Below are 114,625 nucleotides of genomic sequence, written 5' to 3' on the forward strand. Positions count from 1 at the left end.
GCCTGCATGCGGATACTACTGATCAGACTAAATGCCATGCTGCGAGACGGTACAGAATGGCGCTGACGGACGGTAGGTTAAGACAGTTGCTCCCACATTTGACCGAGTTTTACCTTTGAAATGGCGCCAAATGTGGGAGCGGGCTTGCTCGCGAATGCAGGCGCCTCGGTCTACCGCTGCAACACCAGAATCCTTGAGAGCAACTCATCCCGATCAATGTAACAACCCTGAAAATGCCGCGCCCCCGAAGCCGGGTCAAACGCATTGCGCGCATGCAAGGTGCGGCGGTTATCAAAACACCACAACTCACCAGGATTCAGGCGTTTGACCAGCCGGAAACGATCCTCGCGCGTCATCGCAATAAAACGCCGATACGCCCGGTACAACAACGGCATCTGCGCCACGCTGGCCTCAAACGGCCCACGCAAAAAGTTGGCCATGCGAATCTCTGCCACATCGCCCAGGGCGTCCAGCGCAATGATCGGGGCCAGGCGGCGATAGTCGCTGTGCCGGTCTTTATTGCGAAACTCCACCGGGATTTCACACAGTGCGCGAAACGCCTCCGGGTCTTCCGTGCGCAGCGCCTGGGCGATGGCAAACCCATCGACAAAAATGCTCTCGCCACCGTCGGCGTCGTTCACCAGGCAATGCAAAAATTGCAGCCCAGGTTGCAGCTCCCGCGTCGGCAAGTCGCTGTGCAGCGGCAGGTTGAAAGCGGTGTAGGCGTTACTGTCGGCATCGGCCTTGGATTGCACGTTGAACAGCACGCCGAAGTTGCTTTCGCGAATAAATGAAATACGCTTGGCGATCAGTGCAAGCGAGCCTGGCTCGGTGGGCACGCCACGGATTTGCGTAAGGCCGCCGTCACGCAAGGCCAGCAACCATTGCAGCAGGGCTTTGGGGTCTTCCATCACCGTCACATAGTCGAAGACGGGCAGCTCGAAGGTGCTGTGCCACAGTTGCGACTGGGGTTTGGCCGCACGGCGTTCGGCGCGTGATTGATCGTCATAGGCGTGGGCGCGCAACCAGCCTGGGTCGTACTGGCTGCGATGGCCGCCGGACCATTCCACGCACAGAAAACCTTGATCGATGTGCGCGCTGACTGGGCGCAGATGCTCGTCCACATCGACAATTTCCAGCACCTGCTCACGGGTGACGCTGTACACGCATTCGCTGCAAGGGCAGTTGTCCCGCAGCCACTGATGATGGAACGGGCTGACCCGCCCATCGGCCCACTGCACGCGAATTTGATCATCCAGCACCTGCGCCCCGGCAAGGTCGCAGATCTTCGGGTAAGTACGGAAATCGGCAACAGCGGCGGCGGTTTGCATGGCGGCTCCTTATTGTTTTTTGGGGGGTAATCCAATCACTCGGCCCAGCAAGGCAGGGCGCGGCAGGTCGGCCTGTTCGGCGCTGATGCCCGCGAGCTTTTCCAGGGTGGCCTCGGTAAACGGCGCCGAATGCGGCCCGGCCAGATCGACGTGCAGCAGCATCTGTTCGTTGCCGGCCAATTCCTTCGCATCGCCCACAAGGTGCAGGCTGTGATAGAGGTGCAGGCGCTTGGCGTCGTGGGCGATCAGTTGGGTGTGCACCTCTACGTCTGCGCCAAGTTTCACTTCGTGCAGGTAGTTCAGGTGCAGTTCCAGGGTGAACAGCGAGTGGCCGTTGGCTTCGCGGTTTTCGCTGTCCAGCCCGAGGGTGTCCATCAGCGCGTCGGTGGCGTAGCTGAAGATCAGCAGGTAGAACGCGTCGCGCAGGTGGCCGTTGTAGTCGACCCAGTCGGGCTGGATGTGGGTGGTGTAGGTGGTCAGTGCAGGCATCACATATATTCCAGAATGTATGCAGTCAAAATGTGGGAGCTGGCTTGCCTGCGATGGCGATGGTGAATTTTGCATCGCTATCGCAGGCAAGCCAGCTCCCACACAGATCAACAGCGGTTATTCAGCGAAGCTCATGCCGTGTTTGGCTTTGGTGGTTTTCACCGCTTCCAATACCGCCAGCAAGCAATCATCACGATAGCGCTCCAGCGCCGAAATGCTGTGTTTACCCAACTGATCGCTGGTGCCGTCGACCACATCATCAATCAACTTGTCGGTCAGCTCCGGCGCCGGCAAATACGTCCACGGCAACTGCAGTGCCGGGCCGAACTGGGCCATGAAGTGGCGCATTCCGGCATCACCGCCCGCGAGGGTGTAAGTCAGGAATGTGCCCATGAACGACCAGCGCAAACCGGCGCCAAAACGAATCGCGTCATCGATCTCGCCCGTGGTTGCCACGCCATCATTGACCAGGTGCAACGCCTCACGCCACAGCGCTTCAAGCAAACGGTCGGCGATAAACCCTGGCACTTCCTTGCGCACATGCAGCGGGCGCATGCCGAGGGATTCATACACCTTGATCGCCGCTTGAATCGCCTCCGGCGCGGTGTGCTTGCCGCCCACCACTTCCACCAGCGGCAGCAGGTAAACCGGGTTGAACGGGTGGCCGACCACGCAGCGTTCCGGGTGGGTCGAACCCTCGTAGAACTCACTCGGCAACAGGCCCGAGGTGCTGGAGCCAATCAGTGCGTTCGGCTTGGCGGCGGCGCTGATTTTGCTGTGCAGTTCGAGTTTCAGCTCCAGGCGTTCCGGGGCGCTTTCCTGGATGAAGTCGGCGTCTTTTACGCATTCTTCAATGGTGGTGACAAAGCGCAGGCGATCCTGAGAGGCTCCCGGCGCCAGGCCTTGTTTCTCCAGCGCACCCCAGGCGTTGGCGACACGTTTGCGCAATGCGGCTTCAGCGCCGGGCGCCGGGTCCCAGGCGACCACATCCAGGCCGTGGGCCAGGGCGCGGGACACCCAGCCGCTGCCGATAACGCCGCTGCCGAGGGCGGCGAAGGTTTTGATTTCGGTGATAAAGCTCATGTCGACGTTCCTGAATAATGTGATGTACCCATGTGGGAGCGGGCTTGCTCGCGAATGCGGTGTGTCAGTTGATGCATTCGGTGCAGGTGTACCGCTATCGCGGGCAAGCCCGGCTCCCACAGGGTTTTGTGGTGTCTGAGTTAACCGCGCTTGGTCAGGCCCATCTTGATTCGGCCTTCCGCCGGGGTCATGACCCGAGCACCCAGGCGGCTGAGGATTTCACTCGCGCGCTCCACCAGTTGGCCGTTAGTGGCGAGCACGCCCTTGTCCAGCCACAGGTTGTCTTCCAGGCCGACCCGCACGTTGCCGCCCAGCAGCACCGCTTGCGCCGCCATGGGCATTTGCATGCGGCCGATGCCGAAGCCAGCCCACACGGCGTCGGCAGGCAGGTTGTCGACCATGGCTTTCATGGTGGTGGTGTCGGCCGGCGCGCCCCATGGGATGCCCAGGCACAGCTGGAACAGCGGGTTATCGAGCAAGCCTTCCTTGATCATCTGCTTGGCGAACCACAGGTGGCCGGTGTCGAAAATTTCCAGCTCGGCCTTAACGCCCAGCTCTTGAATACGCTTGGCGCCCGCCCGCAGCTGCGCCGGGGTAGAAACGTAAATGGTGTCGCCATCGCCGAAGTTGAGTGTGCCGCAGTCCAGGGTGCAGATCTCCGGCAGCAGCTCTTCCACGTGGGCCAGGCGCGTCAGCGGGCCGACCAGGTCGGTGTTGGGGCCGAACTCCATCGGGTTCTCGCCACCGCCGATTTCCAGGTCGCCGCCCATGCCGGCGGTGAGGTTGACGATGATGTCGATGTCGGCCTCGCGAATGCGCTCCATCACTTCGCGGTACAGCGCCACGTCGCGGCTGAACTTGCCGGTTTGCGGGTCACGCACATGGCAGTGCACCACGGTGGCGCCGGCTTTGGCGGCTTCCACGGCGGCGGCGGCGATTTGTTTGGGAGTGACCGGCACGTGCGGGCTGCGGCTGGTCGTGTCGCCAGCACCGGTGAGTGCGCAGGTGATGATGACGTCGTGGTTCATGAGGCGGTTCCTTACAGGCGGGCGTAGTGATGCCGTTCGCAGCCAACAGCGGCTGCGATACGGTGATGCGAATCAGGTTATTTGCTGGTCAGTTGCAGGTTGGCTGCGGCTGGTTTGCCGTCGAAGGTGGTCACGCCTTCGAGCCAGCGCTGCTGGTCTTGCGGGTGGTCCTTGAGCCACTGCCTGGCAGACTCGAGGGCGTCTTTGTGATCCAGCAACGGCTGCATCATTCGGCTCTCGTCGGCGGCGGTGAAAGTCAGGTTGGTCAGTAGCTTGTGCACATTGGGGCACTGCTCGGCGTAGGTCGGCGAAGTCACGCTCCACACCGTGGCCATGCCTTCGTTCGGGCCAAGGGCGTCATCGCTGCCGGTGAGGTAAGTCATCGCGACGTTGACGTTCATCGGGTGCGGCGCCCAGCCAAAGAACACCACGGCCTCTTTGCGGCGCACGGCGCGGTCGACGGCGGCGAGCATCCCGGCTTCGCTGGACTCCACCAACTGGAACTTGCCGAGGCCGAACTGGTTCTTGGCGATCATCGCCTTGATCTGGGTATTGGCGCCCGAGCCTGGCTCGATGCCGTAGATCTTGCCGCCCAGTTCTTTTTCAAACTTGGCGATGTCGGCGAAGGTTTTCAGACCTTTGTCCGCCAGGTAAGTCGGCACGGCGAGGGTGGCGCGCGCATCTTCCAGGCTCGGTTTGTCGAGGACTTTGACTTGCTTGGCGTCGACAAACGGCGTGATGGTCTGGGTCATCAGCGGGTTCCAGTAGCCCAGGAACATGTCCAGGCGCTGGTCGCGGATACCGGCGAAGATGATTTGCTGGGAGGCGCTGGTTTGTTTGGTCTTGTAGCCGAGGCCGTCGAGCAGTACTTGGGTCATGGCGCTGGTGGCGATTACGTCGGTCCAGTTCACCACGCCCATGCGCACGTTTTGGCAAGAAGCGGCATCCGCTGCCAGTACATTAGTGCTCAAGATGGCGCTGGCGCTGAGTGCAAGCACGCAGCGGCTGATCAGTCGGTTCATGGTGGATCCCTCGGCAGGTCGTTATTGTGGGGGCCGGCGTCTTTGTGCGCCGTGGGATCACGTTACGCAGCTTGAGGGGAGGCAAAGCGCACGGCGGCGACCAGCTCTTGCACTGCAGCGACCTGTGCTCTTGAATGGCCGGTTGAACTGGCGTATCACAGTGAGCACGCTGCCCGTCCAACGAGAGCGCCACCATGTCCCAGGATTTCTACTTTCTGCTGATGCCGGGTTTCTCGGCCATCGGCTTTATTTCCGCGCTGGAACCGCTGCGCGTGGCCAACCGCTTTCGCGGCGAGTTGTATCGCTGGCACGTGTTAAGTGCCGATGGCGGCGCGGTGTTGGCGAGCAATGGCATGTCGGTGAACGCCGACGCCGCGCTGGAGCCGCTGAAAAAAGGCGCGACGCTGATGGTGGTCGCAGGCTTCGAACCCTTGAAGTTCACCACCCCCGCGCTGGAGCACTGGTTGCGTCGCCTTGACCACGAGGGCGTGACCCTCGGCGCCATCGACACCGGCGCCTGTGTGCTCGCAGAAGCCGGTTTGCTCGACGGCCACCGCCTGACCCTGCACTGGGAAGCCATCGACGCGTTCAAGGAATCCTATCCACAGCTCACGGTGACCCAGGAGCTGTTCGAGATTGACCGCCGGCGCATCACCTGCGCCGGTGGCACCGCCTCCATCGACCTGATGCTCGACCTGATCGCCCAGGCCCACGGCCCGGACCTGGCGATCCAGGTGTCCGAGCAATTCGTGCTCGGGCGCATCCGCCCGCGCAAAGACCACCAGCGCATGCAGATCGCCACGCGCTACGGCATCAACAACAAGAAGCTGGTGCAGGTGATCGGCGAGATGGAGCAACACAGCGAACCGCCGCTGAGCACATTGGCGTTGGCCGAGGCCATTAAGGTCACGCGGCGCCAGCTGGAGCGCCTGTTCCGTCTGCACCTGAACGACACACCGAGCAACTTCTACCTCGGCCTGCGCCTGGAAAAAGCCCGGCAGCTATTGCGCCAAAGCGACATGAGCGTGCTGGAAGTGAGCATTGCGTGCGGGTTTGAGTCGCCGTCGTACTTCACCCGCAGCTACAGGGCGCGGTTTGCCAAGTGCCCGAGAGAGGATCGGCGACGGGAAGTGGTTTGACGGGCAATTATAGTCAATTATACTCGCGACTATAATTTATAGCTGTTCCAATAATTGAGTATAAAACCATGTCCAAGCACAGCGGCTTTGTGTTTCGCCGCCCGACGCTGGCTCGCAGCATTGCTGATGGCTTGGTCGGCGCCGGGATTCAGGATTTCACTTCAGGCCTGTTCCTCGCAGCACCTCGACGCACCGGCAAAAGCACCTTTTTGCGCGAAGACCTGATCCCGGAGTGTCAACTGCGGGGTTGGCTGGCGGTTTACGTGGATCTCTGGGCTGACAAAGAGAAAGATCCGGCGGAGTTGATCGCCAGCGCTATCGCCGCGGCTCTGGTGCCCTATGAAAAGGGTATTCGCAAGCTGGCCAAGAACATTGGAATCGAGAAGCTAAGCTTCCTGCGTACCCTTTCCTGGGACTTCAGCACGCCACAATTGCCGGTTGGCGCGACGCTGACTCAAGCGTTGGAGTTGCTCCACAGCGCTGCCGAAAAGCCCGTCGTGCTGGTGATTGATGAAGCGCAGCACGCACTGACCACCGAGTCCGGCATCAACGCGATGTTCGCGTTGAAAGCTGCCCGAGATCAGCTCAACCAAGGCCGTGACGAGGAGGGCAGTGGCTTGCGCCTGGTGTTCACCGGCTCCAATCGCGACAAGCTCGCGCATTTGGTCCTCGGTAAAAGCCAGCCATTCTTCGGCTCCAGCATCACCCCCTTTCCCTTGCTCGGCAAAGAGTTCACTCAGGCCTACACCCTGCACCTCAACGCGCATTTGGCCAGCACCAATCAGTTCAACGCTGCGGATATCGACGAAGCCTTCGAACTGGTCGGCCGTCGCCCGGAGATGCTGCGTACCATCATCGGCGAAGTGGCGCTGGAGTTGGGCGAAGCGAGCAACCTGGGCCAGCTGCTGCACAGCCGCGCCGAACTGTTGCGTGCCGGCGTGTGGACCGAATTTGAAAGCGCGTGGAACAACCTCACCGTTCCCCAGCGTGCTGTGTTGGAGGTGATGGTGGAGCGCTCGCAGAACAACGAGCCTTTTGCGCCGTTTACCGATAGCACACTCACGGCGGTCAGCAAGGCACTGGAGGACATGGGCAGCGACGTGGTGCCGGGCACCCAGACCATTCAGGCCTGTATCGATGCCTTGCGTGACAAAGAATTGGTGTGGAAGTCGAGTCGCGGGGGGTATGCCCTTGAGGACAAATCCTTTGGCGATTGGCTGCTGCACAAGCGCTGTACACCGAACTCAAAGACACCATAAATCAACTGTGGGAGCTGGCTTGCCTGCGATAGCGGTAGATCAGGCAGTGCAGCGTTGTCTGGCAGACCGCCATCGCAGGCAAGCCAGCTCCCACAGGGGTTTTTGGGTGTGGCTTATTTTTTTACCAGCGCCGAACACGCCGCCTTGAAGGCCTCATGCTGATACTTGTTCAGCGAAGCCGGCAGGGCAAAGTCGTGCTTCTTGTTCTGCGCATTGATGGTCTGCGGCGACAGCAATGTCACCTCAACCCCGTCCAGCAACTGAAACACCCCTTCAATCTTGAACGTGGTCGGGCCACCGGCGAATTCGCCTTTCTTGCTGCGCTTCTTGATCGCGATGCGGGTGATGGCGTTTTCTTGCACAAAGGCCTTCACCTGGGCGGCGAAGGCCTTGACGTTGGCTGCCTCATCGTCGTCATCGAGGGCGATTTTCTTGGTGGCCAGGGCCACATGGGTCAGCGCCTGGTTGTCCAGGGAAGCGACGGCGATGATGGCTTCGCTGCCTTTGATTTCGATGCCGCAGATAGTCATGAATAGCCTTGTTTCAGAGAGGAAGTGACGGGATTGTCGCTTATTCCTGCCCAATCGACTCCAAAAACTCCGACCGCTCATCACTCATCCGCGCCAGGCAGTCATTCTGTTGAATCGCGTAGTCCTTGCTGCCATTCACCGCCGGGAAGGTGTCCACCGCGCAGTCGGCATCGCGAAGTTTTTCCCACTTCTGCTGGGCATCCTTCAGACGAGCGGTAATGTCGGCCAGTTGCGATTTGTTGCTGCCATAGGTTGAACCCATGCGTTCGAGCAAGCCCTGATAGTTATCCTTGAGCAATTGCTCGGCGGTGGTTTTGTTATAGGTGGCGCATTCCAGGGTTTGTTTGTCGTTTTCGATGCCATCGCAAGGCGTGTTGTCGGTGTCTTCGGCGGCGTGGACGCCGGTTGCGATGAGTGCCAAAGCCAGGAAAATCGATTTCATTGCGCCGTCTCATATCAGGTGATGAGCAAATTCTGGCTCAAGCGTGGGACAAAGAACAGCCACCCGTCAGCGATGTCATGTAGGCCTTTGTCGCTGATTGACGCTTTCGGCAATTCCCCTGTCGTTTTTGCACCCGGCTCAGGTTGCCCCTGGGCATATGCTGGCCCCAAAGCGCCGGCAGACGATTCGGCGCATGAATCGCCAATAAGGGGACGCCTGATGAGCCCAGCCGAGTTGCACGCCGACAGCATCGTTATCGACGGTCTGATTATTGCCAAGTGGAACCGCGACCTGTTCGAAGACATGCGCAAAGGTGGCCTCACCGCCGCCAACTGCACGGTGTCGGTGTGGGAAGGCTTCCAGGCCACGATCAACAACATCGTTGCCAGCCAGACCCTGATCCGTGAAAACAGCGACCTGGTGATCCCGGTGAAAACCACCGCCGACATTCGCCGTGCAAAAGAGCAGGGCAAGACCGGCATCATCTTCGGCTTCCAGAACGCCCATGCGTTTGAGGACCAACTCGGCTACGTCGAGATCTTCAAGCAGCTCGGCGTGGGTGTGGTGCAGATGTGCTACAACACCCAGAACCTGGTTGGCACCGGTTGCTACGAGCGCGATGGCGGCCTGTCGGGCTTTGGTCGTGAGATCGTCGGCGAGATGAACCGTGTCGGCATCATGTGCGACCTGTCCCACGTCGGTTCCAAAACCAGCGAAGAAGTCATCCTCGAATCGAAAAAGCCGGTGTGCTACTCCCACTGCCTGCCGTCGGGCCTTAAAGAGCATCCGCGCAACAAGTCCGATGAAGAACTCAAGTTCATCGCCGACCATGGCGGTTTTGTCGGCGTGACCATGTTCGCGCCGTTCCTGGCCAAGGGCATCGATTCGACTATCGACGACTACGCCGAAGCCATCGAATACACCATGAACATCGTCGGCGAAGACGCGATCGGCATCGGCACCGACTTCACCCAGGGCCATGGCCAGGATTTCTTCGAGATGCTGACCCATGACAAGGGTTACGCCCGCCGCTTGACCAGCTTCGGCAAGATCATCAACCCGCTGGGCATCCGCACCGTGGGCGAGTTCCCCAACCTCACCGAGACCCTGCTCAAACGCGGCCACAGCGAGCGCGTGGTGCGCAAGATCATGGGCGAGAACTGGGTCAATGTCTTGAAAGACGTCTGGGGCGAATAAGCCACCGCATTTCTCCCCGACCGTTCGCGTCGGGGCATACCTGAGAATTTTCTGGAGTTAAGTTTCCATGGCCAAAATCGCCCCGCAATTGCCTATCGAAGTCGACAGCGAAACCGGTGTCTGGACCTCCGACGCCCTGCCGATGCTGTATGTGCCAAGGCATTTCTTCGTCAACAACCACATGGGCATCGAAGAAGTGCTGGGCGCCGACGCCTACGCCGAGATCCTCTACAAGGCCGGCTACAAATCTGCCTGGCACTGGTGCGAAAAAGAAGCTGAATGCCATGGCCTGGAAGGCGTTGCAGTGTTCGAGCATTACATGAAGCGCCTGTCGCAACGCGGCTGGGGCCTGTTCAAGATCCAGGACATCGACCTCGACAAAGGCACTGCCAGCGTCAAGCTCGAACACTCGGCCTTTGTCTATGTGTACGGCAAGGTCGGGCGCAAAGTGGACTACATGTTCACCGGCTGGTTTGCCGGTGCCATGGACCAGATTCTGCAGGCGCGCGGCAGCAAGATTCGCACCGTAGCCGAGCAAGTTTACGGAGGCTCCGAAGAGGGCCATGACGACGGCCTGTTCACCGTCAAGCCGTTGTAAGTCGAGGAACCGTGCCATGGCTTTCGAAGCAATGTTTGCGCCGATCCAGATCGGCAAACTGACTATCCGCAACCGCGTGCTCAGTACCGCCCACGCCGAGGTGTATGCCACCGACGGCGGCATGACCACCGACCGCTATGTGAAGTACTACGAAGAGAAAGCCAAGGGCGGTATCGGCCTGGCGATCTGTGGCGGCTCCTCGGTGGTGGCCATCGACAGCCCGCAGGAGTGGTGGAGCTCGGTGAACCTGTCCACCGACCGCATCATCCCGCACTTCCAGAACCTGGCCGACGCCATGCACAAGCATGGCGCCAAGATCATGATCCAGATTACCCACATGGGCCGTCGCTCGCGCTGGGACGGCTTTAACTGGCCAACCCTGATGTCGCCGTCCGGCGTGCGTGAGCCGGTGCACCGCGCTACCTGCAAGACCATCGAGCCGGAAGAAATCTGGCGCGTAATCGGCAACTACGCCAGCGCCGCCAAGCGCGCCAAGGCCGGTGGCCTGGACGGTGTGGAACTGTCCGCGGTGCACCAGCACATGATCGACCAGTTCTGGAGCCCGCGGGTCAACAAGCGTACCGACGAATGGGGCGGCACTTTCGAGGGCCGCATGAAGTTCGGCCTGGAAGTACTCAAAGCCGTGCGCGCCGAAGTCGGTGACGACTTTTGCGTGGGCATGCGCCTGTGTGGTGACGAGTTCCACCCGGACGGCCTGTCCCACGAGGACATGAAGCAGATCGCCAAGTATTACGACGACACCGGCATGCTCGACTTTATCGGCGTGGTGGGTTCGGGTTGCGACACCCACAACACCCTGGCCAACGTTATCCCCAACATGAGCTACCCGCCGGAGCCGTTCCTGCATCTGGCGGCCGGTATCAAGGAAGTGGTCAAGGTTCCAGTGCTGCACGCGCAGAACATCAAGGACCCGAATCAGGCCACACGCATTTTGGAAGGCGGCTATGTGGACATGGTCGGCATGACCCGTGCGCACATCGCCGACCCGCACCTGATCGCCAAGATCAAGATGGGCCAGATCGACCAGATCAAACAATGCGTCGGTGCCAACTACTGCATCGACCGCCAATACCAGGGCCTGGATGTGTTGTGCATCCAGAACGCCGCGACCTCCCGTGAATACATGGGCGTGCCGCACATCATCGAGAAATCCACCGGGGTCAAACGCAAAGTCGTGGTGGTGGGTGCTGGCCCGGCCGGCATGGAAGCGGCGCGGGTCGCGGCCGAACGTGGCCACGATGTGACCCTGTTCGAGAAGAAAGAATTTATCGGCGGGCAGATCACTACAGCCTCCAAAGCTCCGCAGCGTGACCAGATCGCCGGCATCACCCGCTGGTTCCAACTGGAGCTGGCGCGCTTGAAGGTCGACCTGCGCCTGGGCGTGGCGGCGGATGTCGAGACCATCCTCGACCTGCGCCCTGACATCGTGGTGCTGGCCGTCGGCGGGCATCCGTTTATCGAGCAGAACGAACACTGGGGCGCCGCTGAAGGCCTGGTGGTCAGCAGCTGGGACGTACTCGACGGCAAAGTCGCGCCGGGCAAGAACGTGCTGGTGTACGACACCATCTGCGAGTTCACCGGCATGTCGGTGGCCGACTTCCTGGCCGACAAAGGCTGCCAGGTGGAAATCGTCACCGACGACATCAAACCAGGCGTGGCGATTGGCGGTACGTCGTTCCCGACTTACTACCGCAGCATGTACCCCAAAGAAGTGATCATGACCGGCGACATGATGCTGGAAAAGGTCTACCGCGAGGGCGACAAGCTGGTGGCGGTGCTGGAGAACGAATACACCGGCGCCAAGGAAGAACGCGTGGTTGACCAGGTGGTGGTCGAGAACGGTGTGCGCCCGGACGAGGCCATTTACTACGGGCTCAAGGAAGGCTCGCGCAACAAGGGCCAGATCGACGTCGAAGCCTTGTTCGCGATCAAGCCGCAGCCGTGCTTGAGCGAGGCGGGTGACGGCTACTTGCTGTTCCGCATCGGTGACTGTGTGGCGCAGCGTAATACCCACGCCGCGATCTATGACGCCCTGCGCTTGTGCAAGGATTTCTGACGCACCTGATCGTTCCCACGCTCTGCGTGGGAATGCTGCCCTGGACGCTCCGCGTCCGCTCTTAAGGTCGTGACGCAGAGCGTCACAGGATGCATCCCCACGCAGAGCGTGGGGACGATCATTGTGGGAGCTTCACCATGTTGAACACCTTGCTTCCTATTCTTTTGTTTGCAGCCATCGGCCTCGCCGCCCTCGGCGCCCTGCGCCGGGTCAACATGTGGCGCCGTGGGCGTGCTTCCAGGGTCGACTTGCTCGGCGGCCTGTTGGCCATGCCCAAGCGCTACATGGTCGACTTGCACCACGTGGTGGCCCGCGACAAATACATCGCCAACACCCACGTCGCTACCGCCCTGGGCTTTGTGCTGTCGGCGCTGCTGGCTATTTTGGTACATGGTTTTGGCCTGCATAACCGTGTCCTCGGCTATGCGTTGCTGCTGGCCTCGGTGCTGATGTTCGTCGGCGCCACCTTCGTCTACCTGCGTCGGCGCAACCCACCCGCGCGTCTGTCGAAAGGCCCGTGGATGCGCCTGCCGAAAAGCCTCATGGCGTTCTCGGTGAGCTTCTTTCTGGTGACCTTGCCGGTGGCGGGGATTCTGCCCGCCGACTTCGGTGGCTGGCTGCTCGCCGCGCTATTGAGCCTGGGCGTGCTGTGGGGCGTGAGCGAAATGTTCTTCGGCATGACCTGGGGCGGGCCGATGAAACACGCCTTTGCCGGTGCCCTGCACCTGGCCTGGCACCGCCGCGCCGAGCGTTTTGGTGGTGGCCGTTCTACAGGTTTGAAGCCGCTCGACCTCAGCGATAAAACCGCGCCATTGGGCGTGGAAAAACCCAAGGATTTCACCTGGAACCAACTGCTCGGTTTCGACGCCTGCGTGCAGTGCGGCAAGTGCGAAGCCGCGTGCCCGGCGTTCGCCGCCGGCCAGCCGCTGAACCCGAAAAAACTCATTCAGGACATGGTCGTTGGCCTGGCCGGTGGCACCGATGCCAAGTTCGCCGGCAGCCCGTATCCAGGCAAGCCGGTGGGCGAACACAGCGGCAACCCGCACCAGCCCATCGTCAATGGCCTGGTCGACGCCGAAACCCTGTGGTCGTGCACCACCTGCCGCGCCTGCGTGGAAGAGTGCCCGATGATGATCGAGCACGTCGACGCCATCGTCGACATGCGCCGCTACCTCACCCTGGAAAAAGGCGCCACGCCGAACAAGGGCGCCGAAGTCCTGGAAAACCTGATTGCCACCGATAACCCCGGCGGTTTCGCACCGGGCGGTCGCCTCAACTGGGCAGCGGACCTGAACCTGCCGTTGCTCAGCGAAAAAGCCAGCTGCGACGTGCTGTTCTGGGTCGGTGACGGCGCGTTCGACATGCGCAACCAGCGCACCTTGCGCGCCTTCGTCAAAGTGCTCAAAGCGGCCAAAGTCGACTTTGCCGTGCTCGGCCTGGAAGAACGCGACAGCGGTGATGTGGCGCGGCGTCTGGGCGATGAAGCCACTTTCCAACTGCTGGCCACGCGCAATATCCGCACACTGGAAAAGTACAGCTTCAAGCGCATCGTCACCTGCGACCCGCACAGCTTCCACGTGCTGAAGAACGAATACGGCGCCTTCAACGGTAACTATGTTGTGCAGCACCACAGCACCTTCATGGCCGAACTGATCGGCGAGGGCGCGCTGAACCTGGGCCAGCACAAGGGCAACAGCGTGACCTACCACGACCCTTGTTACCTGGGCCGCTACAACGGCGAATACGAGGCGCCGCGCCAAGTGCTGCGGGCGTTGGGCATCGAGGTGAAGGAGATGCAACGCTCGGGCTTCCGTTCGCGCTGCTGCGGCGGCGGTGGCGGCGCGCCGATCACCGATATCCCTGGCAAGCAGCGCATCCCGGATATGCGCATGGATGACATCCGCGAAACCGGCGCCGAGCTGGTGGCTGTAGGTTGTCCACAATGCACGGCGATGCTTGAGGGCGTGGTTGAGCCACGGCCACTGATCAAGGACATCGCTGAACTGGTGGCCGACGCGTTACTTGAAGACGCCGCACCGGCCAAGGCCCCTATCAAGCGTCAACCTGCGGAGGTGCACTGATGAGCGACATTATCCGCCGCGACCCACGGGCCGAATGGATCGCCCGTAACCGCCTGCACCCGTTGCACGCAGCCATGCAGCCGCTGCAACACAGCTGGATGGGGCCGAACGGCGTCATCCGCAAAAATGTACATGGCGTGGGTTTTATCGGCCCCAACGGCATCAAGCGTATCGACCGCAGCGGCGCCCAGCAGGGCGGCGCGGCCAAGCGCACGGCGGCGGTGGAAGTGCAGTTGCCGTTGCACCAGGTAACAGCGCCAGCGTTCTACATCAACGTGGTGCCGGACATGGTTGGTGGCCGCCTGAGCAGCCATGACCGCGACGTGCTCGGCCTGGCCCGGCAACTTGCCGGCAGCGACGGTGCAGTGCTGGCGGTGGTGTTTGGCGAGCACAAAGAAAGTGCTTTTGCCACGGCGGGCGTCGATCGTCTGCTGGTGTTGGAAGGCCACGAATTCGAGGGTTATTCACCGGAGCAACGCATCCAGGGCTTGCGGGCTGTGGATAACCAGTTCAACCCGCGCCATTGGTTGCTGCCCGACAGCCGCAGTGGCGGCGGTGAATTGGGCCGGCGTTTTGCCGCGAGCCTCAAGGAGCGCCCGGCCACACGCGTCTGGCAGATCAAGGGTGAAGAGTGCATCGGCCGCGCCGGTGCGGGCCAGGAGGATTTGGCCCGGCCACTGCCGCGCCTGATTCTGGCAGCGGTGGAATGCGCCGAGCCGGTCAGCGAAACCCGTCACGAAGCCTTGCCCGTGGAGTTATCCACAGCACTGGCGCGCAGCCTGCCGCGCATCGAAGATCTCGGCGCAGTGGCGGTGGACCCTGGGGCGATTCCGATGGCCGAGGCGGAGTTTATTTTCTCTGGCGGCAATGGCGTCAAGGATTGGGCATTGTTCCACCAGACCGCCGCCGCCTTGGGCGCCACCGAAGGCGCGTCACGGGTGGCAGTGGACGATGGCTTTATGGCGCGTGATCGCCAGGTCGGCGCCAGCGGCACCTGGGTCACGGCGCGGGTGTACGTGGCCGTGGGCATTTCCGGGGCGATCCAGCACCTGCAAGGCATCGGTGCCTGCGACAAGGTGGTGGCGATCAACCTCGACCCTGGCTGCGACATGATCAAGCGTGCCGACCTGTCGGTGATCGGCGAAAGCGCCGCGATTCTGCAAGCCTTGATCGCTGCGGTGCAGGTTTACCGCAACGGCGCCAAGCGCGATGCGGCTTAAGGAGATGACCATGACCACGAATGTAATCAGCCTGGTGTCCATCGGCGCCCACCCGACCTCCGGCCGCCCGCGCCGTGCGGAGCAGGATGCTCGCGCCGTCGAGCTGGGCCTGCAGCTGGCCGGGGATAAGTTGCAGGTGTTGCATGCCGGTGACATCCAGGAATCCACTTTACGCAGCTACCTGGGCATGGGCCTGCCGCAATTGCATGTGCTGGAACAACCGGCGGGCAGCGACGCCTTGCCGGTGCTCAGTGATTATCTGCGCGAGGCTGGCGCTCAGGTGGTGCTCACCGGCAGCCAGGCGGAAACCGGCGAAGGCTCGGGCATGTTGCCGTTCCTGTTGGCCGAGCAATTGGGCTGGCCGTTGATTGTCGGGCTGGCGCAGGTCGAGTCTATCGACGGCGGCGTGGCCCATGTGCTGCAAGCCTTGCCGCGCGGTCAGCGGCGCCGCCTGAAGGTGCGCCTGCCGTTCCTGGCGACTGTGGATAACGCCGCGCCCAAGCCACGGCAAAGCGCCTATGGCCCGGCGCAGCGCGGGGAGCTGGCGGCCCATGAAGTCGAAATCGAGGCGGACGAGTTATTCACAGACGCGGTGCTGCAACCGGCCAAGCCCCGGCCCAAGCGCCTCAAGGTGATCAAGGCCAAGAGCGGCGCGGATCGGATGAAGGCGGCGACTGCCAAGGCCAGTGGTGGCGGTGGGCAAGTGCTTAAGGGGCTTAGCCCTGAAGCGGGCGCGGAAGCGATTCTGAAGCTACTCATCGAAGAAGGCGTGGTGCGCTAAAGGATTACCCACAATCCCTGTTGATCCGCCTGTGGATAACCTGTTCGCGGTTGCCCACACCCCCGGCTGATCAAGCCCTGCAGCCCTCTGTACGAAAAACAACCAGGCTAACTGACGGTTTTTGCTTGGGTTTTTTCCTGGGTAAGTTTGAAACCATGCACAAACTTGCCCCCAAAGTCTGTTGGCGCTTCTGTGGATAAGATGTTCGCTCTCGGCTGTGAGCCTTATAGATAAAGGCTTTCAGTGGCCTGATCAAAATATGATCAATTTGCCTTACTGCCTCGCTGAAACCCCTGAATGCCCCGATTTATGAAGGTTTGAGGTGGTTTTCCACAAGCCTGGCGAAGTTGCCCCCAAAGTCTGTTGGTGCTTCTGTGGATAAGGTGTTCGCGTACTGCTGTAGGCCACGTATTCAGGGGCTTTCAAGGGTTTGATCAATAAGTGATCAGGTGTGGCTAAAACCCTACGACTTGAATAAGTCACGGATTTTCTTCAGTTAATTTCGGGGGTTGAGCGCACTTGCCCACAATTGCTGTGGGTGGCTTTGTGGATAAGTTGTTGGGCGAAGGCTGGAGGGTAGATGGGCAAAGGGCTGTAAGGGGGTTGATCAAATTTTGAACAGTGACCAATTTACATGTGGGAGCTGGCTTGCCTGCGATTGCGATACATCAGCCGATACATTCCTCGACTGTTACTCCGCTATCGCAGGCAAGCCAGCTCCCACAGTTTGATCTTGGGTGTGTCAGTTACTCGTGCGCCGCCACACCCTTGAGATACGGCGCTGGCGCCGCGCCCAGGTTGTTCAGCAGCCGCTCGCTGTACCAATCGACAAAGTTCACCACACCAAACTCATAGGTCTTGGAGTACGGGCCCGGCTGGTACGCGGTGGAGTTGATCCCGCGCTGGTTCTCTTCGGCGAGGCGACGGTCCTGATCGTTGGTGGCGTCCCAGACCTGGCGCATACGCTCCACGTCGTAGTCCACACCTTCCACAGCGTCCTTGTGCACGATCCACTTGGTGGTGACCATGGTTTCCTGGGCGCTGATCGGCCACACGGTGAACACAATGATGTGGTCGCCCATGCAGTGGTTCCACGAATGCGGCAGGTGCAGGATGCGCATCGAGCCCAGGTCCGGGTTCTTGATGCGGCCCATCAGCTTGGCGCAGCCTTGTTTGCCGTCCAGGGTCATCGACACGGTGCCTTTGAGCAGCGGCATGCGCACGATGCGGTTGCGCAGGCCGAAGCTGGCGTGGGCGTAAGGGATCTTTTCGGCGTCCCACGCGGCGGCGGAGGCGGCGACGTGATCTTTAAACGCCTGGTCGGCGCGCGGGTCGGTGACGTCGTCCCATTCCAGCAGGGTTTTCAGCAGTTCCGGGTGCGATGCGTTGCAGTGGTAGCACTCGCGGTTGTTTTCCAGCACCAGCTTCCAGTTGGCCTTTTCGAACAAGGTGGTTTGAATCGCCACCTTGGTGTTCTCCATGTCGTAGGGTTCCATGTAGTGGTTCAGCGTCGACAGGAAATCATCGATGGCCGGCGGGGTTTCGGCCAGGCTGATGAAGATGTAGCCACCAGCCGTTTTTACGTTCACAGGCTTCAGGCCGTACTGCTTCATGTCGAAGTCGGCGCCCATCTCGGTGCCGGCGAACAGCAGGCGGCCGTCCAGCTCGTAGGTCCACTGGTGGTAGTGGCAAACGAGCTTGGCAACCTTGCCCTTGTCGCTGGTGCACAGGCGCGAGCCCCGGTGGCGGCACACGTTATGAAAGGCATGCACCACGCCGTCGGCGCCACGGATCACGATGATCGGGTTCTTGCCAATTTGCAGGGTGATGTAGTTGCCCTTGGCGGGGATCTCGCAAGTCATGCCGGCGATCAACCACTCTTTCTGGAAGATCTCCTGCATGTCGATATCAAACAACCGCTCATCAGAGTAGAACGGCTGCGGCAGCGAATAAGTGCGCTCGCGCTCTTGCAGCATTTGCGCGGTGGCCTTGCGTGCGGGTTCCAGCGGATCGCCCAAGCTTAAGGTTGCGGTGACGTCCATCGTGTGTGTCCTCATGGCCATTCTGTGTGGCCGGCGAAAGTGGCTGATCAGGTTTTGCAGCAAGGCGTAAAGAAAGCGTCGTTGTTGGAAGCGAGTGTGGGGCCGCCGATGCACCGAACCTTGTCCATTAGCGACATGGCCCACTCTGATCCCGACGCGCAAGCCCCGTGGTATGGGGGCTGGTCGCGATAAGTATGTGAATGTCGCAGATAGGTAAATGGGCGGTTCCGGCGTTACGCAGAATCGCCACCATAAAGCCGAGCATCGGCAGTGGAGAGCAAGCATGTCCAACAACTTCCTGAACCCGGTAACCACCCAGACCTGGGCCAATGGTCGGCACATCGTCCGTTGCGTCAAAGTCATCCAGGAAACCTGGGACGTGCGCACCTTTTGCTTCATGGCCGACCAGCCGATTTTGTTCTTTTTCAAGCCAGGGCAGTTCGTCACCCTGGAGCTGGAGATCGAAGGCCAGCCGATCATGCGCTCGTACACCATCTCCAGTTCGCCGTCGGTGCCCTACAGCTTCTCGGTGACCATCAAGCGCGTGCCGGGCGGGCGGGTTTCCAACTGGCTGCACGACACCCTGCATGAAGGCCAGGAGTTGGCGGTGCACGGGCCGGTCGGGCTGTTCAATGCCATCGACTTCCCAAGCCCGAAAGTGCTGTACCTCAGCGGCGGCGTCGGCATCACGCCGGTGATGTCCATGGCGCGCTGGTTCTACGACACCAACGCGAATGTCGACATGACGTTTGTCCACAGCGCCCGCTCGCCCAAAGACATCATTTACCATCGCGAGCTGGAGCACATGGCGTCGCGGATCGATAACTTCAGCCTGCACCTGATCTGTGAAAAACACGGGTTGGGCGAGCCCTGGGCGGGGTATCGCGGTTACCTGAACCACAAGATGCTGGAATTGATGGTGCCGGACTTCCTGGAGCGCGAAGTGTTCTGCTGCGGCCCTACGCCGTACATGAGCGCGGTAAAGCGCCTGCTGGAAGCCGCCGGCTTCGACATGACGCGCTACCACGAGGAATCCTTCGGCGCCACGCCGCCGGAAGCCCGCGCCGATGCGGTGGAGCAAGCCGAGCAAGCCGCGGACGCGCCAGAGGTCGACCTGGCAGACCTGCATCAAGTGGAATTCATCGCCTCCGGCAAAAGCATTCGTGTGGCACCGGGCGAAACCGTACACGCGGCCGCGGCCAAGCTTGGCCTGCTGATCCCCAAAGCGTGCGGCATGGGCATTTGTGGGACATGCAAGGTCATGAAGCTGGGCGGGGAGGTCGAGATGGACCACAACGGCGGGATCACCGAGGAAGACGAAGCCGAAGGCTACATCCTGTCGTGCTGCAGCGTGCCGAAGGGCGACGTGCGTATTGAGTTCTAAACGATCGTTCCCACGCTCCCCGTGGGAATGCAGCCCGTGACGCTCCGCGTCACAAAGTGCCCGGTATTCAAGCCATGCCCACAGGCCGGGACGCGGAGCGCCCCAGGAGGCATTACCACGCAGAGCGTGGGAACGAGCGAGTTGAGTGAGCCACCGATGATCGTTCCCACGCTCCGCGTGGGAATGCAGCCCGTGACGCTCCACGTCACAAAGTGCCCGGTATTCAAGCCATGCCCACAGGCCGGGACGCGGAGCGCCCCAGGAGGCATTCCCACGTAGAGCGTGGGAACGAGCGAGTTGAGTGAGCCACCGATGATCGTTCCCACGCTCCGCGTGGGAATGCAGCCCTTGACGCTCCGCGTCACAAAGTGCCCGGTATTCAGGCTATGCCCACAGGCCGGGACGCGTAGCGCCCCAGGAGGCATTCCCACGCAGAGCGTGGGAACGAGCGAGTTGAGTGAGCCACCGATGATCGTTCCCACGCTCCGCGTGGGAATGCAGCCCGTGACGCTCCGCGTCACAAAGTGCTCGGTATTCAGGCCATGCCCACAGGCCGGGACGCGGAGCGTGTGGGAGCGAGCATTAGTGCCAGCGTTGAATATCGATGAGTCCTTCTTGTCCTGCGTAATTGCGCGCACTGGAATACCGCCAGTGTTCGGCTAAGTCCACATATCCTCGTTTCACCGGGTTGTGGTGAATGTAATCAAGCTTTTGGTGCATCACCCGCTCGCTGTACACCAACTCAGCGTGTGAGCCTTCCTGCCAAAGTTGATAAACCCGGTCTATCTTGTGCGCCCGTTTGCTGAACCGCAGGCGTTGTAATAAACGCTCTGCGCCTCGGCGCTGCAAATCGTCAATGATGGTACGGGCGGTAAAGGATTTGAATTGGCTCACGCATTTGCCAAGGTCGGGCGCTTGAGCGACGAAGTGCAAGTGGTTTTCGAGAACGACGTAGCCGAAGAGATTCAAGGCATCGTGGCTTTGTTGATATCGCCAGCAGTCCAGAAGATGACCAACGATGTAGTCACGGGTGAACAGCGGCAGCCATTCCATGACGGTACAGGTGAGGAAGTGCGGCTTTTCAGGTTCGGTGATGACGTAGCGGCTTGTGCCCATGGATTCGTCCTTGAATCTGCGTGCGGGTTGGACGCGGAGCGTCCGGGGAGGCATTCCCACGCAGAGCGTGGGAACGATCACCTGTGGGAGCGGGCAAGCCCGCTCCCACAGGTGTTAACGGTTACTGCGCGTAGACATGGACGACAAAATGCTGGCCTGATGCTGTCAATTCATAGGCTTTGTCGTAGATCCTCAACGTCCTTGATGGCTCGCGGATGGTGTCGCCGACGTTGGCGATCCTCCGGAATTCATCCCAGTCGATGACGGTAGTGCTGGTAGCGCCGTCGATTCTCAGGGTGTTGCCTTCACATTGATATTCCATAAGTTTAGCTCTCTGCTGGATTTCCGTTTCCGGCCGATTATTCGGCAGGCAGTGGTTCCCGAAAGGTGGCCGCTGCAGCGGCGTTTTCCTTTCGGGTTCCAAGAGGCTAGTCGATGAAATTGGACTGTGATGCTGTCAGAAACACCAAATAACAGACTCGGCAATGCGCCAGTATTCGAGAGGCTTACGCGTTCATCACTTCCCTGATGTCTGCGGCTAATTCTCTTACACGTTCTTCCTCGGTATCCCACGCGCACATGAACCGTGCGCCACCTTTGCCAATGAAGGTGTAGAAGCGCCAGCCCTTGGCCGTGAGCGCCGCGATGGCCGGTTCCGAGAGTTGCAGGAACACGCCGTTGGCCTGTACCGGGAACATCAGCTCCACGCCGGGAATGTCCGCCACCAGGCTGCTGAGCAATTGCGCGCAGTGGTTGGCGTGGCGGGCGTGTTTGAGCCAGGCGTCGTTTTCCAGCAGGCCGACCCAGGGGGCGGAGAGGAAACGCATTTTCGAGGCCAACTGGCCAGCCTGTTTGCAGCGGTAGTCGAAGTCTTCAGCCAATTTGCGATTGAAGAACAGGATGGCTTCGCCGACGGCCATGCCGTTTTTGGTGCCGCCGAAACACAATACGTCCACACCGGCTTTCCAGGTCAGGTCGGCCGGCGAGCAGCCGAGGAACGCGCAGGCGTTGGAGAAGCGCGCGCCGTCCATGTGCAGGTTCAGGCCCAGCTCTTTGCAGGTGACGCTGATGGCGCGGATTTCTTCCGGGGTGTACACGCTGCCCACTTCCGTGGCTTGGGTGAGGGTGACCACGCGCGGTTTGGGGTAGTGGATGTCCTGGCGCTTGAGGGCGATCTCGCGGATCGATTCCGGGGTCAGCTTGCCGTTTTCGGTGCGTGCGGTGAGCAGCTTGGAGCCGTTGGAGAAAAACTCCGGCGCGCCGCATTCGTCGGTTTCGACGTGGGCAGTTTCCGAGCAAATCACGCTATGGTAGCTCTGGCACAGCGAAGACAGCGCCAGGGAGTTGGCTGCGGTGCCGTTGAAGGCGAAGAATACTTCGCAGTCGGTTTCGAACAATTTGCGGAAACCGTCGGCGGCACGGTGGGTCCATTCATCATCGCCGTAGGCGCGTTGATGGCCCTGGTTGGCTTGTTCCATGGCGGCCCAGGCTTCCGGGCAGATGCCGGAATAGTTGTCGCTGGCGAATTGTTGGCTCTTGTCAGTCATGGCCCATTCCTGTGGTCGATGTTGGTGCGCACTGTAACCAAGATTGTCGCGGGTGCGCACGCACTGTAAATGCAAAGTCACTGGGGAATTATGCACGGTACACACACGTTGGCTGTCGGACGCGTCCGCGATGGCGCACTGGATCTGCTCAAGTGGCTGGCGTTGCTGAGCATGGTGCTGGACCACTTGCGCTATGTCGGTTTGAGCCTGGATGGCTTGTATGTGCCGGGGCGTCTGGCGTTCCCGTGGTTTTGCCTGGCGATTGCGGCCAATGTGCACCGGGCTGCCAATGCCCCCGTCACCGGCCAGTGGCGCTACCTGGGCTGGCTGTTGCTGTTCAGTGTGATCAGTGAAGTGCCCTATCGGCTGTTTATCGAGGATGTCGATACCTTGAACGTCTTGCCGACGTTGGCGCTGGGGTTGCTGGTTGCACGAGGATGGCAGCAGAAGGCGCTGTTTGATCGAGGATTGGCGCTAATCGCCCTGGTCATCGCGGGACTGTTTTCTGCCCAGCTGATGTTCGGGTTTTTCGGTGTGTTGCTGCCGCTGGCGATGCTGCTGGTATTTATCCGCCCATGGTATTTCAGCCTGTTGCCGGGTTTGGTCTGCCTGGCCGGCAATCAGTGGCAGATCCTGCTCAATAGCGGCACGCCAGTGGCGCATATGGGGTTGGCCGCTTGCCTGATTGCGCCATTGGCGGGTTTGCTCTTGTTACGACATGGTAAAAACGCCTCGCCACCGGCCATGCGCCGCTGGGCGTATGCGCTGTATCCGCTGCATTTTCTGCTGTTGCTACTTGTCCGCCAGGTCATCGCCTAACCCCTTGTGGGAGCTGGCTCCCACAAGGGCTTTGCACAATATTCCGGCAATGTCGTAAACGCACCTTTGCGTGGCGTGCGTAGGCATTTGACCTCTCTGCGCCAGCCCTACCATCGCATCAAAGGGCCCTGCGAGGGCCTCAACAATACGAAAGGCTGGGAGAGACGCGATGTTCAGCAAAAAAGACCAGATTCAAGGGTATGACGACGCATTGCTGGCGGCGATGAATGCCGAGGAGCAGCGTCAGGAAGATCATATCGAGCTGATCGCGTCAGAGAACTACACCAGCAAACGCGTCATGGAAGCCCAGGGCAGTGGCCTGACCAACAAATACGCCGAAGGCTACCCCGGCAAGCGCTATTACGGCGGCTGCGAGCATGTGGACAAGGTTGAAGCCCTGGCCATCGACCGCGCCAAACTACTGTTCGGTGCCGATTACGCCAACGTGCAGCCGCACTCCGGCTCTTCCGCCAACAGCGCGGTGTACCTGGCGCTGATCAATGCCGGTGACACCATCCTCGGCATGAGCCTGGCCCATGGCGGCCACCTGACCCACGGCGCCAAAGTGTCGTCCTCGGGCAAGCTGTACAACGCCGTACAGTACGGCATAAACACCGACACCGGCCTGATCGATTACGACGAAGTCGAGCGCCTGGCCGTCGAGTGCCAGCCGAAAATGATCGTCGCCGGCTTCTCGGCTTACTCCAAGACCCTGGATTTCCCGCGCTTCCGTCAAATCGCCGACAAAGTGGGCGCGCTGCTGTTCGTCGACATGGCCCACGTCGCCGGCCTGGTTGCCGCGGGCCTGTACCCGAACCCGCTGCCTTACGCCGATGTGGTCACCACCACCACCCACAAGACCCTGCGCGGTCCGCGTGGCGGCCTGATCCTGGCCAAGGCCAACGAAGCCATCGAGAAGAAACTCAACGCTGCCGTGTTTCCCGGCGCTCAGGGCGGCCCGCTGATGCACGTGATCGCCGGCAAGGCCGTGTGCTTCAAGGAAGCGCTGGAGCCAGGTTTCAAGGCTTACCAACAACAGGTGATCGACAACGCCCAGGCCATGGCGGACGTGTTTATCAAGCGCGGCTATGACGTGGTGTCCGGCGGCACCGATAACCACCTGTTCCTGGTCAGCCTGATCCGCCAGGGCCTCACCGGTAAAGAGGCGGACGCTGCCCTCGGCCGCGCCCATATCACCGTCAACAAGAACGCCGTGCCGAATGACCCGCAGTCGCCGTTCGTGACCTCGGGCCTGCGCATCGGCACCCCGGCGGTGACCACGCGGGGTTTCAAGGTGCCGCAATGCATCGAACTGGCCGGCTGGATCTGCGACATCCTCGACAACCTCGGCGATGCCGATGTCGAGGCCAACGTGGCCAAGCACGTGTCTGCCCTGTGCGCTGATTTCCCGGTTTATCGCTGAGCGCGGTTTTGGAGTAATGACTATGCAACGCTACTCGGGCTTCGGCCTCTTCAAGCACTCACTCAGCCACCACGAAAACTGGCAGAAGATGTGGCGCACGCCCACACCGAAAAAGGTCTACGACGTGGTTATCGTCGGCGGCGGCGGGCATGGTCTGGCGACGGCTTACTATTTGGCCAAAGAACACGGCATCACCAACGTGGCCGTGGTCGAGAAAGGCTGGCTGGGCGGCGGTAACACCGCGCGCAACACCACCATCGTGCGTTCCAACTACCTGTGGGACGAGTCGGCGCACTTGTACGAACACGCGATGAAACTGTGGGAAGGCCTGTCCCAGGACCTGAACTACAACGTGATGTTCTCCCAGCGCGGCGTCTACAACCTGTGCCACACCCTGCAGGACATCCGTGATTCGGAGCGTCGCGTCAGCGCCAACCGCCTCAACGGCGTGGACGGCGAACTGCTCAACGCCAAACAAGTGGCCGACGAGATTCCGTACCTCGACTGCTCAAAAAATACCCGCTACCCGGTGCTCGGCGCCACCGTGCAACGGCGCGGTGGCGTGGCCCGTCACGATGCCGTGGCCTGGGGCTTTGCCCGTGCGGCTGACGCACTCGGCGTGGACTTGATCCAGCAGACCGAAGTGATCGGCTTTCGCAAGGAAAACGGCGTGTGCATCGGCGTCGAAACCAACAAGGGTTTTATCGGCGCCAAGCGCGTCGGTGTGGTCACCGCCGGTAACTCCGGGCATATGGCCTCGCTTGCCGGCTTCCGCCTGCCAATCGAATCCCACCCGCTGCAAGCGCTGGTGTCCGAGCCGATCAAGCCGATTATCGACAGCGTGATCATGTCCAACGCCGTGCACGGTTACATCAGCCAGTCCGACAAGGGCGACCTGGTGATCGGCGCCGGTATCGACGGCTACAACGGCTATGGCCAGCGCGGCTCGTACCCGGTGATCGAACACACCATCCAGGCCATCGTCGAGATGTTCCCGGTGCTGTCGCGGGTGCGCATGAACCGCCAGTGGGGCGGCATCGTCGACACCACGCCGGACGCCTGCCCGATCATCTCCAAGACGCCGGTACCGAACATGTTCTTCAACTGCGGCTGGGGTACTGGTGGTTTTAAAGCGACTCCAGGCTCAGGCAACGTGTTTGCCGCCAGCCTCGCCAAGGGTGAAATGCACCCATTGGCAGCGCCTTTTTCCATCGACCGTTTCCACAACGGTGCGTTGATCGACGAACACGGCGCTGCGGCCGTCGCCCACTAACAGGAGAAATTCCCTATGTTGCATATCTTCTGTCCTCACTGTGGCGAACTGCGCTCCGAAGAGGAATTCCACGCGTCCGGCCAAGCGCACATCCCGCGCCCGCTGGACCCGAATGCCTGCACCGATGAAGAGTGGGGCGACTACATGTTCTTCCGTGACAACCCTCGCGGGCTGCATCACGAACTGTGGATTCACGCCGCCGGTTGCCGTCAGTACTTCAACGCCACCCGCGACACCCTGACCTACGAAATTCTTGAAACCTACAAGATTGGCAGCAAGCCGCAATTCACCGCCAAGGCTTCTGGAGAGAAGGTATGAGCCAGATCAATCGCCTGTCCAACGGTGGTCGCATCGACCGCAACAAAGCCCTGACGTTTACCTTCAACGGCCAGAGCTACAAAGGCTTTGAGGGCGACACCCTGGCCGCAGCATTGCTGGCCAATGGCGTCGACATCATCGGCCGCAGCTTCAAGTATTCGCGCCCACGCGGCATCTTTGCCGCCGGCGCCGAAGAACCCAACGCAGTGCTGCAGATCGGCGCCACCGAAGCCACCCAGATTCCCAACGTACGTGCCACGCAACAGGCGCTTTACCAGGGTTTGGTCGCCACCAGCACCAACGGCTGGCCGAACGTCAACAATGACGTGATGGGCATTCTCGGCAAGGTCGGCGGCAAGCTGATGCCGCCGGGTTTCTACTACAAAACCTTCATGTACCCGCAATCGTTCTGGATGACCTACGAGAAGTACATTCGTAAGGCTGCGGGCCTTGGCCGCTCGCCAACCGAGAACGACCCGGACACCTACGACAACTTCAACCGTCACTGCGACGTGCTGATTGTGGGCGCCGGCCCTGCTGGCCTGGCGGCTGCACTGGCCGCTGCGCGCAGCGGTGCCCGCGTGATCATTGCTGACGAACAGGAAGAATTCGGCGGCTCCTTGCTGGACTCGCGTGAAAGCCTCGACGGCAAGCCGGCGGCCGAATGGGTTGCCAGCGTGATCGCGGAACTCAAAGCCCTGCCGGACGTGGTGTTGCTGCCGCGTGCCACCGTCAATGGCTACCACGACCACAATTTCCTGACCATCCACGAACGCCTCACCGACCACCTCGGTGACCGTGCGCCGATCGGCCAGGTGCGCCAGCGCATCCACCGTGTGCGTGCCAAGCGTGTGGTGCTGGCGACCGGTGCGTGCGAGCGTCCGCTGGTGTACGGCAACAACGACGTGCCGGGCAATATGCTCGCCGGTGCAGTCTCTACCTACGTGCGCCGCTACGGCGTGGCGCCGGGCAAAAAACTGGTGCTGTCGACCAACAACGACCACGCCTACCGTGTCGCGCTGGACTGGCTCGATGCGGGCCTGCAAGTGGTCGCCGTAGCTGATGTGCGCCACAACCCACGCGGCGCCCTGGTGGAAGAAGCCCGCGCCAAAGGTATTCGTATCCTCACCGGCAGCGCCGTGCTCGAAGCCCGTGGCAGCAAACACGTGACCGCTGCGCGTGTGGCGGCGATTGACGTCAAAGCACACAAAGTCACCAGCCCCGGCGAGTGGCTGGACTGCGACCTGGTGGCCAGCTCCGGCGGCTACAGCCCGGTGGTTCACCTGGCTTCGCACCTGGGCGGCAAGCCGACCTGGCGTGAAGACATCCTCGGGTTTGTACCGGGCGAAGCCCCGCAAAAACGTGTTTGCGTGGGTGGTATCAATGGCGTCTACGGCCTCGGCGATTCCCTGGCCGATGGTTTTGAAGGCGGCGTGCGCGCCGCCAGCGAAGCCGGGTTTGCGCCGGTGGAAGGCACGCTGCCAAAAGCCTTGAGCCGTCTGGAAGAGCCAACCCTGGGTATTTACCAAGTGCCCCATGACAAGCCGACCGCACGGGCGCCGAAGCAATTTGTCGACCTGCAAAACGACGTCACCGCTGCTGCCATTGAGCTGGCGACCCGCGAAGGGTTCGAGTCGGTCGAGCACGTCAAGCGCTACACCGCGCTGGGCTTCGGTACTGATCAGGGCAAGCTCGGCAACGTCAACGGCCTGGCCATTGCGGCCCGCTCGCTGAACGTGACCATCCCGCAGATGGGCACCACCATGTTCCGTCCCAACTACACGCCGGTGACCTTCGGCGCCATTGCGGGCCGTCACTGTGGGCACATTTTCGAGCCGGTGCGCTACACCGCGCTGCAAGCCTGGCACGTTAAGAACGGCGCCGAGTTTGAAGACGTGGGCCAATGGAAACGCCCTTGGTACTTCCCGCGTAACGGTGAAGACCTGCACGCCGCCGTGAAGCGCGAATGCCTGGCCGTGCGCGACAGCGTCGGCCTGCTGGATGCATCCACCCTCGGCAAAATCGACATTCAAGGCCCGGATGCCCGCGAGTTTCTCAACCGCATCTACAGCAACGCCTGGACCAAGCTCGACGTGGGCAAGGCCCGCTACGGCCTGATGTGCAAGGAAGACGGCATGGTCTTCGACGACGGCGTCACCGCCTGCCTGGCCGACAACCACTTCCTGATGACCACCACCACCGGCGGCGCCGCCCGCGTACTCCAGTGGCTGGAAATCTACCAGCAGACCGAGTGGCCAGACCTCAAGGTGTACTTCACTTCGGTCACCGACCACTGGGCGACCATGACCTTGTCCGGCCCCAACAGCCGCAAGCTGCTGGCGGAAGTCACCGACATCGACCTGGACAAGGACGGCTTCCCGTTCATGACCTGGAAAGAAGGCCTGGTTGGCGGCGTACCGGCGCGGGTGTTCCGTATCTCGTTTACCGGCGAGCTGTCGTATGAAGTCAACGTGCAGGCCGACTACGCCATGGGCGTACTCGAACAGATCGTTGCGGCCGGCAAGAAGTACAACCTGACGCCGTACGGCACCGAGACCATGCACGTACTGCGCGCCGAGAAGGGCTTCATCATCGTCGGACAAGACACCGACGGCTCGATGACCCCGGACGACCTGAACATGGGCTGGTGCGTAGGCCGCACCAAACCGTTCTCGTGGATCGGCTGGCGCGGGATGAACCGTGAAGACTGCGTGCGTGAAGAGCGTAAGCAGCTGGTGGGCTTGAAGCCGATTGACCCGAATGTATGGCTGCCGGAAGGCGCGCAATTGGTGTTCGACCCTAAACAGTCGATCCCGATGAAGATGGTCGGCCACGTGACCTCAAGCTATGCGCATAACTCGCTGGGTTATTCGTTTGCGATGGCGGTGGTCAAGGGTGGCTTGAAGCGTATGGGTGAGCGGGTGTTCTCACCGCAGGCGGATGGCAGCGTGATCGAGGCAGAGATTGTGTCCTCGGTGTTCTTTGACCCGAAAGGCGATCGCCAGAACATCTGACACTGATCGTTCCCACGCTCTGCGTGGGAATGCATCCCGGGACGCTCCGCGTCCCAAGAGCGGACGCAGAGCGTCCATGGCGGCATTCCCACGCAGAGCGTGGGAACGATCAACTTAAGAGACAAGGTGCTTTATGACAGCAGCCAATGTTTACCAACAACGCCACACCACCGGCGCCAAGGCCGAGTCGTCGCTGCACCATGCCGACCTCGCCAGCCTGGTCGGCAAGGGCCGCAAGAACGCCGGCGTGACCGTGCGGGAAAAGAAACTCCTCGGCCACCTGACCATCCGTGGCGATGGCCATGACGCCGCGTTCGCCGCCGGTGTGCACAAAGCCCTCGGCATCGAACTGCCCGGCGCACTCCAGGTCATCGTTAAAGGCGAAACCAGCCTGCAATGGCTCGGCCCGGATGAGTGGCTGTTGATCGTGCCAAGCGGTGAAGAGTTTGCCGCCGAACAAAACCTGCGCGCTGCCCTGGGTGAGTTGCATATCCAGATCGTCAACGTCAGCGGCGGCCAGCAGATCCTCGAACTCAGCGGCCCGAATGTGCGCGACGTGCTGATGAAGTCCACCAGCTACGACGTGCACCCCAACAACTTCCCGGTGGGCAAGGCGGTGGGCACCGTGTTCGCCAAGTCGCAGTTGGTGATCCGCCACACGGCTGAAGACACCTGGGAACTGCTGATTCGTCGCAGCTTCTCGGATTACTGGTGGTTGTGGCTGCAGGATGCCTCGGCCGAATTCGGCCTGAATGTCGTTGCATAACGATTGTTCCCACGCTCTGCGTGGGAATGCATCCCGGGACGCTCCGCGGCCCAAGAGCGGACGCAGAGCGTCCATGGCGGCATTCCCACGCAGAGCGTGGGAACGATCAAGGAGTCACGCACAATGAGCCGCGCACCCGATACATGGATTTTGACCGCCGACTGCCCCAGCGTGCTCGGCACGGTGGACGCGGTCACCCGCTACCTGTTCGAGCAGGGCTGCTACGTCACCGAGCACCATTCGTTCGATGACCGCCTCTCGGGTCGGTTTTTTATTCGCGTGGAATTTCGTCAGCCCGAGGGTTTTGACGAGCAGGCGTTCCGCGATGGCCTGGCTACGCGCGGCGAAGCCTTTGGCATGATCTTCGAGCTGACGGCGCCGAACTACCGGCCAAAAGTGGTGATCATGGTCTCCAAGGCCGATCACTGCCTCAACGATTTGCTCTACCGCCAGCGCATCGGCCAACTGTCGATGGACGTGGTCGCGGTGGTGTCCAACCACCCTGATTTGAAACCTTTGGCCGACTGGCACCAGATTCCCTACTACCATTTCCCCCTCGACCCCAACGACAAACCGTCCCAGGAGCGTCAGGTGTGGCAAGTGATTGAAGAGACCGGTGCCGAACTGGTGATTCTTGCGCGCTACATGCAAGTGCTGTCGCCGGAGCTGTGCCGCAAGCTCGATGGCAAGGCCATCAACATTCACCACTCGTTGCTGCCCGGTTTCAAAGGCGCCAAGCCGTATCACCAGGCGTACAACAAGGGCGTGAAACTGGTGGGCGCCACGGCGCATTACATCAACAACGACCTGGATGAAGGCCCGATCATCGCCCAGGGCGTGGAGGTGGTGGACCACAGCCACTATCCCGAGGACTTGATTGCCAAGGGGCGCGATATTGAAGGGCTGACACTGGCCCGGGCCGTTGGGTATCACATTGAGCGGCGGGTGTTTTTGAACGCCAATCGAACGGTGGTGCTCTGACGGGCGCCATCGCAGGCAAGCCAGCTCCCACCTTTGAACGTATTCGCAAGTCAAAATGTGGGAGCTGGCTTGCCTGCGATGAGGCCATCAGCAACAACACAAGGAAACAGCATCTGTACCCGAGCACTTAAACGCGCTGCCTGCCTGGGCGACGCGGTTCCATAAAAACAACAGCGAGGTGAAAGCATGTCTGGTAATCGTGGTGTCGTGTATCTCGGCAACGGCAAGGTCGAAGTACAGAAAATCGACTATCCCAAAATGCAGGACCCCCGTGGCAGGAAGATTGAGCACGGCGTCATCCTGCGCGTGGTCTCCACCAACATCTGCGGCTCCGACCAACACATGGTGCGCGGCCGCACTACTGCCCAAACCGGCCTGGTGCTCGGTCACGAGATCACCGGCGAAGTGATCGAAATGGGCAGCGGCGTCGAAAACCTGAAAATCGGCGACCTGGTATCTGTACCGTTCAACGTCGCCTGCGGCCTTTGCCGCTCCTGCAAAGAACAACACACCGGCGTGTGCCTGAGCGTCAACCCGGCCCGTCCTGGCGGTGCTTATGGCTACGTCGACATGGGCGACTGGACCGGCGGCCAAGCCGAATACGTGCTGGTGCCTTACGCCGACTTCAACCTGCTCAAACTGCCGGACCGCGACAAGGCCATGGAGAAAATCCGTGACCTGACCTGCCTCTCCGACATCCTGCCGACCGGCTACCACGGCGCCGTGACTGCGGGCGTTGGCCCAGGCAGCACCGTGTACATCGCAGGCGCCGGCCCCGTTGGCCTTGCAGCTGCGGCGTCTGCCCGCCTGCTCGGCGCTGCGGTGGTGATCATCGGCGACGTCAACCCGATCCGCCTGGCGCACGCCAAGGCCCAGGGTTTTGAAACTGCCGACCTGTCCAAAGACACCCCACTGCACGAACAGATCGCCGTTCTGCTGGGCGAGCCGGAAGTGGACTGCGCGGTAGACGCCGTAGGCTTCGAAGCCCGTGGCCACGGCCATGAAGGCGTCAAGGCGGAGGCTCCGGCCACCGTGCTCAACTCGCTGATGGGCGTGGTGCGCGTGGCGGGCAAAATTGGTATCCCAGGCCTGTACGTCACCGAAGACCCAGGTGCTGTGGATGCCGCCGCAAAAATGGGCAGCCTGAGCATTCGCTTTGGGCTGGGCTGGGCCAAATCCCACAGCTTCCACACCGGGCAAACGCCGGTGATGAAGTACAACCGTCAGTTGATGCAGGCGATCATGTGGGACCGTATCAACATTGCGGACATTGTCGGTGTGCAGGTGATCAGCCTGGATGATGCGCCACGTGGGTATGGCGAGTTCGATGCGGGCGTGCCGAAGAAGTTTGTGATTGATCCGCATAAGCTGTTTAGTGCGGCGTAAGGCACTAAGCTGCACAAATGGCGACCCTGGAGGTCGCCATTTTTTTGCTCATTTGAGCGTTATCAGCCTCAGGTAGGGATCAGCCACCTCGGTGTTTTTTACAGTCGGAAAGGGCGACAGTGAGTCGCCCTTTTTGCTTCTGCGGTTAAGCCTTCACGCATTGATATTATTTGAAGGTGCAGTCTTGCGAGGTGCAGTATTTGTTCTCAGTACCCGCGGAATTGAGGACGACTTCCTTTTTGCCGTTTTTTTCAATTGTTTCGGGTTCCCAAGTGCCTGCGTCTGCTGTGGGTAAAGTAGAAAACCGTTTGGACAGTCGGACTCGAGCATTTTTTCCGGTGCCTATATAGTCGCATTTAACAAAACTGATGATGTCACCTGCTTTATCTTCTGCGGCTTCGCCTTGTGTGCCGACTTTGCGCTGTGAAATAGTGACTCGGTTGAACTTCAATGTTTCGTTTGCATACGAAGTGTCATCGAAAATTCCACTGTCTTCATTGGTGCCACGCCAGTCACCGGAGGTGTAAACGTAAGTGCCGTTTGATTTCTCACCTTTAATCGATTGCGCGTCGGGGCAGCTTCCCGCAAATGTATAAGCACTCGACAGTAGTGCAGCTAAGGGAAGGGCGGCTTTTAGGCAGCGCATTGTAAGACTGGTGGTTTTTTTAGTGGCTAAAGTTTTCATCCGTGTTAACTCCATTAGTAGAAAGAGCGTCCATTTTCTTTAGCTACTACGTCGTTGCCTACTGTGAGAATTGACAGGGCTTTAGCTTGTTTCTCTATTAAGGTTGCAACCTTTATTACCTAATGCAGTTGTGAAGTGAAAGGCTACTTCAGGTTTAGGAAAGGGCGACATAGTGTCGCCCTTTTGTTTCTGGTGCTTAAGCCTGCAAGCGTCGGCTGATCACATCCAGCAGATCACAGCCATCGCGCAATGGAATGGCGCAGAGCAGGGCAAAGTCCTGGAGCACGAGGTTGTCGGTGTTCAGGCCTTCGCGAAACGCCAGGTTTTCCATGACTTGGGTGACGGCGCGGATGCGGTAGACGGCGGCGTCGTGGAGCACGTCGAGCGGGACTTGGGTGTCGATGAGCAGGGAGGGCGTGGTGGCGTCGTGGCCGGTGAGCGGCATGTATCGGTTCATGTTTTAACCTTTATTTCAGAGAGTGGGGCTACCACTCACACGTCGCCAAACGAATGGGTGGCAGCTGTACGCAGGTTGGCGAACCGGTGAAATAAAGCAAAGGCCGGCAGACCCGAAGGTCTCCCGCGCACAGCCGCCATAAAGCAGCCTTACGCGTGCGAAAGCACCTGCAAAGGAGCAGGTGCTTTTGCATGCATTATTTCAATCGAGTCGCCAAACCCGTGTCGCCATATGGACGACCGCCGAACTATAAGCGCCATCCTCCGCCGGGAGCAAGTCGCTCGGCCAATGTAGCTCAAATGTGGGAGCTGGCTTGCCTGCTCCCACATTGATTGAGTTGTGTCAGCGAGTGGCCAGAGCGCCTTGGTACAGCACCGGTCCGGTGGGTTGTCCGGTGGGTGAGCCGCCTTGTGGCTCCAGGCTGACGGCGAGGGTCGCGGGTGCAGTCAGCAGCGCCTGCTGTTCCTTGCTCAGCTGGATTCGGCCTTTACCCGAGCTCGGCACCAGGCCCAGGGAGACGGGTTTGCCACCGGCCGCAATGACCCACAGTTCCAGGGCACGCGTCGGCTCTACGGCGGCCAATGTGAGCGGCTCGACTTGCAGGTGATCGCCAAACGCCTGCACCTGCAACGCCGGCTGCTGGTTGGCCGCGACCAACGTGGCGTTGTACTCGGCGCCGATGTCCCGCTGATACAGCACGCCCACCAGCACCGCCACGACGATCGCGCAGGCAGCGGCCAGTAGCCGGATATTCATCCAGAACGGTTTCTTCGCCGGCACGTGCAGCACTTGCGGTTCAATTCTGGCCTTGATACCGGCCCACACATGCTCGGGCACTGGCCGTTCGGGCACGGCGCCCGTCAGGCTGGCCAGGGCATCTTGCCAGTGGCCGAGTTCGACGCGCAGCGCGGCATCGTCCAGCAGCAGGCTTTCAAAGCGCCGACGGGCAGTGGCGGGCATCAGCCCGATGGCGTAATCGGCAGCGAGGGCGCGGCGCAGGGCGGTGGTTTGGTAGTTCATGATTCAAGGCACCTGCGCAGGCGCTCCATGCCGCGGCGAATCCAGGATTTGACCGAGCCCAGGGGCGCCGCCAACTGTTCGGCCAGTTCCGAGCACGACAGGCCCTGGAAGTAAGCCACGCTGATCGACTGGCGTTGCATGCCGTCGAGGGTGTCGAGGCAGCGGTTGAGGGCGCGGGCTTCGCGCTCACTGTCGAGCTGTTCGTAGGCGCTGGGGCTGTCGTCGAGCATGGCGTCTTGCTGACCCTCAGCTAATGGCTGTTCACGGTGTTTGCGCAATTGGTCGATGGCCAGGTTGCGGGTGATGTTGACCATCCAGGTCATCGGCGCGGCCAAATGGGCTTCGTAGCGCGAAGCGTTGTACCAGATGCGCACAAAGGCCTCTTGCAACACCTCTTCGGCGAGGTCCGAGCGCCCCATGAAACGAAAGGCAACGCCGTGCAATCGCGGCGACACGCTGCGGTACAGGGTTTCGAACGCCTGGCGGTTGCCCAGGGCGCATTGGGCCAGCAGTGGCCGCAGCGGGTCAGCATCGTGGACGGAAATAGGGCTTCTCCAGGCTCTCGTTCGAGGGCGACGGGACTGCGCACGGTAGGCAGAGGGTAGTCTAGCTTGAGCATTCATTCCATCTGACTCCGGGCGGTGCATGGGGGATATACGCGCGCGAGGAACATTTGGATGCAGATTTTTCTGAACTCATCTGCAGGTGGGAACATTCCTTCGGGGGTGTCAGTCAAACGCGTGCTTTTAGCTCCTACATTCAGAGGTTGTCTTGATGAAGATTTCACGCGGTTTTGCCCTGTCATGCCTGTTGACCGTGGCCGCCAGCCCGGTGTTTGCCGCAGGTTTCAGCCTCGGTGACGTGGCCAATGCCGTCTCCGGTGCCCAGGGCAGCAACAACAAGGCGGCGGCTGCAGCGCCTAGCTCTGAGACCGCCGGCCTGCTGAGCGCCCTGACCTCGCAACTGAATATCACCCCAGAACAAGCCGTGGGCGGGACCGGCGCGATGCTGGGCTTGGCCAAGAACAAACTGAGCGGCACCGACTATTCGCAACTGGGCAAGAGCGTACCGGGCCTGGATCAACTCTCGGGGAGCAACTCCCTGGGCAGCCTCGGCGCCTTGAGCGGGATGCTCGGCCAGAGCGGCGGCAGCAAGACCAGCGGCCTGGATGGCTTGCTGGGTAACGTGAAGAGCACCAACGACTTGAACACCGCCTTTAGCGCGTTGGGCATGGATAACAGCATGATCGGCAAGTTTGCGCCGGTGATCCTGCAATACCTGGGCGGCCAGGGCGCCAACGAGTCGGTGCTGGGCAAGCTGGCCTCGGCGTGGGGCACTGGCAGCTAACGCGACTCTGCGCGCAGTTGTGCGATGCGCGCATCCTTTTCCTTCCAGAGCTGGTTCACCCAGTTCTGGACGGTCTGGCGAAACGCCGGGTCATTCTCGTAATCCCCTTGCCACAACGCCGGGTCCAGCTCACGGGTGCGGATATCAATGATCACCTTGGGCACTGTGCCGCAGATCAAGTCCCAGAACCCCGGGATCTTCTGCTGCGGATAGACCACAGTCACGTCGAGGACCGCGTCCAATTGCTCACCCATGGCCGCCAGCACAAACGCCACGCCACCCGCCTTGGGCTTGAGTAAGCGGGCAAATGGCGAATCCTGCTGCTTGCGCTTGGCCTCGCTGAACCGTGTGCCCTCCAGATAATTGACCACCGTCACCGGTTGGCGCTTGAACAGCTCGCACGCCTGCTTGGTGATCTTCAAATCCTGGCCCGCCAGTTCCGGGTGTTTGGCCAGAAAGGCCTTGGTGTAGCGCTTCATGAACGGGTAATCCAGCGCCCACCAGGCCAGGCCCAGGAAGGGTACCCAGATCAGCTCTTTTTTCAGGAAGAATTTGAAGAACGGCGTACGCCGGTTGAGCGCCTGGATCAGCGCGGGAATGTCGACCCAGGATTGGTGATTGCTGATCACCAGGTAAGACGTATCGCCGCGCAGCTCGTCGCCACCGCGAATATCCCATTGGGTGGGGATGCACAGCGAGAAGATCAGCTTGTCGATCTCGGCCCAGGTCTCGGCGATCCACATCACGGCCCAAGAGGCGTAGTCGCGAAAGCGGCCGGGCGCTACCAGCTTGAGCAGGGCAAATACCATCAACGGGCCGAACAGCACCAGGGTGTTGAGCAATAACAGCAGTGTGACAAAACAGCCGGTGAGCAGGCGGCGCATAAGTAACTCTTGGAATCGGGTGGGCAGGCCATGATAAGCAAGCTGAGTCTAGAGGCCAAATCGCAAATTGCTGCACGAATGTGAGCTGACGCGGAGCGTCCAGAGCTGCATTCCCACGCAGAGCGTGGGAACGATCTAACTAAACAACGCTTTTGCGGTCTAGAATCCGCCTACTTCTTTCCAAGGAAATCACTTCGTGAAACTGCTCCTTGCCTCGCTTGCCCTGGCTGCCGTGCCCGTCATGGCCGCCGAACCGACCCTCTACGGTCGCTACGAATACATCCAACTGCCGGAGATCGGCCAAACCTTCAAGGCCAAGATGGACACCGGCGCGCTCACCGCCTCGCTGTCGGCCCGCAACATCGAAACCTTCCAGCGCGACGGCGACGACTGGGTGCGCTTCCGCCTCGGCGGCAAGGACGCCAGCGACAAGGTCTACGAGCACAAAGTCTCGCGCATCAGCAAAATCAAAAGCCGCGCCGACGAGGACGACGACAAGGACGAAGCCACTGTGGCCAAGCGCCCGGTAATCGACCTGGAAATGTGCCTGGGCAACGTCAAGCGCACCGTGGAGGTCAACCTCACCGACCGCAGCAGCTTCAACTACCCGTTGCTGATCGGCGCCAAGGCCCTGCGTGAGTTCGGCGCGGCGGTGAACCCGGCCCGCCGTTACACGGCCGACAAACCGGACTGCTGATCGAGCCTATGCCGCACATCCTGATTGTCGAAGACGAAGCGGCGATAGCCGATACGCTGATCTTTGCCCTGCAAGGCGAGGGGTTCACCACCACCTGGCTGAGCCTTGGCCAGGAGGCGCTGGCCCATCAACGCCAGACGCCTGCCGACCTGATCATCCTCGACATCGGCCTGCCGGACATCAGCGGCTTTGAGACCTGCAAACAGCTGCGCCGCTTCAGCGAAGTGCCGGTGATGTTTCTCAGTGCGCGCGATGGCGAGATCGACCGCGTGGTGGGCCTGGAGATCGGCGCCGACGATTATGTGGTCAAGCCGTTCAGCCCACGGGAAGTGGCGGCGCGGGTTCGGGCGATTCTCAAGCGCGTCAGCCCAAGCGCCGCGCCGGCCGTGTTCCAGGTCGACCTGGAGCGCATGCAGATCAGTTATCGCGGCCAGGCGTTGAGCCTCACGCGGCATGAATTTCGCCTGCTGCACAGCCTGCTGGAGCAGCCCGAGCGGGTGTTCAGCCGCGAGCAATTGCTCGACGCGGTGGGCGTGCCGGCCGATGCCGGCTACGAGCGTAATATCGACAGCCATATCAAAAGCCTGCGCAGCAAACTGCGGGGCATTGCGGCGGATGCCGAGCCGATCCAGACCCATCGCGGCCTCGGCTACAGCTACAGCCCGAGCCACAGCTGATGCGCCTGGGGCTGCGGATCTTCCTGGTGTATGCGCTGTTTATCGGCCTTACCGGTTACTTTGTGCTCAACACGGTGATGAAGGAAATCCGCCCTGGCGTGCGCCAGTCCACCGAAGAAACCCTGGTGGACACGGCCAACTTGCTGGCCGAGATCCTGAGGTTGGACGTAAAGAACGGCACCCTCGGCCAAAGCCACTGGCCCGAGTTGCTCAAAGCCTATGGCAGTCGCCAGCCTGGCGCGACCATTTGGGGCCTGCCGAAAAATCAGGTTAACCACCGCATTTATGTGACCGACGCCCATGGCATCGTGCTGCTCGACTCCACGGGCGAAGCGGTGGGCCAGGACTATTCCAGGTGGAACGACGTGTATTTGACCCTGCGCGGCGAGTACGGCGCGCGTTCCACGCGCAGTGAACTGGACGATCCCACTTCGTCGGTGATGCACGTGGGCGCGCCGATCCGCGACAACGGGCAAATCATCGGCGTGGTCACGGTGGCCAAGCCCAACAGCTCGTTGCAGCCGTATATTGATCGCACCGAGAACCGCCTGCTGTGGTACGGCGCCGGGTTGGTGGTGTTGGGCCTGCTGCTGGGTGCATTGCTGTCGTGGTGGCTGAGCGTGGCGCTGCATCGGCTTACGGCGTATGCCCAGGCGGTGAGTGAAGGGCGACGTGCCGAGTTGCCGCATTACCGAGGCGGCGAACTCAAGCAGTTGTCCACCGCTGTGGAGCACATGCGCACGCAGCTGGAAGGCAAGGCCTACGTCGAGCATTACGTGCACACCCTGACCCACGAATTGAAAAGCCCGCTGGCGGCTATTCGCGGCGCGGCGGAATTGTTGCAGGGCGACATGAGCCGCGAGCAGCAGCAGCGTTTTGTCGGCAATATCGACAGCGAAAGCGCACGCTTGCAGCAGTTGATCGAGCGGCTGCTCAACCTGGCCCAGGTGGAGCAACGCCAGGGTTTGGAAGAACAGACCCGCATGCCGTTGGCGGCCCTGGTCGACGAAGTGCTCAAGGCGCAATGTGCGCGAATCGAAGGCGCTGGCCTGCAGGTGGAACAGACGATAGCGGCGGATGTGAAGGTGTTCGGTGAGCCTTTCTTGCTGCGCCAGGCGCTGGGCAACCTGCTCGACAACGCCTTGGACTTCACCCCGCCCGGCGGCACGTTGCGATTCAGCGCACAGACGCAGCACAACGACGTGCAGGTCAGTCTGTTCAATCAGGCTGCGCCGATTCCCGACTACGCCTTGCCGCGCTTGAGCGAGCGTTTCTACTCGTTGCCGCGCCCGGTCAGTGGGCGCAAAAGCACCGGCCTGGGCCTCAACTTTGTTGAAGAAGTGATGAAGCTGCACGGCGGCGCATTGCAGATCGGCAATGTGCATGGCGGCGTGCAGGTGGTGCTGCATCTCCACACAGTCTCCACAGTGCCCACATAAATCTCCCACAGGCGCGGTTCACGCTCTGCCCATCCAAACAGGGAGAGCCCCATGAACCGAAGCCTGCTGTTCAAACTTGGCGCCATTGCGCTGCTGATCCTGCTGTTGCTGATTCCGCTGCTGATGATCAACGGCATCATCAGCGACCGCCAGCAACTGCGCGACGGCGTGCTGATGGACATCGCCCGCAGCTCCAGCTACAGCCAACGTATTACTGGGCCAGTGATGGTGGTGCCGTATCGCAAGACCGTGCGCGAGTGGAAACTCAATGAAAAGCTCAACAAACGCTACGAGGAAACCCGTGAAGAGCGCGGCCGTCTGTATTTTCTGCCGGACCGTTTTGAACTCGACGGCAAGGTGCAAACCGAACTGCGCTCGCGCGGCATCTACCAGGCGCGACTGTTCCACGCAGATAACCGCATCAGTGGGCGTTTCGAGTTGCCGGCGCAACTGGGCATTACCGAAAACTTTGCCGATTACCGTTTCGAGCCGGCGTTTCTGGCGGTGGGTATCAGCGATATTCGTGGCATCGAAAACGCCCTGAAGCTTGAGCTGGGCAGCCAACGCCTGGCCTTCTCGCCTGGCTCGCAAGTGGACTGGTTGGGCGAGGGCGTGCATGTGACGCTGCCCACGCAGGACAGCAAACAACCGGGCGTGGTGGACTTCGCTTTTGACCTGCGCCTGCAAGGCACCGAGCAGTTGCAAGTGGTGCCGGTGGGCAAGACCAGCCAGGTGTCACTCGCGTCCAACTGGCCGCACCCAAGCTTTATCGGCAACTTCCTGCCGGCGCAGCGCGAGGTCACCGACAAGGGCTTCAGCGCCAACTGGCAGACCTCGTTTTTCTCCACCAACCTCGAACAGGCCCTGCAAACCTGCCTGGACCGCCAGGGCTGTGAAGACTTCACCCACCGCAGCTTTGGCGTGAACTTCATCGACCCGGTGGACCAGTACCTCAAGAGCGACCGCGCGATCAAATACGCGCTGCTGTTTATCGCCCTGACGTTTGCCGGTTTCTTCCTCTTCGAAGTACTGAAGAACCTCGCGGTACACCCGATTCAGTACGCGTTGGTGGGCTTTGCCTTGGCGTTTTTCTACCTGCTGTTGTTGTCGTTGTCCGAACACCTGGGCTTTGCGTTGGCCTACCTGATCTCGGCGAGTGCCTGTGTGTTGTTGATTGGTTTTTACGTGTGCCACGTGCTGCGCAGTGTCGTGCATGGCCTGGGCTTTTCGGCGGGGTTGGCGGCGTTGTATGGCTTGTTGTACGGGCTGTTGAGCGCCGAGGATTACGCGCTGCTGATGGGCTCGCTGTTGCTGTTTGGTTTGCTGGGTACGGTGATGGTGCTGACGCGCAAGCTGGATTGGTATGGCGTGGGCAAACGCAAGGTACGGGAGGTGGCGCAATGATTGGGTTGCGTGAAGATCAGCAGGTGTGCGCGCAGTTGGTCGGAAAAATCAATGCGTTATTTTATGCGGCAAATGGGCTTTCTGTGGCGAGCGGGCTTGCCCCGCGTTGGGCTGCGCAGCAGCCCCAAAACCTGCCACAGAGAAGTTTCTGGTACACCGCGTTTTGCTTGACTGGGGCCGCTTCGCAGCCCAACGCGGGGCAAGCCCGCTCGCCACAAGGGGCCGTGTTTCACCCCGTTAGAGCGGTGGCTGAGTTTCCAGCATCGAAGGCCGTTGGCTGACCTCGGCATACCAATCGGCAAGCTTGGGGTTGCCGGCACGCCATTGCAGGTCGGGGTGGCGAAAGTCCAGGTAACCCAGGGCGCACGCCACGCCGATGGCGGCGATGTCGAAGTGACTGGCCAGTTCGGCAATCGCATCGCTTTCCAGCTCGGCGAGGGTGCGATAGATCTTGCTGCGCTGCCCTTCCAGCCATTGGTCCCAGTGTTTTTCCAGCGGGCGCATGGCGGTTTCGTAACGCACCAGCACGGCGGCATCCAGGATGCCGTCGGCCATCGAGGCGAGGGTGAGGCGGCGCCAGCGGGCCGGGCCGTCACGCGGGATCAGCGGGTTGCCGACGTGCTGGTGGTCGAAGTAATCGAGGATCACCCGGCTGTCGTGCAGCACCGAACCATCGGCCAGGCGCAGGGCCGGGATCTTGCCCACGGGGTTGTCCTGCACCACCTGTGCATCGGGGTTGACCGGCGTCGGCATGCAGCCATGCAAGGCCACGCGGTCCTGCTGGCCGGTCTCGATCAGCAGCACGCGGACTTTGCGAACAAAGGGTGAAGCGGGGTTGTGAAACAAGGTCATGCTGGGCGCGGACATGGGCATTCCTCGGAAATGGCAGGGGCTAGCCTAGAGGGATTGTGGTTGTTTTTGAAGGCCTCATCGCAGCGGTGCGACGACTCGACAAGCCAGCTCCCACACTTGACTGCGTACACACATCAACCTGTGGGAGCTGGCTTGCCTGCGATGAGGCTTTCAGCCACGCCGCTTAAGCAACGCCCAAGTACCAATGGCAGCCGGAATACCCAACCCCACCCAACTCAACGAATCCCACAGCCCATCCCCCAACAGCGCCGCAAACAACCCCGCCGCGCTGAGCAGGCCAATCCCCAACGGAATGCCGAATACCTTCCAGAAACTCGACTGGCGCGGCTTCATGACTTGGCCGCCTTGCGCCGCACAATCCACAAGTAAACCCCGCTGCCCAACACGATGATGGTCAGCACATCCAGCACCGCCCAGAGGATCTTCATCGGCATGCCGCCGTAGTCGCCAAAGTGCAGCGGCTGGGACATGCCCATGGCGTCCATATACCACGGCCGTTCGGCGATGGCGGTGACGGCCAGGGTGCTGGCGTCGATCAGCACCGGCGTGAGCAGGTGCGAGGTCAGATGTGTGCTGCCCTTCATGAACACCGCGTAGTGGTGCTCGCTGGAAAAGCGCGTGCCGGGGAAGGCGATAAAGTCCGGCTCCATGCCGGGCGCGGCCTTGGCGGCGATGCTCAGCAATTCGGTGGCCGGTGCGCGTTGGGTCAGCGGTGGCGCGTTTTTGTACGGCTCGATCATGGCGCTGAGGCTGTCCTGGCGCCAGGCGGCGATGATCAGGTCGGCGCAGGCGCTGATCACGCCGGTGACACCCACCACCAGCGCCCAGGTCAGCGTGACCACGCCGATCAGGTTGTGCAGGTCGAGCCAGCGCAGACGGGTGGATTTGTCTTTACGCACGGTGGCGAACTTCAACCGGCGCATAAACGGCAGGTACAGCACCGTACCCGAGACAATTGCCACCACAAACAGAATGCCCATGAACGCCAGCAGCAACTTGCCTGGCAGCCCGGCGAACATATCCACGTGCAAGCGCAGCAGGAACAGGGTCAACCCGCCATTGGCCGCCGGGGTTTCCACGGCCTCACCGGTGCGCGCATCCAGCATGAAGGTGTGGGACGAGTTGGGCTCGGTGCCGGCCGTGGCAGCCATGATCGCAATCACACCGTTTTTGTCGTCTTCGTCCCACGCCAGATACTGCATGGCCTCGCCGGGGCGATGAGCCTGGGCTTTGGCCACCAACTGCTCAAGGTTTAGTTGCGGCGTATCGGCGGGCATCTGTACCAGTTCCGGCTCGTTGCCCAGCAGGTGGTCGATCTCGTGGTGAAACACCAACGGCAGGCCGGTGAGGGCGAGCAGCAGCAGGAACACCGTGCAGATCAGGCTGGTCCAGGTGTGGATGAAGGACCAGCGGCGGATGGTTTTGCTTTTCATTTTCTAGCCTTCAGACACACCGAAGCCGCCCACAGGGGCGGCCCGGTTGTTAACTCAGCCGATTACCACTGGTAGGTGGCGCTGGCGACGACGCTGCGTTGGTCGCCGTAGTAGCAATAGAAACCATCGCAGGTTGAAATGTAGTCCTTGTCGAACAGGTTGGTCGCGTTGAGTTTTACCGAGGCACCTTTGAGGCTGTTGTCCAGACGGCCGAGGTCGTAGTGCACGGCCGCATCGAACACGGTGTAGGCGTCGGCCTTGCCCAACCACGTATTGCCTTGGTCGCCATAGGTATTGCCGGTGTAGCGAGCACCCAAGCCAATACCGAAGCCGTCGAGGACACCCGTGTGCCAGGTGTAATCTGTCCACAGGGTTGCTTGCTGGTTTGGCATCAGTTGCAGACGATTACCTTTGTAGTCGCCTTTTTGCACCTCGGATTTGGCCAGGGTATAGGAAGCGATAACTTTGAGGTTGTCGGTCACATCAGACACGGCTTCCAGTTCCAGGCCTTTGACTTTCACTTCACCGGTCTGGTTGGTGACTGGAATGCTGCCGGCGGTAGTGGTGGTTACCAGAACGTTTTTCTGGGTCAGGTCATACACGGCGGCACTGAGCAAAGTGTTCGAGCCCGGTGGCTGGTACTTGATACCCAGTTCCCACTGTTTGCCTTCGGTGGGTTTGTAGGACTCGGTCGCCGAGACGCTGGCATTGCTCGCCGGTTGGAAGGATTCAGCGTAGGAAATATAGGGTACGAAGCCGGAATCAAATACGTAGCTGAGTGCGGCGTTGCCGCTGAAATGTTTGATTCGGTCGGTATTGGTCGCATCTTTCTGGTTGAAGTACGTGGTGCCCTGATGCACCCAGTCTTCGCGGCCGCCCAAGGTCAGGCGCCATTGGTCAAGCGCCATCTGGTCTTGAGCGTAGAGGCCGGTCTGCACGGTTTTCTGGTTGTAGTCGTAATAAGCCCCGGAGCGAGCGGGACGAACGATGGGCTGGCCGTAGATCGGATTGTTAACGTTGGTCTTCAGGCCATCGCCGTAAATCGACAGGTAAGAGGTATCGGTGCGCTGGTGATCCAGGCCGAGTAGCAGGGTGTGGGAGATATCGCCGGTGGCGAAGTCGGCCTGGAAGTTGTTGTCCAGGGCCAATTGGCCGATGTTCTCGTCCACGTTTGTCGAGGTGCGGCCGACGTTGCCGTCTGCGTCAACCATCGTGTAGGGATATGCACCTACGGTGAGTGTCTGAAATGACAGCTCCGACTTGGTGTAGCGCAGGTTCTGCTTGAACTGCCAGGTATCGTTGAAACGATGCTCGAAGGCATAGCCCAATGCGTAGTAGGTGCGGTCGTAGTATTCGTAATCCGGGTCGCCCAGGTTTTTGTGATGGGAAATATCACCCAGTGGTGATTTGATCTTGGTGCCCTGGATGGGCAAAAACTGGCTGGTGGCACCGGTATCGTCACGGGTGAACTGCGACAGAAAAGTCAGCTTGGTATCCGGGTCGATATTCCAGGTCAGGCTGGGCGCAATGTTGTAGCGCTTGTTGTCGATGTGATCGATCTGAGTGCCGGCATCGCGCACCACGCCACTGAGGCCATACAGAAACTGCCCTTCATCATCGATCTTGCCGGTGCTGGCGAAGTTGATCTGGCGGTAGTTGTCACTGCCGTATTGCACCTGGATGGCGCTGCTTTGTTCTTCACTGGGACGGCGGCTGACCATGTCCAGCAGGCCGCCCGGCGGCGTTTGGCCGTAGACCGACGAGGCCGGGCCACGCAGCAGGGCGAGGCGGTCGAGGTTCCAGGTTTCGGCTTTCGGGTTGGCGTACACACCGCGTGGCAGTGGCAGGCCGTCGAGGAATTGCGTGGGTTCGAAGCCGCGTACGCGCATCCAGTCGTAGCGGGTGTCACTGCCGTAGCTGGCGGACACGATGCCGGGCATGTATTTAACCGCGTCATCCAGGTTCTGGACGTTGCGGTCCTGCATCTGCTCGCGGGTGGCGACGGAGATCGAGCGCGGCGCTTCAACCAGCGCGGTGTCGGTCTTGGTGCCGGCGGCAGTGCGTTTGGTCAGGTAGCCGTCGACGGGGCCCCAAGCGCTTTCATCGCTGCCCTGGGCAATGATGCTGGTCTGCGGCAACGCCACGACACCTTCAGGAATGGCCACCAGCGTAAACGTCCCCGCGCTGCTCTGCTCCAACTGCAACCCCGTGCCACGCAACGCCTCACGCAACGCGCCCTGGGCATCGAACTGGCCTTTGACCGGTGCCGAGGTTTTGCCCGCTGCCAGCGAAGGGTTCAGCGTCAGCGCCAGGCCGGCCTGGCTGGCGATCTGGTTCAGGGTGCTGGCCAATGGCGCAGCCGGCAGGTTGTAGGCGCGCACGTTGCTAGCTTGCTCGGCGGCGATCAGCGTGGTGCTCGTCAGCGGGGCGCTGAGAGCAATGGCCACGGCTAACAGGCTGGGGCGCAACAAGGTGTCTAGCGTGCGGGACATGGGGCGGCTCCTGAATGAAAATATTTCTCAATTGCCTAGGTGCCGGACGAGAATCAAAAAGTGATAGGGCTGGGTGAAAATATTTTTTTGAGGTGGCTTAGAGGGCCTCATCGCAGGCAAGCCAGCTCCCACCTTTAACGGTGTTCACACTTCCAAAGGTGGGAGCTGGCTTGCCTGCGAAGGCGATCGCCCAGGCGCTGAAAAACCTAAGGCTTACCCTTCACAGTCACCCACCACGGCGTGTGCTGCTCGATCTGCACCGGCAAGGTCGGCAGCAGGGCGTTCAGCGCCAGCGTGGTGTCGTGCAGCGGGAAGCTGCCGGTGATGCGCAGGTCGGCCACGTTTTTGTCCACGCCCAGGTAGCCGGTGCGATAGCGGCCAAGCTCCGCAACCACATCGCCCAGGCGGGCGTTGTCGACCACCAGCATGCCGCGCGTCCAGGCGTCTGCGGCGGGTGTGACCACCCGCGCAGGGCCGAGGCCGTCGCTGCGCATCAGCACTTGCTGGCCTTCTTTGAAAATCTGTTCCTGATGCAGCGCCTCAGGCTGGGCGGCCACAGCAGATTGCAGCACGCTCAAACGCGTGGCGTCGTCTTCGCGCCTGACGATAAACCGCGTGCCCAGCGCCCGCAGGCTGCCGTCGCGGGTTTGCACGTAGAACGGGCGCGCATCGTTGTGGCCGGTTTCGACCAGGATTTCGCCTTCCTGCAACACGATCAATCGGCGTTTTTCATCAAAGCGCACGTCGATGGCGCTGTGGGTGTTGAGGTTGATCAGCGTGCCGTCGGCCAGCTTCAGCGTGCGTTGTTCGCCGGTAGCGGTGCGTTGGTCGGCCAGCCAATAATGGATCGGCACGTAACGCTCACCGGCAAACAGCGCCAGGCCAATCACCAGCGCAATGCTGGCCAAACCGCTGCCCAGCTTGCGCACGCGCTGGCGAATGCCTTGGCGTGACTGCAACAACGCCGCCCGCGCCGGGCCCGAGGCCATGCTGAAGCGCTGGTCGAGCATGCCCAACTGGCGCCAGGCGCGTGCGTGTTCTTCATCACTGGCCAGCCATTTGGCGAACTCTTCTTGTTCCACAGCGCTGCCGTCGCCCGAGTCCAGCGACAGTTGCCAGGCAATCGCCGCATCCAGCACGCGGGCGGTGACCGGTTTGGACCCGGTCACAGCGGCTCGCCATACAGTGCGATGTAGCACTGGCGAATGCCCTGGGCCAGGTACTGGCGCACACGCGGCACCGACACACCCAGGCGCTGCGCGATTTCGGCGTGGCCCAGGCCGTCGAGGCGATTATAGAGGAAGGCGGCGCGGGCCTTGCTCGACAGCTTGCCGAGCAGGCGGTCGATGGCCTTGAGGTCTTCGAGGATCAGTTGCTGTTGTTCGGGCGAAGGGTGTTCGCTTTCCGGGATCAGCATCAGTTCGGTGAGGTAGGCCTGTTCCAGTGCCGCGCGGCGGAAGTAGTCGAACAGCAACCCTTTGGCGATGGCCACCAGAAACGCGCGGGGCTCGCGGGGTTCGCGCAGATCGTCGCGGCCCAGCAGGCGCATGAACGTGTCCTGGCTCAGGTCTTCGGCGCGGCTCGGGCAGGCCACATTGCGTCGCAGCCACGCCAACAGCCAGCCACGATGGTCGCGATACAACGCGCCAACAAGCTCACTGTGTGGGGTTTGGACCGACGACAAGGCATCACCGAATAAACAAGGGGTTTAAACTAACGAGAATTATTCGCGATTGTGTCAGAGGCAGGGAGTGCGCGCAATTGGCGTCTGTCGGACGATCGTTCCCACGCTCTGCGTGGAAATGCCTCCTGGGACGCTCCGCGTTTCGCTAGAAAGAGGGTGTTTGTTTGCGCCGTGTCCATTGGCTCAAGCGCTCTTGCAGCACCTGTGGGCTGTCGATTCCCTGTTGGCGCGCACGGCTGAACAGGATGAGCATCAGCTCTGCCGTGGCCAATGCATCGGCGCTGGCGTGATGGCGTTCGCCCACGTGCAGCTTGAAGTGGCTGATCCAGTCATCGAGCCCGGCTTCACGGATATTCGCGTCGGGGCACAACAGCGGGGCGATGTCGGCGACATCAAGGAACGGGTGGGCCAACCGATAACCCAGGCTGTCCTTGAGCGCCCGGCACAGCATGTGTTGGTCGAACGGCGCATGGAACGCCAGCAACGGGCTGTCGCCGACAAAGGCCATAAAATCCAGCAAGGCTTCGGCCGGGTCGCTGCCGGCGGCAATCGCACTGGGGCCGAGGCCGTGGATCAACACGCTGGGGCCGACCTTGGTGTTGGCCCGTAGCAGGGTGCGCTCGAACATCTGCGAAAAATCCACCGCGCCATCCTCGATGACCACTGCGCCGATGGACAGCACCTGGTCGCGGTTGAGGTTCAGGCCGCTGGTTTCCAGGTCGACCACCACCCAGCGTTGCCCGCGTAAAGACCCGTCGCCCAAGGCTGCGGGCTTGGGCAAATGCACCAGTCGCTGCTGTTGGGTTGCATCGAGCCCGGGCTTTTTCTTACGCAACCAACCGAACAGGCTCACAGTTGATACCGCAACGTCAGGCTACTTTGCAGGCGTTGGGCCTGGCGCAGGGATTCGCGCAGGATGCGCCGGTCCAGGTGGTTGAGGCTGTCGGGGTCGACACGGTTGGAATACGGCAAGTTCTCGCGGGTTTGCAGCTGATGCTGCTGCATGCGGGTTTGCTGGATAAAGTGATACGCCTCTTCATAGGCGGCACCGTCCAGCGGTTCGATCACCTCTTTGGCCACCAGTTGGCGCAGGCGCTCCAGGGTGTTGTTGGTGTGAATACCATTGGCCAGGGCCAACAGGCGCGCGCCATCCACAAAAGGTGTAAGGCCCTGCACCTTGAGGTCGAGCGTGGCCTTTTCGGTGCCTTTGCGCGTCAGTACAAAGTCGCGGAAACGCCCCACCGGCGGGCGCTGGCGCAAGGCGTTCTCGGCCAGCATGCGTTGGAACAACCGGTTATCGGCCACTTGATCCAGAATGCCCTGGCGCAGTTGCTCACAACCGCGCTCGTCGCCCCACACCACACGCAAATCGAAATAGATGCTTGAGCCCAGCAGGTTCTCCGGCGTGGCTTCGCGGATAAAGGCACCAAAGCGCCGCGCCCATTCAGCCCGCGACAGGCACAGCTCGGGGTTGCCGGCCATGATATTGCCCTTGCACAGGCTGAAGCCGCACAGCGCCAGGCTTTGGTTGATCTGCTGCGCCAGGGGCAGCAGGCGGCCGCGGATCTCGGCGGCTTCGGCGGCGTCCGTGGCCTCGAACAGGATGCCGTTGTCCTGGTCGGTAAACAGGGTTTGTTCGCGGCGCCCTTCGCTGCCGAAACACAGCCAGCTGAAGGGCACGCCAGGGTCGCCTTTGTCGGCCAGGGTCAGTTCGATCACCCGGCACACGGTGTGGTCGTTGAGCAGGGTAATGATGTGGGTGATCTGGGTGGACGACGCCCCATGGGCCAGCATGCGTTCCACCAGTTGGCCGATCTCGCCGCGAATCACCACCAGGTTTTCCACCCGGGGTGCGTTGCGGATGGTGCGGGCCAGGTGCACCAGGTCGACCCGTTGCAGGGAAAACAGGTCGCGCTCGGACACCACGCCACACAGGCGCTGGTCTTTGACCAGACACACATGGGCGATATGCCGCTCGGTCATGGCAATGGCCGCGTCGAAGGCGCTGTGGTCCGGGCTTAAAAAGAACGGCGCCTGGGTCATATGGCCGGCGATGGCTTGATTGAAATCGCTGGTGCCATCGGCGACCACCTGGCGCAGGTCGCGCAAGGTGAAAATCCCCAGCGGCGCCTTGTGCGCATCGACGATCACGATGCTGCCCACTTGTTGCTCATGCATCAGCGTCACTGCCTCGCGCAGCGGCGTGGTCGGGCTGCAGGTGACCGGGTGGCGCATGGCCAATTCACCCAGGCGGGTGTTCAGCGAATACTGGGTGCCCAGGGTTTCCACGGCCTTTTGCTGCACCTGCTGGTTGACCTGATCCAACAGGCTGCTGACACCCCGCAGGGCAAAATCGCGAAACGGGCTGGACAGGGCGAACAGCTTGATAAACGCCGGCTTGTTCAGTTGCAGGCAAAAGGTGTCTTCGGCGGCTTTGTGCTCGGTGCGCGTGGCACGTTCACCCAGCAACGCGGCGAGGGGGAAGCACTCGCCGGTGGTGATTTCGAAGGTGGTTTGCGTCGAATCCGGCCGCTCGCCGACGACGCGGCCCTGCTTGACGATATAGAAGTGCTCCACCGGCCCGCCGGACGGTTTGAGAATGCTGTCGCCGGGGCCGTAGAAGCGCAGTTGGCACTGTTCGACCAAAAACGCCAGGTGGGCGTTTTCCATCTGGTTAAACGGAGGGAAGCGTTGCAGGAATTGCAAAGTGCCGTGGATGTTCTGCAACACGGCGGTTTTTCCCGCCTGCGTGAAAGCATCAGCTTTACTCATAACAGTGACCGCAATTTTTTTGTCGTTATCGTCCTGCATGGTCGACTCCCGCGCGGCGGGTGCCCATTGGACGTAAGTCTAGGTCTCGGTAAAACCCACCACGACTAGGGAAAAACCTTACATGACTATCGTCCAAACCCCGTAGAACGCCCACTAGGCAAACTTTCCGACGAAGTGCACATTGTTCGCCCTTCCGCAGATGTCTGACGAGTGTGCTGGGAGCTTGAATAGAACTGCTGAGAAACGTATGTCCGACCACGATATTTTGAGTGATGCCGAGCGCGAGGCGCTGAGCGCCGTGATGCTGGAGCCCGATCTGCCGCCACAACGGGTGCTGATTGTCGATGACGACAAGGACGCACGTGAATTGCTGGCAGAAATCCTGGGCCTGGACGGCATTCGTTGCATGACCGCCGACAGTGGCGAGACAGCGTGGGATTTGTTGAGCTCCAGCAGTTCCATCGGTTTGCTGATCACCGATTTGCGCATGGCGCCGAGCAACGGCCTGCAATTGATTCGCAAGGTGCGCGATTCAACCCGTGCGGCGTTGCCGATCATCATCATGTCGGGAGACGCGGAAGCCCCGGATGTGATTGATGCGATGCATTTGAGCGTGGTGGATTTTTTGCTCAAGCCGATTGATAGCGTGAAGTTGGCGAAGATGGTCAAGCGGGAATTGGGGATGGCGCAGTAGTTGCCGTTGGTCGGTTTCTTGTAATACCTGTTAACTCTGACAGTAGTTATGTCAATGGAAAGCCTGTGTACTGGGTTTAGGCGCACTGGAGTGAATCAGTGCCTATCACCTGAACAGGAGTTCATCATGGGTAATATCACGGGTGCCGCTGACATCAAGGTTACCATTGACGGTAATATCAGTGTTTTTTCCGCAACGGAATTTTTAGGCTATCTCTCTTCGTCCCGAATAAACGGTCTCGGCAAGGAGAGTATTTATATTTCGTATGGTCACGAAGTGCCGAGCGGCGATGATCAGGAGTTTGATCTTACGGAAAGTGGGGCAACTTATCGTGATGCCAAGGGGGATGATTGGAGCATGCCCACGTCCGGAAAGTTGAAGCTGACCGTAGTGCGTTCGGAGTTTGGTGACTCTTTCCAACACGCAGCCACGTTGGTAGATCTGACTTTTGGTGGGCAGACGCCAGTTGTTGTACTTAACGGTAAGTACACTATTAAGTATAGCGCGCTGGAAAAATGAGGTTGGTAGAGCTGGTACAGCAATAGCTTGGACGTCACGAGTTCGCTAGCGTTCGTTAATTTCTCCGTGAAAGTTGTAATTTCCGACATTGAGTGTGGTTTGAAGAGCACTGATGTAATTGTTGGTGAAGTGATAGTCAATAGTGTTAACTTACTTATTAAAAAGCAGGAGTTAATTATGAGCACCTCTGGAAAAATGGACGCGGAAGTTTTTCGCAATGGTATTTCTGTAAATAAATATTCTTCTACTAAGGTTTCAGGCAGTGATCTCTCCTTTGAGAGTAATCAAGGGTTGGAAGGTATCTCTATGAGGTTTGAACCGGCAGTGATTGATGGTCCAAATACGTATGAATTCAAGGCAAGTGACTATAAGTTTCAGTACAATACTGCTAATGGTACTTTCGATATAACAGGTAAAGTTGAGGTGATGTCTAAAAACTCAACGGATAATATGGAGTTCAAATTTAGCGGGAAATTTATGGATGGAAGGAAGGAGTTGACAATCGAAGGGACGGGTAGTTTGAATTACAAATTCCCATAATGGTTTGTGATTACAGAAACAGTCCCTGATCCTGTGATCAGGGACGTTTTCAGTTGCTAGTTAAATCCCCATCTTGGCCTTGAACTCCCGACGCCGACGATGCAACACCGGCTCCGTATACCCATTCGGCTGCTTGGTCCCTTCAATCACCAACTCCACCGCCGCTTGAAACGCGATGTTGCTGTCGAAATCCGGCGCCAGCGGACGGTACAACGCATCCCCGGCATTCTGACGGTCCACCACCGGCGCCATGCGCTTGAGGCTTTCCATCACCTGGGCTTCGTTGACGATACCGTGGCGCAGCCAGTTGGCGATGTGCTGGCTGGAGATGCGCAGGGTGGCGCGGTCTTCCATCAGGCCCACATCGTTGATGTCCGGCACTTTCGAGCAGCCGACGCCCTGGTCGATCCAGCGGACGACATAGCCGAGGATGCCCTGGGCGTTGTTGTCCAGCTCGTTGCGGATTTCTTCTTCGGACCAATCGGTGTTGCTGGCCAGAGGGATGGTCAGGATGTCGTCCACCGAGGCGCGTTCGCGCTTGGCCAACTCAGCCTGACGGGCGAACACATCAACCTTGTGGTAGTGCAGCGCGTGCAGCGCAGCAGCCGTTGGCGATGGCACCCAGGCGGTGTTGGCGCCAGCCAGTGGGTGGGCGATTTTCTGCTCAAGCATCGCCGCCATCAGGTCGGGCATGGCCCACATGCCTTTACCGATTTGCGCACGGCCTTGCAGGCCGGTGCTCAAGCCGATATCGACGTTCCAGTTTTCGTAGGCGCCGATCCATTTTTCCGCCTTCATGGCGGCCTTGCGCACCATCGCGCCCGCTTCCATGGAGGTGTGGATTTCATCGCCGGTGCGGTCGAGGAAGCCGGTGTTGATAAACACCACACGCTCGCTCGCGGCTTTAATGCAGGCCTTGAGGTTGACCGTGGTGCGGCGCTCCTCGTCCATGATCCCGACTTTCAGCGTATTACGCGGCAGGTTCAGCACGTCTTCGATGCGGCCGAACAGCTCATTGGTAAACGCTGCTTCTTCGGGGCCGTGCATCTTCGGTTTTACGATGTACACGGAGCCGGTGCGGCTGTTCTTGCGGCTGCTGTTGCCGTTGAGGCTGTGGATCGCCGCGAGGCTGGTGAGCAGGCCGTCGAGGATGCCTTCCGGCACTTCGTTGCCGTCTTTATCCAGGATCGCGTCGATGGTCATCAAGTGGCCAACGTTGCGCACGAACAGCAGTGAACGGCCGTGCAGGGTTACGTCCTGGCCATCCACGCCGGTGTAGACGCGGTCGGCGTTCATGGTGCGGGTGAAGGTCTTGCCGCCCTTGGCCACTTCTTCGGCCAGGTCGCCCTTCATCAGGCCGAGCCAGTTGCGGTAGATCACCACTTTGTCATCGGCATCGACGGCGGCGACGGAGTCTTCGCAGTCCATGATAGTGGTCAGCGCGGCTTCCATCAGCACGTCTTTGATGCCAGCGGCGTCGGTCTGGCCGACCGGGGTGCTGGCGTCGATCTGGATTTCGAAGTGCAGGCCGTTGTGTTTAAGCAGGATCGCAATCGGCTCGGCCGCAGGGCCCTGGAAACCGATCAGCTGTGCATCGTCGCGCAGGCCGCTGTTGCTGCCGCCCTTGAGGCTGACGATGAGCTTGCCATCCACCATCTTGTAACCGGTGGAGTCGACGTGGCTGCCGGCGGTGAGCGGCGCGGCTTCGTCGAGGAAAGCACGGGCGAAGGCAATGACCTTGTCGCCACGCACTTTGTTGTAACCCTTGCCCTTCTCGGCGCCGTCGGCTTCGCTGATGGCATCGGTGCCATACAGCGCGTCGTACAGCGAGCCCCAGCGGGCATTGGAGGCGTTGAGGGCAAAGCGGGCATTCATGACCGGTACCACCAGCTGCGGGCCGGCCATACGGGCGATTTCGTCATCGACGTTTTGGGTCGAGGCCTGGAAGTCTGCGGCTTCTGGCAGCAGGTAGCCGATATCTTGCAGGAAGGCTTTGTAGGCCACCGGGTCGTGGGCTTTGCCCGCGTGGGTCTGGTGCCAGGTGTCGATCCGCGCCTGGAAATCATCGCGTTTGGCGAGTAGGGCTTTGTTCTTCGGTGCCAGGTCGTGGATGACCTTGTCGGCGCCGGCCCAGAACTGGTCGGCAGTAATGCCGGTGCCGGGAATGGCTTCGTTGTTCACGAAGTCGAACAGGACTTTGGCGACCTGCAGGCCACCAACTTGAACGTGTTCAGTCATTGCTTGCCTCACTCTGCGGAGCTTATGCGCTGTTTCAGATTTTCATTATGTAGTGCACGGTTTGGCATACTACATGATGACTTGCGGTTGTGAAAATTAGACTAAATACGTCGTTTAGCGACTCATTTTGGTCGTACGGTCACAGCGGAGAATCGGATGTTCTCAAAAAACTATTGGATTGTTCCAGATAAATATAAAAATGGTACACGATTTGTTTCTGGCCGCTTCCGTAGGCATTGGCTTCATGTGGGAGCGGGCTTGCCCGCGATAGCGATAGCTCAGCCAACCGATGTGTAACTGACAGACCCCAACGCGGCATAAATATCGACACAACTTTTGAAGGCAGCCAATTTCTCCTGTGGCGAGCAGGCTTGTCCTGCGTTGGGCTGCGAAGCAGCCCCAAACTCAGACGCTGAGTTCCAACAGGAAAATTGCAGTGCCTTTACTGGGGCCGCTTCGCAGCCCAACGCAGGACAAGCCTGCTCGCCACAACAGCCCACTTGCAACATACGCCCATCGCGGGCAAGCCCGCTCCCACAGGGTGTGTGCCTATAATCGATGATCAACCCACCGAGGGCTTCGCCATGGACCATCTTGTACTCACTATTATCGCCGCCGACAAACCCGGCCTGGTTGAACGCATTGCGCAGAACATTGCCGCCCACGGCGGTAACTGGCTGGAAAGCCGCATGGCGCATATGGCCGGGCAGTTTGCCGGGATCTTGCGGGTCAGTGTGCCGACGGAACAGCGTCAGGCCCTGGTGAGCGCGCTGGAAGACTTATCCACACACGGAATCCGTGTGCTGGTGGGCGAGGGCAGCAGCGGGCAGGCCTCGGCGTCCAAATCGATCATGATGACGCTGGTGGGCAATGACCGTGCGGGCATCATGCGCGAAATCACGGCGCTGCTGAGCAAACAAGGCGTGAACCTGGCCAGCCTGAGCACGGATGTGCGACCGGCGCCCATGAGCGGTGATCCACTGTTCAGCGCCGAAGCGCTGTTGCAAGTGCCGGCCGCGTTGTCCCTGGATACCTTGCAGCTGTCCCTGGAAACCTTGGCCGATGATTTGATGGTGGAACTGCACCACGAGGAATAATCGGTCCACAGGGTTATGCATGGAAATCTTGCATGGGCCTGTGGATAACCTGTAGAGACCCGGCGCCAGGCCACGTCGGCCGGGCTTCTTCGTCGGTTGAGCAAAAAACGAGCAGTTTCAAGGGCTTGTGCACAAATGGCGGGGATCAGGTTGTGGATAACCTTGGGGTGAATGCCTGCAAGCCACGTGCACTGTGGCTTGCAGAGGTTTGTACGTTATTTGATCAGCGTTTGCGCACCGTCAGCCACGCATCCAGGCTGTAGACCACCAGGCCTGCCCAGATAAACGCGAAGGCAATCAGCGTGCTCGTCGCCAGGTGTTCGCCGAACAGCAGCACCGCTTCCAGCAGCACCAGTGTCGGCGCTACGTACTGCAGAAAGCCCAGCGCGGTATAGGGCAGATGCCGTGCGGCAGCGTTGAAACACACCAGCGGGATCAGCGTGACCGGGCCTGCGGCCACCAGCCACCAGGCTTCGGAAGTGCTCCAAAACTCAAGCTGCGCACTATGGGCCGACGGGTTGAACAACAACCAGGCGACGGCGATCGGCACCAGCATCCAGGTTTCCACCACCAGCCCCGGCAGCGCCTTGACCGGCGCCTGTTTGCGGATCAAACCGTAGAAGCCGAAAGTCAGCGCCAGCACCAGCGACACCCACGGCAAACTGCCGACTTGCCACACTTGCTGCGCCACACCCACCGCCGCCAGCCCGACGGCGATCCATTGCAGACGGCGCAGGCGCTCGCCCAGGATCAGCATGCCGAGCAGCACATTCACCAACGGGTTGATGTAGTAACCCAGGCTCGCTTCCAGCATGCGCCCGCTGTTCACCGACCACACATAGGTCAGCCAGTTGGCCGCAATCAACGAGCCACTGAGAGCCAGAATCGCCAGGCGCTTGGGGTTGTCACGCAGTTCGCGGAACCAGCCGGGGTGCTTCCACACCATCAGCAGCAAACCGCCGAACAGCGCCGACCACAACACGCGGTGCACGATGATTTCGGCGGCGGGAACACTGGCGATGGCTTTGAAATAAAGTGGGAACAGACCCCAGATGACATAGGCACTCAGGCCCAGGATGTACCCCTTGCGGGGGTTGGCGGCGTGCATTGCAGAATCCTTGCTCAGGCAGCTTACAAAGCGCGATTGTAAGGATTTTTGTCAGGCAAGGCAGGGGCTTTTCTGTGGGAGCTGGCTTGCCTGCGATGAAATCACCTGGGTGCCACTGATACACCGAGTTGTCTGAATCGCAGGCAAGCCAGCTCCCACACCGGTGGTGTACTGCGCTTTAGAAGAGTTTCAGGGGTTCTTCATTCAGTGCCGACAGTTGCTCGCGCAACGCCAGCACCTGGTCGCCCCAATACCGCTCGCTGCCAAACCACGGGAAGCTGTGGGGGAACGCCGGGTCGTCCCAGCGGCGCGCGAGCCAGGCGCTGTAATGCATCAGGCGCAAGGCGCGCAGGGGTTCGATCAAGGCCAGTTCGCGTGGGTCGAAGTCGTGGAACTCCTGATAGCCGTCCATCAATTCCGACAATTGGCCCAGGCATTCCTGGCGGTCACCGGCGAGCATCATCCACAGGTCCTGCACGGCCGGGCCCATGCGGCAGTCATCCAGGTCGACTATGTGGAACATCTCGTCGCGGCACATCATGTTGCCGGGGTGGCAGTCGCCGTGCATGCGGATGTTTTTGTGTGGCGTGGCCTTGTACACCTCTTCCACGCGCTTGAGCAGGTCGCGTGCTACGGACTCGTAAGCGGGCAGCAGGCTTTTGGGAATGAAATTGCCTTCGAGCAAGGTGTTGAGGGAATCGTGACCGAAGTTCTTCACACCCAAGGCTTCGCGGTGCTCGAACGGGCGGGTAGAACCCACGGCGTGCAAGCGCCCGAGCAATTGCCCAAGGCGATACAGCTGGTCGAGGTTACCCGGCTCCGGCGCCCGGCCGCCACGGCGTGGGAACAGGGTGAAGCGAAAACCCGCATGTTCGAACAGGCTTTCGCCGTTGTGGACCAGCGGCGCAACCACCGGCACTTCGCACTCAGCCAGTTCGAAGGTGAAGCGGTGTTCTTCCAGGATCGCTTCGTTGGTCCAGCGCTGCGGGCGGTAGAACTTGGCGATCAGCGGCTCGGAGTCTTCGATGCCCACCTGATACACACGGTTTTCGTAGCTGTTGAGCGCCAACACGCGCGCGTCGCTGAGAAAGCCGATGCTTTCGACGGCGTCGAGTACTAAATCAGGGGTGAGTGTTTCAAACGGGTGGGCCATGCGAACTCCTGCGCGCAGCAGGGCGCCGCGTCCGGCCGGGTATGGTAACAGCATAGCCAGGTGGTGGCTGTTGTGGCGAGCGGGCTTGCCCCGCGTTGGAGTGCGCAGCGCTCCCGCTGTTTTGGGGCCGCTGCGCAGCCCAACGCGGGGCAAGCCCGCTCGCCACAAGGCCCTGTCAGGCGCCGACTATCCCACCATCATCCCGCCGAATCGCCATCACCGACGAGCGCGGCTTGCCATTGGGCAGATGCTCCGGCCAGGTCGAACCGCCGGTTTCCCCCGGATGCTGAATCCCCACAAACAACGTCTTTTGGTCCGGCGAAAAACTGATGCCCGTGACCTCGCACGCCACCGGCCCAACCATGAAACGACGGATTTCCCCGGTGTTGGGGTCGGCGCACAGCATCTGGTTATTGCCCATGCCGGCGAAGTCGCCCTTGTTGCTGTAGTCGCCGTCGGTGAGGATCCACAAGCGCCCGGCCTTGTCGAAGCCGAGGCCGTCGGGGCTGTTGAACATGTTTTGCGGGTTGATGTTGGACGAGCCGCCTTTTGGCGTACCCGCATGCACACCGGGGTTGCCGGCCACCACAAACAAATCCCAGGTGAAGGTGTTGGCGCCGTGGTTATCCGCGTCGGCTTTCCAGCGCAGAATCTGCCCGTAGACGTTTTTCTCACGCGGGTTCGGCCCGCCCACCGGCTGGCCGTCTTCGCCGCGTTTGGCGTTGTTGGTAAGCGTGCAATACACCTGGCCGTCGGTGGGGCTGACCACGATCCATTCCGGGCGGTCCATGCGTGTGGCTTTCACCACACTGGCGGCCAGGCGGGCGTGGATCAGCACTTCGGCCTGGCTGGCGAAGCCTGAGCTGGCGTCGATGCCGTTTTTGCCATGGGTCAACTCGACCCATTCGCCCTTGCCCTTGGGGTGATCGGCATTGCCGTCGCCGGCATCGAAAATCGCCACGTACAGGGTGCCGTGGTCGAGCAGGTTCTTGTTAGCTTTGGGGTTGTGGTGGTTGATCGGATCGCGGCTGACGAACTTGTAGATGAACTCGCCACGCTCGTCGTCGCCCATGTACACCACGGCGCGGCCATCACGGGTTTCTGCCAGTGCAGCGTTTTCGTGTTTGAAGCGGCCCAGGGCGGTGCGTTTGACCGGAGTGGATTGCGGGTCGAACGGGTCGATTTCAACCACCCAGCCGTGGCGATTGAGTTCGTTAGGGTTCTTGGCCATGTCGAAGCGCGGGTCGTGCAGGTGCCAGTTGATCTCGCGGCTGGCGGCCACCACGCCGTAGCGCTTTTGCCCGGCGTCAAAGCTTTGTTGCGGGTTGCTGCTGCCGAAGCAGTCGGTGAAGTTCTCTTCGCAGGTCAGGTACGTGCCCCATGGCGTCTTGCCGTTGGCGCAGTTCTGGAAGGTGCCGAGGGCTTTTTTGCCGGTTTTGTCGGCGCTGGTTTTCAGCCAGGCATGGCCGGCAGCGGGGCCGCCCAAGTGGATCGGCGTATTGCCGTGGATGCGGCGGTTGTAGCGTGAGTCCTGCACGAACTGCCAGGTGTCGCCCTTGCGCCGCACCTCAATCACCGACACGCCTTCGCTGGCCTGGGCCTTGCGCACGTCTTCAGCCGATTGCGGTGCGCCGCCGTGGGCATAGAGGTAGCGGTAGTTGGTGTATTCGTTGTTGATGGCCATCAGCGCACGGTTGTTGTCGCCGGGGAAGGCGAACAGGCTCATGCCGTCGTTGTTGTCACCGAACTGTTGTTCCTGGGCCTTGGCGGTGCCGTTGCCGGACGGGTCGAAGGCCGGCGCGTTCTTGTGCAGCGGCTGGCCCCAACTGATCAGCACCGAGGCGGAGTAACCTGGCGGCAAGGTGATGGCGTCGCTGGTGGCGGCGGCGATGCTGGTAAAGCCCAGCAAGGGGCTGGCGGTGGCAGCGTTCACCGCCATTGCGCTGCGGGTGAGCAGGTTGCCGCCCAGGAACATCGCGGCACCGCACAGGGCACCGGCGCCGATAAAGCGGCGGCGGGTGAGGCCGACCATCTGTTCAAGGTCGGTGGCTTGGTTTTCTTCTAATAGGCTCATTTCAGGCTCCCTGCGGTTTTTGCAGACACCTTAAGGAGCGCTCGTGACGAATTTGTTGCAGCTTGAAGACGGCGGGCGCCTAGGCCGGTGTGCCGAGCAGCACATTGCTGGGTGAGAACTGCACCTGGACCGCTGCGCCTTCGACCGCATCCAGTGCCTTGAGCGCGGCGGGCTGCGCCAGGGCGCATAAAACCTGGCCGCTGGGCAGGTTGATGCGCACTTCAATGGGGCCGTCATCGGCGTCGAGAATCGTCTCGATCACACCGCTCATGCAATTGTGTCCAAGTGTTGCAGTCTGCCCGATGGCGAGCAATTCCAGCCACCCGGCCTTGATCAAGGCGACCACTTCTACGCCGGTCTCCAGCTCCAGCCGTTGCGTGCTGTCGTGGGTGATCTGCGCACTCAGGCTCAAGCCGCCCGAGAGTTGCAGGCGAATCAGGTCATTGCGGCCCTGATGTTCGATGGCGCTGACCTGGCCGTGCAATTGGTTGCGCGCGCTGGTGCGCAGCATAAGGCGGCCTAGCAGGTTGAGGTCGCTCGCGTCTTCATCCGAACCGAGCACCTCGGCTTGCAACACTTGCAGGCGCTGGTACAGACGCAGCACCCGTTCACCTTCGGCCGTCAGCTTGGCACCGCCGCCGCCTTTGCCGCCGACGCTGCGCTCCACCAGCGGTTTTTGCGAGAGATTGTTCAACTCGTCGATAGCATCCCACGCGGCCTTGTAACTCAGGCCGGCGCTCTTGGCCGCGCGGGTGATCGAACCCTGCTCGGCAATGTGCGCCAGCAAGGCGATGCGCTGGGGACGGCGGATGATGTGTTGGCTGAGGGAGGTCGGCAGAGACATGTGGATACGCTTCGATAAGGTCAGCGGACGTTGCAGGCGCCGCGCACGCGAGTCAAGTCATGTGCCCGGTTTTGGCGTGCGGGCCAGGCAGTACACATCGACCTGACGGGCGCCGGCGTCCATCAACAGCCGGGCCAGGCTGTGGGCGGTGGCGCCGGTGGTGAGTACGTCGTCCACCAGCGCGAAGTGGCGGCCCTGCACCTGGGCGTCGGGCGCCAGCGCAAACGCCGTGAGCAGGTTGCGTAGGCGGGTTTTTGCATCGAGGTCTTGTTGCGCGACGGTTTCATGGGGGCGTAACAACAGGCGTTCATCGTGTGGGAGGTCGAGGTCTGCGCTGAGCCAGCGGGCCAACATCAACGATTGGTTGAAGCCGCGCTCACGCAGGCGCTTGCGCGCCATGGGCACCGGCAGCAGGCAGTCGGGGCGGGCGAGTTCGGTGTTGTCGAAACGGTGTTGCAGATATTGCCCCAGCAAGCGTGCGAGCAGATGGCCCAGCGGCCAGCGCGAGTGGTGTTTGAAGCGGCTGATAAGGGTGTCGACGGGGAAACTGTAGGTCCAGGGTGCGATAACCTGTTTATAGGCAGGCGGTTTTTTTTGGCATGGACCGCAGATCAAGCCCTCCATCGGCAGTGGCAGGGCGCACACCTCGCAGTGCTCCAACAGCCAGGGCAGCTCGATTTCGCAGACGTTGCACAGGTTGTGACTTGAGTTTGTCGCTTCATCGCAGATTAAACAGGTATGGTTGTTTTCTAACCAGATGTAAACCTGATGTTTGTATCCAAGTTGACAGTGCATGAATCTTCCTTAAATATGCCGAGCATCCGTGTCGTGACTGACTGTGGGTATTACGGGTATTGCCGGTATTGCCCTTCCCACAGCGTAAGCCCAAGCATAATCAAGGAATCGCCCATGAGCGCCAGCACCTCTGCCACCCTGCGTCACGATTGGTCTTTAGCCGAAGTCAAAGCGCTGTTTGTGCAACCCTTCAATGACCTGTTGTTCCAGGCGCAGATCGTGCACCGCGCGCATTTCGACGCCAACCGCGTGCAGGTGTCGACCTTGCTGTCGATCAAAACCGGCGCCTGCCCGGAAGATTGCAAATATTGTCCGCAGTCGGGCCACTACAACACTGGCCTGGAAAAAGAAAAGCTGATGGAAGTGCAGAAGGTCCTCGAAGAGGCAGCCCGCGCCAAGGCCATCGGCTCGACGCGCTTCTGCATGGGCGCCGCCTGGAAGCACCCGTCGGCCAAAGACATGCCCTACGTGCTGCAGATGGTCAAAGGCGTGAAGGCCATGGGCCTGGAAACCTGCATGACCCTCGGCCGTCTCGATCAGGACCAGACCGAAGCCCTGGCCCAGGCCGGCCTGGACTACTACAACCACAACCTCGACACCTCGCCGGAGTTCTACGGCAGCATCATCACCACCCGCACCTACGGCGAGCGCCTGCAAACCCTGGCCTACGTGCGTGATTCGGGGATGAAAATCTGCTCGGGCGGCATCCTCGGCATGGGCGAGTCTCTCGACGACCGTGCCAACCTGCTGATCCAACTGGCCAACCTGCCGGAGCATCCGGAGTCGGTGCCGATCAACATGCTGGTGAAGGTTGCCGGTACGCCGCTGGAAAACGCCGAAGACATCGACCCGTTCGACTTTATCCGCATGCTCGCCGTGGCGCGTATCCTGATGCCGCAATCCCATGTGCGCCTGTCGGCCGGTCGTGAGGCGATGAACGAGCAGATGCAGGCTCTGGCGTTTTTTGCCGGTGCCAACTCGATCTTCTACGGCGACAAGTTGCTGACCACCGCCAACCCGCAGGCCGACAAGGACATGCAACTGTTCTCGCGCCTGGGGATCTTGCCGGAAGCCCGTGAAGAGCACGCCGATGAAGTGCATCAGGCGGCGATTGAGCAGGCGTTGGTGGAGCAAAAGAGCAGCGAGCAGTTCTATAACGCGGTGGTTTAACGCCTCTCTCCACATGTGAAACGCAATCCAACTGTGGGAGCTGGCTTGCCTGCGATAGCGGTCTTCCAGGCACATTGATACTGAATGTGCTGCCGTCATCGCAGGCAAGCCAGCTCCCAGATTGGACCGGTTCAACCTGAACTGCCGAGGCCTGCATGTCTTTCGATCTCGCCGCGCGCCTCGCTGCCCGCCGTGCCGAACACCTCTATCGCCAACGCCCTTTGCTTGACAGCCCGCAAGGCCCGCAAGTGGTGGTGGATGGCAAGCCGCTTTTGGCATTCTGCAATAACGACTACCTGGGCCTGGCCAATCACCCGCAAGTGATCGAAGCCTGGCGCGCCGGTGCTTCCCGTTGGGGCGTGGGCGGTGGCGCTTCGCACCTGGTAATCGGCCATGCCACGCCGCACCATGAACTTGAGGAAGCCCTGGCCGACCTCACCGGGCGCCCGCGTGCGCTGCTGTTTACTACCGGCTATATGGCCAACCTGGGCGCGGTCACCGCGTTGGTGGGGCAGGGCGATACGGTGCTGGAGGATCGGCTCAACCACGCCTCGCTGCTGGACGCCGGCCTGCTGTCCGGGGCGCGTTTCAACCGCTATCTGCATAACGACGCCAGCAGCCTGGCCAAGCGCCTGGAGAAGGCTACCGGCAATACGTTGGTGGTCACCGATGGGGTGTTCAGCATGGACGGCAATCTGGCCGACTTGCCTGCGCTGGCCCGTGAGGCCCGCGCCAAAGGCGCCTGGTTGATGGTCGATGACGCCCATGGCTTCGGACCGTTAGGTGCTACGGGCGGTGGCATCGTCGAGCATTTCGGCTTGAGCCAGGAAGACGTGCCGGTATTGGTCGGCACCCTTGGCAAAGCGTTCGGCACCGCCGGGGCGTTTGTGGCGGGCAGTGAGGAGCTGATCGAAAGCCTGATCCAGTTCGCCCGGCCCTACATCTACACCACCAGCCAGCCACCGGCACTGGCCTGCGCCACCTTGAAAAGCCTGGAGCTGCTGCGTACCGAGCATTGGCGACGTGAGCACCTCAATGGCCTGATCCGCCAGTTCCGCCAGGGCGCCGAGCAGCTTGGCCTGCGCTTGATGGACAGCTTCACGCCGATCCAGCCGATCCTGATTGGCGACAGCGCCACCGCCATGCGCCTGTCGCAGATGTTGCGCGAGCGCGGCCTGATGGTGACGGCCATCCGCCCACCGACCGTGCCGGCCGGCAGTGCGCGTTTGCGCGTGACATTGACGGCGGCCCACAGCGCGGCGCAGGTGCAGCTACTGTTAAACGGATTGGATGAGTGTTTCCGGTTGTTAAGTATTACGGAGCCCGACCATGCGTGATCGACTGGTATTGCTGCCCGGCTGGGGGCTCGGCGTGTCACCGCTGGAGCCTTTGGCTGGCGCCTTGCAGGGTTTGGACGAACACCTGCACGTGCATATCGAACCGTTGCCGGTGCTGGCTTCCAGCGATCTGGATGAATGGCTCGACGAACTCGACGCCACGCTGCCTGACAACGCCTGGCTGGGCGGCTGGTCCCTGGGCGGCATGCTCGCCTCCGAGCTGGCGGCGCGGCGCGGCGAGCGTTGCTGCGGGCTGCTGACGTTGGCGAGCAACCCGTGTTTTGTCGCCCATCAAGGCTGGCCCAGTGCGATGCCTGCCGAGACGTTCGATGCGTTCCTCGCGGGTTGCCACGCCGACTCTCAAGTCACCCTTAAACGTTTCGGTTTGTTATGCGCCAAAGGTGCCGAAGACCCGCGCGGGCTGTCGCGCCTGTTGGTCAGCGGGGCGCCGAATACGTCGTCGAGCGTATTGATGGCTGGCCTGGAACTGCTTGCTCAACTGGATACCCGCGCCGCTTTGCAGGCGTATCGCGGCCCGCAACTGCACCTGTTTGCGGGGCTGGACGGGTTGGTGCCCGCCGAAGCTGCGAGTGACCTGTTGGCGCTGCTGCCTGATGTAGAAATCGGCCTGATTGAACAGGCCGGTCACGCTTTTCTTCTGGAAGACCCTCACGGAGTAGCGGGGGCCATCCAGGCTTTTTTGCATGAGTGTGTTGATGACTGATTTATCCCAGCCGCCACTGCCGGGCGGCTTGCCGGACAAGCGCCAGGTGGCGGCCTCGTTCTCCCGCGCCGCTGCCAGCTACGACAGCGTCGCCGAGCTGCAGCGCGCAGTCGGGCATGCGCTGTTGTCGCGCCTGCCCGCTGCCATCGCACCCCGACGCTGGCTGGATGTGGGTTGCGGCACGGGTTATTTCAGCCGTGTGCTGGGCGATTTGTTGCCGGCAAGCCAAGGGGTGGCGCTGGATATCGCCGAAGGCATGCTCAGCCATGCGCGGCCTTTGGGTGGCGCACAGCACTTTATCGCGGGTGATGCAGAACGCTTGCCGCTGGCAACTGAGCGCTTCGACCTGCTGTTCTCCAGCCTCGCGGTGCAGTGGTGCGCGAATTTCGACGCGGTGCTCAGCGAGGCTTATCGCGTGCTGCAACCCGGTGGCGTGCTGGCATTTGCGAGCTTGTGCGTGGGCACTCTGGATGAGTTGCGCCAAAGCTGGCGTGCGGCGGATGGCCTGGTTCACGTCAACCGCTTCCGCACCTTCGAGGCTTACCAACAGCTGTGTGCCGCCAGCGGTTTACGGGTGCTGAGCCTGGAGCGCCAGCCTCACGTGCTGCATTACCCGGATGTGCGCAGCCTGACCCATGAGCTCAAGGCATTGGGCGCGCATAACCTCAACCCCGGTCGGCCGGGAGGGTTGACGGGCCGCGCGCGGATTGTTGCACTGGTGCACGCTTACGAGCAGTTTCGTCAGGCCCAGGGCCTGCCCGCCACGTACCAAGTGGTGTACGCCGTACTGGAGAAACCTTTATGAGCGCCGCTTATTTCATTACCGGCACCGACACCGATGTCGGCAAAACCACCGTCGCCGCCGGGCTGCTGCATGCCGCGCGGCTTGCGGGTAAAAGCACCGCCGCCGGAAAGCCGGTGGCCTCAGGCTGCCAGGTCACCCCAAAAGGCTTGCGCAATGCCGACGCCTTGGCTCTGCTGGCCGAATGTTCGCTGCCGCTGACCTATGCCGAGGTCAACCCGGTGGCCTTCGAGCCCGCGATTGCGCCGCACTTGGCCGCTCGAGAGGCCGGTGTGGCGCTCACGGTGCAATCATTGTTGAAACCGATGCAGCACATACTCGCGCAGGGCGCGGATTTCACCTTGATCGAAGGCGCGGGCGGCTGGCGAGTGCCGTTGGCCGATCAGGACAACCTGTCGGACCTGGCCATTGCGCTCAAGCTGCCGGTGATTCTGGTGGTGGGCGTGCGTCTGGGGTGTATCAGCCATGCGCTGCTGACCGCCGAAGCCATCGCGCGAGACGGTTTGTCGTTGGCGGGTTGGGTGGCGAATATCATCGATCCCAAGACCTCTCGTCTGGAAGAAAACCTCGCCACCCTGGCTGAGCGGTTGCCCGCGCCGTGCCTGGGGCGGGTGCCAAAGCTCAAGCAGGCCAGCGCGAAAGTGGTGGCCGAGTACCTGGAATTGGACCTGCTTGACTGATTTTGGCTATCGATAAGGCATTATGCCATTAGTGTTTTTGACGGGCGTTTTGCCAGGATGTCTGCTTCAATTCAAGTTCACGATTCTCTAAAGGCAGGCTTACGCCATGGAAATCTCTGGAAGCAGCGCGTTTTATTCGGGGCTGAGCACCATTCAGGCCGGGCAGAACCGCGTCGACCAGGCCGCCGGCAAAATCGCCGGCGCCGCGACGACCCAGCCCTCGGATGCACAAAGTGATCGTCTGCAAGCCAACGATCGCGCCCAGCCGTCCAACTCGGCGAGCAACATGGTCGAAATGGCCCAAGGCAAGTTTCAAGTGGAGCTGGGCGCGAAAGTCGCCAAGGCTTCGGATGAAATGCTCGGCACGTTGATCGATACCTACGCTTAATCCCCTCTCTCTGTCTGTATAGGGCTCTACTGTGGGAGCGGGCTTGCTCGCGAATGCGGTGTATCAGTTTCAGATGAGCTGACTGACACACCGCATTCGCGAGCAAGCCCGCTCCCACATTGTGCTGATTCGCCCCTGGGAACTTCTACACTTTCAAATCACGTGGCATCGCGCCGCAGGCCTTGCCGTGCGTGGCATTGATGCGCGTCATGACAAACGGCGTCGGCGCGATGCTTGACAACCCCAGGTCGTAAACGTATGTTTCAAACACCTGTTTGACCGCCATAACAAATCCACGCGGTTGTTCATCCCAGATACATCAGCAGAGGTTTATCGCTATGCCTGACTACAAGGCCCCCTTGCGTGATATTCGCTTCGTTCGTGACGAACTGCTCGGTTATGAAGCGCACTATCAGAGCCTGCCGGCTTGCCAGGACGCTACCCCGGACATGGTTGACGCCATTCTTGAGGAAGGCGCCAAGTTCTGTGAGCAAGTGCTGGCACCTTTGAACCGCGTGGGTGACATCGAAGGGTGCACCTGGAGCGAGTCAGGCGTAAAAACCCCTACTGGTTTCAAAGAAGCCTACAAACAGTTTGTTGAAGGCGGCTGGCCAAGCCTGGCCCACGACGTGGAGCACGGTGGCCAGGGCCTGCCGGAATCCCTGGGCCTGGCCGTGAGCGAAATGGTCGGCGCCGCCAACTGGTCGTGGGGCATGTACCCTGGCCTGTCCCACGGTGCGATGAACACCATCTCCGAGCACGGCACCCCGGAACAGCAAGACGCTTACCTGACCAAGCTGGTTTCGGGTGAGTGGACCGGCACCATGTGCCTGACCGAGCCGCACTGCGGCACCGACCTGGGCATGCTGCGCACCAAGGCCGAGCCTCAGGCCGACGGTTCCTACAAAGTCTCCGGTACCAAGATCTTCATCTCGGCCGGTGAGCACGACATGGCCGACAACATCGTCCATATCGTACTGGCGCGCCTGCCGGACGCACCGGCCGGCACCAAAGGTATTTCGCTGTTCATCGTGCCTAAATTCCTGCCGAACGCAGACGGTTCGATCGGCGAGCGCAACGCGGTGACCTGTGGCTCCCTGGAACACAAAATGGGCATCCACGGTAACGCCACCTGTGTGATGAACTTCGACGCGGCCACCGGTTTCCTGATCGGCCCGGCGAACAAAGGCCTGAACTGCATGTTCACCTTTATGAACACCGCTCGCCTGGGCACCGCGCTGCAAGGCTTGTCCCACGCTGAAATCGGCTTCCAGGGCGGCCTGAAATACGCTCGCGACCGCCTGCAAATGCGCTCCCTGACCGGCCCGAAAGCGCCAGACAAGGCTGCCGACCCGATCATCGTGCACCCTGACGTGCGCCGCATGCTGCTGACCATGAAAGCCTTCGCCGAAGGCAACCGTGCGATGGTGTACTTCACCGCCAAGCAAGTGGACATCGTCAAGTACGGCACCGACGACGAAGCCAAGAAGCAAGCCGACGGCCTGCTGGCGTTCATGACCCCAATCGCCAAGGCGTTCATGACCGAAGTCGGTTTTGAATCCGCCAACCACGGCGTGCAGATCTACGGCGGCCACGGCTTTATCGCCGAGTGGGGCATGGAGCAGAACGTGCGCGACAGCCGCATTTCGATGCTGTACGAAGGCACCACCGGCATCCAGGCACTCGACCTGCTGGGCCGTAAAGTGCTGATGACTCAAGGCGAAGCGCTCAAAGGCTTCACCAAGATCGTGCACAAGTTCTGCCAGGCCAACGAAGGCAACGAAGCCGTCAAGGAGTTCGTTGCACCGCTGGCAGCACTGAACAAAGAGTGGGGCGAGTTGACCATGAAGGTCGGCATGGCCGCGATGAAAGACCGTGAAGAAGTCGGTGCCGCCTCGGTGGACTACCTGATGTACTCCGGCTATGCGTGCCTGGCTTACTTCTGGGCCGACATGGCACGCCTGGCCGCTGAAAAACTGGCTGCCGGCACCACCGAAGAGGCGTTCTACACCGCCAAGCTGCAGACTGCGCGCTTCTACTTCCAGCGCATCCTGCCGCGTACCCAGACCCATAAGGTCACCATGCTGTCGGGCGCCAACAACCTGATGGACATGAAAGAAGAAGACTTCGGCCTGGCTTACTAAGCCCTGTCGGTCTCTTGAAAACCGCCGCTTCTTTTGGATGCGGCGGTTTTTTTATGCGGCGATAAAAAACACAGCACAGCACTCAGGGATTGCGCCTGGCTGCCGTTACAGTGATGGCAATGTGATACAGGTCACATTGAATGTGCTTAACTGTGCTCAGTGAAGGCACTGTGCCATCTTTCTGGGCGGGTCGGAGCTTTACCCTTGTCACGCGTGTCCGCTTTACGTTTCAGTCATTTTCTTCCTTCGTTACTGCTATTGATGGCCGGGCTCTCGGCTGCGTATATCAAAGACCTCAGCGTGTTCTTCACCTCGTTGTTCAATGTGCTGCCGACCCTGGTGCTGTTGCTCGGCGGCGCGTACTGCGCGGTGTATCGGCGCCAGCGTGAGCTGTTCTTGATGATCACGGTGTACGTCGTTTACTTCCTGCTCGACACCCAGACCGACTACTACCGCGACAACGGCCGCGTGCGCGAAGACGCCGCCGTGGTGTTCCATCTGTGTTGCTTGCTGTTGCCCCTGCTGTTCAGCATTTATGCGCTGTGGCAGGAGAAAACCCACCTGTTCCGCGACTTCGTGGCGCGCTGCGCCGTGCTCTTTGCGTTTGTCAGCGTGGCCCTGGCACTTGAACAGAGTTTTCCCCAAGCCTTGCTGAACTGGCTGGCGGAGATTCGCTGGCCGGCGCTGCATGGCAGTTGGATGAGCCTGATCCAGCTGTCGTACCCGATGTTCCTGATAGGTTTTGTCACCCTGGCGGCGCAGTACTGGTATCAGCCGCGGCCCTTGCACGCCGCCCAACTGGTGGGTTTGCTGGGGCTGTTCTGGATGTTGCCGCAAACCTTCATCCTGCCGTTTACCCTGAACATCATGTGCAGCCAGGTAATGCTGATGATTGCCGCGGGCGTGGCGCATGAGGCTTATCAGATGGCCTTTCGCGATGAACTCACCGGCTTGCCGGGGCGGCGCGCGCTCAATGAGCGCATGCAGCGGCTGGGGCGCAATTATGTGTTGGCGATGAGCGACGTCGATCACTTCAAACGCTTTAACGACACCCACGGCCACGATGTCGGTGACCAGGTGTTGCGGCTGGTGGCCAGCAAATTGTCGAAGGTCAATGGCGGTGGGCGCGCCTATCGTTATGGCGGGGAAGAGTTTGCCGTGGTGTTCGCCGGCAAGACGTTGGACGAGTGCATGCCGCATCTGGAAGAGATCCGCGAGATCATCGCCAACTACGACATCAAGCTGCGCAACCCGGACCGCCCTCACGATGACCAACAGGGCCGCCAACGCCGGGCGGGCAGTGGCGCCTCGAGTGTGTCGGTGACGGTCAGCATCGGCGTGGCCGAGCGCCAGGCCGAACAGCGCACGCCCGAAGAAGTGCTCAAGTCCGCCGACCAGGCGCTCTACGCCGCCAAGGGCGCCGGGCGTAACTGCGTGGTCGCCTCCGGCCAGAACCGCCGTGGCGCGGTGCGCATGGAGAGCGCTGCCGGTTGAGTGATGGCGGTGTATTCAGCGGTTCTACAGTGATTGTTCGAGGCGGTGGCCGGCAGTAGGTTGAAGGTATCTGCTGCCGGAGACATTGCCATGCCTGAGTACAAAGCTCCCCTGCGCGACATGCGCTTTCTGATCGACAACGTGTTTGATTTTCACGGCCACTACGCCGCGTTGGGCGCGACCGACGCAAGCCCCGATATGGTCAGCGCGATCCTCGAAGAAGGCGCCAAATTCTGCGAAAACGTGCTGTCGCCGCTCAACCGCAGTGGCGACGAAGAAGGCTGCCACTTCGACAACGGCGTGGTCACCACGCCCAAGGGCTTCAAGGAAGCCTTTGCCCAATACGTAGAAGGCGGCTGGCATGGCGTGGCGGCGGACCCGGCCTACGGTGGTCAGGGCTTGCCGCTGTCCCTGGGGCTGGTGCTCAGCGAGATGATCGGCTCCAGCAACACTTCCTGGGGCATGTACCCGGGTCTTACTCATGGCGCCATGTCGGCGATCCACGCCCACGGCACCGAGGAGCAGAAAGCCACGTTCCTGAGCAAACTCACCGCCGGCGAATGGACCGGCACCATGTGCCTCACCGAAGCCCATTGCGGCACTGACCTGGGTTTGATCAAGACCCGCGCCGTGCCCCAGGCGGATGGCAGTTACGCGGTCACCGGCAGCAAGATCTTTATCTCGGCCGGCGAGCACGACATGAGCGCCAATATCATTCACTTGGTGCTGGCCAAACTGCCGGACGCACCGGCGGGCACCAAGGGCATCTCGCTGTTTATCGTGCCCAAGTTCCACGCTGATTCAGGCGAGCGCAACGCGGTGCACTGCGGTTCCATCGAGCACAAGATGGGCATCAAGGCCTCGGCCACCTGCGTGCTGAACTTTGACGGTGCCAAGGGCTTTTTGATTGGCGAGGCGAACAAGGGCCTCAATTGCATGTTCACCATGATGAACCACGCGCGCCTGGGCACTGGCATGCAGGGTTTGTGCAATGGTGAGGCGAGTTTCCAGGGCGCGATCAAATACGCCAACGACCGCCTGCAAATGCGCTCGCTGACCGGCGCCAAGGCCCCGGATAAAGCCGCCGACCCGATCATCGTGCACGCCGACGTGCGGCGCATGTTGCTGACCATGAAGGCCTTTAATGAAGGCAATCGGGCGCTGACCTACTTCACCGCGCAACTGCTCGACACCGCGCACTTGAACAGTGATGCCGCCCAACGCCAGGAGGCCGAAGACCTGTTGGCGTTCCTCACGCCTATCTGCAAAGCCTTTATGACCGAAACCGGGCTGGAGGTGACCAACCACGGTATGCAGGTGTTCGGCGGCCATGGCTACATTCGCGAATGGGGCATGGAGCAACTGGCGCGCGATGCGCGGATTGCGCCGATCTATGAAGGCACCAATGGCATTCAGGCGCTCGACTTGCTGGGCCGTAAGGTGCTGGGCAGCCAGGGCAAGTTGCTGCGCGGGTTTACCAAACTTGTGCATAAGTTCTGTGCGGCGAATGCCGAGCACCCGCAGCTCAAGGCCCATGTTGAGCAGCTCAACCACCTGAACCAGCAATGGGGCGAGCTGACGATGAAGGTTGGCATGGCCGCCATGAAAAACCCGGATGAAGTGGGCGCGGCGGCGGTGGATTATTTGATGTACAGCGGTTACATCATTCTGGGGTATCTGTGGTTGCGCATGGCCATTGCGGCGCAGTCGCATGACGACGCCGAATTTGCCCAAGCCAAATTGGCCACCTGCGATTTTTACTTCAAGCGCCTGTTGCCGCGCACTGCAACGCACCGCGCCGCCGTGGAGGCGGGCAGTGAGTGCCTGATGAGCTTGCCGGCGCAGTTGTTTGCCTTGTAAAGGCGACTGATTTACCGCGGTCAAAATGTGGGAGCTGGCTTGCCTGTGATGGCATCAACTCGGTGTACCTGATGTACCGAGGTGTCTGCATCGCAGGCAAGCCAGCTCCCACATTAGCTCTTAGTGTGACCCGAAAATACTTGATGGTCACTAACAGACCCTATGTGTCTCAAATGTTGTTCGGGTACACTCGGAGCCTGTAAAACCGATCCTATCGAATCACTTTTCCTGTTCTCACGAGGTTTGCCATGGCTGATTACAAAGCGCCGCTGCGTGATATGCGCTTCGTCCTCAACGAAGTTTTTGAGGTCGCCAACACCTGGGCCCAATTGCCGGCATTGGCAGACACCGTAGATGCCGAAACCGTTGAGGCGATCCTTGAGGAAGCCGGCAAGGTCACGGCCAAATCCATCGCGCCGCTCAGCCGTAATGGCGACGAGCAAGGTTGCCGTTGGGCGGACACTGCCGTCAGCACGCCGGATGGTTTCCCACAGGCTTATAAGACCTACGCCGAAGGTGGCTGGGTGGGCGTAGGCGGCGACCCGATCTTCGGCGGCATGGGCATGCCCAAGGCAGTCTCGGCCCAGGTTGAAGAGATGATCAACTCGTCGAGCCTGGCGTTTGGCCTGTACCCGATGCTCACCTCCGGCGCCTGTGTTTCCATCAACACCCACGCCAGCGAAGAACTCAAGGCCACCTACCTGCCGAAAATGTATTCGGGTGAGTGGGCCGGTTCCATGTGCCTGACCGAAGCGCACGCCGGGACCGACCTGGGCATTATCCGCACCAAGGCTGAACCTCAGGCGGACGGGTCCTACACCATCAGTGGCACCAAGATCTTTATCACCGGCGGCGAGCACGACCTCACCGACAACATCATTCACCTGGTGCTGGCCAAGCTGCCGGATGCGCCGGCCGGGCCAAAGGGGATTTCGCTGTTTCTGGTGCCGAAGTTCATGGTCAATGCCGACGGCAGCCTGGGCGCGCGTAACCCGGTGAGCTGTGGCTCGATTGAACACAAAATGGGCATCCAGGCGTCTGCGACCTGCGTGATGAACTTCGATGAAACCGTGGGTTACCTGGTGGGTGAGCCGAACCGTGGCTTGGCGGCGATGTTCACCATGATGAACTACGAGCGTTTGGGTGTGGGCATCCAAGGCCTGGCGTCGGGCGAGCGCTCCTACCAGAACGCGATTGAATACGCGCGCGACCGTCTGCAAAGCCGCTCGCCGACCGGCGCCCAGGCCAAGGACAAAGTGGCCGACCCGATCATCGTGCACCCGGATGTGCGCCGCATGTTGCTGACCATGAAAGCGTCGAACGAAGGCGGTCGCGCGTTCTCCACCTACGTGGCCACCCAATTGGACATCGCCAAGTTCAGTGAAGATGCCGCCGCCCGCGAACGTGCGGACAACCTGGTGGCGCTGCTGACACCTGTTGCCAAAGCCTTCCTCAGCGACCTTGGCCTGGAAACCACCGTGCTCGGCCAGCAGATCTTTGGCGGCCACGGCTACATCCGCGAGTGGGGCCAGGAGCAGTTGGTGCGTGATGTGCGCATCACCCAGATCTACGAAGGCACCAACGGCATTCAGGCGCTGGACTTGATGGGGCGCAAGATCGTCGGCAGCGGCGGGGCGTTCTACACCTTGTTTGCTGACGAGATCCGCCAGTTCATCGCGGCTTCAGGCGCCGAACTGGGTGAGTTCACCCGACCGCTCAGCGCTGCCGTGGATAATCTGGATGAGTTGACCGCCTGGGTACTGGACCGCGCCAAAACCAACCCGAATGAAATCGGCGCGGCTTCGGTTGAGTACCTGCATGCCTTTGGCTACATGGCCTATGCCTATATGTGGGCACGCATGGCCAAGGCCGCACTGGGCAAAGAAGCGCAAGAAGACTTCTACGCCAGCAAGCTGGGCACCGCGCGCTTCTACTTTGCACGCCTGCTGCCGCGTATTCATTCGCTGAGTGCGTCGGTAAAAGCCGGTAGCGAATCATTGTTTTTGCTGGATGAAGCACTGTTCTAAGGGCTTGGAGGGCGTGTAAGCATTCTCTTACATGACGTGCTGCTATTCGTCCTCTATCGCCAAATTGGATCCACGGATAATCTACTTCACATGGACGTCGCGCAGGAAGCGCAAAGCAACAACACGGACACGTAGGATTCTGCCAGGACGGCGGAGTGAAATGGATGTCAGGGAAACAGTCTGCAAAGCCCCGCTTCGGCGGGGTTTTCTTTTGCCCGTGAAAAAGTCAGGCGTTTGCCTGCGGGGCATTCATCACGTCTTCCAGCAAGGTGCGCAACAACGCCACCGTGGCTTGCTGGCGCTGGACGTCGCGGCACACCAGGCCCACCTTCAGCGGCACTCTTGGTTCACTCAAAGGCTTCCACAGCAGCGCCTTGCTGTTGTGCTCATCCTGGGAGCGCCCCGGCAACACGGTGGCGAGCTGGCTATGGGGCAGGCTGTCGAGAATCCCGACCATCGTATTCAACTCCGCCTGCACCTGAGGCCGTCGTCCTAAGTTGGATAACTGGCCTTGCCAGATCTGCCGCACCTGAAACTCTTCCCCCAACAACAGCATCGGCAGCTCGGCCGCCTGTTTCAGCGAGACTTTCTTGAATTCCCGCAGAGGATGGTCTTCGGGGATGACCACCTTCAGTTCATCTTCGTACAGCAACACGCCCGTCAACCCCGGCTGGCGGGGTGGCAGGTAGCTGATGCCGATATCCAACGAGCCGTTGAGCAAACGCCGCTCGATCTCAAGCCCGGTCAATTCATAGATCTGCACCACCAGGTGCGGCTGGGCTTTGCGCACGCGCTCGAGCATCTGCGGGACCAGGCTGGTGTGCACGGTTTGCAGCACGCCAATGGCCAAGGTGCGCATCGCCTGGCCCTTGAAGTTGCGCAACGCCTCGACGGCTTGCTGCATACCATCGATGAGCGGCAATGCGTGGTTGTACAAGGTGTGTGCTGCCAATGTCGGCAACAGGCGCTTGCTGCTGCGCTCGAACAGGCTCACATCCAGGTTCTGTTCCAACTGGCGAATCTGTTGTGACAAGGCCGGTTGCGAGATCGACAGGCGCTCGGCGGCACGGCCCACGTGGCCTTCCTCATACACCGCGACGAAATAACGCAGTTGCTTGAAATCCATAAGACTTACTTATCGAAAAAGCTGGAAAATCGAAATGGCCGATGGCCCCTCGGGCGCCTAGTCTAGCGCCTATTCGCAGGGCTTACAGGGCCGGATCGGGCAATGAATAGCGTTTATGTTGATGGCGTTTACATAGGCAAGGCAAAAAACCTCAAGGGTGTGTTTGTACGGGGCATCGACCAAGGTCCGGTTGCCATTGGGGGTGAGCTGTGAATCTGTTTCGTCGCCCTGCGCCGAGCCTGGATGATTTGATCGTGGATACGCGCCAGGACGGCTCGAGTAAATCCCTGATGCCGACTGTGGCAAGGCCCGCGCAGGTGTTTGTGCGTGGCCAGGGCTCCTGGCTGTGGGACAGCGACGAGCGCGCCTACCTGGATTTCAGCCAGGGCAGCGCCGCCAATAACCTCGGCCATAGCCCGCAGGTACTGATCAAAGCCCTGGCCGATCAGACTCATATGCTGATCAACCCTGGCAACGGCCTGCACAACCGCGCCCAACTGAACCTCGTCGACCGGCTGTGCGACCACACCGGCAGCGACCAGGGTTACCTGCTCAACAGCGGCTCGGAAGCCTGTGAAGCCGCGATCAAACTGGCGCGTAAATGGGGCCAGCTGTATCGCGGTGGTGCCTATCGCATTATCAGCGCGAGCGGCGGCTGTCATGGGCGAAGCTTTGCGGCTTTGGCAGCCTCGGCGAGTGCCGGCGGCAACCGTTTTGAGCCGCAACTGCCGGGTTTCAGCCATGTGCCCTTCAACGACTTGCCGGCGCTGCACGCCGCCGTCGATGCCCAAACGGTTGCCATCATGTTGGAGCCGATTCAGAGTGAAGCTGGCGTTATTCCTGCTACCGAGCACTATTTGAAGGGGGTCGAGCGGCTGTGCCGTGAACTGGGGATCCTGCTGATCCTCGATGAAGTGCAAACCGGCATGGGGCGTTGCGGCAGCCTGCTGGCCGAACAACAGTACGGCGTGCGTGCCGACATCATCACCCTCGGCAAAGGCCTGGGTGGCGGTGTACCGCTGGCGGCGTTGCTGGCACGCGGCAAGGCCGGTTGTTTCGAAGAAGGGGAATTGGCGGGGACGCATCACGGCAATGCACTGATGGCGTCTGCTGGTGTTGCCGTACTCGACACCGTTCTGGAAAGCGGTTTTCTTGAACAGGTACGCGAATCCGGCCTGTACCTGGGAGAAGGCCTTGCCCGGCTGGCCTATCGATACGGCCATGGGCAACTACGCGGCAACGGACTCCTGTGGGGCCTGACGCTGTCAGATGATTCTGCGGATGCCGTGGTAAAGGCCGCATTGCACGAAGACCTGATCCTTATCGCCCCGCAACCCGACTGTTTGCGTTTTACTCCAGCCTTGAACGTCAGCAAAAGCCACATCGACGAAATGCTCCTGCGCCTGGCGCGCGCGTTCTCCCGCGTGCGTACCGCCCAACTGCAGTGTCGCAAGGGCATCGCCGTTTAACCCCATATTCCTGAACCGTCTCGCGGCATACGCGGCGCCTCCAGCCTGATTCTTTTGGCTGGGGGCGTTTTTTTGTTCGTGAAATTTTTGGATTGAAAACGTTGATTGAGCATCCGTGAAAACAATGGCTTTTTTAGCGGGCGTCAGCAAGGACTGCCGCTGGTGCAAAAAGAATTTTACTTGCTCCGTTACTAATCTGTACCACTGGGTGGTATGTTTGTGGGAAGGGATATCCATGAAGCTTAGGTTGTTCAAGACACGGGACTTTGCTGATGCAGCCGCCAAGGCTTGGATCTGTGATTCGGAGTTAAGGGAAGCATTCAGCGAGATGTTGAAGGGCCAAGCCGATAACCTGGGAGGCGGTGTCTGGAAGAAGCGCCTCAATCAAAACCGTCATCGTTCAATTGTCCTGGCCAAGGGCAGGCACTACTGGATTTATCAGCTGCTATTTGCCAAGCAGAATCAAAGCAATATCAGTCAAAAAGATTTGATTTGGTTTCGGGCGATGGCAAAAACTTATGAAAGCTTAAACGACACACAAGTCCAGCAATTACTGGATTTAAGGGAGTTTGTGGAGATTCATCATGATCAAAAAATATGAAAGTGAAGCGCTGGAGTCGATTCATAAATCTGCCGTAGCACTTCATTCAATTGGAGCAATCAGCAAAACCACCCTCCGAGAATATGACGAAGCGTGCTTATCGGCTGTCCCTGAACAAATTCCGGCCGAGCAGATCAAGCAGCTGCGTGAAAGCAGTCATGTCAGTCAGCCCGTTTTCGCCCGCTACCTCAACACCAGCGCCTCCACCGTGAAAAAGTGGGAGTCCGGCGAAAAACAACCCAGCGGCATGGCGCTCAAGTTACTGAGCATCGTACAGAAACACGGCTTGGAGATTCTGGCCTGAAGATGGCCCAATGCCAGATCCCACTGAACCCTCACGAACGCCCAAGGTCGATTAGCTACACGGCTCACACGAGCCGATTTTTTGGAGCTTACCCATGGACATCATTCGTATCATCATCGCTATCCTGCTGCCGCCACTGGGTGTGTTCCTGCAAGTGGGTTTCGGCGGGGCGTTCTGGCTGAACATCCTGCTGACCCTGTGCGGTTACTTCCCCGGCATCATCCACGCGGTGTACATCATCGCCAAGCGCTGAGGCCGTCAGCCTTTTGCGATGAGCCGTGAATTGCGCTCGTTGCGAAAGGCCAACTGCTCGATGGTCTGGGTGGCATGCTCGGCTTCTTCCCGCGCCTTGAGGATGATGCCGTGCTGCTCGGACTTGCTGCACACCGGGTCGGCATTGCTCGCATCGCCCGTGAGCATGAACGCCTGGCAACGGCAGCCGCCGAAGTCCTTTTCCTTTTCATCGCATGAACGGCACGGCTCGGGCATCCAGTCGTAGCCGCGAAAGCGGTTGAAGCCAAACGAGTCGTACCAGATGTGCTGCATGCTGTGGTCGCGCACATTGGGAAATTGCACCGGCATCTGTCGGGCGCCATGACAGGGCAGGGCGGTGCCGTCCGGTGTGACGGTCAGAAAAATACTGCCCCAGCCGTTCATGCAGGCTTTTGGGCGTTCTTCGTAGTAATCCGGCGTCACGAATATCAGCTTGCACGGGTGGCCTTCGGCTTCGAGCTTGGCGCGGTATTCGTTGGTGATGCGTTCGGCGCGTACCAACTGTTCCCGGGTCGGCAACAAGCCCACACGATTGAGCTGCGCCCAGCCGTAGAACTGGCAAGTGGCGAGTTCGACGAAGTCTGCCTCCAGGGCAATGCACAGTTCGATAATGCGATCGATCTTGTCGATATTGTGCCGATGGGTAACGAAATTCAGCACCATCGGGTAGCCGTGGGCCTTTACCGCGCGAGCCATTTCCAGCTTTTGCGCGAAGGCTTTTTTCGAGCCGGCCAGCAGGTTGTTCACCTGCTCATCGCTGGCCTGGAAACTGATCTGGATATGATCGAGGCCAGCCTTCTTGAAGTCGCTGATCTTCTGCTCGGTAAGGCCGATGCCCGAGGTGATCAGGTTGGTGTAGAAACCCAGCTTGCGCGCTTCGGCGATGAGTTCGGCAAGGTCCAGGCGTACCAGGGGTTCACCGCCGGAAAACCCCAGTTGCGCGGCGCCCATTTCCCGCGCTTCGCGAAACACCTTGATCCACTGCTCGGTGCTCAGCTCTTTACCCTGCTCGGCAAAATCCAGCGGATTGGAGCAATACGGGCACTGCAACGGGCAGCGGTAAGTCAGCTCGGCAAGCAACCACAGTGGCAGGCCAATCGGTGGCTTTTCAGGCCAGTTCGATCCAGTGCTCAGCACGGGCGACCTCCATGAAATCCTCGATGTCTTGACCGAGTTCAGGCACGCCCGGGAATTGTTTATCCAGCTCGGCGATGATAGCGGCCACGTCGCGCTCGCCGTCGATCAGCCCGCCGATCAAGGCGGCGCTGTCGTTGAGCTTGATCATGCCTTCGGGGTAGAGCAGCACATGGCCTTTTTGCGCCGGCTCGTACTGGTAGCGATAGCCCTGGCGCCAGGTCGGTGTTCTGCTGCGATCAAAGCTCATAGGGTGATCCCTTTATGCCAGACCCGCTGCGCGGTCACGCTGTGATACGGCGGGCGTTTAAGTTCGTAGGCCATGCTCATGGCATCCAGCATGCTCCACAGGATGTCGAGTTTGAACTGCAGAATTTCCAGCATGCGTGCCTGGCCTTCGCGGGTGGTGTAGTGCTGCAGCGTGATCGCCAAACCATGCTCTACGTCGCGACGGGCCTGGCCCAGGCGGGTACGGAAATACTCGTAACCGGCCGGGTCGATCCACGGGTAGTGCTGCGGCCAGCTGTCGAGGCGCGACTGGTGGATCTGCGGTGCGAACAGTTCGGTCAGCGAGCTGCTGGCGGCTTCCTGCCAGCTGGCGCGGCGGGCAAAGTTGACGTAGGCATCCACCGCAAACCGTACGCCGGGCAGTACCAGTTCCTGGGAGCGCAACTGGTCGGGGTCGAGGCCGACGGCCTGGCCCAGCCGCAGCCAGGCTTCGATACCGCCGTCTTCACCGGGCGCGCCGTCGTGGTCGAGCAGGCGCTGGATCCACTCGCGGCGGATCTCGCGGTCGGGGCAGTTGGCCAGGATCGCGGCGTCTTTGAGCGGGATGTTCACCTGATAGTAGAAACGGTTGGCGACCCAGCCCTGAATCTGCTCGCGGGTGGCGCGGCCTTCATACATCGCCACGTGATACGGGTGATGGATATGGTAGAAGGCGCCTTTGGCCCGCAGGGCGGCTTCGAACTCGGCGGTGGTCAACGGTGTGTCAGTCACTTCGTCTGCTCCTACAATTCAATGCTCATGCCGTCGTAAGCCACTTCGACATTGCGCCGCACCAGCTCGGCGCGCTCGGGGGAGTCTTCGTCGAGGATCGGGTTGGTGTTGTTGATGTGGATAAGCACTTTGCGCTGCTTGGGTAGCTGCTCCAGTACTTCGAGCATGCCGCCGGGGCCGCTCTGCGCCAGGTGGCCCATCTCGCGGCCGGTGCGCGTGCCGACGCCACGGCGCTGCATTTCATCGTCGTCCCACATCGTGCCGTCCACCAGCAGGCAGTCGCTGCCGGCCATGATTTCCAGCAGTGGCGCGTCGACTTTGCCCAGGCCCGGCGCATAGAACAGCTTGCCGCCGGTGCGCAGGTCTTCGACGATCAGGCCGATGTTGTCGCCTGGGTGCGGGTCGAAGCGGTGCGGCGAGTAGGGCGGTGCGGCGCTGCGTAGTGGCAGCGGGGTGAAGCGCAAATTCGGGCAGGCCGGGATCGTGAAGCTGGCGTCCAACTCGATACGGTTCCAGGCCAGGCCGCCGTTCCAGTGGGTCAACATGCTGAACAGCGGGAAACCGGTGCTGAGGTCTTCATGGACCATGTCGGTGCACCACACCTGATGCGGGCAACCTTCGCGCAAGCTCAACAGGCCGGTGGTGTGATCGATCTGGCTGTCCATCAGGATGATCGCGCTGATGCCGGTGTCGCGCAGCGCGCGGCCGGGTTGCATGGGCGCAAAGCCTTGCAGTTGCGCACGGATATCCGGCGAAGCATTGCACAGCACCCAGTTCACGCCATCGTCGGAGATCGCGATGGACGACTGGGTACGCGCCTGGGCGCGCAGGCTGCCGTCGCGAAAGCCTGCGCAGTTCACGCAGTTGCAGTTCCACTGCGGGAAGCCACCGCCGGCGGCGGAACCTAGAATCTGGACAAACATGATTGCTCCATCACGCAAAGCTCAAAACAAAAACGCCCCGGGCGAACCGAGGCGTTGTATTACTCAGCCAATCAACGGCTGGCGAAGTACATGGTGACTTCGAAACCGATACGCAGATCAGTGTAAGCGGGTTTGGACCAGGTCATATTCATACTCCTACCAAGGGATGGGACGTTCACTACCAAGTAATACATATAGTCCACCTCCTATTGGAGATGTTCAGATATTGCGTATGAATATTACGCAATTCTTTTCAAGTTAGCGCTGTCTTGACGGAAAAAGCCTGTTGCAGGGTTGGCAACGATCAGCCTGCCGGTTGCCAGGAATCGTTGATTCGCGGGCCGTTGGCCACACAGCGCCAGCCGCCTGAGGCATCGTTGAGCTGCTGGGCCGCACGCTGCAGATCCTCACGTGTGCGGTTTTGTATCAACTGTTGTAGCTGGTCCAGGTAACCCGTCGAGTGGCCCGCCAACTGCGCCTGCCACAGCAGCTCGGCGGCTTGGCTGAGCGGCAGTTGCTGGGCACTGAATTGCTGCGCCAGGGCCTGGTTGCCCAGGTCTGGGCTGCGGTCGATTAACGTCGGTAGCTGGTTCAGAAAGGCCTGCAGGTGATCGACGATCCCGCGCAGTGAAACGCTGGGGGACTGCACGCCAAACAGCAGCCCGGTGTGCCCGTTGATCTGTCGGATACTGCTGAATACTGCGTAGCCAATTTGCAGTTCGACCCGCAGACGCTGGTAAAACGGCCCGTGCAGCAGATGCCCAAGCAGGCGCCAGGCGGCTTCGTCGGCCAAGGTTGTGGTCGGCGCTGGGCAAAACAGCAGCAAAGCCGCTTCGTTGGCGTCTGTTTTCACCCTGTGCCAGAGCTTCTGGCCGTCGAGGGTTGGCGGTGTGTGCTCAATGCTTGCCGCCTGCCCAGGCAGCCGCGCTGCGGCGATTTTGATCGCAGCTTCACAAGCGGCCGGTAACCCAACGCCGAGCCCATGCCATCGAGCAGTCGCCCATGACACTGGCCCGGAGTGAGCGCCGCTGCAGCAAGTCGGCAGCGCCTTGAGCAACGCTCGGATGGCGATCATGGGTGTCGCGGCGGGTGCGGCTTCCGGCGGTTGGCTTAAGCACTGCGCCAAGGCTTCCAGCACTGCCGGCATCGGTTCGTGAAGACCGATCATCTTCACCAACCATTCATTGCCGATCGTTTCGAAAGACAACTCAACTCCCGCCTGACGAGCGTTCTCGCGCAGCATCTGCAATCCGTGTTCCAGTCCTGCGGGCGCGGCGTAATCAAAACGCCATTGCAGATACAGCGCGCCTTCATCGGTGTCATCCACCAATGCCTGGCTGAAAGTCAGCCCCGACACCTCCCGACGGCCTCGGGAGCGGTCCTGGGCGAAGGTACGCAAACCGCGGTGGGCGCTGGTCTGGCCACGGATCAGCCCGGCGCGTTGTTCGTTGGCAGGTGGACGCAGGAACGGGTTGCTGGGCGGCAACTGCCAAGGGTGTTCGGACGGTCTAAGGTGCAGCGAATCCAGCAGCGCTTTCAGTGCGGCAGCGCCTTGTTCCGACAGGTCTTCACGTTCATTTCGCACCACTGCCAGTGCGCTTTGGATCTGTTGCTGACGGGCGTTCTGCAAGGCGTACTCTTCGCGCAAAGGTGTCCAATCGCTGTGTGCGAAAAAGCTCAGCCAATCATGCAGCAACGCTTCGATTTGCGTAGCCGAATCGCCTTGAGTATCGAGGGTAAAGTCGATATCCAGTACGGCTTGCCCGGCAAACGCATAAAGCACGGACGCCTGCAGGGCATTGGCCAGTTTTTGTGCTTTCAGCTCGGCCAGCAAACCACCCGGCGCCGCAGCGTTGAGCCAGGTGCAGAGAAACTCCAGTGCTTGGCGAGGCGCGTCACAGGTAATGACGTGGTGCAGGTGATTATTGGCGACGTGTTGATAGCCCCGCGCGTGGCCTGGCATCAATGCTGGCGGTGCGGTTTGGGGGCGCAGAGGGCCAGGGGCCAACTCATCGCTGAAACGCTGGGCCAACGCTTGCAGTTCTTCCAGCGACTGCGGGCCGGCAAGACTCAACGTCATCTGCCCGCTCTGATAGAACGCGTTGTGAAACGCCCGCAGTGCCTGCTGAAAGGCCTCACGTTCCGCCGGCAGGCTATCCCGATTACCGGCGTGAAAACCGCGCAGCGGATGGTCCGCCGCCAAGCCTTCCAGCAGCGCAACCTGCTGCTGCGCCTTGGCATCCTGCGACCAGGCTACAAACTCCGCCTGCAGCACTTCGCGCTCACGCAGTTGGTCTTCAATCGCCAGGCGCGGATGGGTCAGCATATCCGCCAGCCGCTCGAGCCCACCGGCAAAGGTCGGCACCGGCAATTCAAAGAAGAAGTCCGTGGTGCGCTCGCGGGTGCGGGCGTTGACCTGCCCACCCTGGCGCTGCACGTAGGCCATCAAGCCTTCGCTTGTGGGAAACCGCGCGGTGCCAAGAAACAGCAAATGCTCAAGAAAATGCGCCAAGCCCGGCCACGCCAATGGCACATCATGGCTGCCGGCGGCCACGCGCAACATGGCAGCGCAACGCTTCAGGCGCGGCGCGTGACGCAAGGAAACCCGCAGGCCGTTGGCCAGGGTCAAGTCGAGGTGATGAGGGTGAGCCGGCGCAGGCATGGGCACTTCCGAAACGTAGAATGTGCCTATGCTAACAAACCGTCTGGCTCAGGGCTTGTGCAGCGCGCCGTACAGCTCTGGGCGACGGTCTTGCAGGTAGTGATTGGCCGCGCGGGCATCCAGTATCGATTGGCGATCCAGTGTACCGACGATCAACGCTTCATCCAGCCCCGCTTGGGCGATTCGCTGGCCATTGGGCGCAGCAATACTGCTTTGCCCGCAGTACTGAATCTCGCCTTCGTGCCCGCAGTAGTTGGCGTAGGCCACATAGAACTGGTTTTCAAAGGCCCGCGCCCGTACGGTCACGTCGGCAACAAAGTCGAACGGCACCATATTGGCCGTCGGCACCAGGATTACCTCGGCGCCGGCCAGGGCCAGGCGTCGGGTGTTTTCCGGGAACTCCAGGTCGTAGCAGATCAGAAACCCGAGCTTCCAGCCGTTAAGCTCCACCAGTGGGAAATCATCTTCCCCGGCGCTGAACATCGAGTGGTCCAGGTCGCCAAACAGATGAGTCTTGCGGTAGTTGCACAGGCGCTGGCCGTGGGTATCGATCAACTGCACGGCGTTGTAGATCTGCCCGTCCTCAGCCCGCTCCGGGTAACCGTAGAGAATGGCCAGTCCGGCGCTTTTGGCCAGCTCGGCAATCGCCTGAGCCGACGGCCCATCCTGGGCTTCGGCCAGCGCGCCCACCGCTTCGGCACCGATGTTGTAGCCGCTGAGGAACATCTCCGGCAGCACCAGCACGTCGGCACCGGTCGCCTCATGCGCCAATTGATGCAGGCGCTTGAGGTTGCCGGCCACATCCAGCGGCAGCGGTGGGCATTGGTACAGGGCGACACGCATGCTTAACTCCTTAATCGGCCAGGGCGATCGGGCCGATTTCGTCAAAGACATCACCTGGGCCCGGGTTTTCGGGGTGAGTGCTGCCGCCGAAGTGGGTCATGATGCCCCATACCGCATTCAGCGAGGTTTGCACCGCGCCCTCGACCCACGCAGGCGTCCAGGATACGTCGTCACCGGCGATAAAAATCCCACGCTGTTCGGCGGGCATGTCCTTCTGCATAAAGTGCGCATACATGCGCTGGTTGTAGCGATAGTGGCCGGGCAATGCACCTTTGAAGGCACCGAGGAAATGCGGGTCGGCTTCCCAGGACACGGTGATCGGGTCGCCGATGATGCGCGCCTTGATATCGACTTTCGGGTAGATCTTTTTCAGCGCGTCGAGGGCCAGTTTCACGCGCTTGTCGATGGGCTGCGGGAGCATTTTCAGCGCGTCGCTCATCCACGAATACGACAGGCAGATCACGCCTGGCTTGTCGTCACCGTTGTCGAACAGATAGGTGCCACGGGTAAGGCGATCGGTGAGGGTCATGCTCATCAGGTCGCGGCCGGTCTCCGGGTCTTTGTCTTTCCAGAACGGGCGGTCGACCATCACGAAGGTTTTCGACGACTGCATGTAGCGCGTGCGGTCCAGCGCCATCCACATTTTTTGCGAAAACAGGGTTTCGTCGCATTCGATCTGGGTGGTCAGCAGCCAGCTTTGACAGGTAGTCAGCACGGCGGCGTATTCGCGGGTGTCACCGTAGTTGTCGGTGACCGCAAAGCGGCCATCGGCAGCGTGGGCAATGCGTTTTACCCCTGCCCGTGGCGCGCCGCGATGCAAGGAGCTGAGGCTGGTGCCGCCAGGCCAGTGGGCGCAACGCTCCGGCACATGGCGCCAGATGCCCATGGGCACTTGTGCTACGCCGCCAACCACCAGGTGCTGGTGATCGTCGCAGTTGGTCATCACCACGCGGAAGATTTCCAGCATCGAGTTGGGGAAATCCGAGTCCCAACCGCCCGTGCCGAAACCCACCTGGCCAAACACTTCACGGTGCGCGAACGACAGTTTGGCGAACGCCTTGGACGTGGCGACGAAGTCATAGAAGGTGCGGTCGTCCCACAGCGGTACCAGCTTGTTCCACAGTGCCTTGAGGCGTGGCACGTCGCGATCGCGAATGGCTTGCTGGATATCACCGAACTGCGAGCCGGCCTCCAGCGCATCCGCCCAGGCATCGGCAACTTCCTGGAATAGCACCGGCAGGTCCGAGAGTTTCTGCGCGTAGTGGGTCTGGCCTTCGAGGTCGACCACGGTGCTGCCGGAAGCCGGTGTCAGCGGGTTGGGAAAGGGTTTGGTCTCCAGGCCCAGCTTGTCCACATAGTGGTAGAACGCGGTGGACGACACCGGAAAACGCATGCCGCCCAGCTCGGCGATGATGCCTTCGGCGCCTTCAAAGGCCTGGGAGCGCAAACGCCCGCCCATCTTCGAGGCCTCATACACCACCGGCTTGAGGCCCAGCTTCATCAACTCGTAGGCGGCCACCAGCCCCGCGATCCCGGCCCCCACAATCGCCACTTCCGCGCCATGGTTGGCCGCGGGAATACTGCCCAGGCCAGCCGGATGTTCGATCCAGTCATCAAAGGCAAACGGAAAATCCGGGCCAAAGATGGTGATAGGTTTTTTACCGTCGGCGGGATGGCGATTGGTCTTGCTGATGGTGCTGGACGGAATGCTCATGGCTGACCTTACTGACGACTCGGCGGGATTCGGCCCGTTGAGTATAGGAAAATATGGCAGCCAGTTTAGGGAGCGTAGCGGTCGTTATTAAGACGCAATGTGTCGTCGGATTGAATTGTTTTTAGTCAGAGTGACGAAGTTTCTGGTCAAACTGGCTGACCACGGTCCAATTTGTTACTGAGGATGATCGACGTGGTGGTTTTCTCTACGCCCTCGACACTGCCGATCTGGTCCAGCAACTGGTCCAGCTGTTCCGGCGAATCAGTGCGCAGCCAAGCCACGTAATCAAACTCGCCACTCACCGCACACAACTGCTGCACCTGCGCCATGGCGCTCAGCCTGCGCAGCACTTCCTTGCCCGAACGCGCTTGAACAGTAATGCCGACATACGCCTGCAACCCACCGTCGACCACACGCTGCCCGAGGCGCACGCCATAACCGGTGATCACCTGGGTTTTCTCCAGACGCGCCAGGCGCGACGTCACCGTAGTGCGCGCAATGCCCAACTGCCGGGCAAGCATGGCCACGCTTTCGCGGGCGTTGATCTGCAAGGCGGCGATCAGTTGGCGATCGATTTCGTCGAGGGTGGGCAAGGGTGGGGCTCCGGTGCGAGGGCAGTGAGGCGGTATGTTACAGACTTCCAGACACGAAAAAGCCGCGCAGTGCGCGGCTTTCTTGTTGGGTGGGCCCCAGTATTTTCAAATCCGACATCAAAGCCTCCGATGCCTGCGAACAAGCTGTCAATAGTGGGTTGCTGCGTTCGTGAACTCGTTGTTCCGGATGCTCGCGGCACGCTGGCGGGAGGGCTCTGGGCCTTCAGGTGATTCAGTAGCCTGTAATACGGATACAGGGCGGTATAAGAAAAAGCCCTTAACGCGGGCTCAGACTCGTTTTTTTGCGTCGTTGTAAACTTCGTCGTCACGTCGGTTGCCGACGGCGACGATCAGTACTTCGATGGCTTTTCCATCAACCCGGTACACGATGCGTGTATCGCCAGTCCGAATTCGACGACATCCTGCAAGCGAGCCGCTCAGGGCCTTCCCACTTTTATCGGGTTCTCCATTTACTATTCTTTCCTCGATGACGTCGAGGATCCTGTTTGCTGCTGTGGATCCAAGCCTGTCGAAGTCGCCTTCAGCATCTGGGTGATAGTTGACTCCCCAAGCCATCGCAAATCCTTAGTCTTTTTTGGCGTACCTGGCTCGCATATCTGCGTGAGAGATAGCCGATTTTGGGTTAAAGCTCGCCAAGCGATCACGTGCAGTAGCTTCGATTCGTAGGTCTTCCAGCTCATCCATCAATTCTTGATAAGCATCTACGTTCACGATGACTGCAGCCGGTTCATTGTCTTTGAACACGACCAAGCGATCGGTGGTGCGGCTTGAGATTTCTTTGAGCTTTGAACTGAAGCTCCTAACCATTGCGGTAACCGATATGGCCTGGTCGGCCCGATCAAGTAGCGCTGCCATAACTGAACTCCAAGGCAATTTAACCTAACTACGTACAAAGGCATGCTAAATTCTATGTGCTGTACGATGCGAAGTATTGCTCATATTTGAGCATTTGTTAAGCATTCGCTAAGCATTTTTTGTATGTCTGATCGAGTGATTTTTGCTGGCAGGATTCTCAGTTGGCGGCGAGTTCGCTGCTAAATTCGTTGATTTAAGATCTAAGTCTTTGTTTTTTTGGAGCGCTACTAGCTTTCGCACGGTTCAGCGTTCGGTAGCGGTGGCACGAAACGCCACCATTGCGCGCTTCAAACGCAACCTGCTGCTGCGTGTCCTCATTCTCCCGGCCGGGTGCAGTGCGCAGACCATGTGCCGTGCCGTGCTGGATTTTATGGTGTTTGGGGAGGGCTACTTTCAACGCAAAACCGACCAAGTCGATTATGGGCGCGTTGGTCAACTGACAATTGCTTGACCTAACGGGGCTGAGATGAAGGTGTTGGAAAATTCGAGTGGACATATTGTGGACACTTTTGCTGGTCTGGCTGGAAAGTCTGAGCCAAAAAGCTTGGGTGCAAAAACGACGAAAGCCGCGCAGTGCGCGGCTTTGAGTATGGTGGGCCCAGTAGGACTCGAACCTACGACCAAGGGATTATGAGTCCCCTGCTCTAACCAACTGAGCTATAGGCCCTCAGTAGGACGCGGATTATAGCGACGGTTTCCGTGCTGTGCCATCCGAAAAGTCTGAAACCCGCATATGAAGAAACGTCTCGGCAAAAAGCTCCGGCGGCAGTGGCAGGCTGACGATGTAGCCTTGCATCTGTTCGCAGCCTTCGGCGGCGAGGAAGGCTTGTTGTGCGGGGTTTTCCACGCCTTCGGCAATGATGGTGAATTGCATGCTGTGGCCCAGGGCGATGATGGCGCGCACGATGGCGGCGTCGTGGGGGTCGTCGGGCAGGCCGCGCACGAAAGACTGGTCGATCTTGAGGAAATCCAGTGGCAGGCGCTTGAGGTAACTGAGGGACGAATAGCCGGTGCCGAAGTCATCGATGGCCAGTTGCACGCCCAGGTGCTTGAGTTGGTGCAGCACTTCGAGGGCTTCTTCGGCCTGGCTCATGATGAAGTTTTCGGTGATCTCCAGTTGCAGGCAGCCGGGCTCCAGGTGGTAGTCGTGCAGCAGTTGTTCGATGCGCGCAAGCAGGTTGGGGTGACGCAGTTGTGCGCCGGCGAGGTTGACTGACAGTGGGCCGAAATCGTTGAAGGCGTGTTTCCAGGTGTGCATCTGGCGGCAGGCCTGTTCCAGTACCCAATCGCCAATCTGCAGGATTGTGCCGTTCTCTTCGGCCAGGGCGATGAAGTGTTCCGGCGGCACGTCGCCAAAGGTCGGGTGGTGCCAGCGAATCAAGGCTTCGGCGCCGATCAGTTCTTGGGTGGCCAGGCTGAGCTTGGGTTGGTAGTAAAGAAACAGCTCTTCACGCTCGATGGCGCGACGCAGTTCGTGCTCGAGGGCCACTCGTTCGTTGGCCTGGGCAGTGAGGTCGCGGGTGTAGCTCTCGACACGGTTGCGGCCTTTGGCCTTGGAGCGGTACATCGCGGCATCGGCGTTTTTGACCAGGGTGGCGACATCGGTACCGTCCTGTGGGTAGAGGCTGGTGCCGATGCTGGCGCTGATAAAGAACTCATGCTCGCCGGCCTGGAACGGCGGGGTGAAGCAGGCGAGCAGTTTATTGGCCAGGTGTTCGGCATCGCTGGCTTGTTGCAGGCCGGGCAGCAGGATGATGAATTCGTCGCCGCCCAGGCGTGCCACGGTGTCGATGTCGCGCAGTTGCTCCTTGAGGCGCACGGCGATGTCCTTGAGCAGCAGGTCGCCGACGGGGTGGCCGAGGCTGTCGTTGATATGCTTGAACCGATCCAGGTCGAGGAACAGCACCGCGCCCTGGTTACCGGTTTCTTCCTGGCTAATGAGGGCGGCTTGCAGTCGGCTTTCAAACAGGGTGCGGTTGGGCAGGCCGGTCAGGGGATCGTGGTGTGCCTGGTAGTCGAGGCGAGCCTGGGCGTGCTTGAGGCTGGAGATATCGGCAAACACGGCAACAAAGTGCGTGATCAACTGGTCGCGGTTGCGCACGGCGCTGATGGTCAGCCAACTGGGGTACAGCTCGCCGTTTTTGCGACGGTTGGAAATCTCGCCCTGCCAATGACCGTGGGCCGTCAATTGATGCCACATCGCCGCATAGAACGCGCTGTCATGCAGGCCGGAGGCGAGCAGGCGCGGCGTGCTGCCAAGGGCTTCGGCTTCGCTGTAGCCGGTGATCTCGCTGAAAGCCCGGTTGACGGCGCTGATGTTCTGCCGGGTGTCGGTGATCAATACGCCTTCGGCGGTACTTTCGAATACGGTGGCGGCCTGTTGCAGTTTTTCCTGCATCACTTGGCGCTCGGTGATGTCGCGGGCGATGGTCAGCATGCAGTCATCTTCGCCGATGGGCAGCGGGCGGCTGGACACTTCGCACAGGCGAATCAAGCCGTCGGCGCGGCGGATACGGCAGGCGAAGTCACGCACAAAACCGTCGCGTTGCATCAATTCCAGCATGTGTTTGCGTTCGTTGAGGTCGACCCAGATGCCCAGGTCCAGGGTCGACTGGTCGAGCGAGTTCGCACTGGTAAAGCCCGTCAGGCGGGTGAAGCCTTCGTTCACTTCAATCAACAGCCCATCGCGCTGGCGGCTGAGCAGCAGACCGTCGGGTGAGGCGTGGAAGGCCTTGGCGAATTTCTCTTCGGAGGTTTGCAGCAGTTGCTGGGTTTCCTTGAGTTGGGTGATGTCACGCACCACCACCACCAAGGCTTCGGTGGTGTCGAGTTGGAACGGCTCGGCGGAGAGCAGTCCGGTAAACGCCTGGCCATTACTGCGCAGAAACGGCATCTCCAGGTTGCGGATGCTGGTGGTCTGCACACGTCGCAACAGGTCAGGGCCGATGCCTTGAACACCCAGAATATTCAACTCGGTCGCGGTTTTACCCACGACTTGTTCGGCGCTTAGCCCAATCTGGTCCTCGAATGCCTTGTTCACCTCCAGCAGGCAGCCATCAGAGAGGCGGGCGATGACCAGGATGTCCGGGCATTGCTGAAACACCGAGGCAAACTTCTCTTCGGAAAGCTGCAGCGCCTCTTCAGTGCGTTTGGCTTCGCTGATATCGATCATCAAACCGCGCAACACCGGCTCATGGCCGTGCTCGATCAGGCTGACGATGTCACGCACCCACAAGCAGCGACCGTCGGCGGTAATCACCCGATAATCGAGGCTGTGATCGCGGTTGGCGCGGGTTTCCTGGTAGCAGAATGCCTCGGCACGGGTCAGGTCGGCGGGGTGGATGATGTTGCGCCAGAAACCTGGAATCAACCAATGGGCGCGGGGATAGCCCAGCAGGTCTTCGGCGTGGGGCGACACGTAGCTGTAGGTGAAGTCGGTGATGCTGGCTTCCCAGGCAATCGCAGACAGGCTCTCTACCAGGCCGCGATAGTGGTATTCGCTGCTGCGCAACTCTTGCTCAAGGGCGACCCGCCGGGCAATTTCCGAGCTGAGCCGGCGGTTGATGCGTATCACGATAGCCAACACAGTGCTCAACAGCAGTACAGCCGGCAGGCCGTACATCAGCAAGTCGGCCCAGAAGGTGCGGTGATCGGTGAAGCTGCCGACCCAGTGTTGCTGGATCGCATCGGTTTCGTCGGAGCTGAGGTCGGCGAGGACTTTGTCCAGAATGCCCACCAGTATTTTCTGATCGCGCGGCACGCCCATTGCCAATTGATAGCGATAGGGCGTTTCGCCGCTGACGTACAAACCGTCCAGCTTGAGTTGGCGCAGGCTCCAGACGCTGGAAGCGAGGTCACCGACAACCGCATCCACTTCATCGGTGGCCAAGGCTTGCAGCGTTGAGCTGACGTTCGGCATGGCCACCAGGTTGAGGTCGGGGTGGTGAGTGCGCAGTAATTCGTGCGGCGCGTAGTTTTCCACCACGGCGATCTTCAGGCCGTAGAGGTCTTTGAGGTTGCGCGGTTTTGCGCCGCCCTCATGGGCAAGGATGACGATCGGGAAGTCCAGGTACGGACGCGTAAAGGCCAGATAGCTCTGGCGCTCGGGCGTCGACATGATGCCGGGCAGCAGGTCGAGCTGGTTGTTTTTCGCTTGTTCGAGCACGGCGGTCCAGTTTTCCGGCTCGATCAGCTTGATCCGCACGCCCAGGCGGTCCTGGATCAGGCGTACATAGTCGGCAGCGAGGCCTTGATAACGGCCATTTTCATCACGGTATTCGAAGGGCGGCCAAGAAGCGTCCACCCCCAGGCGCAGCTCCTGATGGTCCGCCAGCCAGCCACGCTCATCATCAGTAAGAGTCAACGCGCCAGCCGTTGCGGTCCAGGCGAGCAGCGACAGCAGTATCACGGTCGGCAGTCTGGGCATAACGGTCTCGTTATGGCACGGGGAATCTGTCGAGTGTAGACGGGCATTTAGGGGGAGGGGTGCTGCGGGGGAAGTTAATCTGTAGAAATTAATCTATAGAAAACAAAACCCCCGGCCTGGGCCGGGGGTTCTGGTATCACTCGTCGAGGAAGGAGCGTAGATGCTCGCTTCGCGTCGGGTGGCGCAACTTGCGCAGCGCCTTGGCTTCGATCTGACGGATCCGCTCGCGGGTCACGTCAAACTGTTTACCGACTTCCTCAAGGGTGTGGTCGGTATTCATGTCGATGCCGAAACGCATGCGCAGTACCTTGGCTTCACGGGCAGTGAGGCCGGACAGTACGTCGCGAGTCGCTTCTTTAAGGCTCTCAACAGTGGCGACATCGATTGGCGACTGCATGGTCGAGTCTTCGATGAAGTCACCCAGATGGGAGTCTTCGTCATCACCAATCGGCGTTTCCATGGAGATCGGCTCTTTAGCGATCTTCAATACCTTGCGGATTTTATCCTCAGGCATTTCCATGCGTTCGCCCAGCTCTTCCGGGGTCGGTTCGCGACCCATTTCCTGCAACATCTGCCGGGAAATACGGTTGAGCTTGTTGATCGTCTCGATCATGTGCACCGGAATACGGATGGTGCGAGCCTGGTCGGCGATCGAGCGAGTGATCGCCTGACGGATCCACCAAGTGGCATAAGTCGAGAACTTGTAGCCGCGACGGTATTCGAACTTGTCCACCGCCTTCATCAAGCCGATGTTGCCTTCCTGGATCAGATCGAGGAATTGCAGACCACGGTTGGTGTACTTCTTGGCGATCGAGATCACCAGACGCAAGTTCGCTTCAACCATCTCTTTCTTCGCGCGGCGGGCCTTGGCCTCACCGATCGACATGCGACGGTTGATGTCCTTGATTTCAGCAATCGTCAGACCGGTTTCGGTCTCAAGCGCGGTCAGCTTCTGCTGGCAACGGATGATGTCCGGCTGCAGGCGACCAATGGCTTCGGCGTATTTCGCCTTGCCTTTGGCCAGTGCGTCGGTCCAGCTTTCGTCTACTTCGTTGCCCGGGAACTGGCGCAGGAAGTCAGCACGCGGCATGCGTGCATCACGTACACACAGCTGCATGATTGCGCGTTCTTGCGCACGCAGACGTTCAAGGGCACTGCGAACACGCTCAACCAGGCCTTCGAATTGCTTCGGTACCAGCTTGATCGGCATGAACAGCTCAGCCAGGGCCACCAGCTCGGCAATCGCCAGCTTGTTGGAGCGACCGTGCTTTTTCAGGGCCTTGCGGGTGATTTCCATTTGATCGGAAACCGCACCGAAACGCTGGGCTGCGATGATCGGGTCCGGGCCGCTTTCAACTTCATCTTCGTCGTCGCTGCTGGCTTCAGCATCGTCGTCTTCGGTGTCGTCGTCGGCTTTCGCGGCTTTCGCATCGACAGGCGGCGGCACTTCGGCGGCAGGCGGCGCAATGCCGTCGTCCGGGTCGATGTAACCGCTCAGAACGTCAGACAGGCGGCCACCTTCGGTGGTGACGCGAGTGTACTCGGAGAGAATGTGGTCAACCGTGCCAGGGAAGTGCGCGATTGCGCCCATCACTTCACGGATACCCTCTTCAATACGTTTGGCGATTTCGATTTCGCCTTCACGTGTCAGCAGCTCGACGGTACCCATTTCACGCATATACATGCGCACAGGGTCAGTCGTGCGACCGATGTCGGTCTCCACCGCTGCCAGCGCGGCCGCCGCTTCTTCAGCAGCTGCCTCGTCGGTATCGGAGTCGGCCAACATAAGGGCGTCCGCATCCGGAGCACTCTCGTGTACGGGGATCCCCATGTCATTAATCATGCGGATGATGTCTTCCACCTGCTCTGGATCTGAAATATCCTCAGGCAGGTGATCGTTGACCTCTGCGTAAGTCAGATACTTCTGCTCACGACCAAGGGTGATCAACTCTTTGATACGAGACTGTTGTTGCGCTTTTCCGGACATAACACCCTATCCACTGAAGGTCTTGGCGGGCAAAAAACAAGCCGAGGATTATACCCGAGCTATGACCTCACACGCCAGCTGAGGTCGGGTTAGATGTACAAACATTCTGTTTTAAGAGGTCGCGCATCTGTTTTGCTATCTGAATTTGCTCTTCAGCCGATAAACCCGGCTGCCTTGCACGCTTGATCAGCTCATCCAGGGTCTGCGTGTGCTGACCTGCGGATAACCTAGTAATGGTGTCTAAAAACTGTTGTTCAAGGTTGTCGCCGTCAATTAGCCACTCCTTTTCCGCCAGTGCTTTAAGCAAGCGTCCTTGTTCGGTGCCATGCCAACGAGCCATCAATTGAATTGAGTTTAGCTTAGGATTTTTCTGTACCGCCTCGATCAAGGCGATCAGTACCTGAGCATACGTATTGCTCTCGTTGGCGAAGTGATCGGCGCTCTCAACTTTTTTTGCCAATTGCGGGTGGTGAATAAGTGTACGCAGTGCAATGAGCGTTGGAGCTTCGACGGCGACAGGAGTTCGCGGCGCGTATGCCTCGTCGCGGTCACCGCGTTTGCCGTTCTTGTTCCAGGGTTTCTTGTCCCATTTTTTACCGCCGGCGCCGGGTTTCTTCGGTGTCCACTCCTGCTGGGGCGCGTAGGCCTCCTGCGGTTGGTGGAAGTCGGAATAGTCCGGCATGGCGTCGTAATCCATGCCTGGGTCGTAAGCCGGTGGCGCTTCCTGCGGTGCGCTGTGCACCAACTGGCTGACGGCCTCGCCACTCAGGCCGGTGATTTCCAGCAGGCGCATGCGCATCAGTGATTTCAGGTTGGCGCCCGGCACTTTGTCGATCAGCGGCGCTGCGAGGGTGGCCATGTGGGCCTTGCCTTCGAGGGAGCGCGGGTCGGCTTCTTCGGTCAGCTGCTGGAAGAAATAGTCCGCCAGCGGCTGCGCGTGTTGATTGATGCGGGCGCGGAAGGCGTCGGTGCCTTCGGAGCGCACCAGGGTGTCCGGGTCTTCGCCTTCGGGTAAAAACAGAAAGCGCGCGCGGCGCCCGTCCTGCAGGCTCGACAACGTGGCTTCGAGCGCACGCCAGGCAGCGTTACGGCCGGCCTGGTCGCCGTCGAAACAGAACAGCACGTTGGGCACCACGCGAAACAGGCGCTTCATGTGTTCTTCGCTGGTGGCGGTGCCCAGGGTGGCGACGGCATTGCGCAGGCCCTGCTGGGCCAGCGCGATCACGTCCATGTAGCCTTCCACCACGATGATTTCATCGAGGTTGCGATTGTTTTTGCGCGCTTCAAACAGGCCGTAGAGTTCCTGGCCCTTGTGAAATACCGGGGTTTCCGGGGAGTTCAGGTACTTAGGCTTGTCATCCCCGAGTACCCGGCCACCAAAAGCGATGATACGGCCACGGCTGTCGCGGATCGGAAACATCACGCGATCGCGGAAGCGGTCATAGCGCTTGCCGGTCTCGGCGTTTTCCACCAACAGGCCGGCATCGATCATGGCCTTTTGCTGCAGCGTATCGCTGCTCAGATGCTTGTACAGGTTGTCCCAGCCCGGCGGGGCGAAACCCAGGCCAAAATCCCGGGCGATCTCACCGGTCAGGCCACGGCCCTTGAGGTACTCGACGGCGGCCTTGCGCTGCGGGTGGCTTTTAAGCGCCTGACGATAGAAGTCGGCAGCGGCCGTCAGCAGCGGGTACAGCGGCGAATCGGTGGGTTGTCGCGGTTTGTGCGCGCGGCCACTTTCTTCGCGTGGGATTTCCATGCCGGCGGCTTTGGCCAGTTCCTCGACGGCCTGGGGGAAGTCCAGGTTGTCGTGGTCCATGATAAAGCCAAGGGCATTGCCGCCTGCGCCGCAGCCGAAGCAGTAGTAGAACTGCTTGTCTGGGCTGACGCTGAATGACGGGGTTTTTTCTTTGTGGAACGGGCAGCAGGCAGTGTAGTTCTTGCCGGCCTTCTTCATTTGCACGCGTGAGCTGACAACATCGACGATGTCGGTGCGGTTAAGAAGGTCGTCAATAAAACTCTGGGGAATCAGCCCGGCCATGGCGTTCTCGTCATCACTGCGTGTAAATGAGGGCCCGTGAAGCGTTCAAGCGCACGTATCGAGTGCTTGAACATCTGTCGTCTGCATGGGGAGTGTATCTGCCGAGCATTCACTGACGTTAGTTTCTATCAGTCTTCGGCTTTGAAATGTTGCCCTGGCGTCCGGTGTTGGCCAGTAGTGGCCTCGGAAACGCCTTGATGGGCACAGCCGACACAGTTGATCGTCTGTTTGTAAAATTAAGTGTGCTCGTCAGTAGCCTTGTTAGGCTCGTCAGAAGAGACGCGCACCGCTGGCAGAAGAGCCAGTCCTGACGTGTGAAGCAGTGTCTCGGTCGCATGTGCGGCGTCGACGGTGAAGCATCAAGCGATATCCGCAAATGCCAACAGCCCGGCTGAGGGCCGGGCTTGGCAGAAGCTTGCTACGTAAGTCTGTGTATTAGTACAGACGAACGGCGCGGCGCTGTTCGCGCTGAACTTTCTTGGCGTGACGCTTAACAGCGGCTGCTGCTTTACGCTTACGCTCAGAAGTTGGCTTCTCATAAAATTCGCGGCTACGAACTTCAGCCAGAACACCGGCTTTTTCGCAGGAGCGCTTGAAACGACGCAGAGCTACGTCGAAGGGTTCGTTCTCTTTTACTTTGACGGCTGGCATCCAGAGCTACCTTCTTTCATTACCGGGAATCAACGTTCTCGTCGCAAAAAATTCGCGGCTGAGGTCGTCGGTTTTTAAGGGTTGCGGATGTTAACCCCTCATTGACCGGAATGCAAAGCCTCTGATCGAAAACCGCTAGTCGGGAGGGGGAGTGGCGACTATTATGCGCGCCTTCGAATTCAGCCTCTACAAGGCGCAAACCCATGCTAGTACTGGGACTTGAAACCTCCTGCGACGAAACCGGTGTCGCACTTTACGACAGTGAACGCGGGCTTTTGGCCGATGCGCTGTTCAGTCAGATCGACTTGCACCGCGCCTATGGCGGGGTGGTGCCGGAGCTGGCCAGCCGCGATCACGTCAAGCGCATGCTGCCCTTGATTCGCCAGGTGTTGGACGAGGCCGGCTGCGTGCCGACCGAGATCGACGCCATTGCCTACACCGCAGGCCCCGGATTGGTTGGAGCCCTTCTGGTTGGGGCCTCTTGCGCCCAGGCGCTGGCCTTTGCCTGGGGCATTCCAGCCCTCGGTGTGCACCATATGGAAGGCCATTTACTGGCGCCGATGCTGGAAAAAACACCGCCGCAGTTCCCGTTCGTCGCTTTGTTGGTTTCCGGTGGCCACACGCAGTTGGTTCAAGTGGATGGAATCGGCCAATACACGCTTTTGGGTGAGTCGCTGGACGACGCCGCCGGCGAAGCTTTCGACAAAACCGCGAAGATGATGGGCCTCAATTATCCCGGTGGCCCGGAAATCGCGCGGCTGGCCGAAAAAGGCGTGCCTGGCCGCTACACCTTCCCGCGCCCGATGTGCGACCGCCCAGGCCTGATGTTCAGCTTCAGCGGCTTGAAAACCTCCGCGCTGAACACCTGGCAGCAAAGCGTCAGCGCCGGGGACGACAGTGAACAAGCCCGTTGCGACATCGCGCTGGCGTTCCAGCAAGCCGTGGTGGAGACTTTGACCATCAAGTGCAAGCGCGCCCTGAAACAGGCAGGTATGCAGCGCCTGGTGATCGCAGGCGGCGTCAGCGCCAACAAGGCGTTGCGCGCCTCACTGGAAAAAATGCTCGGCGACATGAAGGGCGATGTGTTCTATGCGCGCCCCGAGTTCTGCACCGACAATGGCGCGATGATTGCCTACGCCGGTTGCCAGCGCCTGCAGGCCGGGCAGCACGAAAGCCTGGCGATCAGCGTGCAGGCACGCTGGCCGATGGAGCAGCTTTCACCGCTTTAGGCGGTTTGGTCTGAGCCGGGCTCATCAACGGTATTTAAAAATGCCGTTCGCGCCCGGCAAACAGGTCGCGTAAATTGCCGCGGTGGCGCCACACGATCAGCAGTGTCAGTACGCTCATCGGCAGCAACGCCGCCGGTGCCTGCCAGGCCAGCAAGGGCAGGGTGAGTGGCGTGGCGATCAGGGCGGCCAGCGAGCTGGTGCGGGTCAGGTAGAACGTCAGCAGCCAGGCCAGCACGGCCAGCAGCGCTGCCGGAGGGTAAACCCCCAGCAGCATACCGGCCGCGGTCGCGACGCCTTTGCCGCCGCGAAAACGGAAGTACAGCGGAAACAGATGGCCCAGGACGGCGCACACGCCCACCCAGGCCTGCTGTTGCAAGGTAAGACCGGCGAAGCTGGCGATCAGTACGGGCAACAAGCCCTTGCAGAGGTCGCCCAGCAGCGTCAGTACGGCGAGTTTCTTGCCGGCCAGGCGCAACATATTGGTGGCGCCGGCATTGCCTGAGCCACTCATTCGCGGGTCGGGATTTCCCGTCAGGCGGCTGAGCAAAATGGCGAAGGACAGCGAGCCGAGCAGGTAGGCGAGAATCGCCAGTAACCAAAACATGCTAACTATTCCGGGCGAGGACGCCCTGATTCTAACGGGGCAATGCGCCCTTGTCGTGCTGCGGAGAAGAGCTTGGACAGAGTGTTTATCGAAGGCCTGGAAGTCGACACCGTAATCGGGGCCTACGACTGGGAGCGCGGCATCAAGCAATGCCTGCGCCTGGACCTTAGCTTCGCCTGGGACAATCGCCCGGCGGCTGCCGGTGACGACCTGACCCTGGCGCTGGATTACGCCAGCGTGTCCACGCGTATCCAGGCCTTTGCCGAGCAATCCCAGTACCAGTTGGTGGAAACCTTTGCCGAGCGGTTGGCCGAAGTGCTGATGAACGAATTCCAGATTCCCTGGCTGCACCTCAAATTGACCAAGCCCGGCGCCGTACCGGCCGCCAAAGGCGTGGGCGTGGAGATCGAGCGCGGATGTCGCTAACTCAGGTTTACCTTGGCCTTGGCAGCAATATCGAGCGCGAGCCGCACCTGCGTGCCGGCCTGGACGCGTTGGCGGGCTTCTTGACCGATGTACGCTGCTCCGCGGTATTTGAAAGCCAGCCGGTGGGCATCAAGAGCGGGCCATTCTTCAACCTTGTCGTGTCGGCGTATACCGACCTGCCGTTGATGGAACTCGATCGCCGGTTGAAATTCATCGAGGCCGACAATGGTCGTTATGCCCCGGACCGCAAAGGGCTGCCGTTGGATATCGATGTGCTGCTGTACGGTGACCTGGTGGGGAATTTCGACGGTTTGATCCTGCCGCGCGCAGAGATCCTGAAGAATGCTTTTGTGCTGTGGCCGTTGTCGTTGATGGCGCCGGATCGTGTACACCCTGAAGTCGATAAGACCATGGCCGAGTTATGGCGCGATGCCCAGATCGACCAGGTGCTGGCGCCTGTCGGGTTTGAATGGCAGGGCCAGCAGTTGACCCCGGCGGATCTCCTGTAGCCGCCGATGCGCCTGGCTTGACCGGATTCAACTGTGGGAGCGGGCTTGCCCGCGAAAGCGGTGGGTCAGTCAGCATCAATGTTTACTGTGCCGACGTCTTCGCGGGCAAGCCCGCTCCCACACGTTTTGCGCTTAACTGAACGGCATTGATGCAAACCCGTCTGCCACAAAGAGTAACGACTACAGGTTGTGTTGCTCTTTGTAGGCCTTGAGCACCTTAAGCCGCTCACGCTTGAGCGCCTCGCCCAGCTCCGGGCCTTTGAAACCTTTCTCCAGCAAGGGCGCCACCGGTACTTCGCGAGCCGCCTTGGCTGCGCCGCGTAAATACTCCGCCTGTGGATAACTTCTCTGCTCCAGGCCCTTGCGGCCCCGGGCGTCCATTTCACAACTCACCACAAACTCTTCAAAGCGTTGCGGCCGGCGATACACGTCAAAACTCTGCAGCAACTCCAGCAATGTCGAGGCTTTGAGCTCCAGCGCGCGGTGGCCATGGGTGTGATATTGGCCGACCAGCAGCGCCAGTTCCTGGCAATCCTTCGGCACCTTGAAGCGTTCATTGACCGCCTTGATCAGCTTCAAACCCGTGTGTTCGTGGGCAATATGCTGCGGCAACTTATCCACAGGCGTCAGGCCTTTACCCAAGTCGTGCAGCAGGCAGGCCCAGCGCACAGTCAGCGGCTGCTGATGCAAGGCGGCCTGTTCGAGCACGCTCAAGGTATGGATGCCGGTGTCGATTTCCGGGTGGTGGGCGGCAGGTTGTGGCACACCAAACAGCGCATTCACTTCGGGCATCAGGGTTTTCAGTGCGTCGCAGTCGCGCAGTACCTGAATAAACACTTGAGGCTGATCCTCCATCAGCGCCCTGGAAATTTCTTTCCAACTGCGCTCCGGGGTCAAGGCTTGCAGTTCGCCGGACTCGCTGAGTTGGCGCATCAGTTCCAGGGTTTGCGGGGCGACGGTAAAACCCAGGTGGGCATAACGCGCAGCAAAGCGCGCAACACGCAGCACTCGCAAGGGATCTTCGGCGAACGCCGGAGAAACGTGGCGCAGAATCCGAGCTTCAAGGTCGCTCTGGCCGCCATAGGGATCGGTCAGGTTGCCGTCATCATCCTCGGCCATGGCGTTGATGGTCAGGTCACGGCGAATCAGGTCTTCTTCCAGCGTCACCTCGGGGCTGGCGTGAAACACAAAGCCGCCATAACCCCGACCGCTCTTGCGTTCGGTGCGAGCCAGGGCGTATTCGTCGCCGTTCTTGGGGTCCAGAAATACCGGAAAGTCAGCGCCGACTGGCTTGTAGCCTTTGGCGAGCATTTCTTCAGTGGTCGCCCCCACCACAACGCGGTCAATATCGGTGACCTTGAGGCCGAGCAGGCGATCACGCACCGCGCCGCCGACTGTGTAGATTTTCATGAAAAAGCCTCCATTAGCGGCACAGGATACCGCCTGTGCCGGACCAATGGAGGCTTTGCTGTTTCAGAGGTGTACGACGGCCAGGTCCAGGCGGCCATAGTCGTTATCGTTGTGGTCGGTGCGTGGCGGCACATGGTGGGTTTTCATCACCTGATCGCCCTGCAGGGTTTCCAGGTGAATGTCGAAGCCCCACAGCCGGTGCAGGTGTTTGAGCACTTCTTCGGTGGATTCGCCCAAGGGTTTGCGGTCGTGCTGCTGGTGACGCAAGGTCAGCGAGCGATCGCCGCGTACGTCAATGCTGTAGATCTGCACGTTGGGCTCACGGTTGCCCAGGTTGTATTGCGCCGCCAGGGTTTCACGGATGGTGCGGTAGCCAGGCTCGTCGTGGATGGCAGGCACCACCAGATCATCCTTGAGGTCGTCATCAAGAATGCTGAACAGCTTGAGGTCGCGAATCACCTGGGGTGACAGGTACTGCAGGATAAAACTCTCATCCTTGAAGCTGCTCATGGCGAACTTGATGGTGGACAACCAGTCGCTGCCGGCGATTTCCGGGAACCAGCGGCGGTCTTCTTCGGTAGGGTGTTCACACATGCGCCGGATGTCGCGGTACATGGCAAAGCCCAGCGCATACGGGTTGATGCCGCTGTAATACGGGCTGTCAAAACCGGGCTGGAACACCACGCTGGTATGGGAGGTGAGGAACTCCATCATGAAGCCGTCGGTGACCAGGCCTTCGTCGTACAGGTCGTTCATCAAGGTGTAGTGCCAGAACGTCGCCCAGCCTTCGTTCATCACCTGGGTCTGGCGCTGTGGGTAAAAGTACTGGGCGATCTTGCGCACAATGCGCACGATTTCCCTTTGCCATGGTTCCAGCAGCGGTGCGTGTTTTTCCAGGAAATACAGGATGTTTTCCTGAGGTTCGGCGGGGAAGCGTGCATTGTCCTTGTCGCTGTTTTTGCCGGCTTTTTTAGGAATCGTGCGCCACAGGTCGTTGATCTGCTTTTGCAGGTGCTCCTCACGCTCCTTCTGGCGCAGGCGTTCTTCCTCGGCAGAAATCGGATACGGGCGTTTGTAGCGGTCGACGCCGTAATTCATCAGCGCGTGGCAGGAGTCGAGCAAGTCCTCAACCGCATCGATGCCATGGCGTTCCTCGCATTGCATGATGTACTGCTTGGCGAACACCAGGTAATCGATGATCGAACTGGCATCGGTCCAGGTGCGGAACAGGTAGTTGCCCTTGAAGAAGCTGTTATGCCCGTAGCACGCGTGGGCCACCACCAGCGCCTGCATACAGATGGTGTTTTCTTCCATCAGGTAGGCGATGCACGGGTCGGAGTTGATCACGATCTCGTAGGCCAGGCCCATCTGCCCACGGGTGTAGGACTTCTCGGTACTGAGGAAGTGTTTGCCATAGGACCAATGGTGGTAGCCCAAGGGCATGCCGACCGAGGCGTAGGCATCCATCATCTGTTCGGCGGTGATCACTTCGATCTGGTTGGGGTAGGTGTCCAGGGCATAACCCGCCGCGATACGGCTGATTTCCCGGTCATAGGCCTGGATCAGTTCAAAGGTCCACTCGGAGCCGGTGGAAATGGGTTGGCGCTTATGCTCTTTTTTGGCGGTCATGTCACTAACCTGCGCTGGAAGAGTTCACGGAAGACCGGGTAGATATCGCCGGCCGAGACCAGTTGCTGCTGGGCGAACGTATCGGCAAAGGCTTCGCCGATGCGCTCGTATTCGAACCACAGTGCCTGGTGCTCACGAGGGGTAATTTCAACGTAGGTGTAGTACTGCACGAACGGCATGATCTGGTTGATCAGGATGTCGCGGCAGATCGGCGAGTCATCGTTCCAGTTATCGCCGTCGGAGGCTTGCGCGGCGTAGATGTTCCACTCATTGGCAGGGTAGCGCTCGGCCATGATTTCCTGCATCAGCTTTAACGCGCTGGACACAATGGTGCCGCCGGTTTCCCGAGAGTAGAAGAACTCTTCTTCGTCCACTTCCCGGGCGCTGGTGTGATGGCGGATGAACACCACGTCGATCTTGTCGTAGTTACGCTTCAGGAACAGGTACAGCAGGATGAAAAAGCGTTTGGCAATGTCCTTGGTGGCCTGGGTCATGGAGCCGGACACGTCCATCAGGCAGAACATCACCGCCTTGGAGCTGGGGTTGGGTTGCTTGACCAGCAGGTTGTATTTCAGGTCGAAGGTGTCGAGAAACGGCACGCGGTGAATGCGCGCGCTGAGTTTCTCGATTTCCGCCTCGATTTGCTGGATATCGCCGAAGTTATCCGGTTCTTCGCGCTTTAAACGCGCCAGTTCTTCCTTGGCTTCCTTCAGTTTGGCGCGGCTGCTACCGGACAAGGCGATACGCCGTGCATGGGCCGAGCGCAGCGTGCGAATGATATTGATGCGGGACGGGTTGCCCTCGTTGCTGATCCCCGCGCGCACGGTCTTGAAGGTGTCGGTGCCGGTCAGGTTGCGTTTGACCAGGTTCGGCAGTTCCAGGTCTTCAAACATGAACTCCAGGAATTCTTCCTGGGTGATCTGGAACACGAACTCGTCCATGCCTTCGCCGGAATTACCCGCTTTGCCGGGGCCTTTACCGCCGCCACCGCCTTGAGGGCGCTGAATATGCTCGCCGGTGGTGAACTCCTTGTTGCCGGGATGCACGACGGTCTGTTTGCCGCCCCGGCCGTGGTGCAGCACCGGTTCGTCGATGTCGCGTCCGGGAATGCTGATTTGCTCGCCATGCTCCATGTCGGTAATGGAGCGGCGGCTGACGGCCTCTTCGACGGCCTTTTTGATGTGGTCACGGTAACGCCGCAGGAAACGCTGACGGTTTACCGTGCTCTTGTTCTTGCCATTGAGGCGTCGGTCGATCACATAGCTCATGGGGAGCCCTCCGGGCAGCTTCACGTTACAAGCTTCAAGCCGCGAGCTGGAAGCTTAGAGACAAGCGGTCGGCCGCCAGGCCATAAGCCTGGCAGCACGCGCCTGTCGCTGCCTTACTGCGATTTGCGCACCCGCAGATACCACTCGGAGAGCAGTCGTACCTGTTTGTCGGTGTAGCCGCGTTCGACCATGCGTGTAACAAAGTCGTTGTGTTTTTGCTGGTCCTCCTTGCTGGCCTTGGCGTTGAAGCTGATAACCGGCAGCAGGTCCTCGGTGTTGGAGAACATTTTCTTCTCGATGACCACCCGCAGTTTCTCGTAGCTGAGCCAGGTAGGGTTCTTGCCGTTGTTGTTGGCACGGGCGCGCAGCACGAAGTTGACGATTTCGTTGCGGAAATCCTTCGGATTGCTGATGCCGGCCGGTTTTTCGATCTTCTCCAGTTCCTCGTTGAGGGCCACGCGGTTGAGGATCTCGCCGGTTTCCGGGTCGCGGTACTCCTGGTCCTGGATCCAGAAGTCGGCGTACAGCACGTAGCGGTCGAAGATGTTCTGGCCGTACTCGCTGTAGGACTCCAGGTACGCAGTCTGGATTTCCTTGCCGATGAACTCGATGTAGCGCGGCGCCAGATATTCCTTGAGGAAGCGCAGGTAGCGTTCGCGGGTTTCGGCCTGGAATTGCTCCTGTTCGATCTGCTGTTCCAGCACATAGAGCAGGTGCACCGGGTTGGCGGCGATCTCGTGTGGGTCGAAGTTGAAGACTTTGGACAGTATCTTGAATGCAAAGCGTGTCGACAGACCGTTCATGCCCTCGTCCACGCCCGCGGTATCGCGGTATTCCTGGATAGACTTGGCTTTCGGGTCGGTGTCCTTGAGGTTTTCGCCGTCATACACGCGCATTTTGGAGTAGATGTTGGAGTTTTCCGGCTCCTTGAGGCGCGAGAGCACGGTGAACTGGGCGAGCATCTTCAGGGTGTCCGGCGCGCAATGCGCCTTGGCCAGGGAGCTGTTGAAGAGCAGCTTGTCGTAGATCTTGATCTCATCGCTGACCCGCAGGCAGTACGGCACCTTGACGATGTAGATCCGGTCGATGAAGGCTTCGTTGTTCTTGTTGTTGCGGAAGGTGTGCCATTCCGATTCGTTGGAGTGGGCCAGCAGTATCCCGGTGAACGGAATCGCGCCCAGACCTTCGGTACTGTTGTAGTTGCCTTCCTGGGTGGCGGTAAGCAGTGGGTGCAGCACCTTGATCGGCGCCTTGAACATCTCCACGAACTCCATCAGGCCCTGGTTGGCCCGGCACAGTGCGCCCGAGTAGCTGTAGGCGTCGGCGTCGTTCTGTGGGAATTCTTCCAGTTTGCGGATATCGACCTTGCCCACCAGCGCCGAGATGTCCTGGTTGTTCTCGTCGCCGGGCTCGGTCTTGGCCACGCCGATCTGGTTGAGGATCGACGGGTAGAGTTTCACCACGCGGAACTGGCTGATATCGCCGCCAAACTCCGACAGGCGCTTGGTCGCCCATGGCGACATGATGGTGTTGAGGTAGCGGCGTGGGATGCCGAAGTCTTCTTCGAGGATCGCGCCATCTTCCGTGGCGTTGAACAGCCCCAGAGGCGACTCGAACACCGGCGAGCCCTTGATCGCGTAGAAGGGCACCTTCTCGATCAGTTGTTTGAGCTTTTCCGCCAGGGACGACTTGCCGCCGCCGACCGGGCCGAGCAGGTAGAGGATCTGTTTCTTCTCTTCCAGGCCTTGGGCGGCATGCCGGAAGTAGGAGACGATCTGGTCGATGCATTCTTCCATGCCGTGGAAGTCTTCAAAGGCCGGGTAGCGGCGGATCACCTTGTTGGAGAATATTCGCGACAGGCGCGAATTGTTCGAGGTGTCTACCAGCTCCGGCTCACCAATCGCCAGCAGCAGGCGTTCGGCGGCAGATGCGTAGGTGCTGCGGTCCTTTTTGCACAGCTCGAGATACTCCTGCAGGGTGAGTTCTTCCTGCTGGGTGGACTCGAAGCGTTGTTGGAAGTGGCTAAAGATACTCATGACGTCGTCACCTCGCTCGATACGTGGAGCCGACGCCGGATCAATCAGTCGATGCTGGCAGCCCTTGGCAATCGCCACTGGCTGTTTTCCCCCCAGAACACCCTGAAACGCTACCGATGACCCGCACGCCGGTGTACCGGCTCTCCCCTGATTCGGATGGCCTGCGCTTAAGGATAGTTCGGAATCCGGGAGGTCAAGGCGCGATGCGCAATTAGTTTGGCTGCGCCGTTCGTCAGAAACGGCGCAAGCCCAAGCGTCACGCGGGGTAGCGGGGTGTGAAAAAAATTATTGCGAATCGCCGGAGGCAATTTCTGCAGGATAGGTCGTGCGCCACAGCTCAAAGCCGCCGTCCAGGCTATAGACGTCGGAGAAGCCCTGGCTGATCAGATAGGCCGCTGCGCTCTGGCTGGAATTGCCGTGGTAGCAGGCCACGATTAGCGGCGTGTCGAGGTCGGCGGCACGGATGAAGTCTTGGATGTTGTGGTTATCCAGATGCTGCGCGCCGCTGATGTGGCCTGCTGCAAAGGTCGGCTGGTCGCGAATGTCGACCACCACGGCGCCTTGCTCGCGCAGGGCCTGGGCTTGTTCGGGAGGGATACGTTTGAATTCGCTCATGGCGGGCTCCTAGGGCTTGGCGCCCGGCAGTGTGACAGAAGGGGGAGGTTCGCACTGGCAGCTCAGGCGCTCGCCGGTGTCGATGTTCATCAGGGTCATGGCGCCGCCCCACACGCAACCGGTGTCGAGGGCGAACACGCCGGGTTCTTCGCATTTGCCTTCCAGAGCCGCCCAGTGACCGAAGATGATCTTCGTGTCACGGGTCTTGCGTTCCTTGTGGGCAAACCATGGCTTATAACCGGGCAGCGCAGTGTCGGCGCCTTCCTTGCTCTTGAGGTCCAGCTTGCCTTCGGCGGTGCAGAAGCGCATGCGTGTGAAGTAGTTGGTAATCACGCGCAGGCGGGCCACGCCGGTAAGGTCGTTGTCCCACTTGACCGGCTCGTTGCCGTACATGCCGTCGAGGTAGGCGGTGTACAGGTTGTCATCGGCCAGGGCGCTTTCGACTTCGGCGGCGCACTTGAGGGCTTTCTTCAGCGTCCATTGGGGCGGGATGCCGGCATGCACCAGGGCCATGTTGCGGCCTTCGTCGTAATGCATGAGCTTTTGGCGGCGCAGCCAGTCCAGTAATTCTGTCCTGTCCGGCGCTTCCAGGATCTCGCGCAGGGTGTCGCCTTTTTTCAGGCGTTCGATGTTATTGCCGGCGGCCAGCAGGTGCAGGTCATGGTTGCCCAGCACGCACACCAATGAATCGCGCATCTTATAAAGAAAGCGCAGGGTCTCGAGGGACTCGGGGCCGCGATTGACCAGGTCACCGACCAGCCACAAGCGGTCGCTCGCCGGGCTGAAGGCTACGCGCTCCAGCAGGCATTTGAGGGGTTCCAGGCAGCCTTGCAGGTCACCGACCGCGTACGTCGTCATCAGTGCAGGGCTCCGGGCACTGCGAGGCGAAACGGCGCGATGATGGCGTCGAACAGTTTTCCGTCGGTGGCTTTCATCTGATACGAGCCTTGCATGGTGCCGACCTTGGAGGTCATCACCGTACCGCTGCTGTAGGTATGGCTGGCGCCGATGTCGATCAACGGCTGCTGACCAACCACGCCGGCACCACGCACTTCCTCGACCTGGCCGTCGCCATCGGTAATTACCCAGTGGCGCGACAGCAGTTTGGCCGGCACCTGCCCGTTGTTCTTCACCGTGATGGTGTAGGCAAAGGCATAACGGTGGTCTTCGGGTTGTGATTGGTCCGCCAGGAAGCGGGTGACGACGCTGACGTCGATCTGGTAGCGAGGATCGGACATGCAAGAGGCCTTAAGAGCAAAAGCGGAGGACAGCAGATGCGGATCAGTCTAGGCCATGAGCGGGGCACTAGGCCAGACATGTGTCGGGCAGCCGGCAGGCGTTATGGGTATAACGCAGCGCAAATGTGGGAGCGGGCTTGCTCGCGAAGGCGGTGCATCAGTTACACATTCGGTGACTGACACTGCGCATTCGCGAGCAAGCCCGCTCCCACAGGGGTATCGAGTTGCAGCTTATTCCACGGTTGGCGCGGGCTGGATCGCAAGCTGATCGGCCAGGCGCACAAATGCGGCCAGGTCCAGTTGCTCGGGGCGCAGGCCGCCGTCGACGCCGGCGGCTTCGATCTCGGCATTGCTCAACAGCGCCTTGAGCGTGTTGCGCAAGGTCTTGCGGCGTTGGTTGAACGCTTCGCGTACCACGCGCTCCAGCAGCTTGTGGTCCTTGGCCGGGTGCGGCAGCACCGCGTGCGGCACCAGGCGCACGATGGCCGAGTCGACCTTCGGCGGCGGGTTAAAGGCGCCAGGACCGACGTTGAACAGGTGCTCTACGCGGCAATGGTACTGAACCATGATCGACAGACGGCCCCAATCACCCCCACCTGGGCCTGCGGCCAAACGCTCAACCACTTCCTTTTGCAGCATGAAGTGCATGTCGCGGATGATCCCGGCGTTGTTCAGCAGGTGAAAAATCAGCGGTGTGGAGATGTTGTACGGCAGGTTGCCGACCACGCGCAGGCTGTTGGGCGCAGCGTTGAGGCTGTTGAAGTCAAACTTCAGCGCGTCGCCCTGGTGCAGGTTAAAGTTGGGCATGCCGGCAAATTGCTGGTTGAGGATCGGGATCAGGTCCTTGTCCAGCTCCACCACGTCCAACTGGCCGCCACTGTTGAGCAGGCCTTGGGTCAAGGCGCCCTGGCCCGGGCCGATTTCCAGCAAGCGGTCTTCTGGCTTGGCATGGATGGAGCGCAGGATACGGTCGATCACGCCAGCGTCGTGCAGGAAGTTTTGCCCGAAACGCTTGCGCGCCCGGTGTTGGTAATGCTCAGTCATATACGGGTCTCGGCCATCTGATAGGCGGTTTCCAGGGCCACGTGCAGGCTGCCGGTATCGATCTTGCCGCTGCCCGCCAGGTCCAGGGCGGTGCCATGGTCGACGGAGGTGCGGATGATCGGCAGGCCCAGTGTCACGTTGACTGCGGCGCCGAAGCCTTTGTACTTCAGCACGGGCAGCCCCTGGTCATGGTACATCGCCAGCACTGCGTCGCAGTGCTCCAGATATTTGGGGGTAAACAGAGTGTCTGCAGGCAATGGGCCACGCAGGTCCATGCCTTCTTGGCGCAGGCGCTCTAATGTCGGTTCAATGATGTCGATTTCTTCATGGCCCAAATGACCGCCTTCACCGGCATGCGGGTTGAGCCCGCAGACCAGGATGCGCGGTTGGGCAATGCCGAATTTCTGTTGCAGGTCGGCGTGCAGGATGCGTGTGACGCGCTCAACACGCTCGGCAGTGATGGCATCGGCGATATCGCGCAACGGCAGGTGCGTGGTTACCAGCGCAACCCGCAGGCCGCGCGTGGCCAGCATCATCACGACTTGTTCGGTATGGGTCAGCTCGGCGAGGAATTCCGTATGGCCGGAAAAGGCAATGCCGGATTCGTTGATCACGCCTTTATGCACCGGGGCGGTGATCATGCCGGCGAAGTCGCCGTCGATGCAGCCTTGGCCGGCACGCGTCAGGGTTTCCAGTACAAACGCCGCGTTGGCCTTGTCCAGTTGCCCGGCTACCACCTTGGCTGCCAGCGGCGTGTTCCACACATACAGGCTGCCGGCCGGGGCGGGCAGGTCGGGCCAGTTGCCCGGCGCCACGTCCAGCAAGGTGACAGCCACACCCAGTTGCGCGGCCCGCTCAAGGAGCAGGTCGCGGCTGGTAATGGCAATCAGGGGGTGTGGCTGAGGGTGCGAGGCGAGCAGCAGGCACAGGTCTGGACCAATGCCGGCCGGCTCGCCGGGTGTTACCGCGAAACGCTGGGGTTTCACTGTGCTGCCTGGTCGGTGCCTGTTTGCTCGGCGCCTGGCAGCTTGTTCTCTACGTAGGCTTCGTCACGGATCTGACGCAACCAGGTTTGCAGCTCTTCGTCGTACTTGCGGTTACGCAGCACGGTCAGGGCTTGTTGCTCGCGGGCCTGGGTGGTGTTGTCGGTGGCGCGACGGCCAAGGACTTCCAGGACGTGCCAGCCATATTGGGTCTTGAACGGCTTGGACAGAACGCCTTGCGGGGTCTTGGCCATGACGTCCTGGAACTCCGGCACCAGCGCTTTCGGGTCGATCCAGTTCAGGTCGCCACCGTTAAGGGCCGAACCCGGGTCTTCCGAGAAACTCTTGGCCAGGGTAGCGAAGTCTTCACCGCCTTCGATGCGGTCATAGATCTTCTGGGCCAGTTCCTTGGTTTGCGCCTCGGTGCGGATTTCGCTTGGTTTGACCAGGATGTGACGAACATGCACTTCGTCTTTCAGCGAGGTCTCGCCGCCGCGTTTGCCGAGCAACTTGAGGATGATGAAACCGCCTGGCGTACGCGCTGGCTGGGTGATTTCACCCACATTCATGGCGCTCAGCTCACGGTCGAACGGAGGTGGCAGTTGCGCGGCTTTACGCCAGCCCATGTCACCGCCGTCCAGGGCGTTGTCGCTGCCGGACATGGCGATGGCCGTCTGGGCAAAGTCAGCACCGGCTTTCAGGCGATCATAAATAGCCTGGGTTTTCGCCGCAGCGGCATTGAGTTGCTCGGAGCTGGCGCTGTCCGGGGTGGGAACCAGGATATTGGCCAGATGCAGCTCTTCGGAGAGCTGCATCTTGCCGAGGTCCGAGGCCAGGAAGTTCTTCACTTCCTGCTCAGACACCTGAACCCGCTCCGCTACACGGCGCTGACGCACACGGCTGATGATCATTTCACGCTTGATCTGGTCACGGGCGTCTTCATAAGACAAACCATCGTGGGCCAGGGCAGCCTTGAACTGGTCAATGCTCATGTTATTGCGCTGAGCGATGGTGCCGACGGCCTGGTTCAGTTCTTCGTCCGAAATACGGATGCCGGAGCGCTCGCCGATCTGCAGTTGCAGGTTTTCGACGATCAAGCGCTCAAGTACCTGAGGGTCCAGCACGCTGGTAGGCGGTACGCCGCCGCCACGTTTGGCGATGGTTTGCTGAACTTCCTTGACCCGTTGGTCGAGTTGGCTCTGCATGATCACGTCGTTATCGACGATGGCCACTACCTTGTCCAGCTGTTGAACCGCAGCGTGCGCCGATGCGGCCCCCAGGAACAGCGCGCCCAGTACTAGCGGGCGCAAGCAATCAGAAAGCTTGGTCTTCACGTTCACGATAACCTTCAATGCCTTTGTCGAGGAAGCTCTCTACCTTGGCGCCGGTCAGGCCGCCGAGTCCTTTGAGGACGATCTGGAAGAAGAGCCCGTGGTCACCCTTTTCGTTCTGTGGGGCGATCTGAGTGTATTCGTCGTTGGAAACCCAATAACGGTTGATCACGCGCAGTTTCCAGCAGCAGTTGTCGTACTCGAAACCACCGAAGGCTTCCAGAGTGCGGTTGCGGGCATAGTCATACTGCCAGCGGGTGATCAGGTTCCACTGCGGAATGATCGGCCACATCATCGAGAAGTCGTGTTGCTGGATTTTGTAGTAATCCTTCACGAACCCAGGCTGGCCTTCGGTGCCGAAATCGCCACCGAACTGCCATTTGCCGGTCAGTTGGTTGTAGACCACCTGGTCGTTGCGATAGCGATAGCCGAGGTTGATAACCTTGTTCGGGTTGTCTTCCGGCTGGTAGTGGAACATCGCGCTGCCGGAACGAGGACTGTGGCTTTCGGTATCCCAGTTATAGTCGGCAGTGGCGCGCCAGTCGCGGTTGAAGCGGAACTCGTATTCCAAGGCGATCGGCGAGACGTTCGAATGAGCGTCATCACGTGTCGCGGCATCAATGCCCGGCAATTGAACTTCACGATCCTTGAAGTAGACCGCCTGGCCGATGGATGCGCGTTGACGCTCAAAGCCGTTTTCTTGAATCCAGCGGCTGGTCAAGCCAAACGACAGTTTGTTCTCGTCGCCGATACGGTCCGAACCGGAGAAACGGTTATCCCGGAACAGCGAGGAGTAGCTGAACACGTTTTCGCTGGTATCGAACACCGGAATGTTCTTCTGATCTTTCTCTGGGACGTAGAGATAGAACATGCGCGGTTCAAGGGTCTGGCGGTAGTTTTCGCCGAACCATTGGGTATTGCGGTCGAAATACAGGCCGCTGTCGATGCTGGCGATTGGAACTGCGCGATCCTGTGAGCTGTTGAAGCTCTCACCCAGCGCCGAGGCGCCGAGGCGGTTGGTCACCAGGTCATTTTTGCCGGTGCCGTCCAGGTCAAGATCATACTTGGTGTACACGTACTTGAGCTTCGGCGTGATGTAGCCGTAGGTCGCGGTCATCGGCAGGGAAATGCTTGGAGCCAGGTTCAGGCGCGTACCGTTTGCACGGTTCAAGCCCAATACAAAGGTGTCCAGGCGAGGCGTGCCATTTGCCTGTGGGAACGGATTGAATGGGCCGCCGTCTTTTTCCGTGTAGTTGCCGGTCTCGAGATCCCGATCAAACCTTACAGCCTCGGTTTCATAAGCGAAATCTACGCCACCAGGATGGTAAGGCAACATGCCGTTGAAGGTCAGCTGCGGCAGACGGTCATACGGGGTGATCTGCGAAACGGTCGCCAACTGATAAGCCTGGACGTTCAAGCGCGCCTGGTAGGAATCGCCGCGATAGGTCAAGGCACCCTGTTGGTTCACGAAGTCCTGAGCTTGAACGCCTTCCTGGTTGGTTTTCAGATCCTGGTAAAAGTACGGATCGCTGATCTTGGTGTAGTCAACCAGTGTCGTCAGTCGCGAATCAAGCCCGCCTTTATGCTGCCAATTGAGCATGTAACGGGTTTTTTCGTAATCGGTCTGTTTCTTGCGTTCGTCGCTGTCGTCGTTCAGATACGCGCCGCCGAACTGCCCTTCGCTGGACTTGGTGAGGTAGCGGAATTCGCCTTCCATCATCAAGCCGCGTTTGGTCATGTATTGCGGGTACAACGTGGCGTCGTAGTTTGGCGCCAGGTTGAAGTAATACGGCGTAATCAGGGTAAAGCCGGTTTCGCTGCCGGTGCTGAAGCTTGGCGGCAGGAAGCCGGATTGACGACGGTCGTCGATCGGGAAGTAGATGTACGGGGTGTAGAGGATCGGGATGTTCTTGATCCGCAACGTCGCGTTGGTGGCCGTACCGAAACCGGTGGCCGGGTTCAACGTGATGTTGTTGCCCTTGAGCTGCCAGGCGTTGCTGTCCGGCTCGCAGGTGGTGTACGTACCGTCCTTGAGACGGATGATCGCGTTTTCCGCACGTTTGGCGTACAGCGCGTTACCGCGAACACGCGACTTGTGCAGCACGTATTCGGCGTTGTCGATCTGGGCCGCACCGGTATCGAGCTGCACCTCGGCGTGGTCGCCGACGATCAGGGCACCGTTGTCGCGCAGACGCACATCGCCGTTCAGCTCGCCACGGTTCTCGGCCTGGTACAGGTTGGCTTCCTGAGCCTCCAGCTGCATGCTGCCCTGGCGCATGACGACGTCACCGGCCAGGGTCGCAACCTGCTGTTCCTGCTCGTAGCGAGACACCTTGGCACCGATGAAGGTCGGCGAATCGCTTTTGTCCGTCTTGTCGTTCATGCCAGGACGGGTCGGCTCGATATACGCGCCGGAGCAATACGGGCCGGTCTCAGCCAGTTGGGCTGCGGTAAGCTTGTCGCGAGGCACCCAGTCCAGGTGGCTGTAGTCGGCACTGCGCGAACGCAGGCCACGGCCCTTGGACTCGGTGACCAGGGTGGTCTTCGGCTCGGCCGCAGCACTGCCGCCAGCATCGGCTTGCGCCGTGCTGCCAGCGGCGCTGACGGCTGCACCGTCGTGCACCGGGCGCGGTGGTAATGGGGCTGCGGCGGTTTTTGGCGCGCAATCCCAGGCACCCGAAGCAGAGACTGAGCAGTCATACTGTTCCGCGGCGACCACGAATGAGGTGGCGAAAGGTTGCATGGCCAGCAGACTGCCGGTTACCAGCAACGGAAATTTTCTACGAAACGCGGGGGATTTCAATGCCATCTTATTAGTCCGGGCTTCCTGCGTGCCATCTGCCCGCGGTTTGGGCCGCACGCCTCTCGATGGTCTGAAAAAGATGCGTGATAATAAAGCATGACCCGCTTGACGGCTAGCGCCGTCGGAGACCCTTGTAATGCCCGAGCAAGATCTACGTTTACAACAGCTGAAAGTTTGGCTGGATGAGCAGTTGCCGATCCTTTTCAACGCTCAGGACTGGGGTGTCGTACCTCCGGCCACATTGACCGCGGCCAGCAGCGACGCGAGTTTCAGGCGTTATTTCCGCTGGGAGGGCGGTGGTCGCACGTTCGTCGTCATGGACGCTCCACCGCCCCAGGAAAACTGCAAACCTTTCGTCGATATCGCTGATTTACTCGCGAAATCGGGAATAAATGTGCCAAAAATTTATGCAGAAGATTTGCCGCGCGGCTTTCTTTTGCTTAATGACCTGGGCAGAAAAACCTATCTGGACGTGATTGACGAACAAAACGCCGACGAATTGTTCGCCGATGCCATCGATGCATTGCTGGCTTTTCAGCAATTGCCGATGGACGCACCGCTGCCCAGCTATGACGTGGCCTTGTTGCGCCGTGAGCTGGAATTGTTTCCGGAGTGGTACGTGCGCCGGCATTTGGGTATCGAATTCGACACCCGGCAGCAGGCCCTGTGGCAACGTGTCAGCGATCACCTGATCGACAGTGCCCTGACCCAGCCCAAAGTGCTGGTGCATCGCGACTATATGCCGCGCAACCTGATGATCAGCGAGCCGAACCCCGGCGTGCTGGATTTCCAGGACGCGGTCTACGGCCCGGTTACCTATGACATCACGTGTCTGTTCAAGGACGCGTTTCTCAGCTGGCCCAAGGCCCGCGTGCGCGAGTGGCAGCGCGGCTACTGGGCGCGTGCCGGCGCGTTGGGCATCCCGGTGCAGACCGATTTCGAGGAGTTCCTGCGGGCCAGTGACCTGATGGGCGTGCAGCGCC

At 60.3% G+C, this 114,625-nt stretch carries 104 protein-coding genes and 1 tRNA gene (1 of these 105 cut by a window edge); 45 read left to right on the forward strand and 60 right to left on the reverse strand.

Annotated features, from left to right (window positions below):
* Positions 1-170: 170 nt before the first annotated feature.
* The 5 genes from ASE80_RS04060 to ASE80_RS04080 form a co-directional block, all read right to left on the reverse strand.
* Entirely contained in the window at positions 171-1,331 is a 1,161-nt protein-coding gene (locus ASE80_RS04060) for a gamma-butyrobetaine dioxygenase (RefSeq protein ID WP_056857771.1), read from the reverse strand.
* Positions 1,332-1,340: 9 nt separating this feature from the next.
* Complete coding sequence (locus ASE80_RS04065) at positions 1,341-1,820, reverse strand: thioesterase family protein (RefSeq protein WP_056857772.1); 480 nt, start codon at positions 1,818-1,820, stop codon at positions 1,341-1,343.
* 117 nt (positions 1,821-1,937) lie between these two features.
* Positions 1,938-2,903, reverse strand: a complete 966-nt coding sequence (locus tag ASE80_RS04070; protein WP_056857773.1) for an L-carnitine dehydrogenase — start codon at positions 2,901-2,903, stop codon at positions 1,938-1,940.
* Positions 2,904-3,043: 140 nt separating this feature from the next.
* Positions 3,044-3,931 (reverse strand): 3-keto-5-aminohexanoate cleavage protein, encoded by an 888-nt coding sequence (locus ASE80_RS04075; protein ID WP_017139368.1) that lies wholly within the window; start codon positions 3,929-3,931, stop codon positions 3,044-3,046.
* A gap of 77 nt (positions 3,932-4,008) precedes the next feature.
* Positions 4,009-4,953 (reverse strand): choline ABC transporter substrate-binding protein, encoded by a 945-nt coding sequence (locus tag ASE80_RS04080; protein WP_056857774.1) that lies wholly within the window; start codon positions 4,951-4,953, stop codon positions 4,009-4,011.
* Positions 4,954-5,147: 194 nt separating this feature from the next.
* Here ASE80_RS04080 and ASE80_RS04085 point away from each other — a divergent pair, with 194 nt between their 5' ends.
* Positions 5,148-6,092 carry a GlxA family transcriptional regulator gene (locus ASE80_RS04085; protein WP_056857775.1) on the forward strand — a complete coding sequence of 315 codons (945 nt, stop codon included), beginning with the start codon at positions 5,148-5,150 and terminating at the stop codon, positions 6,090-6,092.
* A 68-nt stretch (positions 6,093-6,160) separates the two neighbouring features.
* Positions 6,161-7,351 carry an AAA family ATPase gene (locus tag ASE80_RS04090; RefSeq protein ID WP_056857776.1) on the forward strand — a complete coding sequence of 397 codons (1,191 nt, stop codon included), beginning with the start codon at positions 6,161-6,163 and terminating at the stop codon, positions 7,349-7,351.
* 113 nt (positions 7,352-7,464) lie between these two features.
* Here ASE80_RS04090 and ASE80_RS04095 read toward each other — a convergent pair whose 3' ends face one another.
* Together ASE80_RS04095 and ASE80_RS04100 are read right to left on the reverse strand one after the other, a co-directional pair.
* Positions 7,465-7,881, reverse strand: coding sequence for a DUF3010 family protein (locus ASE80_RS04095; protein ID WP_056857777.1), 417 nt, complete (start codon positions 7,879-7,881; stop codon positions 7,465-7,467).
* Between the two features lie 40 nt (positions 7,882-7,921).
* Positions 7,922-8,323: a lysozyme inhibitor LprI family protein gene (locus ASE80_RS04100; protein WP_056857778.1), complete on the reverse strand. Its 402-nt coding sequence runs from the start codon at positions 8,321-8,323 to the stop codon at positions 7,922-7,924.
* A gap of 219 nt (positions 8,324-8,542) precedes the next feature.
* Here ASE80_RS04100 and ASE80_RS04105 point away from each other — a divergent pair, with 219 nt between their 5' ends.
* The 6 genes from ASE80_RS04105 (at position 8,543) to etfB (ending at position 16,277) form a co-directional block, all read left to right on the forward strand.
* Complete coding sequence (locus ASE80_RS04105) at positions 8,543-9,520, forward strand: dipeptidase (RefSeq protein ID WP_014720245.1); 978 nt, start codon at positions 8,543-8,545, stop codon at positions 9,518-9,520.
* Positions 9,521-9,587: 67 nt separating this feature from the next.
* A complete protein-coding gene (locus ASE80_RS04110; protein WP_008033249.1) occupies positions 9,588-10,118 on the forward strand; it encodes a DUF5943 domain-containing protein in 531 nt (176 codons plus the stop codon).
* Positions 10,119-10,134: 16 nt separating this feature from the next.
* On the forward strand, positions 10,135-12,195 hold the full coding sequence (gene dgcA / locus ASE80_RS04115; protein ID WP_056857779.1) for a dimethylglycine demethylation protein DgcA: 2,061 nt from the start codon (positions 10,135-10,137) through the stop codon (positions 12,193-12,195).
* A 137-nt stretch (positions 12,196-12,332) separates the two neighbouring features.
* Positions 12,333-14,276 carry a dimethylglycine demethylation protein DgcB gene (gene dgcB, locus ASE80_RS04120; RefSeq protein ID WP_056857780.1) on the forward strand — a complete coding sequence of 648 codons (1,944 nt, stop codon included), beginning with the start codon at positions 12,333-12,335 and terminating at the stop codon, positions 14,274-14,276.
* Positions 14,276-15,496 carry an electron transfer flavoprotein subunit alpha gene (gene etfA / locus ASE80_RS04125; RefSeq protein WP_056857781.1) on the forward strand — a complete coding sequence of 407 codons (1,221 nt, stop codon included), beginning with the start codon at positions 14,276-14,278 and terminating at the stop codon, positions 15,494-15,496. The genes dgcB and etfA overlap by 1 nt, the downstream gene beginning before the upstream one ends.
* 10 nt (positions 15,497-15,506) lie before the next feature.
* Complete coding sequence (gene etfB, locus ASE80_RS04130) at positions 15,507-16,277, forward strand: electron transfer flavoprotein subunit beta (protein ID WP_056857782.1); 771 nt, start codon at positions 15,507-15,509, stop codon at positions 16,275-16,277.
* Between the two features lie 746 nt (positions 16,278-17,023).
* On the opposite strand, the gene gbcA is transcribed toward etfB, so the two are convergent.
* Positions 17,024-18,319: a glycine-betaine demethylase subunit GbcA gene (gene gbcA, locus ASE80_RS04135; protein WP_056857783.1), complete on the reverse strand. Its 1,296-nt coding sequence runs from the start codon at positions 18,317-18,319 to the stop codon at positions 17,024-17,026.
* A 283-nt stretch (positions 18,320-18,602) separates the two neighbouring features.
* On the opposite strand from gbcA, the gene gbcB reads away from it, so the two are divergent.
* Positions 18,603-19,703: a glycine-betaine demethylase subunit GbcB gene (gene gbcB / locus ASE80_RS04140; protein WP_056857784.1), complete on the forward strand. Its 1,101-nt coding sequence runs from the start codon at positions 18,603-18,605 to the stop codon at positions 19,701-19,703.
* Between the two features lie 582 nt (positions 19,704-20,285).
* On the opposite strand, the gene ASE80_RS04145 is transcribed toward gbcB, so the two are convergent.
* From ASE80_RS04145 to ASE80_RS04155, 3 genes are all read right to left on the reverse strand, one after another.
* Positions 20,286-20,819: an REP-associated tyrosine transposase gene (locus ASE80_RS04145; RefSeq protein WP_056857785.1), complete on the reverse strand. Its 534-nt coding sequence runs from the start codon at positions 20,817-20,819 to the stop codon at positions 20,286-20,288.
* A 121-nt stretch (positions 20,820-20,940) separates the two neighbouring features.
* Positions 20,941-21,141, reverse strand: a complete 201-nt coding sequence (locus ASE80_RS04150) for a hypothetical protein (RefSeq protein ID WP_056857786.1) — start codon at positions 21,139-21,141, stop codon at positions 20,941-20,943.
* Positions 21,142-21,325: 184 nt separating this feature from the next.
* Positions 21,326-22,366 carry a threonine aldolase family protein gene (locus tag ASE80_RS04155; RefSeq protein WP_056857787.1) on the reverse strand — a complete coding sequence of 347 codons (1,041 nt, stop codon included), beginning with the start codon at positions 22,364-22,366 and terminating at the stop codon, positions 21,326-21,328.
* 90 nt (positions 22,367-22,456) lie between these two features.
* Here ASE80_RS04155 and ASE80_RS04160 point away from each other — a divergent pair, with 90 nt between their 5' ends.
* From ASE80_RS04160 to fdhA, 8 genes are all read left to right on the forward strand, one after another.
* A complete protein-coding gene (locus ASE80_RS04160) occupies positions 22,457-23,185 on the forward strand; it encodes a TraX family protein (protein WP_056857788.1) in 729 nt (242 codons plus the stop codon).
* Positions 23,186-23,354: 169 nt separating this feature from the next.
* Positions 23,355-24,608, forward strand: a complete 1,254-nt coding sequence (gene glyA / locus ASE80_RS04165; protein ID WP_056857789.1) for a serine hydroxymethyltransferase — start codon at positions 23,355-23,357, stop codon at positions 24,606-24,608.
* Positions 24,609-24,630: 22 nt separating this feature from the next.
* Positions 24,631-25,881 (forward strand): sarcosine oxidase subunit beta, encoded by a 1,251-nt coding sequence (locus tag ASE80_RS04170; RefSeq protein WP_010207084.1) that lies wholly within the window; start codon positions 24,631-24,633, stop codon positions 25,879-25,881.
* Between the two features lie 15 nt (positions 25,882-25,896).
* Entirely contained in the window at positions 25,897-26,199 is a 303-nt protein-coding gene (locus ASE80_RS04175; protein ID WP_056857790.1) for a sarcosine oxidase subunit delta, read from the forward strand.
* Positions 26,196-29,213 (forward strand): sarcosine oxidase subunit alpha, encoded by a 3,018-nt coding sequence (locus ASE80_RS04180; protein ID WP_056857791.1) that lies wholly within the window; start codon positions 26,196-26,198, stop codon positions 29,211-29,213. The genes ASE80_RS04175 and ASE80_RS04180 overlap by 4 nt, the downstream gene beginning before the upstream one ends.
* A gap of 133 nt (positions 29,214-29,346) precedes the next feature.
* Positions 29,347-29,979 (forward strand): sarcosine oxidase subunit gamma, encoded by a 633-nt coding sequence (locus ASE80_RS04185; RefSeq protein WP_056857792.1) that lies wholly within the window; start codon positions 29,347-29,349, stop codon positions 29,977-29,979.
* A 123-nt stretch (positions 29,980-30,102) separates the two neighbouring features.
* A complete protein-coding gene (purU, locus tag ASE80_RS04190) occupies positions 30,103-30,960 on the forward strand; it encodes a formyltetrahydrofolate deformylase (protein ID WP_056857793.1) in 858 nt (285 codons plus the stop codon).
* Positions 30,961-31,146: 186 nt separating this feature from the next.
* On the forward strand, positions 31,147-32,346 hold the full coding sequence (gene fdhA / locus ASE80_RS04195; protein ID WP_056857794.1) for a formaldehyde dehydrogenase, glutathione-independent: 1,200 nt from the start codon (positions 31,147-31,149) through the stop codon (positions 32,344-32,346).
* A gap of 166 nt (positions 32,347-32,512) precedes the next feature.
* Here the strand turns inward: fdhA and ASE80_RS04200 are convergent, their stop codons facing one another.
* The 4 genes from ASE80_RS04200 to ASE80_RS04215 form a co-directional block, all read right to left on the reverse strand.
* Positions 32,513-33,031 carry a hypothetical protein gene (locus ASE80_RS04200; RefSeq protein ID WP_056857795.1) on the reverse strand — a complete coding sequence of 173 codons (519 nt, stop codon included), beginning with the start codon at positions 33,029-33,031 and terminating at the stop codon, positions 32,513-32,515.
* Between the two features lie 196 nt (positions 33,032-33,227).
* Complete coding sequence (locus tag ASE80_RS04205) at positions 33,228-33,488, reverse strand: hypothetical protein (protein WP_017137997.1); 261 nt, start codon at positions 33,486-33,488, stop codon at positions 33,228-33,230.
* 342 nt (positions 33,489-33,830) lie between these two features.
* The gene (locus ASE80_RS04210; RefSeq protein ID WP_056857796.1) at positions 33,831-34,508 is read right to left on the reverse strand and encodes an anti-sigma factor; all 678 of its coding nucleotides are present in this window, start codon (positions 34,506-34,508) and stop codon (positions 33,831-33,833) included.
* Positions 34,505-35,131 (reverse strand): sigma-70 family RNA polymerase sigma factor, encoded by a 627-nt coding sequence (locus ASE80_RS04215; RefSeq protein ID WP_056857797.1) that lies wholly within the window; start codon positions 35,129-35,131, stop codon positions 34,505-34,507. The genes ASE80_RS04210 and ASE80_RS04215 overlap by 4 nt, the downstream gene beginning before the upstream one ends.
* Positions 35,132-35,282: 151 nt before the next feature.
* Between ASE80_RS04215 and ASE80_RS04220 the strand changes: the two genes are divergently transcribed.
* Complete coding sequence (locus ASE80_RS04220; RefSeq protein WP_056857798.1) at positions 35,283-35,855, forward strand: DUF2780 domain-containing protein; 573 nt, start codon at positions 35,283-35,285, stop codon at positions 35,853-35,855.
* Here the strand turns inward: ASE80_RS04220 and ASE80_RS04225 are convergent.
* Entirely contained in the window at positions 35,852-36,739 is an 888-nt protein-coding gene (locus tag ASE80_RS04225; protein ID WP_056857799.1) for an acyltransferase, read from the reverse strand. The two genes, ASE80_RS04220 and ASE80_RS04225, sit on opposite strands and share 4 nt — an antisense overlap.
* 196 nt (positions 36,740-36,935) lie before the next feature.
* Between ASE80_RS04225 and rloA2 the strand changes: the two genes are divergently transcribed.
* Genes rloA2 through creD form a run of 4 tightly spaced genes read left to right on the forward strand, consistent with a single transcriptional unit; the run spans position 36,936 to position 40,956 of the window.
* Complete coding sequence (gene rloA2 / locus ASE80_RS04230) at positions 36,936-37,436, forward strand: retropepsin-like aspartic peptidase RloA2 (RefSeq protein ID WP_056857800.1); 501 nt, start codon at positions 36,936-36,938, stop codon at positions 37,434-37,436.
* 8 nt (positions 37,437-37,444) lie between these two features.
* A complete protein-coding gene (gene creB / locus ASE80_RS04235; RefSeq protein WP_056857801.1) occupies positions 37,445-38,113 on the forward strand; it encodes a two-component system response regulator CreB in 669 nt (222 codons plus the stop codon).
* Entirely contained in the window at positions 38,113-39,552 is a 1,440-nt protein-coding gene (creC, locus tag ASE80_RS04240) for a two-component system sensor histidine kinase CreC (protein WP_056857802.1), read from the forward strand. The genes creB and creC overlap by 1 nt, the downstream gene beginning before the upstream one ends.
* A gap of 51 nt (positions 39,553-39,603) precedes the next feature.
* Positions 39,604-40,956, forward strand: coding sequence for a cell envelope integrity protein CreD (creD, locus tag ASE80_RS04245; RefSeq protein WP_056857803.1), 1,353 nt, complete (start codon positions 39,604-39,606; stop codon positions 40,954-40,956).
* A 237-nt stretch (positions 40,957-41,193) separates the two neighbouring features.
* Here the strand turns inward: creD and ASE80_RS04250 are convergent, their stop codons facing one another.
* The 8 genes from ASE80_RS04250 to ASE80_RS04285 all read right to left on the reverse strand — a co-directional run bounded on the left by ASE80_RS04250 (position 41,194) and on the right by ASE80_RS04285 (position 50,210).
* Entirely contained in the window at positions 41,194-41,823 is a 630-nt protein-coding gene (locus ASE80_RS04250) for a glutathione S-transferase (protein WP_056857804.1), read from the reverse strand.
* Positions 41,824-41,979: 156 nt separating this feature from the next.
* Positions 41,980-42,162 carry a hypothetical protein gene (locus ASE80_RS04255; RefSeq protein ID WP_056857805.1) on the reverse strand — a complete coding sequence of 61 codons (183 nt, stop codon included), beginning with the start codon at positions 42,160-42,162 and terminating at the stop codon, positions 41,980-41,982.
* The gene (locus ASE80_RS04260) at positions 42,159-43,262 is read right to left on the reverse strand and encodes a PepSY-associated TM helix domain-containing protein (RefSeq protein WP_056857806.1); all 1,104 of its coding nucleotides are present in this window, start codon (positions 43,260-43,262) and stop codon (positions 42,159-42,161) included. Before ASE80_RS04260 ends, ASE80_RS04255 begins: the two co-directional genes overlap by 4 nt.
* Positions 43,263-43,324: 62 nt before the next feature.
* Positions 43,325-45,754 carry a TonB-dependent siderophore receptor gene (locus ASE80_RS04265; protein ID WP_056857807.1) on the reverse strand — a complete coding sequence of 810 codons (2,430 nt, stop codon included), beginning with the start codon at positions 45,752-45,754 and terminating at the stop codon, positions 43,325-43,327.
* 206 nt (positions 45,755-45,960) lie between these two features.
* Positions 45,961-46,923: a FecR domain-containing protein gene (locus ASE80_RS04270; protein ID WP_056857808.1), complete on the reverse strand. Its 963-nt coding sequence runs from the start codon at positions 46,921-46,923 to the stop codon at positions 45,961-45,963.
* Positions 46,920-47,438: an RNA polymerase sigma factor gene (locus tag ASE80_RS04275; RefSeq protein WP_056857809.1), complete on the reverse strand. Its 519-nt coding sequence runs from the start codon at positions 47,436-47,438 to the stop codon at positions 46,920-46,922. The genes ASE80_RS04270 and ASE80_RS04275 overlap by 4 nt, the downstream gene beginning before the upstream one ends.
* A gap of 145 nt (positions 47,439-47,583) precedes the next feature.
* Entirely contained in the window at positions 47,584-48,291 is a 708-nt protein-coding gene (locus ASE80_RS04280; protein WP_056857810.1) for a 3'-5' exonuclease, read from the reverse strand.
* Positions 48,288-50,210, reverse strand: a complete 1,923-nt coding sequence (locus ASE80_RS04285) for a putative nucleotidyltransferase substrate binding domain-containing protein (protein WP_177336505.1) — start codon at positions 50,208-50,210, stop codon at positions 48,288-48,290. The genes ASE80_RS04280 and ASE80_RS04285 overlap by 4 nt, the downstream gene beginning before the upstream one ends.
* Before the next feature lie 247 nt (positions 50,211-50,457).
* Between ASE80_RS04285 and ASE80_RS04290 the strand changes: the two genes are divergently transcribed.
* The 3 genes from ASE80_RS04290 to ASE80_RS04300 all read left to right on the forward strand — a co-directional run bounded on the left by ASE80_RS04290 (position 50,458) and on the right by ASE80_RS04300 (position 51,963).
* Positions 50,458-50,904, forward strand: coding sequence for a response regulator (locus tag ASE80_RS04290; RefSeq protein WP_056857812.1), 447 nt, complete (start codon positions 50,458-50,460; stop codon positions 50,902-50,904).
* Positions 50,905-51,030: 126 nt separating this feature from the next.
* Positions 51,031-51,423 carry a hypothetical protein gene (locus ASE80_RS04295; RefSeq protein ID WP_056857813.1) on the forward strand — a complete coding sequence of 131 codons (393 nt, stop codon included), beginning with the start codon at positions 51,031-51,033 and terminating at the stop codon, positions 51,421-51,423.
* A 177-nt stretch (positions 51,424-51,600) separates the two neighbouring features.
* The gene (locus tag ASE80_RS04300) at positions 51,601-51,963 is read left to right on the forward strand and encodes a hypothetical protein (RefSeq protein ID WP_133257333.1); all 363 of its coding nucleotides are present in this window, start codon (positions 51,601-51,603) and stop codon (positions 51,961-51,963) included.
* A 60-nt stretch (positions 51,964-52,023) separates the two neighbouring features.
* Here the strand turns inward: ASE80_RS04300 and ASE80_RS04305 are convergent, their stop codons facing one another.
* Complete coding sequence (locus ASE80_RS04305) at positions 52,024-54,201, reverse strand: malate synthase G (protein WP_056857815.1); 2,178 nt, start codon at positions 54,199-54,201, stop codon at positions 52,024-52,026.
* 584 nt (positions 54,202-54,785) lie between these two features.
* Here ASE80_RS04305 and ASE80_RS04310 point away from each other — a divergent pair.
* Positions 54,786-55,298, forward strand: a complete 513-nt coding sequence (locus ASE80_RS04310) for a glycine cleavage system protein R (RefSeq protein WP_056857816.1) — start codon at positions 54,786-54,788, stop codon at positions 55,296-55,298.
* A 223-nt stretch (positions 55,299-55,521) separates the two neighbouring features.
* On the opposite strand, the gene rarD is transcribed toward ASE80_RS04310, so the two are convergent.
* The 5 genes from rarD to ASE80_RS04335 form a co-directional block, all read right to left on the reverse strand.
* Complete coding sequence (rarD, locus tag ASE80_RS04315) at positions 55,522-56,406, reverse strand: EamA family transporter RarD (RefSeq protein ID WP_017138019.1); 885 nt, start codon at positions 56,404-56,406, stop codon at positions 55,522-55,524.
* A gap of 178 nt (positions 56,407-56,584) precedes the next feature.
* Positions 56,585-57,559, reverse strand: a complete 975-nt coding sequence (locus tag ASE80_RS04320) for a serine/threonine protein kinase (RefSeq protein ID WP_056857817.1) — start codon at positions 57,557-57,559, stop codon at positions 56,585-56,587.
* Between the two features lie 175 nt (positions 57,560-57,734).
* Entirely contained in the window at positions 57,735-59,633 is a 1,899-nt protein-coding gene (locus tag ASE80_RS04325) for a PhoX family protein (protein WP_056857818.1), read from the reverse strand.
* A gap of 79 nt (positions 59,634-59,712) precedes the next feature.
* Complete coding sequence (locus ASE80_RS04330) at positions 59,713-60,477, reverse strand: TOBE domain-containing protein (protein WP_056857819.1); 765 nt, start codon at positions 60,475-60,477, stop codon at positions 59,713-59,715.
* A 57-nt stretch (positions 60,478-60,534) separates the two neighbouring features.
* Positions 60,535-61,272, reverse strand: a complete 738-nt coding sequence (locus ASE80_RS04335; RefSeq protein WP_056857820.1) for a ComF family protein — start codon at positions 61,270-61,272, stop codon at positions 60,535-60,537.
* A 114-nt stretch (positions 61,273-61,386) separates the two neighbouring features.
* Between ASE80_RS04335 and bioB the strand changes: the two genes are divergently transcribed.
* The 6 genes from bioB to ASE80_RS04365 all read left to right on the forward strand — a co-directional run bounded on the left by bioB (position 61,387) and on the right by ASE80_RS04365 (position 66,373).
* On the forward strand, positions 61,387-62,442 hold the full coding sequence (bioB, locus tag ASE80_RS04340) for a biotin synthase BioB (protein ID WP_056857821.1): 1,056 nt from the start codon (positions 61,387-61,389) through the stop codon (positions 62,440-62,442).
* 155 nt (positions 62,443-62,597) lie between these two features.
* A complete protein-coding gene (gene bioF, locus ASE80_RS04345) occupies positions 62,598-63,779 on the forward strand; it encodes an 8-amino-7-oxononanoate synthase (RefSeq protein ID WP_056857822.1) in 1,182 nt (393 codons plus the stop codon).
* Entirely contained in the window at positions 63,772-64,503 is a 732-nt protein-coding gene (locus ASE80_RS04350; protein WP_056857823.1) for an alpha/beta fold hydrolase, read from the forward strand. Before bioF ends, ASE80_RS04350 begins: the two co-directional genes overlap by 8 nt.
* Entirely contained in the window at positions 64,496-65,308 is an 813-nt protein-coding gene (bioC, locus tag ASE80_RS04355; RefSeq protein ID WP_056857824.1) for a malonyl-ACP O-methyltransferase BioC, read from the forward strand. The genes ASE80_RS04350 and bioC overlap by 8 nt, the downstream gene beginning before the upstream one ends.
* Positions 65,305-65,985, forward strand: a complete 681-nt coding sequence (gene bioD / locus ASE80_RS04360; protein ID WP_056857825.1) for a dethiobiotin synthase — start codon at positions 65,305-65,307, stop codon at positions 65,983-65,985. The genes bioC and bioD overlap by 4 nt, the downstream gene beginning before the upstream one ends.
* Positions 65,986-66,091: 106 nt before the next feature.
* The gene (locus ASE80_RS04365; RefSeq protein WP_017138029.1) at positions 66,092-66,373 is read left to right on the forward strand and encodes a hypothetical protein; all 282 of its coding nucleotides are present in this window, start codon (positions 66,092-66,094) and stop codon (positions 66,371-66,373) included.
* 145 nt (positions 66,374-66,518) lie between these two features.
* Here the strand turns inward: ASE80_RS04365 and ASE80_RS30620 are convergent, their stop codons facing one another.
* Entirely contained in the window at positions 66,519-66,659 is a 141-nt protein-coding gene (locus ASE80_RS30620) for a hypothetical protein (protein ID WP_156376408.1), read from the reverse strand.
* 52 nt (positions 66,660-66,711) lie between these two features.
* Here ASE80_RS30620 and ASE80_RS04370 point away from each other — a divergent pair, with 52 nt between their 5' ends.
* The 4 genes from ASE80_RS04370 (at position 66,712) to ASE80_RS04385 (ending at position 73,898) form a co-directional block, all read left to right on the forward strand.
* Complete coding sequence (locus ASE80_RS04370; protein ID WP_056857826.1) at positions 66,712-68,517, forward strand: phenylacyl-CoA dehydrogenase; 1,806 nt, start codon at positions 66,712-66,714, stop codon at positions 68,515-68,517.
* A 204-nt stretch (positions 68,518-68,721) separates the two neighbouring features.
* Positions 68,722-70,011, forward strand: coding sequence for a GGDEF domain-containing protein (locus ASE80_RS04375; protein ID WP_056857827.1), 1,290 nt, complete (start codon positions 68,722-68,724; stop codon positions 70,009-70,011).
* A 90-nt stretch (positions 70,012-70,101) separates the two neighbouring features.
* On the forward strand, positions 70,102-71,871 hold the full coding sequence (locus tag ASE80_RS04380; protein ID WP_056857828.1) for an acyl-CoA dehydrogenase C-terminal domain-containing protein: 1,770 nt from the start codon (positions 70,102-70,104) through the stop codon (positions 71,869-71,871).
* Positions 71,872-72,119: 248 nt separating this feature from the next.
* Complete coding sequence (locus tag ASE80_RS04385) at positions 72,120-73,898, forward strand: acyl-CoA dehydrogenase C-terminal domain-containing protein (protein WP_056857829.1); 1,779 nt, start codon at positions 72,120-72,122, stop codon at positions 73,896-73,898.
* 226 nt (positions 73,899-74,124) lie between these two features.
* On the opposite strand, the gene ASE80_RS04390 is transcribed toward ASE80_RS04385, so the two are convergent.
* Entirely contained in the window at positions 74,125-75,024 is a 900-nt protein-coding gene (locus ASE80_RS04390; protein WP_056857830.1) for a LysR family transcriptional regulator, read from the reverse strand.
* 209 nt (positions 75,025-75,233) lie between these two features.
* Between ASE80_RS04390 and ASE80_RS04395 the strand changes: the two genes are divergently transcribed.
* The 4 genes from ASE80_RS04395 to ASE80_RS29775 all read left to right on the forward strand — a co-directional run bounded on the left by ASE80_RS04395 (position 75,234) and on the right by ASE80_RS29775 (position 77,651).
* Positions 75,234-76,493, forward strand: a complete 1,260-nt coding sequence (locus ASE80_RS04395) for an aspartate aminotransferase family protein (protein WP_056857831.1) — start codon at positions 75,234-75,236, stop codon at positions 76,491-76,493.
* A 235-nt stretch (positions 76,494-76,728) separates the two neighbouring features.
* A complete protein-coding gene (locus tag ASE80_RS04400) occupies positions 76,729-77,094 on the forward strand; it encodes a type II toxin-antitoxin system RelE/ParE family toxin (protein WP_056857832.1) in 366 nt (121 codons plus the stop codon).
* Positions 77,078-77,398, forward strand: coding sequence for a helix-turn-helix domain-containing protein (locus ASE80_RS04405; protein WP_017138039.1), 321 nt, complete (start codon positions 77,078-77,080; stop codon positions 77,396-77,398). The genes ASE80_RS04400 and ASE80_RS04405 overlap by 17 nt, the downstream gene beginning before the upstream one ends.
* 94 nt (positions 77,399-77,492) lie before the next feature.
* On the forward strand, positions 77,493-77,651 hold the full coding sequence (locus ASE80_RS29775; RefSeq protein ID WP_003194776.1) for a YqaE/Pmp3 family membrane protein: 159 nt from the start codon (positions 77,493-77,495) through the stop codon (positions 77,649-77,651).
* Positions 77,652-77,656: 5 nt separating this feature from the next.
* Here the strand turns inward: ASE80_RS29775 and pqqE are convergent, their stop codons facing one another.
* The 11 genes from pqqE to ASE80_RS04460 all read right to left on the reverse strand — a co-directional run bounded on the left by pqqE (position 77,657) and on the right by ASE80_RS04460 (position 87,415).
* Positions 77,657-78,808, reverse strand: a complete 1,152-nt coding sequence (pqqE, locus tag ASE80_RS04410) for a pyrroloquinoline quinone biosynthesis protein PqqE (RefSeq protein ID WP_056857833.1) — start codon at positions 78,806-78,808, stop codon at positions 77,657-77,659.
* Positions 78,780-79,055 carry a pyrroloquinoline quinone biosynthesis peptide chaperone PqqD gene (pqqD, locus tag ASE80_RS04415; RefSeq protein ID WP_017138041.1) on the reverse strand — a complete coding sequence of 92 codons (276 nt, stop codon included), beginning with the start codon at positions 79,053-79,055 and terminating at the stop codon, positions 78,780-78,782. Before pqqD ends, pqqE begins: the two co-directional genes overlap by 29 nt.
* A complete protein-coding gene (gene pqqC, locus ASE80_RS04420; protein WP_056857834.1) occupies positions 79,052-79,804 on the reverse strand; it encodes a pyrroloquinoline-quinone synthase PqqC in 753 nt (250 codons plus the stop codon). Before pqqC ends, pqqD begins: the two co-directional genes overlap by 4 nt.
* An 11-nt stretch (positions 79,805-79,815) precedes the next feature.
* Positions 79,816-80,727: a pyrroloquinoline quinone biosynthesis protein PqqB gene (gene pqqB / locus ASE80_RS04425; protein WP_056857835.1), complete on the reverse strand. Its 912-nt coding sequence runs from the start codon at positions 80,725-80,727 to the stop codon at positions 79,816-79,818.
* 71 nt (positions 80,728-80,798) lie between these two features.
* A complete protein-coding gene (pqqA, locus tag ASE80_RS04430) occupies positions 80,799-80,873 on the reverse strand; it encodes a pyrroloquinoline quinone precursor peptide PqqA (RefSeq protein WP_003194766.1) in 75 nt (24 codons plus the stop codon).
* 158 nt (positions 80,874-81,031) lie between these two features.
* Positions 81,032-83,389, reverse strand: coding sequence for a pyrroloquinoline quinone biosynthesis protein PqqF (gene pqqF / locus ASE80_RS04435; protein ID WP_056857836.1), 2,358 nt, complete (start codon positions 83,387-83,389; stop codon positions 81,032-81,034).
* A 48-nt stretch (positions 83,390-83,437) separates the two neighbouring features.
* Positions 83,438-84,232, reverse strand: coding sequence for a carbon-nitrogen hydrolase family protein (locus tag ASE80_RS04440; protein ID WP_056857837.1), 795 nt, complete (start codon positions 84,230-84,232; stop codon positions 83,438-83,440).
* A gap of 10 nt (positions 84,233-84,242) precedes the next feature.
* A complete protein-coding gene (locus ASE80_RS04445) occupies positions 84,243-85,925 on the reverse strand; it encodes a flavin monoamine oxidase family protein (RefSeq protein ID WP_056857874.1) in 1,683 nt (560 codons plus the stop codon).
* A 167-nt stretch (positions 85,926-86,092) separates the two neighbouring features.
* Positions 86,093-86,539 (reverse strand): Lrp/AsnC family transcriptional regulator, encoded by a 447-nt coding sequence (locus ASE80_RS04450; protein WP_056857838.1) that lies wholly within the window; start codon positions 86,537-86,539, stop codon positions 86,093-86,095.
* Between the two features lie 288 nt (positions 86,540-86,827).
* Positions 86,828-87,115, reverse strand: coding sequence for a type II toxin-antitoxin system RelE family toxin (locus ASE80_RS04455; protein WP_056857839.1), 288 nt, complete (start codon positions 87,113-87,115; stop codon positions 86,828-86,830).
* A gap of 9 nt (positions 87,116-87,124) precedes the next feature.
* Complete coding sequence (locus tag ASE80_RS04460; RefSeq protein ID WP_056857840.1) at positions 87,125-87,415, reverse strand: Phd-YefM; 291 nt, start codon at positions 87,413-87,415, stop codon at positions 87,125-87,127.
* A gap of 142 nt (positions 87,416-87,557) precedes the next feature.
* On the opposite strand from ASE80_RS04460, the gene ASE80_RS31640 reads away from it, so the two are divergent.
* Entirely contained in the window at positions 87,558-87,866 is a 309-nt protein-coding gene (locus tag ASE80_RS31640) for a hypothetical protein (protein WP_133257335.1), read from the forward strand.
* A gap of 139 nt (positions 87,867-88,005) precedes the next feature.
* Here the strand turns inward: ASE80_RS31640 and ASE80_RS04470 are convergent.
* The 5 genes from ASE80_RS04470 to rpsU all read right to left on the reverse strand — a co-directional run bounded on the left by ASE80_RS04470 (position 88,006) and on the right by rpsU (position 96,517).
* Positions 88,006-88,082 (reverse strand) — tRNA-Ile (locus ASE80_RS04470).
* Positions 88,083-88,097: 15 nt separating this feature from the next.
* Positions 88,098-91,841, reverse strand: coding sequence for an EAL domain-containing protein (locus tag ASE80_RS04475; RefSeq protein ID WP_056857842.1), 3,744 nt, complete (start codon positions 91,839-91,841; stop codon positions 88,098-88,100).
* 136 nt (positions 91,842-91,977) lie between these two features.
* Positions 91,978-93,828, reverse strand: a complete 1,851-nt coding sequence (gene rpoD, locus ASE80_RS04480; protein WP_017138049.1) for an RNA polymerase sigma factor RpoD — start codon at positions 93,826-93,828, stop codon at positions 91,978-91,980.
* Between the two features lie 67 nt (positions 93,829-93,895).
* Positions 93,896-95,866: a DNA primase gene (dnaG, locus tag ASE80_RS04485; protein WP_056857843.1), complete on the reverse strand. Its 1,971-nt coding sequence runs from the start codon at positions 95,864-95,866 to the stop codon at positions 93,896-93,898.
* Between the two features lie 435 nt (positions 95,867-96,301).
* Positions 96,302-96,517: a 30S ribosomal protein S21 gene (gene rpsU, locus ASE80_RS04490; RefSeq protein ID WP_002551877.1), complete on the reverse strand. Its 216-nt coding sequence runs from the start codon at positions 96,515-96,517 to the stop codon at positions 96,302-96,304.
* 203 nt (positions 96,518-96,720) lie between these two features.
* Between rpsU and tsaD the strand changes: the two genes are divergently transcribed.
* Positions 96,721-97,746, forward strand: a complete 1,026-nt coding sequence (gene tsaD, locus ASE80_RS04495; RefSeq protein ID WP_056857844.1) for a tRNA (adenosine(37)-N6)-threonylcarbamoyltransferase complex transferase subunit TsaD — start codon at positions 96,721-96,723, stop codon at positions 97,744-97,746.
* 34 nt (positions 97,747-97,780) lie between these two features.
* Here tsaD and plsY read toward each other — a convergent pair whose 3' ends face one another.
* On the reverse strand, positions 97,781-98,350 hold the full coding sequence (plsY, locus tag ASE80_RS04500) for a glycerol-3-phosphate 1-O-acyltransferase PlsY (RefSeq protein WP_056857845.1): 570 nt from the start codon (positions 98,348-98,350) through the stop codon (positions 97,781-97,783).
* Between the two features lie 72 nt (positions 98,351-98,422).
* On the opposite strand from plsY, the gene folB reads away from it, so the two are divergent.
* Positions 98,423-98,776 (forward strand): dihydroneopterin aldolase, encoded by a 354-nt coding sequence (folB, locus tag ASE80_RS04505; RefSeq protein WP_017138053.1) that lies wholly within the window; start codon positions 98,423-98,425, stop codon positions 98,774-98,776.
* Complete coding sequence (folK, locus tag ASE80_RS04510; RefSeq protein ID WP_056857846.1) at positions 98,767-99,285, forward strand: 2-amino-4-hydroxy-6-hydroxymethyldihydropteridine diphosphokinase; 519 nt, start codon at positions 98,767-98,769, stop codon at positions 99,283-99,285. Before folB ends, folK begins: the two co-directional genes overlap by 10 nt.
* Before the next feature lie 180 nt (positions 99,286-99,465).
* Here the strand turns inward: folK and ASE80_RS04515 are convergent, their stop codons facing one another.
* From ASE80_RS04515 to ASE80_RS04565, 11 genes are all read right to left on the reverse strand, one after another.
* Positions 99,466-100,695, reverse strand: coding sequence for a multifunctional CCA addition/repair protein (locus tag ASE80_RS04515; protein ID WP_056857847.1), 1,230 nt, complete (start codon positions 100,693-100,695; stop codon positions 99,466-99,468).
* Between the two features lie 63 nt (positions 100,696-100,758).
* A complete protein-coding gene (locus ASE80_RS04520; RefSeq protein WP_017138056.1) occupies positions 100,759-102,324 on the reverse strand; it encodes a SpoVR family protein in 1,566 nt (521 codons plus the stop codon).
* Complete coding sequence (locus ASE80_RS04525; protein WP_017138057.1) at positions 102,321-103,592, reverse strand: YeaH/YhbH family protein; 1,272 nt, start codon at positions 103,590-103,592, stop codon at positions 102,321-102,323. The genes ASE80_RS04520 and ASE80_RS04525 overlap by 4 nt, the downstream gene beginning before the upstream one ends.
* A gap of 113 nt (positions 103,593-103,705) precedes the next feature.
* Positions 103,706-105,628, reverse strand: a complete 1,923-nt coding sequence (locus tag ASE80_RS04530) for a PrkA family serine protein kinase (protein ID WP_026013778.1) — start codon at positions 105,626-105,628, stop codon at positions 103,706-103,708.
* Positions 105,629-105,913: 285 nt separating this feature from the next.
* A complete protein-coding gene (gene glpE, locus ASE80_RS04535) occupies positions 105,914-106,243 on the reverse strand; it encodes a thiosulfate sulfurtransferase GlpE (protein ID WP_056857848.1) in 330 nt (109 codons plus the stop codon).
* A gap of 9 nt (positions 106,244-106,252) precedes the next feature.
* Positions 106,253-107,101, reverse strand: a complete 849-nt coding sequence (locus ASE80_RS04540; RefSeq protein WP_056857849.1) for a symmetrical bis(5'-nucleosyl)-tetraphosphatase — start codon at positions 107,099-107,101, stop codon at positions 106,253-106,255.
* Entirely contained in the window at positions 107,101-107,481 is a 381-nt protein-coding gene (apaG, locus tag ASE80_RS04545) for a Co2+/Mg2+ efflux protein ApaG (protein WP_056857850.1), read from the reverse strand. Before apaG ends, ASE80_RS04540 begins: the two co-directional genes overlap by 1 nt.
* Positions 107,482-107,712: 231 nt before the next feature.
* Positions 107,713-108,525, reverse strand: a complete 813-nt coding sequence (rsmA, locus tag ASE80_RS04550) for a 16S rRNA (adenine(1518)-N(6)/adenine(1519)-N(6))-dimethyltransferase RsmA (protein ID WP_056857851.1) — start codon at positions 108,523-108,525, stop codon at positions 107,713-107,715.
* Positions 108,522-109,511: a 4-hydroxythreonine-4-phosphate dehydrogenase PdxA gene (pdxA, locus tag ASE80_RS04555; protein ID WP_056857852.1), complete on the reverse strand. Its 990-nt coding sequence runs from the start codon at positions 109,509-109,511 to the stop codon at positions 108,522-108,524. Before pdxA ends, rsmA begins: the two co-directional genes overlap by 4 nt.
* The gene (locus ASE80_RS04560) at positions 109,508-110,848 is read right to left on the reverse strand and encodes a peptidylprolyl isomerase (RefSeq protein ID WP_017138064.1); all 1,341 of its coding nucleotides are present in this window, start codon (positions 110,846-110,848) and stop codon (positions 109,508-109,510) included. The genes pdxA and ASE80_RS04560 overlap by 4 nt, the downstream gene beginning before the upstream one ends.
* Positions 110,823-113,648, reverse strand: a complete 2,826-nt coding sequence (locus ASE80_RS04565) for an LPS-assembly protein LptD (RefSeq protein ID WP_056857853.1) — start codon at positions 113,646-113,648, stop codon at positions 110,823-110,825. The genes ASE80_RS04560 and ASE80_RS04565 overlap by 26 nt, the downstream gene beginning before the upstream one ends.
* Before the next feature lie 130 nt (positions 113,649-113,778).
* Between ASE80_RS04565 and ASE80_RS04570 the strand changes: the two genes are divergently transcribed.
* Positions 113,779-114,625 carry the 5' portion of an aminoglycoside phosphotransferase family protein gene (locus ASE80_RS04570; RefSeq protein WP_056857854.1) on the forward strand. It continues 179 nt past the right edge of the window, so 847 of the gene's 1,026 nt are visible here — the first part of the coding sequence; its start codon is at positions 113,779-113,781; its stop codon lies off the right edge, out of view.

It is taken from the genome of Pseudomonas sp. Leaf15 (assembly GCF_001421425.1).
Classification (GTDB): Bacteria; Pseudomonadota; Gammaproteobacteria; order Pseudomonadales; family Pseudomonadaceae; genus Aquipseudomonas; species Aquipseudomonas salomonii.

Bases quoted from the DNA above. Each gene is read 5' to 3' on its own strand.
- ASE80_RS04060 (WP_056857771.1), bottom strand. From the start codon at position 1,331: ATGCAAACCGCCGCCGCTGTTGCCGATTTCCGTACTTACCCGAAGATC.
- ASE80_RS04065 (WP_056857772.1), bottom strand. From the start codon at position 1,820: ATGCCTGCACTGACCACCTACACCACCCACATCCAGCCCGACTGGGTC.
- ASE80_RS04070 (WP_056857773.1), bottom strand. From the start codon at position 2,903: ATGAGCTTTATCACCGAAATCAAAACCTTCGCCGCCCTCGGCAGCGGC.
- ASE80_RS04075 (WP_017139368.1), bottom strand. From the start codon at position 3,931: ATGAACCACGACGTCATCATCACCTGCGCACTCACCGGTGCTGGCGAC.
- ASE80_RS04080 (WP_056857774.1), bottom strand. From the start codon at position 4,953: ATGAACCGACTGATCAGCCGCTGCGTGCTTGCACTCAGCGCCAGCGCC.
- ASE80_RS04085 (WP_056857775.1), top strand. From the start codon at position 5,148: ATGTCCCAGGATTTCTACTTTCTGCTGATGCCGGGTTTCTCGGCCATC.
- ASE80_RS04090 (WP_056857776.1), top strand. From the start codon at position 6,161: ATGTCCAAGCACAGCGGCTTTGTGTTTCGCCGCCCGACGCTGGCTCGC.
- ASE80_RS04095 (WP_056857777.1), bottom strand. From the start codon at position 7,881: ATGACTATCTGCGGCATCGAAATCAAAGGCAGCGAAGCCATCATCGCC.
- ASE80_RS04100 (WP_056857778.1), bottom strand. From the start codon at position 8,323: ATGAAATCGATTTTCCTGGCTTTGGCACTCATCGCAACCGGCGTCCAC.
- ASE80_RS04105 (WP_014720245.1), top strand. From the start codon at position 8,543: ATGAGCCCAGCCGAGTTGCACGCCGACAGCATCGTTATCGACGGTCTG.
- ASE80_RS04110 (WP_008033249.1), top strand. From the start codon at position 9,588: ATGGCCAAAATCGCCCCGCAATTGCCTATCGAAGTCGACAGCGAAACC.
- dgcA (WP_056857779.1), top strand. From the start codon at position 10,135: ATGGCTTTCGAAGCAATGTTTGCGCCGATCCAGATCGGCAAACTGACT.
- dgcB (WP_056857780.1), top strand. From the start codon at position 12,333: ATGTTGAACACCTTGCTTCCTATTCTTTTGTTTGCAGCCATCGGCCTC.
- etfA (WP_056857781.1), top strand. From the start codon at position 14,276: ATGAGCGACATTATCCGCCGCGACCCACGGGCCGAATGGATCGCCCGT.
- etfB (WP_056857782.1), top strand. From the start codon at position 15,507: ATGACCACGAATGTAATCAGCCTGGTGTCCATCGGCGCCCACCCGACC.
- gbcA (WP_056857783.1), bottom strand. From the start codon at position 18,319: ATGGACGTCACCGCAACCTTAAGCTTGGGCGATCCGCTGGAACCCGCA.
- gbcB (WP_056857784.1), top strand. From the start codon at position 18,603: ATGTCCAACAACTTCCTGAACCCGGTAACCACCCAGACCTGGGCCAAT.
- ASE80_RS04145 (WP_056857785.1), bottom strand. From the start codon at position 20,819: ATGGGCACAAGCCGCTACGTCATCACCGAACCTGAAAAGCCGCACTTC.
- ASE80_RS04150 (WP_056857786.1), bottom strand. From the start codon at position 21,141: ATGGAATATCAATGTGAAGGCAACACCCTGAGAATCGACGGCGCTACC.
- ASE80_RS04155 (WP_056857787.1), bottom strand. From the start codon at position 22,366: ATGACTGACAAGAGCCAACAATTCGCCAGCGACAACTATTCCGGCATC.
- ASE80_RS04160 (WP_056857788.1), top strand. From the start codon at position 22,457: ATGCACGGTACACACACGTTGGCTGTCGGACGCGTCCGCGATGGCGCA.
- glyA (WP_056857789.1), top strand. From the start codon at position 23,355: ATGTTCAGCAAAAAAGACCAGATTCAAGGGTATGACGACGCATTGCTG.
- ASE80_RS04170 (WP_010207084.1), top strand. From the start codon at position 24,631: ATGCAACGCTACTCGGGCTTCGGCCTCTTCAAGCACTCACTCAGCCAC.
- ASE80_RS04175 (WP_056857790.1), top strand. From the start codon at position 25,897: ATGTTGCATATCTTCTGTCCTCACTGTGGCGAACTGCGCTCCGAAGAG.
- ASE80_RS04180 (WP_056857791.1), top strand. From the start codon at position 26,196: ATGAGCCAGATCAATCGCCTGTCCAACGGTGGTCGCATCGACCGCAAC.
- ASE80_RS04185 (WP_056857792.1), top strand. From the start codon at position 29,347: ATGACAGCAGCCAATGTTTACCAACAACGCCACACCACCGGCGCCAAG.
- purU (WP_056857793.1), top strand. From the start codon at position 30,103: ATGAGCCGCGCACCCGATACATGGATTTTGACCGCCGACTGCCCCAGC.
- fdhA (WP_056857794.1), top strand. From the start codon at position 31,147: ATGTCTGGTAATCGTGGTGTCGTGTATCTCGGCAACGGCAAGGTCGAA.
- ASE80_RS04200 (WP_056857795.1), bottom strand. From the start codon at position 33,031: ATGAAAACTTTAGCCACTAAAAAAACCACCAGTCTTACAATGCGCTGC.
- ASE80_RS04205 (WP_017137997.1), bottom strand. From the start codon at position 33,488: ATGAACCGATACATGCCGCTCACCGGCCACGACGCCACCACGCCCTCC.
- ASE80_RS04210 (WP_056857796.1), bottom strand. From the start codon at position 34,508: ATGAACTACCAAACCACCGCCCTGCGCCGCGCCCTCGCTGCCGATTAC.
- ASE80_RS04215 (WP_056857797.1), bottom strand. From the start codon at position 35,131: ATGAATGCTCAAGCTAGACTACCCTCTGCCTACCGTGCGCAGTCCCGT.
- ASE80_RS04220 (WP_056857798.1), top strand. From the start codon at position 35,283: ATGAAGATTTCACGCGGTTTTGCCCTGTCATGCCTGTTGACCGTGGCC.
- ASE80_RS04225 (WP_056857799.1), bottom strand. From the start codon at position 36,739: ATGCGCCGCCTGCTCACCGGCTGTTTTGTCACACTGCTGTTATTGCTC.
- creB (WP_056857801.1), top strand. From the start codon at position 37,445: ATGCCGCACATCCTGATTGTCGAAGACGAAGCGGCGATAGCCGATACG.
- creC (WP_056857802.1), top strand. From the start codon at position 38,113: ATGCGCCTGGGGCTGCGGATCTTCCTGGTGTATGCGCTGTTTATCGGC.
- creD (WP_056857803.1), top strand. From the start codon at position 39,604: ATGAACCGAAGCCTGCTGTTCAAACTTGGCGCCATTGCGCTGCTGATC.
- ASE80_RS04250 (WP_056857804.1), bottom strand. From the start codon at position 41,823: ATGTCCGCGCCCAGCATGACCTTGTTTCACAACCCCGCTTCACCCTTT.
- ASE80_RS04255 (WP_056857805.1), bottom strand. From the start codon at position 42,162: ATGAAGCCGCGCCAGTCGAGTTTCTGGAAGGTATTCGGCATTCCGTTG.
- ASE80_RS04260 (WP_056857806.1), bottom strand. From the start codon at position 43,262: ATGAAAAGCAAAACCATCCGCCGCTGGTCCTTCATCCACACCTGGACC.
- ASE80_RS04265 (WP_056857807.1), bottom strand. From the start codon at position 45,754: ATGTCCCGCACGCTAGACACCTTGTTGCGCCCCAGCCTGTTAGCCGTG.
- ASE80_RS04285 (WP_177336505.1), bottom strand. From the start codon at position 50,210: ATGAGTAAAGCTGATGCTTTCACGCAGGCGGGAAAAACCGCCGTGTTG.
- ASE80_RS04290 (WP_056857812.1), top strand. From the start codon at position 50,458: ATGTCCGACCACGATATTTTGAGTGATGCCGAGCGCGAGGCGCTGAGC.
- ASE80_RS04295 (WP_056857813.1), top strand. From the start codon at position 51,031: ATGGGTAATATCACGGGTGCCGCTGACATCAAGGTTACCATTGACGGT.
- ASE80_RS04300 (WP_133257333.1), top strand. From the start codon at position 51,601: ATGAGCACCTCTGGAAAAATGGACGCGGAAGTTTTTCGCAATGGTATT.
- ASE80_RS04305 (WP_056857815.1), bottom strand. From the start codon at position 54,201: ATGACTGAACACGTTCAAGTTGGTGGCCTGCAGGTCGCCAAAGTCCTG.
- ASE80_RS04310 (WP_056857816.1), top strand. From the start codon at position 54,786: ATGGACCATCTTGTACTCACTATTATCGCCGCCGACAAACCCGGCCTG.
- rarD (WP_017138019.1), bottom strand. From the start codon at position 56,406: ATGCACGCCGCCAACCCCCGCAAGGGGTACATCCTGGGCCTGAGTGCC.
- ASE80_RS04320 (WP_056857817.1), bottom strand. From the start codon at position 57,559: ATGGCCCACCCGTTTGAAACACTCACCCCTGATTTAGTACTCGACGCC.
- ASE80_RS04325 (WP_056857818.1), bottom strand. From the start codon at position 59,633: ATGAGCCTATTAGAAGAAAACCAAGCCACCGACCTTGAACAGATGGTC.
- ASE80_RS04330 (WP_056857819.1), bottom strand. From the start codon at position 60,477: ATGTCTCTGCCGACCTCCCTCAGCCAACACATCATCCGCCGTCCCCAG.
- ASE80_RS04335 (WP_056857820.1), bottom strand. From the start codon at position 61,272: ATGCACTGTCAACTTGGATACAAACATCAGGTTTACATCTGGTTAGAA.
- bioB (WP_056857821.1), top strand. From the start codon at position 61,387: ATGAGCGCCAGCACCTCTGCCACCCTGCGTCACGATTGGTCTTTAGCC.
- bioF (WP_056857822.1), top strand. From the start codon at position 62,598: ATGTCTTTCGATCTCGCCGCGCGCCTCGCTGCCCGCCGTGCCGAACAC.
- ASE80_RS04350 (WP_056857823.1), top strand. From the start codon at position 63,772: ATGCGTGATCGACTGGTATTGCTGCCCGGCTGGGGGCTCGGCGTGTCA.
- bioC (WP_056857824.1), top strand. From the start codon at position 64,496: ATGACTGATTTATCCCAGCCGCCACTGCCGGGCGGCTTGCCGGACAAG.
- bioD (WP_056857825.1), top strand. From the start codon at position 65,305: ATGAGCGCCGCTTATTTCATTACCGGCACCGACACCGATGTCGGCAAA.
- ASE80_RS04365 (WP_017138029.1), top strand. From the start codon at position 66,092: ATGGAAATCTCTGGAAGCAGCGCGTTTTATTCGGGGCTGAGCACCATT.
- ASE80_RS30620 (WP_156376408.1), bottom strand. From the start codon at position 66,659: ATGGCGGTCAAACAGGTGTTTGAAACATACGTTTACGACCTGGGGTTG.
- ASE80_RS04370 (WP_056857826.1), top strand. From the start codon at position 66,712: ATGCCTGACTACAAGGCCCCCTTGCGTGATATTCGCTTCGTTCGTGAC.
- ASE80_RS04380 (WP_056857828.1), top strand. From the start codon at position 70,102: ATGCCTGAGTACAAAGCTCCCCTGCGCGACATGCGCTTTCTGATCGAC.
- ASE80_RS04385 (WP_056857829.1), top strand. From the start codon at position 72,120: ATGGCTGATTACAAAGCGCCGCTGCGTGATATGCGCTTCGTCCTCAAC.
- ASE80_RS04390 (WP_056857830.1), bottom strand. From the start codon at position 75,024: ATGGATTTCAAGCAACTGCGTTATTTCGTCGCGGTGTATGAGGAAGGC.
- ASE80_RS04400 (WP_056857832.1), top strand. From the start codon at position 76,729: ATGAAGCTTAGGTTGTTCAAGACACGGGACTTTGCTGATGCAGCCGCC.
- ASE80_RS04405 (WP_017138039.1), top strand. From the start codon at position 77,078: ATGATCAAAAAATATGAAAGTGAAGCGCTGGAGTCGATTCATAAATCT.
- ASE80_RS29775 (WP_003194776.1), top strand. From the start codon at position 77,493: ATGGACATCATTCGTATCATCATCGCTATCCTGCTGCCGCCACTGGGT.
- pqqD (WP_017138041.1), bottom strand. From the start codon at position 79,055: ATGAGCTTTGATCGCAGCAGAACACCGACCTGGCGCCAGGGCTATCGC.
- pqqB (WP_056857835.1), bottom strand. From the start codon at position 80,727: ATGTTTGTCCAGATTCTAGGTTCCGCCGCCGGCGGTGGCTTCCCGCAG.
- pqqF (WP_056857836.1), bottom strand. From the start codon at position 83,389: ATGCCTGCGCCGGCTCACCCTCATCACCTCGACTTGACCCTGGCCAAC.
- ASE80_RS04440 (WP_056857837.1), bottom strand. From the start codon at position 84,232: ATGCGTGTCGCCCTGTACCAATGCCCACCGCTGCCGCTGGATGTGGCC.
- ASE80_RS04455 (WP_056857839.1), bottom strand. From the start codon at position 87,115: ATGGCTTGGGGAGTCAACTATCACCCAGATGCTGAAGGCGACTTCGAC.
- ASE80_RS04460 (WP_056857840.1), bottom strand. From the start codon at position 87,415: ATGGCAGCGCTACTTGATCGGGCCGACCAGGCCATATCGGTTACCGCA.
- ASE80_RS04475 (WP_056857842.1), bottom strand. From the start codon at position 91,841: ATGCCCAGACTGCCGACCGTGATACTGCTGTCGCTGCTCGCCTGGACC.
- rpoD (WP_017138049.1), bottom strand. From the start codon at position 93,828: ATGTCCGGAAAAGCGCAACAACAGTCTCGTATCAAAGAGTTGATCACC.
- dnaG (WP_056857843.1), bottom strand. From the start codon at position 95,866: ATGGCCGGGCTGATTCCCCAGAGTTTTATTGACGACCTTCTTAACCGC.
- rpsU (WP_002551877.1), bottom strand. From the start codon at position 96,517: ATGCCAGCCGTCAAAGTAAAAGAGAACGAACCCTTCGACGTAGCTCTG.
- tsaD (WP_056857844.1), top strand. From the start codon at position 96,721: ATGCTAGTACTGGGACTTGAAACCTCCTGCGACGAAACCGGTGTCGCA.
- plsY (WP_056857845.1), bottom strand. From the start codon at position 98,350: ATGTTTTGGTTACTGGCGATTCTCGCCTACCTGCTCGGCTCGCTGTCC.
- folK (WP_056857846.1), top strand. From the start codon at position 98,767: ATGTCGCTAACTCAGGTTTACCTTGGCCTTGGCAGCAATATCGAGCGC.
- ASE80_RS04515 (WP_056857847.1), bottom strand. From the start codon at position 100,695: ATGAAAATCTACACAGTCGGCGGCGCGGTGCGTGATCGCCTGCTCGGC.
- ASE80_RS04520 (WP_017138056.1), bottom strand. From the start codon at position 102,324: ATGACCGCCAAAAAAGAGCATAAGCGCCAACCCATTTCCACCGGCTCC.
- ASE80_RS04525 (WP_017138057.1), bottom strand. From the start codon at position 103,592: ATGAGCTATGTGATCGACCGACGCCTCAATGGCAAGAACAAGAGCACG.
- ASE80_RS04530 (WP_026013778.1), bottom strand. From the start codon at position 105,628: ATGAGTATCTTTAGCCACTTCCAACAACGCTTCGAGTCCACCCAGCAG.
- glpE (WP_056857848.1), bottom strand. From the start codon at position 106,243: ATGAGCGAATTCAAACGTATCCCTCCCGAACAAGCCCAGGCCCTGCGC.
- ASE80_RS04540 (WP_056857849.1), bottom strand. From the start codon at position 107,101: ATGACGACGTACGCGGTCGGTGACCTGCAAGGCTGCCTGGAACCCCTC.
- apaG (WP_056857850.1), bottom strand. From the start codon at position 107,481: ATGTCCGATCCTCGCTACCAGATCGACGTCAGCGTCGTCACCCGCTTC.
- rsmA (WP_056857851.1), bottom strand. From the start codon at position 108,525: ATGACTGAGCATTACCAACACCGGGCGCGCAAGCGTTTCGGGCAAAAC.
- ASE80_RS04565 (WP_056857853.1), bottom strand. From the start codon at position 113,648: ATGGCATTGAAATCCCCCGCGTTTCGTAGAAAATTTCCGTTGCTGGTA.